The 114,309-nt window shown below is 74.1% G+C and carries 99 protein-coding genes; 39 read left to right on the top strand and 60 right to left on the bottom strand.

All coding sequences use genetic code 11. The features are described 5' to 3' along the window. Positions 1-444: 444 nt before the first annotated feature. Positions 445-1,161 (top strand): polysaccharide deacetylase family protein, encoded by a 717-nt coding sequence (locus VFG42_RS01320; protein WP_324904423.1) that lies wholly within the window; start codon positions 445-447, stop codon positions 1,159-1,161. After that, the gene (locus VFG42_RS01315) at positions 1,158-1,589 is read left to right on the top strand and encodes a response regulator (RefSeq protein WP_324904421.1); all 432 of its coding nucleotides are present in this window, start codon (positions 1,158-1,160) and stop codon (positions 1,587-1,589) included. The genes VFG42_RS01320 and VFG42_RS01315 overlap by 4 nt, the downstream gene beginning before the upstream one ends. On the opposite strand, the gene VFG42_RS01310 is transcribed toward VFG42_RS01315, so the two are convergent. The 6 genes from VFG42_RS01310 to VFG42_RS01285 all read right to left on the bottom strand — a co-directional run bounded on the left by VFG42_RS01310 (position 1,510) and on the right by VFG42_RS01285 (position 5,689). Continuing rightward, the gene (locus VFG42_RS01310) at positions 1,510-1,716 is read right to left on the bottom strand and encodes a hypothetical protein (RefSeq protein ID WP_324904419.1); all 207 of its coding nucleotides are present in this window, start codon (positions 1,714-1,716) and stop codon (positions 1,510-1,512) included. The genes VFG42_RS01315 and VFG42_RS01310 overlap by 80 nt on opposite strands. 44 nt (positions 1,717-1,760) lie before the next feature. Further along, complete coding sequence (locus tag VFG42_RS01305) at positions 1,761-2,312, bottom strand: dihydrofolate reductase family protein (protein ID WP_349260369.1); 552 nt, start codon at positions 2,310-2,312, stop codon at positions 1,761-1,763. A 13-nt stretch (positions 2,313-2,325) separates the two neighbouring features. Then, entirely contained in the window at positions 2,326-3,243 is a 918-nt protein-coding gene (locus VFG42_RS01300; RefSeq protein ID WP_324904415.1) for a hypothetical protein, read from the bottom strand. Between the two features lie 88 nt (positions 3,244-3,331). Continuing rightward, positions 3,332-3,913 carry a helix-turn-helix domain-containing protein gene (locus VFG42_RS01295; protein ID WP_324904413.1) on the bottom strand — a complete coding sequence of 194 codons (582 nt, stop codon included), beginning with the start codon at positions 3,911-3,913 and terminating at the stop codon, positions 3,332-3,334. A gap of 4 nt (positions 3,914-3,917) precedes the next feature. Next, complete coding sequence (locus tag VFG42_RS01290) at positions 3,918-4,598, bottom strand: ABC transporter ATP-binding protein (RefSeq protein WP_324904411.1); 681 nt, start codon at positions 4,596-4,598, stop codon at positions 3,918-3,920. Then, the gene (locus tag VFG42_RS01285; protein ID WP_324904409.1) at positions 4,595-5,689 is read right to left on the bottom strand and encodes an ABC transporter permease; all 1,095 of its coding nucleotides are present in this window, start codon (positions 5,687-5,689) and stop codon (positions 4,595-4,597) included. Before VFG42_RS01285 ends, VFG42_RS01290 begins: the two co-directional genes overlap by 4 nt. A 237-nt stretch (positions 5,690-5,926) precedes the next feature. Between VFG42_RS01285 and VFG42_RS01280 the strand changes: the two genes are divergently transcribed. Then, positions 5,927-6,877, top strand: coding sequence for a sensor histidine kinase (locus VFG42_RS01280; protein WP_324904406.1), 951 nt, complete (start codon positions 5,927-5,929; stop codon positions 6,875-6,877). After that, complete coding sequence (locus VFG42_RS01275; protein ID WP_324904404.1) at positions 6,874-7,527, top strand: response regulator transcription factor; 654 nt, start codon at positions 6,874-6,876, stop codon at positions 7,525-7,527. Before VFG42_RS01280 ends, VFG42_RS01275 begins: the two co-directional genes overlap by 4 nt. 31 nt (positions 7,528-7,558) lie before the next feature. Here the strand turns inward: VFG42_RS01275 and VFG42_RS01270 are convergent, their stop codons facing one another. Continuing rightward, positions 7,559-8,056: a GreA/GreB family elongation factor gene (locus tag VFG42_RS01270; RefSeq protein ID WP_324904402.1), complete on the bottom strand. Its 498-nt coding sequence runs from the start codon at positions 8,054-8,056 to the stop codon at positions 7,559-7,561. A gap of 140 nt (positions 8,057-8,196) precedes the next feature. Between VFG42_RS01270 and VFG42_RS01265 the strand changes: the two genes are divergently transcribed. The 3 genes from VFG42_RS01265 (at position 8,197) to VFG42_RS01255 (ending at position 11,848) form a co-directional block, all read left to right on the top strand. Further along, positions 8,197-9,237, top strand: a complete 1,041-nt coding sequence (locus VFG42_RS01265; RefSeq protein WP_324904400.1) for a hypothetical protein — start codon at positions 8,197-8,199, stop codon at positions 9,235-9,237. 82 nt (positions 9,238-9,319) lie between these two features. After that, entirely contained in the window at positions 9,320-10,588 is a 1,269-nt protein-coding gene (locus VFG42_RS01260) for a magnesium transporter MgtE N-terminal domain-containing protein (RefSeq protein ID WP_324904397.1), read from the top strand. A gap of 12 nt (positions 10,589-10,600) precedes the next feature. Further along, the gene (locus VFG42_RS01255) at positions 10,601-11,848 is read left to right on the top strand and encodes an Nramp family divalent metal transporter (protein ID WP_324904395.1); all 1,248 of its coding nucleotides are present in this window, start codon (positions 10,601-10,603) and stop codon (positions 11,846-11,848) included. 22 nt (positions 11,849-11,870) lie between these two features. Here the strand turns inward: VFG42_RS01255 and VFG42_RS01250 are convergent, their stop codons facing one another. Next, positions 11,871-12,431, bottom strand: a complete 561-nt coding sequence (locus VFG42_RS01250; protein ID WP_324904393.1) for a DUF4396 domain-containing protein — start codon at positions 12,429-12,431, stop codon at positions 11,871-11,873. A 101-nt stretch (positions 12,432-12,532) separates the two neighbouring features. On the opposite strand from VFG42_RS01250, the gene VFG42_RS01245 reads away from it, so the two are divergent. The 3 genes from VFG42_RS01245 to VFG42_RS01235 all read left to right on the top strand — a co-directional run bounded on the left by VFG42_RS01245 (position 12,533) and on the right by VFG42_RS01235 (position 18,085). Continuing rightward, complete coding sequence (locus tag VFG42_RS01245; protein ID WP_324904390.1) at positions 12,533-13,498, top strand: ABC transporter ATP-binding protein; 966 nt, start codon at positions 12,533-12,535, stop codon at positions 13,496-13,498. Then, on the top strand, positions 13,495-14,328 hold the full coding sequence (locus VFG42_RS01240; protein ID WP_324904387.1) for an ABC transporter permease: 834 nt from the start codon (positions 13,495-13,497) through the stop codon (positions 14,326-14,328). The genes VFG42_RS01245 and VFG42_RS01240 overlap by 4 nt, the downstream gene beginning before the upstream one ends. 142 nt (positions 14,329-14,470) lie before the next feature. Continuing rightward, positions 14,471-18,085 carry a leucine-rich repeat domain-containing protein gene (locus VFG42_RS01235; RefSeq protein WP_324904385.1) on the top strand — a complete coding sequence of 1,205 codons (3,615 nt, stop codon included), beginning with the start codon at positions 14,471-14,473 and terminating at the stop codon, positions 18,083-18,085. A 71-nt stretch (positions 18,086-18,156) separates the two neighbouring features. Here the strand turns inward: VFG42_RS01235 and VFG42_RS01230 are convergent, their stop codons facing one another. Both VFG42_RS01230 and VFG42_RS01225 read right to left on the bottom strand, forming a co-directional pair. Next, entirely contained in the window at positions 18,157-20,748 is a 2,592-nt protein-coding gene (locus VFG42_RS01230; protein WP_324904383.1) for a DEAD/DEAH box helicase, read from the bottom strand. A 54-nt stretch (positions 20,749-20,802) separates the two neighbouring features. Further along, a complete protein-coding gene (locus VFG42_RS01225; RefSeq protein ID WP_324904381.1) occupies positions 20,803-22,590 on the bottom strand; it encodes a hypothetical protein in 1,788 nt (595 codons plus the stop codon). A gap of 213 nt (positions 22,591-22,803) precedes the next feature. Between VFG42_RS01225 and VFG42_RS01220 the strand changes: the two genes are divergently transcribed. Further along, entirely contained in the window at positions 22,804-24,933 is a 2,130-nt protein-coding gene (locus tag VFG42_RS01220) for an MMPL family transporter (RefSeq protein WP_324904379.1), read from the top strand. Here the strand turns inward: VFG42_RS01220 and VFG42_RS01215 are convergent. The 4 genes from VFG42_RS01215 to VFG42_RS01200 are packed head-to-tail and all read right to left on the bottom strand — an operon-like array spanning position 24,881 to position 28,414. Beyond that, positions 24,881-25,639 carry an SDR family NAD(P)-dependent oxidoreductase gene (locus VFG42_RS01215; protein WP_324904377.1) on the bottom strand — a complete coding sequence of 253 codons (759 nt, stop codon included), beginning with the start codon at positions 25,637-25,639 and terminating at the stop codon, positions 24,881-24,883. The two genes, VFG42_RS01220 and VFG42_RS01215, sit on opposite strands and share 53 nt — an antisense overlap. Then, positions 25,636-26,352: a CoA-transferase subunit beta gene (locus VFG42_RS01210; RefSeq protein ID WP_324904374.1), complete on the bottom strand. Its 717-nt coding sequence runs from the start codon at positions 26,350-26,352 to the stop codon at positions 25,636-25,638. The genes VFG42_RS01215 and VFG42_RS01210 overlap by 4 nt, the downstream gene beginning before the upstream one ends. Continuing rightward, a complete protein-coding gene (locus VFG42_RS01205) occupies positions 26,349-27,185 on the bottom strand; it encodes a CoA transferase subunit A (RefSeq protein WP_324904501.1) in 837 nt (278 codons plus the stop codon). The genes VFG42_RS01210 and VFG42_RS01205 overlap by 4 nt, the downstream gene beginning before the upstream one ends. Before the next feature lie 5 nt (positions 27,186-27,190). Then, positions 27,191-28,414, bottom strand: coding sequence for a diaminopropionate ammonia-lyase (locus VFG42_RS01200; RefSeq protein WP_324904372.1), 1,224 nt, complete (start codon positions 28,412-28,414; stop codon positions 27,191-27,193). 68 nt (positions 28,415-28,482) lie between these two features. Here VFG42_RS01200 and VFG42_RS01195 point away from each other — a divergent pair, with 68 nt between their 5' ends. Continuing rightward, a complete protein-coding gene (locus VFG42_RS01195) occupies positions 28,483-29,232 on the top strand; it encodes a FadR/GntR family transcriptional regulator (protein ID WP_324904370.1) in 750 nt (249 codons plus the stop codon). A gap of 9 nt (positions 29,233-29,241) precedes the next feature. Here VFG42_RS01195 and VFG42_RS01190 read toward each other — a convergent pair whose 3' ends face one another. From VFG42_RS01190 to VFG42_RS01135, 12 genes are all read right to left on the bottom strand, one after another. After that, positions 29,242-30,054, bottom strand: coding sequence for a 3-hydroxyacyl-CoA dehydrogenase family protein (locus VFG42_RS01190; protein WP_324904368.1), 813 nt, complete (start codon positions 30,052-30,054; stop codon positions 29,242-29,244). 10 nt (positions 30,055-30,064) lie between these two features. Next, positions 30,065-31,270 carry an acetyl-CoA acetyltransferase gene (locus VFG42_RS01185; RefSeq protein ID WP_324904366.1) on the bottom strand — a complete coding sequence of 402 codons (1,206 nt, stop codon included), beginning with the start codon at positions 31,268-31,270 and terminating at the stop codon, positions 30,065-30,067. A gap of 3 nt (positions 31,271-31,273) precedes the next feature. After that, complete coding sequence (locus VFG42_RS01180) at positions 31,274-32,740, bottom strand: 3-oxoacyl-[acyl-carrier-protein] synthase III C-terminal domain-containing protein (RefSeq protein ID WP_324904364.1); 1,467 nt, start codon at positions 32,738-32,740, stop codon at positions 31,274-31,276. After that, positions 32,724-33,875 (bottom strand): ArgE/DapE family deacylase, encoded by a 1,152-nt coding sequence (locus VFG42_RS01175; RefSeq protein WP_324904362.1) that lies wholly within the window; start codon positions 33,873-33,875, stop codon positions 32,724-32,726. Before VFG42_RS01175 ends, VFG42_RS01180 begins: the two co-directional genes overlap by 17 nt. Then, on the bottom strand, positions 33,872-35,380 hold the full coding sequence (locus VFG42_RS01170) for a leucyl aminopeptidase family protein (RefSeq protein ID WP_324904360.1): 1,509 nt from the start codon (positions 35,378-35,380) through the stop codon (positions 33,872-33,874). Before VFG42_RS01170 ends, VFG42_RS01175 begins: the two co-directional genes overlap by 4 nt. A 90-nt stretch (positions 35,381-35,470) precedes the next feature. Then, positions 35,471-36,448 (bottom strand): alpha/beta hydrolase-fold protein, encoded by a 978-nt coding sequence (locus VFG42_RS01165; RefSeq protein ID WP_324904358.1) that lies wholly within the window; start codon positions 36,446-36,448, stop codon positions 35,471-35,473. Next, a complete protein-coding gene (locus VFG42_RS01160) occupies positions 36,448-37,527 on the bottom strand; it encodes a M42 family metallopeptidase (protein WP_324904356.1) in 1,080 nt (359 codons plus the stop codon). Before VFG42_RS01160 ends, VFG42_RS01165 begins: the two co-directional genes overlap by 1 nt. Further along, positions 37,524-38,564: an ABC transporter ATP-binding protein gene (locus VFG42_RS01155; RefSeq protein WP_324904354.1), complete on the bottom strand. Its 1,041-nt coding sequence runs from the start codon at positions 38,562-38,564 to the stop codon at positions 37,524-37,526. Before VFG42_RS01155 ends, VFG42_RS01160 begins: the two co-directional genes overlap by 4 nt. Further along, positions 38,561-39,553 (bottom strand): ABC transporter ATP-binding protein, encoded by a 993-nt coding sequence (locus VFG42_RS01150; protein ID WP_324904352.1) that lies wholly within the window; start codon positions 39,551-39,553, stop codon positions 38,561-38,563. The genes VFG42_RS01155 and VFG42_RS01150 overlap by 4 nt, the downstream gene beginning before the upstream one ends. Beyond that, positions 39,550-40,413, bottom strand: a complete 864-nt coding sequence (locus VFG42_RS01145) for an ABC transporter permease (RefSeq protein ID WP_324904350.1) — start codon at positions 40,411-40,413, stop codon at positions 39,550-39,552. Before VFG42_RS01145 ends, VFG42_RS01150 begins: the two co-directional genes overlap by 4 nt. Beyond that, the gene (locus tag VFG42_RS01140) at positions 40,410-41,381 is read right to left on the bottom strand and encodes an ABC transporter permease (protein ID WP_324904348.1); all 972 of its coding nucleotides are present in this window, start codon (positions 41,379-41,381) and stop codon (positions 40,410-40,412) included. Before VFG42_RS01140 ends, VFG42_RS01145 begins: the two co-directional genes overlap by 4 nt. Further along, positions 41,378-43,048 carry a peptide ABC transporter substrate-binding protein gene (locus VFG42_RS01135; RefSeq protein WP_324904347.1) on the bottom strand — a complete coding sequence of 557 codons (1,671 nt, stop codon included), beginning with the start codon at positions 43,046-43,048 and terminating at the stop codon, positions 41,378-41,380. Before VFG42_RS01135 ends, VFG42_RS01140 begins: the two co-directional genes overlap by 4 nt. A 146-nt stretch (positions 43,049-43,194) precedes the next feature. On the opposite strand from VFG42_RS01135, the gene VFG42_RS01130 reads away from it, so the two are divergent. After that, complete coding sequence (locus VFG42_RS01130; RefSeq protein ID WP_324904345.1) at positions 43,195-44,307, top strand: M20 family metallopeptidase; 1,113 nt, start codon at positions 43,195-43,197, stop codon at positions 44,305-44,307. A 23-nt stretch (positions 44,308-44,330) separates the two neighbouring features. On the opposite strand, the gene VFG42_RS01125 is transcribed toward VFG42_RS01130, so the two are convergent. Continuing rightward, positions 44,331-47,231, bottom strand: coding sequence for a helix-turn-helix transcriptional regulator (locus tag VFG42_RS01125; protein WP_324904343.1), 2,901 nt, complete (start codon positions 47,229-47,231; stop codon positions 44,331-44,333). A gap of 121 nt (positions 47,232-47,352) precedes the next feature. On the opposite strand from VFG42_RS01125, the gene VFG42_RS01120 reads away from it, so the two are divergent. The 5 genes from VFG42_RS01120 to VFG42_RS01100 are packed head-to-tail and all read left to right on the top strand — an operon-like array spanning position 47,353 to position 52,105. After that, on the top strand, positions 47,353-48,258 hold the full coding sequence (locus tag VFG42_RS01120; RefSeq protein WP_324904341.1) for a hypothetical protein: 906 nt from the start codon (positions 47,353-47,355) through the stop codon (positions 48,256-48,258). Between the two features lie 3 nt (positions 48,259-48,261). Further along, positions 48,262-50,496 carry a heavy metal translocating P-type ATPase gene (locus tag VFG42_RS01115; RefSeq protein WP_324904338.1) on the top strand — a complete coding sequence of 745 codons (2,235 nt, stop codon included), beginning with the start codon at positions 48,262-48,264 and terminating at the stop codon, positions 50,494-50,496. 1 nt (position 50,497) lies between these two features. Further along, positions 50,498-50,740, top strand: coding sequence for a hypothetical protein (locus VFG42_RS01110; protein ID WP_324904336.1), 243 nt, complete (start codon positions 50,498-50,500; stop codon positions 50,738-50,740). Between the two features lie 27 nt (positions 50,741-50,767). Next, on the top strand, positions 50,768-51,295 hold the full coding sequence (locus VFG42_RS01105; RefSeq protein WP_324904334.1) for a hypothetical protein: 528 nt from the start codon (positions 50,768-50,770) through the stop codon (positions 51,293-51,295). 3 nt (positions 51,296-51,298) lie between these two features. Then, positions 51,299-52,105: a DJ-1/PfpI family protein gene (locus VFG42_RS01100; protein WP_324904332.1), complete on the top strand. Its 807-nt coding sequence runs from the start codon at positions 51,299-51,301 to the stop codon at positions 52,103-52,105. On the opposite strand, the gene VFG42_RS01095 is transcribed toward VFG42_RS01100, so the two are convergent. Both VFG42_RS01095 and VFG42_RS01090 read right to left on the bottom strand, forming a co-directional pair. Beyond that, the gene (locus VFG42_RS01095; RefSeq protein WP_324904329.1) at positions 52,026-52,502 is read right to left on the bottom strand and encodes a homing endonuclease associated repeat-containing protein; all 477 of its coding nucleotides are present in this window, start codon (positions 52,500-52,502) and stop codon (positions 52,026-52,028) included. The two genes, VFG42_RS01100 and VFG42_RS01095, sit on opposite strands and share 80 nt — an antisense overlap. A 43-nt stretch (positions 52,503-52,545) precedes the next feature. Further along, entirely contained in the window at positions 52,546-53,862 is a 1,317-nt protein-coding gene (locus tag VFG42_RS01090) for an L-serine ammonia-lyase (protein WP_324904327.1), read from the bottom strand. A 68-nt stretch (positions 53,863-53,930) separates the two neighbouring features. Between VFG42_RS01090 and VFG42_RS01085 the strand changes: the two genes are divergently transcribed. Next, on the top strand, positions 53,931-54,644 hold the full coding sequence (locus VFG42_RS01085) for a FadR/GntR family transcriptional regulator (RefSeq protein ID WP_324904326.1): 714 nt from the start codon (positions 53,931-53,933) through the stop codon (positions 54,642-54,644). A gap of 454 nt (positions 54,645-55,098) precedes the next feature. Beyond that, entirely contained in the window at positions 55,099-55,599 is a 501-nt protein-coding gene (locus tag VFG42_RS01080; RefSeq protein ID WP_324904324.1) for a DUF1269 domain-containing protein, read from the top strand. A gap of 24 nt (positions 55,600-55,623) precedes the next feature. On the opposite strand, the gene VFG42_RS01075 is transcribed toward VFG42_RS01080, so the two are convergent. The 3 genes from VFG42_RS01075 to VFG42_RS01065 all read right to left on the bottom strand — a co-directional run bounded on the left by VFG42_RS01075 (position 55,624) and on the right by VFG42_RS01065 (position 58,663). Then, on the bottom strand, positions 55,624-57,264 hold the full coding sequence (locus VFG42_RS01075; protein ID WP_324904322.1) for an AMP-binding protein: 1,641 nt from the start codon (positions 57,262-57,264) through the stop codon (positions 55,624-55,626). Between the two features lie 127 nt (positions 57,265-57,391). Next, the gene (locus VFG42_RS01070) at positions 57,392-57,796 is read right to left on the bottom strand and encodes a PaaI family thioesterase (protein WP_324904320.1); all 405 of its coding nucleotides are present in this window, start codon (positions 57,794-57,796) and stop codon (positions 57,392-57,394) included. Between the two features lie 75 nt (positions 57,797-57,871). Continuing rightward, positions 57,872-58,663: a cyclase family protein gene (locus VFG42_RS01065; RefSeq protein ID WP_324904317.1), complete on the bottom strand. Its 792-nt coding sequence runs from the start codon at positions 58,661-58,663 to the stop codon at positions 57,872-57,874. 190 nt (positions 58,664-58,853) lie between these two features. Between VFG42_RS01065 and VFG42_RS01060 the strand changes: the two genes are divergently transcribed. Both VFG42_RS01060 and VFG42_RS01055 read left to right on the top strand, forming a co-directional pair. Beyond that, entirely contained in the window at positions 58,854-61,019 is a 2,166-nt protein-coding gene (locus VFG42_RS01060) for an indolepyruvate ferredoxin oxidoreductase subunit alpha (protein WP_324904315.1), read from the top strand. Further along, positions 61,019-62,662, top strand: coding sequence for an indolepyruvate oxidoreductase subunit beta family protein (locus VFG42_RS01055; RefSeq protein ID WP_324904313.1), 1,644 nt, complete (start codon positions 61,019-61,021; stop codon positions 62,660-62,662). Before VFG42_RS01060 ends, VFG42_RS01055 begins: the two co-directional genes overlap by 1 nt. Positions 62,663-62,666: 4 nt before the next feature. Here VFG42_RS01055 and VFG42_RS01050 read toward each other — a convergent pair whose 3' ends face one another. Beyond that, entirely contained in the window at positions 62,667-63,524 is an 858-nt protein-coding gene (locus tag VFG42_RS01050) for a PaaX family transcriptional regulator C-terminal domain-containing protein (RefSeq protein ID WP_324904311.1), read from the bottom strand. A gap of 119 nt (positions 63,525-63,643) precedes the next feature. Beyond that, a complete protein-coding gene (locus VFG42_RS01045; RefSeq protein ID WP_324904309.1) occupies positions 63,644-64,795 on the bottom strand; it encodes a 3-hydroxyacyl-CoA dehydrogenase in 1,152 nt (383 codons plus the stop codon). Positions 64,796-64,864: 69 nt separating this feature from the next. Here VFG42_RS01045 and VFG42_RS01040 point away from each other — a divergent pair, with 69 nt between their 5' ends. The 9 genes from VFG42_RS01040 to VFG42_RS01000 all read left to right on the top strand — a co-directional run bounded on the left by VFG42_RS01040 (position 64,865) and on the right by VFG42_RS01000 (position 73,183). Beyond that, complete coding sequence (locus VFG42_RS01040) at positions 64,865-66,076, top strand: acetyl-CoA C-acyltransferase (protein WP_324904307.1); 1,212 nt, start codon at positions 64,865-64,867, stop codon at positions 66,074-66,076. A gap of 56 nt (positions 66,077-66,132) precedes the next feature. After that, a complete protein-coding gene (locus VFG42_RS01035) occupies positions 66,133-66,909 on the top strand; it encodes an SDR family NAD(P)-dependent oxidoreductase (RefSeq protein WP_324904305.1) in 777 nt (258 codons plus the stop codon). Beyond that, entirely contained in the window at positions 66,906-67,733 is an 828-nt protein-coding gene (locus VFG42_RS01030) for an enoyl-CoA hydratase family protein (protein WP_324904303.1), read from the top strand. The genes VFG42_RS01035 and VFG42_RS01030 overlap by 4 nt, the downstream gene beginning before the upstream one ends. 2 nt (positions 67,734-67,735) lie before the next feature. Beyond that, positions 67,736-68,137, top strand: a complete 402-nt coding sequence (locus VFG42_RS01025; protein WP_324904301.1) for a RidA family protein — start codon at positions 67,736-67,738, stop codon at positions 68,135-68,137. Continuing rightward, the gene (locus VFG42_RS01020; protein ID WP_324904299.1) at positions 68,134-69,312 is read left to right on the top strand and encodes an acyl-CoA dehydrogenase family protein; all 1,179 of its coding nucleotides are present in this window, start codon (positions 68,134-68,136) and stop codon (positions 69,310-69,312) included. Before VFG42_RS01025 ends, VFG42_RS01020 begins: the two co-directional genes overlap by 4 nt. Before the next feature lie 3 nt (positions 69,313-69,315). Next, positions 69,316-71,706 carry a bifunctional salicylyl-CoA 5-hydroxylase/oxidoreductase gene (locus tag VFG42_RS01015; RefSeq protein ID WP_324904297.1) on the top strand — a complete coding sequence of 797 codons (2,391 nt, stop codon included), beginning with the start codon at positions 69,316-69,318 and terminating at the stop codon, positions 71,704-71,706. Positions 71,707-71,813: 107 nt separating this feature from the next. Continuing rightward, positions 71,814-72,326 carry a hypothetical protein gene (locus VFG42_RS01010; protein ID WP_324904296.1) on the top strand — a complete coding sequence of 171 codons (513 nt, stop codon included), beginning with the start codon at positions 71,814-71,816 and terminating at the stop codon, positions 72,324-72,326. A gap of 20 nt (positions 72,327-72,346) precedes the next feature. Further along, positions 72,347-72,529, top strand: coding sequence for a twin-arginine translocase TatA/TatE family subunit (locus VFG42_RS01005; RefSeq protein WP_324904294.1), 183 nt, complete (start codon positions 72,347-72,349; stop codon positions 72,527-72,529). Positions 72,530-72,565: 36 nt separating this feature from the next. Continuing rightward, positions 72,566-73,183 (top strand): calcium-binding protein, encoded by a 618-nt coding sequence (locus tag VFG42_RS01000; RefSeq protein WP_324904292.1) that lies wholly within the window; start codon positions 72,566-72,568, stop codon positions 73,181-73,183. A gap of 63 nt (positions 73,184-73,246) precedes the next feature. Here VFG42_RS01000 and VFG42_RS00995 read toward each other — a convergent pair whose 3' ends face one another. After that, on the bottom strand, positions 73,247-74,593 hold the full coding sequence (locus VFG42_RS00995; RefSeq protein WP_324904290.1) for an NAD-dependent epimerase/dehydratase family protein: 1,347 nt from the start codon (positions 74,591-74,593) through the stop codon (positions 73,247-73,249). Between the two features lie 57 nt (positions 74,594-74,650). Between VFG42_RS00995 and VFG42_RS00990 the strand changes: the two genes are divergently transcribed. Beyond that, a complete protein-coding gene (locus VFG42_RS00990) occupies positions 74,651-75,799 on the top strand; it encodes an MGDG synthase family glycosyltransferase (protein WP_324904287.1) in 1,149 nt (382 codons plus the stop codon). A gap of 831 nt (positions 75,800-76,630) precedes the next feature. Further along, entirely contained in the window at positions 76,631-77,644 is a 1,014-nt protein-coding gene (locus tag VFG42_RS00985; protein WP_324904285.1) for a DegT/DnrJ/EryC1/StrS family aminotransferase, read from the top strand. Here the strand turns inward: VFG42_RS00985 and VFG42_RS00980 are convergent. Next, positions 77,623-78,381, bottom strand: coding sequence for a polysaccharide deacetylase family protein (locus VFG42_RS00980; protein ID WP_324904282.1), 759 nt, complete (start codon positions 78,379-78,381; stop codon positions 77,623-77,625). The genes VFG42_RS00985 and VFG42_RS00980 overlap by 22 nt on opposite strands. Positions 78,382-78,642: 261 nt before the next feature. On the opposite strand from VFG42_RS00980, the gene VFG42_RS27365 reads away from it, so the two are divergent. Both VFG42_RS27365 and VFG42_RS00975 read left to right on the top strand, forming a co-directional pair. Then, positions 78,643-78,873 (top strand): helix-turn-helix domain-containing protein, encoded by a 231-nt coding sequence (locus VFG42_RS27365; RefSeq protein WP_349260368.1) that lies wholly within the window; start codon positions 78,643-78,645, stop codon positions 78,871-78,873. Then, the gene (locus tag VFG42_RS00975) at positions 78,866-80,152 is read left to right on the top strand and encodes a type II toxin-antitoxin system HipA family toxin (protein WP_349260367.1); all 1,287 of its coding nucleotides are present in this window, start codon (positions 78,866-78,868) and stop codon (positions 80,150-80,152) included. The genes VFG42_RS27365 and VFG42_RS00975 overlap by 8 nt, the downstream gene beginning before the upstream one ends. 73 nt (positions 80,153-80,225) lie before the next feature. Here VFG42_RS00975 and VFG42_RS00970 read toward each other — a convergent pair whose 3' ends face one another. The 14 genes from VFG42_RS00970 to VFG42_RS00905 all read right to left on the bottom strand — a co-directional run bounded on the left by VFG42_RS00970 (position 80,226) and on the right by VFG42_RS00905 (position 101,397). Then, positions 80,226-81,617, bottom strand: a complete 1,392-nt coding sequence (locus VFG42_RS00970; RefSeq protein WP_349260366.1) for a DUF4041 domain-containing protein — start codon at positions 81,615-81,617, stop codon at positions 80,226-80,228. Then, on the bottom strand, positions 81,614-82,882 hold the full coding sequence (locus VFG42_RS00965; protein WP_324904276.1) for a hypothetical protein: 1,269 nt from the start codon (positions 82,880-82,882) through the stop codon (positions 81,614-81,616). Before VFG42_RS00965 ends, VFG42_RS00970 begins: the two co-directional genes overlap by 4 nt. 786 nt (positions 82,883-83,668) lie before the next feature. Beyond that, the gene (locus VFG42_RS00960; protein ID WP_324904274.1) at positions 83,669-85,222 is read right to left on the bottom strand and encodes a hypothetical protein; all 1,554 of its coding nucleotides are present in this window, start codon (positions 85,220-85,222) and stop codon (positions 83,669-83,671) included. A gap of 153 nt (positions 85,223-85,375) precedes the next feature. Beyond that, positions 85,376-86,290, bottom strand: a complete 915-nt coding sequence (locus VFG42_RS00955) for a tyrosine-type recombinase/integrase (RefSeq protein ID WP_324904272.1) — start codon at positions 86,288-86,290, stop codon at positions 85,376-85,378. A gap of 184 nt (positions 86,291-86,474) precedes the next feature. After that, positions 86,475-89,948 carry an indolepyruvate ferredoxin oxidoreductase family protein gene (locus tag VFG42_RS00950; protein ID WP_324904270.1) on the bottom strand — a complete coding sequence of 1,158 codons (3,474 nt, stop codon included), beginning with the start codon at positions 89,946-89,948 and terminating at the stop codon, positions 86,475-86,477. Continuing rightward, positions 89,945-91,000 (bottom strand): Glu/Leu/Phe/Val dehydrogenase dimerization domain-containing protein, encoded by a 1,056-nt coding sequence (locus tag VFG42_RS00945; protein ID WP_324904268.1) that lies wholly within the window; start codon positions 90,998-91,000, stop codon positions 89,945-89,947. The genes VFG42_RS00950 and VFG42_RS00945 overlap by 4 nt, the downstream gene beginning before the upstream one ends. Positions 91,001-91,096: 96 nt before the next feature. Beyond that, complete coding sequence (locus tag VFG42_RS00940; RefSeq protein WP_324904266.1) at positions 91,097-92,287, bottom strand: helix-turn-helix domain-containing protein; 1,191 nt, start codon at positions 92,285-92,287, stop codon at positions 91,097-91,099. Then, on the bottom strand, positions 92,284-93,387 hold the full coding sequence (locus tag VFG42_RS00935; protein WP_324904265.1) for an FAD-dependent oxidoreductase: 1,104 nt from the start codon (positions 93,385-93,387) through the stop codon (positions 92,284-92,286). Before VFG42_RS00935 ends, VFG42_RS00940 begins: the two co-directional genes overlap by 4 nt. Beyond that, a complete protein-coding gene (locus VFG42_RS00930) occupies positions 93,384-94,742 on the bottom strand; it encodes a serine hydrolase domain-containing protein (RefSeq protein ID WP_324904262.1) in 1,359 nt (452 codons plus the stop codon). The genes VFG42_RS00935 and VFG42_RS00930 overlap by 4 nt, the downstream gene beginning before the upstream one ends. Continuing rightward, complete coding sequence (locus tag VFG42_RS00925; RefSeq protein ID WP_324904260.1) at positions 94,739-95,701, bottom strand: ABC transporter ATP-binding protein; 963 nt, start codon at positions 95,699-95,701, stop codon at positions 94,739-94,741. Before VFG42_RS00925 ends, VFG42_RS00930 begins: the two co-directional genes overlap by 4 nt. After that, positions 95,698-97,587 (bottom strand): dipeptide/oligopeptide/nickel ABC transporter permease/ATP-binding protein, encoded by a 1,890-nt coding sequence (locus VFG42_RS00920; protein ID WP_324904258.1) that lies wholly within the window; start codon positions 97,585-97,587, stop codon positions 95,698-95,700. Before VFG42_RS00920 ends, VFG42_RS00925 begins: the two co-directional genes overlap by 4 nt. Before the next feature lie 4 nt (positions 97,588-97,591). After that, positions 97,592-98,542 carry an ABC transporter permease gene (locus VFG42_RS00915; RefSeq protein WP_324904255.1) on the bottom strand — a complete coding sequence of 317 codons (951 nt, stop codon included), beginning with the start codon at positions 98,540-98,542 and terminating at the stop codon, positions 97,592-97,594. A gap of 2 nt (positions 98,543-98,544) precedes the next feature. Then, positions 98,545-100,155 (bottom strand): ABC transporter substrate-binding protein, encoded by a 1,611-nt coding sequence (locus tag VFG42_RS00910; RefSeq protein WP_324904253.1) that lies wholly within the window; start codon positions 100,153-100,155, stop codon positions 98,545-98,547. A 42-nt stretch (positions 100,156-100,197) separates the two neighbouring features. Then, complete coding sequence (locus VFG42_RS00905; RefSeq protein WP_324904251.1) at positions 100,198-101,397, bottom strand: aminotransferase class V-fold PLP-dependent enzyme; 1,200 nt, start codon at positions 101,395-101,397, stop codon at positions 100,198-100,200. A gap of 67 nt (positions 101,398-101,464) precedes the next feature. On the opposite strand from VFG42_RS00905, the gene VFG42_RS00900 reads away from it, so the two are divergent. After that, a complete protein-coding gene (locus VFG42_RS00900; RefSeq protein WP_324904249.1) occupies positions 101,465-102,463 on the top strand; it encodes a dipeptidase in 999 nt (332 codons plus the stop codon). 30 nt (positions 102,464-102,493) lie between these two features. Here the strand turns inward: VFG42_RS00900 and VFG42_RS00895 are convergent, their stop codons facing one another. From VFG42_RS00895 to VFG42_RS00850, 10 genes are read right to left on the bottom strand one after another with little or no spacing between them, the layout of a single operon-like run. Then, complete coding sequence (locus VFG42_RS00895) at positions 102,494-103,468, bottom strand: threonine/serine dehydratase (RefSeq protein WP_324904247.1); 975 nt, start codon at positions 103,466-103,468, stop codon at positions 102,494-102,496. Then, positions 103,465-103,854 (bottom strand): RidA family protein, encoded by a 390-nt coding sequence (locus tag VFG42_RS00890; protein WP_324904245.1) that lies wholly within the window; start codon positions 103,852-103,854, stop codon positions 103,465-103,467. The genes VFG42_RS00895 and VFG42_RS00890 overlap by 4 nt, the downstream gene beginning before the upstream one ends. Beyond that, entirely contained in the window at positions 103,851-105,221 is a 1,371-nt protein-coding gene (locus VFG42_RS00885; RefSeq protein ID WP_324904243.1) for a serine hydrolase domain-containing protein, read from the bottom strand. The genes VFG42_RS00890 and VFG42_RS00885 overlap by 4 nt, the downstream gene beginning before the upstream one ends. Next, on the bottom strand, positions 105,218-106,273 hold the full coding sequence (locus VFG42_RS00880; RefSeq protein WP_324904241.1) for a dipeptide epimerase: 1,056 nt from the start codon (positions 106,271-106,273) through the stop codon (positions 105,218-105,220). Before VFG42_RS00880 ends, VFG42_RS00885 begins: the two co-directional genes overlap by 4 nt. Beyond that, positions 106,266-107,255: a hypothetical protein gene (locus VFG42_RS00875; protein ID WP_324904239.1), complete on the bottom strand. Its 990-nt coding sequence runs from the start codon at positions 107,253-107,255 to the stop codon at positions 106,266-106,268. The genes VFG42_RS00880 and VFG42_RS00875 overlap by 8 nt, the downstream gene beginning before the upstream one ends. Then, positions 107,252-107,956: a GntR family transcriptional regulator gene (locus tag VFG42_RS00870; protein WP_324904237.1), complete on the bottom strand. Its 705-nt coding sequence runs from the start codon at positions 107,954-107,956 to the stop codon at positions 107,252-107,254. The genes VFG42_RS00875 and VFG42_RS00870 overlap by 4 nt, the downstream gene beginning before the upstream one ends. Positions 107,957-107,992: 36 nt before the next feature. Continuing rightward, positions 107,993-109,117 (bottom strand): alanine racemase, encoded by a 1,125-nt coding sequence (locus VFG42_RS00865; RefSeq protein WP_324904235.1) that lies wholly within the window; start codon positions 109,115-109,117, stop codon positions 107,993-107,995. Continuing rightward, entirely contained in the window at positions 109,114-110,307 is a 1,194-nt protein-coding gene (locus tag VFG42_RS00860) for a glycine C-acetyltransferase (protein ID WP_324904233.1), read from the bottom strand. Before VFG42_RS00860 ends, VFG42_RS00865 begins: the two co-directional genes overlap by 4 nt. After that, positions 110,308-111,339 carry an L-threonine 3-dehydrogenase gene (gene tdh / locus VFG42_RS00855; RefSeq protein WP_324904231.1) on the bottom strand — a complete coding sequence of 344 codons (1,032 nt, stop codon included), beginning with the start codon at positions 111,337-111,339 and terminating at the stop codon, positions 110,308-110,310. Beyond that, on the bottom strand, positions 111,339-112,688 hold the full coding sequence (locus VFG42_RS00850) for a serine hydrolase domain-containing protein (protein WP_324904229.1): 1,350 nt from the start codon (positions 112,686-112,688) through the stop codon (positions 111,339-111,341). The genes tdh and VFG42_RS00850 overlap by 1 nt, the downstream gene beginning before the upstream one ends. Positions 112,689-112,718: 30 nt before the next feature. Here VFG42_RS00850 and VFG42_RS00845 point away from each other — a divergent pair, with 30 nt between their 5' ends. From VFG42_RS00845 to VFG42_RS00835, 3 genes are all read left to right on the top strand, one after another. Further along, the gene (locus VFG42_RS00845; RefSeq protein WP_324904227.1) at positions 112,719-113,582 is read left to right on the top strand and encodes a M55 family metallopeptidase; all 864 of its coding nucleotides are present in this window, start codon (positions 112,719-112,721) and stop codon (positions 113,580-113,582) included. Continuing rightward, entirely contained in the window at positions 113,579-113,878 is a 300-nt protein-coding gene (locus tag VFG42_RS00840) for a hypothetical protein (RefSeq protein WP_324904225.1), read from the top strand. Before VFG42_RS00845 ends, VFG42_RS00840 begins: the two co-directional genes overlap by 4 nt. A gap of 70 nt (positions 113,879-113,948) precedes the next feature. Then, positions 113,949-114,309 (top strand): M20/M25/M40 family metallo-hydrolase (locus VFG42_RS00835; RefSeq protein WP_324904222.1); only part of this gene is annotated, 361 nt, incomplete at its 3' end.

Genomic DNA, 114,309 nt, shown 5'->3' with positions numbered 1-114,309 from the left:
AGCACCGCCACGAGCCCGACGCCGGCCAGGACCGCGGTGAGCGCGACCGGCGCCGCGTGGCGGGTCGAGGGCTCCGGGGCGACGGCCGCCAGCAGCACGACGCCCGCGAGGATCCCGCCGACGGCCAGGACCTCGCGCGCGCCGACGGGCTCGTCCAGCCGCCGCGCGCCGACGACCAGCAGGAGCACGAGGCCGAAGGCCAGCGAGGGCTGGACCACCACCAGCGGGGCCAGCAGCAGCGCGGCCGTCTGCAGCGGCCACCCCAGGACGTTGAGCGCGGTGCCGGCCAGCCACCGGCGCCGGCGCACGAGCGTCAGCAGCAGCGACGCGTGCAGGCCCTCGTCGTGCGGGACCTCGCGCGCGTCGAGCGCCTGGAGCGCCAGGCCCAGGTTGTACAGCGAGGACGCGCCGCAGCCCGCGGCGGCTCCGAGGAGCACCGACGACATGAACGACACGCACCATAGGGCGACGGGCGTCGCGATGGCGGGGTCGCTCGCCCTGGCCGCGCACGCCGGGCCCGCGCTCGGCTCGGTCCTCCCCGCGCTGCGCCCACCGCTGGGCGTCCGCGATCGCTTGGCGGATCGGACCATGGTCGCGCTGACGTTCGACGACGGGCCCGACCCGCGCGGCACGCCCGCGATCCTCGAGGTGCTGCGCGCGCACGCGGTCACCGCGACGTTCTTCGTCTGCGGCGAGCAGGTGCGCGCGGCGCCCGCGCTGGCCGAGGAGATCGTCGCCGCCGGCCACGAGATCGCCGTGCACGGCGACCGCCACCGCAACCTGCTGCGCGTGCCGCCCGCGGCGCTGGCGCGCGACCTGGCCGACGCCGAGGCCGCGATCGTCGCGGCCTGCGCGCGGGCGCCGCGGCTCTACCGGCCCCCGTACGGCGTGCTCAGCGGCGCGGCGCTGGCGATCGCCCGGCGCCGCGGATGGCAGCCGCTGCTGTGGACGCGCTGGGGCCGCGACTGGCGCGGCGCGGCGACCGCGTCCTCGGTCGCCGCGGAGGTCACGCGCGACCTGGTCGGCGGCGAGGTCCTGCTGCTGCACGACGCCGACCGCTACTCGGCGCCCGGGTCGTGGCGCACGACGGCGGCGGCGCTGCCGATCGCGATCGAGCGCGTCCGCGAGCGCGGGCTCGCCTTCGGCGGCGTCGGGCGATGACGCCGACGGTCGGCATCTGCGAGGACGACGAGAGCGTCCGCGAGCTGCTGCGCGGGGCGCTGGAGGCGGCGGGCTACGCGGTGGCGGCGACCGCCCGCGGCGCCGAGGCGGTGACCGCGTTCACGCGGCGCCCGCCCGACATGATCATCTTGGACATCGGCCTGCCCGACGCCGACGGCCGCGACGTCTGCCACGCGCTCCGCGCGCGCGGCGTGGCCTGCCCGGTGCTGTTCGTCTCGGCGCAGGACGACCGCGAGACGCGCCGCGGCGCCCGCGAGGCCGGCGGCGACGACTACCTCGCCAAGCCCTTCGCGCTGGCCGAGCTGCTGCGGCGCGTGCGGCGGCTGGCTAACGGTCCTCCGGCGGCGCCGTCAACACCAGCCGCGTCCCGTAGTACGGCTCGCCCTCGCGGACGAACCAGCCGTTGAGCCGGCGCAGCGTGAACGGCACGCCGCCGACGACCAGCGTGCGGCCGCCGTCGCGCACCTCGTCGACGACCGCCCGCTCGACGACGCCGAGGTGCATCACGGTCACCGGCATCCCCGGATAGGGCAACGGTCGTGAGCTTCCGCCCGGCACAGGGGACGGGGATAGCACGGTCAGCGCCGGCGGTAGCGCTCGAAGATCGCGCCCGTGTCGAACGTCCGGGTCTCGACGAGGTCGAACGCGATCGCCTCGGGGACCGGCGGCAGGTGCCGCGTGCCGCCGCCGACGACGACCGGGAGGCGGAAGACGCGCAGCTCGTCGACGAGGCCGAGGCCGATCGCCGCCGCGGCCAGCTCGGCGCCGCCGATCGAGACGTCCTTGTCGCTCGCGGCGAGCGTCGCGGCGACCTCGTCGGCCAGCGGCCCCGCGGCCAACCGGGCGTTGCCCTCGACGCGCTCGAGCGTGCGGCTGAAGACGACCTTCGGCAGCGCGCGCCAGACGCCGGCGAACGCGACCCCGGCCGCGTCGTCGCGCGGCGGCGGATCGGCGTCCCAGACCGCCATCATCTCGTAGAGCCGGCGCCCGAGCAGGTAGGCGCCGAGGTCGCCCACCTGCTCGAGGTGGAAGGCGAACAGCTCGTCGCTGGGGACGCCGCCCCACGCGATGTCGCCGTCGCGGTCGTTGATGAAGCCGTCCACCGAGACGCTCACGGAGTAGATCAGCACCGGGTCGGTCACCTCAGCGATCCTGGCGGGCGTGCCGGACGGTCCCGACGAGCACGACCGCCCACACCGCGAACGCCACCCAGACCCAGACGCGCGCGAAGTCGGTCACGCCGCCCGCGTGCGCGGCGGCGCCGACGGCGAAGGAGCAGACGGCGTACATCCCCAGCGGGAACACGGTCGACCAGCGGTGCGGGTCGTAGGCGGGCCGCGGCCACCGCGCCTCGGCGACCAGCAGCGCGACGAGCCACAGCATCGCCGTCGCCCACAGGACGAGCGCGACGTCGCGCAGCGGCGCGTGGGCGCCGGGCCAGACGCCGAGCGTCGCGGTGCCCGAGGTCAGCAGCCCGGCGGCGAGCGCCGCGATCGCCACCGCGCCGCCGGCGATCCAGTGGTCGCCCCGGCCGACCGCGAGCTGCCGCGCGTCGAAGCGGGCGATGACGTAGGCGTAGCAGAGCAGCCCGAGCGCGAACGGCGCGAGCGCGACGACCAGCAGCCAGGCCGCGCGCTCGGCCTCGGCGACCGTCGCGGCCAGCACGGCGAGCGCCTCGGGCGCCACCGCGACCAGCAGCTCCACGCCGACCGCCGGGCGCTCCAGCGCGCCGAGCACCGGCTCCAGCAGCGCCGCCCAGAGCAGCGCGGCGATGCACAACGCGGCGATCCCGGCCCACGTCCAGCCGAGCAGCGTCAGGCGGGTCCCGAGCACCGCGGTCGCCGCCGAGCCGGTCAGCGCGGCGGGCGTCCGGGCGTCGCCGAGCAGCCCGGCGCGGTCGCCGACGGCGCGCCCGATCACGGCGGCGGCCAGCAGCAGCCACAGGGCGGCCGCGAGGGCGAGCACGATCCGCGACAGCGCCTCGTGGCCGTCGTGCTCCAGCGCCACCGACACGATGCCGGTGCCCATCACGATCGCTCCGGCCCCGGGCGGGACGGCCACCGGGCCAGGGCGGTGTCGACGCGGGGCGGGCACAGCACCGTCCAGTCTCGGCGCGGGCCGCGCCGCGCGCAAGCTCCCCGCGTCCGGGTCAGCCGGCGCCGGCGAGCAGGCCGTCGATCGCGGCGAACAGCCGCCGGCGCAGCGCGGCGGACGGCTCGACGTCGACGGCGGCGCGGACCAGGCCGAACAGAAGCGTCGTGGTCGCGGCGGCCTCGGCGGCGCCGAGGCCGGTCGCGCGCAGCAGGTCGGCCAGCGGCGCCAGGACGCGGCGGTGGCCGTCGGCCAGCTCCGCGCGCGTGGCGTCGTCGAGCGCGCGCTCGGCCTCGGGCGCGGCGCGGACCAGCGCGTGCTCGGGCCGGCGGGCGTAGGCGACCTGGTGGTCGACCCAGCGCCCGATGCGCTCGGCGACGTCGCCGTCGGCGCCCAGGAGCCGGGCGGAGGTCGCCGCCTCGGCGTCGAGCTCGCGCCGCAGCCAGCGGGCGAGGATGTGCGCCTTGTCGGGGAAGTAGCGGTACAGCGACGTGCGCTTCAGGCCGACGGCGAGCGCGATGTCGCCGAGCCCGACGTCGGCGTAGCCGCGCTCCAGGAACAGGCGGATCGCCGCCGCGAAGACGGCCTCCTCCTGCTGGGCGACGTGCTCGGCGACGGTGTCGGCGCTGATCCGCGGCACGCGGTCATCCTGCCACGAGCGCGCCCTGGGTCAGCCGCAGGTGCCGGTCGGCGTGCGCGAGCGGCGCGTCGTCGTGGGAGACGACGAGGGTGGCGACGCCGTCGTCGCGGGCCGCGCTCGCCAGCAGCCGCGCGATCTCGGCCGAGAGGTCGGGGTCCAGCGCCGCGGTCGGCTCGTCGGCCAGCAGGACCGTCGGGCGCGCCATCAGCGCGCGGGCGACGCCGACGCGCTGGCGCTCGCCGCCCGACAGCCGCGCCGGCAGCGCGTCGGCGCGATGGGCGACGTGCGCCCGGGCGAGCAGCTCGTCGGCGCGGCGGCGGGCCGCCGCGCCGTGCTCGCCCCGCACGTGGGCGACCAGCTCCAGCTGCTCGCGCGCGGTCAGCGACGGCAGCAGGTTCGCCGACTGGTAGACGAGCGCCACGTGCTCGCGCCGCGCCGCGGTGCGCGCCCGCTCGCTCAGGCCCGCCGTCGGAGCGCCCGCGACCAGGACCTCGCCCCGCGCGGGCCGTCGCAGCAGCCCGGCGTAGGTCAACAAGGTGGACTTGCCCGACCCCGACGCGCCGGTGACGACGACCAGCTCGCCCGGCGCGAGCGCCAGGTCGACGCCGTCGAGCAGAACGCGCGTCCGCTCGCCGTCGGGCACCTCGACATGGAGGCCTCGGAGCGCGAGCGCGGCGCCGGTCACGCCTCCACCCCCAGCGCGATCGCCGGCTCGACGCGCGCGATCCGCCGGAACGCCACGAGGCTCCCGGCCAGGCCGGCCGCCACGAGCAGCGCCGCGCTCGCGGCGATCCCGCCCGGCCGCAGCGCGACCGGCACCGGTCCGCCGTCGAGCGCCGCGACGATCGCCGTCCCGGCCGCCGTGCCCGCGACGGTCGCCAGCACGACGATCACGAGCATCTGCGCCACCCCGTCGCGCACCACGTAGGCCGTCGACGCGCCCATCGCCTTCAACAGCCCGATCTGGCGCGTGCGCTGGACGGTCAACACGGTGAAGAACGCCCCGACGACCAGCGCCGAGATCGCCAGCAGGAACGCGCGGATGAGCGTCATCGTCGCGGTCTCCGCCGTGAACCCCGGCGAGCCGTCGTAGGCCTGGGCCTTGGTCTTCAGCTCGGTGCCCGCGCCCGCCGCGGCCGCCGCCGTCCCGGCGTCGCGCGGCAGCCGCAGCGCGATCGCCGAGTAGCGCCCGCGCGCGTCGTTGCCGTAGGCGATCCGCTGCCAGGAGGCCAGCGAGGTGTAGGCGATCGGCACGTGCCCGTAGGACCCGGAGTAGGTGAAGCCGAGCACCGGCAGCACGACGTCGGAGCCCGCGATCCGATAGCGGACGCCGTCGTCGCGCAGCTCGCGCGCGAGGACGAGGCCGTGCAGCTCGCGCGCCCGCCGCGCGTCGCCGGCGGCCAGGAAGTCGGTCGCCCGCACCCCGAAGAGCGCGAGGTCGATCGACGGCTCGCCCCGACGCCCGCCCACCGGCGCGCCGTTGACGAACGACACGCCCAGCGGCGCCGCCTGGACCCCGGGCCGCGCCCGCCAGGCCGCCAGCGCGCGGCCGTCGAGCGTCGAGCGGCTGAACACCGCGTCGCTGTGCGGCGCGAACGCCAGGTGGGTGATCGGCAGCGCGCGCAGGCCCGAGGTCCCGTCGCGCACGAGCCCGTCGGCCAGGCCGCAGAGCACGGTCGACAGCACGGCGACCAGGGCGACGACCGACGCGATCAGCGCGAAGCGCCGCCCGCCGCGGCGCAGGTCGCGCAGCGCGAGGAACATCAGGCTCGCCAACTTGTCGACATCGTGTCGGCATCCTAGCGGCGCCGCGCGGATGGGGACCTTCCCCCATGGACCGCCGCGGGCGCGGGGTCGACACTGGTCCCGTGCACTGGCGGCCACGATCGTCGTTCGAGCGCCAGCCTGGCGGGGTCGGTCGGCCGCGGCCTGTGGCAGCATCGACCGGTGATGGACGGCGGCAACACCGGCTTCCCGATCCCAGGCGTCCGTCGACCTAGGTTCCGCAAGACCTTGGCACGTCGCCTGCTGCTGGCCTACGCCGCCGTCCTCGGGTGCGCCGTCCTCGTCCTGGTCTTCGCGCCGGTGACGATCTCGGTGCCGGTCTCCACCACCGAGCTGATCGGGATCCTGCTCGCCTTCGCGGTGATGCTCGTCGTCACCGACGCGCTGCTGCGCCGCGTGCTCGCGCCGCTGCACCGCCTGACCGAGCTGATGCAGACGATCGACCCGCTGGCCCCCGGCCAGCGCGTGGCGATCTCCGACGACGCCGAGGAGGTCGCCCGGCTCAGCGAGTCCTTCAACATGATGCTCGACCGCCTGGAGCGCGAGCGCCGCGAGAGCGCCCGGCGGGCGCTGCGGGCGCAGGAGGGCGAGCGCCGCCGGGTCGCGCGCGAGCTGCACGACGAGGTCGGCCAGGTCCTGACCGGCATTGTGCTGCGCAGCGAGACGCTGGCGCGGCTGGCGGGCGACAACCTGCGACCGGGGCTGGAGGAGCTGCGCGAGGCCGCGCGCGAAGGGGCCGAGGACGTGCGCCGGATCGCCCAGCGGCTGCGGCCCGAGGCGCTCGACGAGCTGGGGCTGCAGAGCGCGCTGCTCGGGCTCGTCGCCTCGATGTCGGAGAGCTCGGGCCTGGAGGTCGACCGCGACCTCGGGCGCGACCTCGGCCTGGACTCCGAGCAGGAGCTCGTCGTCTACCGCGTCGCGCAGGAGGGCCTCACCAACGTCGTGCGCCACGCGCGGGCGCGCCACGTCTGGCTGCGGCTGGGCGCCTGCGCGGACGGCGTGGAGCTGGTGGTCGGCGACGACGGCGGCGGGCTGCCGCGCCACGCCGACCAGATGGGCAGCGGCATGCGCGGCATGCGCGAGCGCGCCGTGCTGATCGGCGCCCGCTTCGACATCGGCGCGCGTGACGGCGGAGGCACCGAGCTGCGGCTCGTGCTTCCGCGGGAGGAGCTGCGATGAGCGTCCCGCTGACCGCGCGCGTGCTGCTGGCCGACGACCACCCGATCGTCCGCCACGGCCTGCGCGACCTCCTCAACGCCGAGCCGGACTTCCAGGTCGTCGCCGAGGTCTCCGACGGCGCCGAGGCCGTCCGGCGGGCGTCGGAGGAGGACATCGACCTCGCGATCCTCGACGTCTCGATGCCGCGCATGACCGGGCTGCTGGCGGCGCAGCAGCTCAACGCGCGCGGGTCGCGCCCGCGGTTGTTGATGCTGTCGATGCACGAGAACGAGCAGTTCCTGTTCGAGGCGCTGCGCGCCGGCGCCTCCGGCTACGTGCTCAAGACCGCCGCCGACCGCGACCTCGTCCACGCCTGCCGGGCGACCATGCGCGGCGAGACGTTCCTCTACTCCGGCGCCGTCGCCACGCTGGTGCGCGACTACCTCGAGCGCGAGCCCGGCGCCCAGACCGCCGACCTGCTCACGCCGCGGGAGCTGGAGGTGCTCAAGCTCGTGGCCGAGGGGCACACCAGCGACGAGATCGCCGAGCTGCTGGTCATCAGCCGCAAGACCGTCGACCGCCACCGGGCCAACATGCTCGAGAAGCTCGGCATGCGCGACCGGGTCGACCTCACCCGCTACGCGATCCGTCGCGGCCTGATCGTCCCCTAGTGTCGGCGAGCCGGGCCGGCCCGCCCCGGGCTCAGCTGACCGACAGGATCGTCAGCCGCTCGGTGCGGCCGCCGGGCAACGCCGCGCCGACGACCTCGCCGGCGCGGCGTCCCAGCAGCACGGCGCCGATCGGCGACCGTGCCGAGACCGACGTGCCGTCCGACGCGGCGACCGCGCCGACGACCTGGTAGCGCTTGTGGAGGCCGGTGCCCTCGTACCGGACCTCCACCGTCGACCCCAATGCCACCACGCCGGTCCCCGTCTCCCCTTGGACGACGACCGCTTCCGACAGCAGCTGCTCCAGCGCCTCGATGCGCCGGCCGGTCACGGCCTGCTCGCTGCGCAGCTGCGCGATCTCCTCCGCGGCGTCGGCGCTGACGAACGCGCGGGCCTCGCGGCCACGCTCGCGCAGCGTCCGGTCACGCCGGTCCCGCAGGCGCGCCAGCTCGTCCACGGCGGCCGCGTGCTCGGCGGCGGTCATCCGCGGCGAGACGTAGGCGGCGTCGACGACAGGATCGGGAGACGTCATCGATCAAGGATGCGCACGGCGCCCCCGCCCGCCAATGGGTAGGGCTCCCCATCCGCGGGGGCAGTGGGTAGGCCTCCCGCCGCGCATGGGGTCGCCGCCCGATCGTCGCGCGGGCGCCGGGCCAGGACACTGGCCCCACGATGTACCAGCCCATGCACCACGTCGCGGTCACCCCGCGACGCACGCCGGACGACCTGCGCACGGTCGCCGAGCTCGACGACCGCATCGGCGTGCTGTCCGCCTACTTCGCCACCGGGCCCAACTCGCCCGACGCCCGCGCCCTGCGCGACAAGCTGACCGTCCTGTGCGAACGCGCGCGCTCCTGGCGCGCCCGCGACCGCCGCGCGCTCTCGCACGCCGCCGATCGCCTCCTGCAGCGCGTCCGGCAGCCCGCCGCCACGAGCAGCACCGCCGCGTTGGCGGTCTACTGGCGGCTGGACGCCGGCGAGAGCGTGGAGCTCGCGCTGCCCTCCGCCGTCGGCTGCACGGCGACGGTCGCCGCCCACGCCCAGCTCGGCCCGCTGTGCGAGGCGATCCAGGCCGGGCGGCCGGCGGGGGTCCTCCACGTCGACGACGACCTCGGCGCGCTCTACGAGATCGCGGGCGCCGCCCCCGTGCCGCCGCGCCTGCTCGCGCGCTCGGCCATGCGCATGCGCGACGCGGCGCTCGAGCACGGACGGCGCCACGGCTGGGACCTCCTGCTCGTGACCGGCCGCGGGGAGGGCGTGGACCAGATCCTCGGGATCGGCTCCGACGAGCCGCCGACGGTGATCGACGGGCGGCCCACCGTGGCGATGACCTCGCCCGCCTGGCGCGCCACCGCGGCCTGCGCGATCGCCTCCGAGCGACGCCGCCGCGCCTCGCGCGAGCTGGCCGCGCTCCTGGACCAGGCCCACCACGGCGACGGGGCGGCGATCTGCGACCTCGAGTCGGTGCGCGGCGCGATCCCGGGCGGCCGCGTCCGCAAGCTGCTGGTCGCCACGCCCTACCGGCCGCCGGGCCCGGCCGTCGGCGTCGCGCCGTGGCCGCAGGCCACCGAGGCGCTCCTGCACGCGGCCGCGCTCGGCGACGTCGCGGTCAAGGTCGCCCCGGCCGGACCGCGGCCGCTGGACGCCCCGCTGATCGTCGCCCAGCTCGACCGCTTCGACGAGCGCCCCGCGCGGGACCTCCGAGCTTCCTGACCCCGAGCGCGGGGATTTTGGGACTCCGTTGAACCGGCGGACGCCACTGGCGCCGCGGGCCGCGCGGATCTAGCGTGTGGGCGTGGCCTCCGAAGCACCCCCGCTGCTGCACCTGTCGCTGATCGTCGGGTGCGCGCTGGTCGACGACGCCGACGCCCGGCTCGGGAAGGTCGAGGACCTCATCGTCCGGCTGGGCGACGCGGGCTACCCGCCGATCACCGGCTTCCTCGTCTCGGTCGCCAAGCGCCACTCGTTCCTGCCGGCCGAGGCCGTCTCCGACGTCGCCCAGGACCGGGTCGTGCTCGGCCGGCCCCGCCTCGACCTGCGGCCGTTCGAGCGCCGGCCCGAGGAGGTCCTGCTCAAGGAGGACATGTTGGACCGCCAGCTCATCAACCTCGACGGCGCGCGCCTGGTCCGCGCCAACGAGATCGAGCTGGCGCGCGTCGAGGGCTGGTGGCGCGTGGTGGGCGTCGACGTCGGCGCGCGCGGCGCGATGCGCCGCCTGCTGCCGCGCGTCGCCGGGCGCCACGTGGGCACGGGCCAGTTCGTGGACTGGGCGAGCGTCGAGCCGTTCGTCGGGCACGTGCCGTCCGTCCGCCTGCTCATCTCCCACCCCAAGCTCGCGCGGCTGCACCCGGCGCAGATCGCCGACCTCGTCGAGGCCGGGTCCCACGCCGAGGGCGACGAGATCATGCGCGCGGTCCGGGCCGGGGACACCGAGCTGGAGGCCGACGTCTTCGAGGAGCTCGACGACCACCACCAGCTCGAGTTCCTGCGCGAGCGCTCGGACGCGGAGATCGCCGCGGTGCTCGCGCGGATGGCGCCCGACGACGCCGCCGACGTCGTCGCCGAGCTCGACGACGCGCGCCGGGACGCGATCCTCGCGCTCCTGCCGCCCAACGCCCGCCGCAAGGTGCGGATGCTGTTCGGCTTCGACCCCGCCGAGGCGGGCGGCCTGATGAGCACCGAGTTCGTCTGCGTCTACCAGCACGCCACCGTCCAGGAGGCGCGCGACCGGATCCAGCGGGGCGACGTCGCCGACGAGCTGCTGACCAACGTGTTCGTGATGGACACCCACCGCCGGCTGGAGGGCTCGGTGCCGGTCGCGGCGCTGCTCCGCGCCGAGGAGGACACGCCGGTCGCGGAGCTCCTGACCAGCGCCGCGCCGTCGCTGGTGCCGGACGCCCCCCTCGAGGAGGTCGCCCGGCTCATGGCCGACTTCAACCTCACGGCGGTCGCGGTCGTCGACGACGAGCAGCGGATGATCGGCGTGATCACCGTCGACGACGTGCTGGAGACCATGCTGCCCAAGGGTTGGCGGCGGCGGTTCGGCCTGCTGGGTGACGGTTGAGATGGTTGACACGTGGCCGCCCGCGTCCCGGACAGCCTGCGACGTGTCCTGGCGCTGTTCGCGCTGCTCGGCCCCGGGCTGATCGCCGCCAACGCCGGCAACGACGCCGGCGGCATCGCGACCTACAGCCAGGTCGGCGCCAAGTACGGCTACGGGCTGCTGTGGATGATGGTGCTCATCACGTTGTCCTTGGCCATCATCCAGGCGATGGCCGCGCGGATGGGCGCGGTGACCGGCAAGGGGCTGGCCGAGCTGATCCGCGAGAACTACGGCATCCGCTGGTCGGCGTTCTCGACGGTCGCCGTCCTGATCGCCAACCTCGGGGTCTGCATCTCGGAGTTCGTCGGCATCGGCGCCGCGCTCCAGCTGGCGGGCCTGCCCGCGCAGGTCACCGTGCCGATCGCCGCCGTCGGGATCTGGTTCATCATCGTGCGCGGCTCCTACCGGTCGGCGGAGAAGGTCTTCATCGGGCTGACGCTCCCGTTCTTCGCCTACCCCATCGCCGCGATCCTCGCCCATCCCGACTGGGGCGACGTCGGCCGGGCGATCGTCGAGCCGCGGATCCATCGCGACAGCGCCTACCTCCTGCTGTTCGTCGCGACCGCCGGCACGACGATCACCCCCTACATGCAGCTCTACCTGCAGTCGGCGGTCGTCGAGCGCGGCGTGCGCGTCGAGGGCATCAAGAAGGAGACGCGCGAGGCGGCCTGGGGCGCGGTCTTCGCCGACCTCATCGCCGCGTTCATCATCATCGCGACCGGCGCGACGCTGTTCACCCACGGCATCCACGACGTCACCTCGGCCTCCGACGCGGCCAAGGCGCTGGAGCCGTTCGCCGGCCGCTACGCCGAGGCGCTGTTCGGGATCGGCCTGCTCGGCGCGAGCCTGCTGGCCGCGGCGATCCTGCCGATCGCCACCAGCTACGTCGTCAGCGAGTCGCTGGGCCTGGAGAAGGGCATCGGCCGCCTGCCGCGCGAGGCCCCGGTCTTCGTCGCGATCATCACCGCGATGATCGTCGTCGCGACGCTCGTCGCGATCGTCCCGGGCATCCCGGTGATCTCGCTGCTGATCGGCGTGCAGGTCGTCAACGGCGTCCTGCTGCCGATCAACCTGTGGTTCATCTGGCGGCTGTCGCGCAGCGTGGCGCTCATGGGCGAGCACCGCAACCACGGCGTCATCGACGTGCTGACCGCTGCCACCGTGCTGTTCAGCGGGTCGCTCTCGCTGATCCTCGTCGTGGTCACGCTGCTCGGGCTGTGAGCGGACGGGAGCGGCGGGCGGGTCAGGTCGCGATCAGGACCGCGAGCCCGAAGACGAAGCCCGCGGCGGCCAGGGCGCCGACGAGCGGGATCGGCGGCCCGCCGTGGATGCCGGTCTCGTGGATCACCGCGTGGCCCTTGCCGCGGGCGATCAGCGCGCGGTTGACCGGGACGGTCGCGGCGCCGGCGACGGCCAGCGAGAACGTCAGGCTGCCCCAGAACAGCAGGTCGCCCAGGCCGGCGTCCATCGCGTCGGGGACCACGGCGACGATCGTGTTGTCGATGACCTCCATCGTGGCGATCGACAGCGTGTCGGAGGCCAGCGCGATCGGCACCACCGCGGCCATCGCCATCCCGGCGCGCAGCAGCGGCAGGCTCGTCAGCCCGTAGCCGAAGACGAACGCCAGCACGACCGAGAGCAGGATGCTGACCGCGTTGGAGGCTCCGATCGCGGTCGCGATCACCATGCCGAGGATCTCGCCGATCGCGCAGCCCGCGAGGCAGTGCAGCGTGGCGTTGACGGCCGTCCGCGTCAGCGCGCGGCCCGAGGACGGCATCGCGTGGTGCTGGTGCCCGTGGTCCATGAGCCCATCGTAGCGATACCCCTCAGGGGTATCGATCCCAACGGGACGTTCAGGAGGGGTTCAGGTCGACGCACCACCCTGGAGACCGACCACGGAGTCACATGATCGAGGTCGAACACGTCACCAAGCGCTACGGCGAGAAGGTCGCGGTCGACGACCTGAGCTTCGTCGTCCAACCGGGCATCGTCACCGGCTTCCTCGGGCCCAACGGCGCGGGCAAGTCCACCACCATGCGCATGATGCTGGGGCTCGACGCCCCGACCGAGGGGAGCACGCGGGTCAACGGCCATCGGTACCGCGACCTCCCGGCGCCCATGCGGGAGGTCGGCGCGATGCTCGAGGCCCGGGCGGTCCACACCGGCCGCTCGGCCTACCACCACCTGCTGGCGATGGCCCAGACCCACGGCATCGGCCGGGCGCGCGTCGACGAGCTGATCGCGCTCGTCGGCCTCGAGCACGTCGCGCGCAAGCGCGTCGGCGCGTTCTCGATGGGCATGGCCCAGCGGCTCGGGGTCGCGTCCGCGCTGCTCGGCGACCCCGGCATCGTGATCCTCGACGAGCCCTCCAACGGCCTCGACCCCGAGGGCATCCTGTGGATCCGCAACCTGTTGAAGGCCTTGGCCGCCGAGGGCCGCACGGTCTTCCTGTCCTCGCACCTGATGAGCGAGATGGCGCTGACCGCCGAGCACCTCGTCGTCATCGGCAAGGGCCGGCTGATCGCCGACACGAGCGTCGCCGAGATCGTCGCGCAGGCGTCGCACGACGACGTCGTGCGCGTGCGGACCCCGGACGCCGGCACGCTGCGCGACGCGCTGGTCGCCGCGGGCGCGACGGTCTCGGCCGCCGAGCGCGAGGCCCTGGACGTCCGCGGCCTCCCCGCGCCGCGCATCGGCGAGTTGGCCGCCCGGACCCACGTCGTCCTGCACGAGCTCACGCCGCGGACGGCCTCGCTGGAGGAGGCGTTCATGCGCCTGACCGGCGACGCGGTGGAGTACCACGCCGCGGCCGCCGCGGCGGCCTCCGGCGCGATCCTGGGCCCGATGGAGCCCGCGGAGCCCGCGCCATGAGCGCCGCCACGGCCGACACCGCCGCCGCGCCCCGGGAGCGCGGGCGCGGGCGCGTGACCCAGCGCCACGTCATCCGCTCGGAGTGGACCAAGCTCTGGAGCCTGCGCTCGACGCGCTCGTCGCTGCTGTCGGCCGTCATCGCGATGACCGGCCTCGGGATCCTGATCGCGGTCATCCAGATGAACCGCTGGGCGCGCCTGGACCCGCTCGAGCGCGCCCGCTTCGACTCGCGGAACATCGGCGTCGGCGGCTACCACCTCGCGCAGCTGGCGATCGGGGTGCTCGGCGTGCTGATCATCTCCGGCGAGTACTCCACCGGGATGATCCGGTCGAGCTTCATGGCCGTGCCGCATCGGCTGCCGGTCCTCTGGGCCAAGCTCTGCGTGTTCTGCTCGGTGACGTTCGCGACGATGCTCGCGTCGACGTTCGTCTCGTTCTTCGTCACCCAGGTGATCGTCCGTCAACATCACCAACAACATGCGCTGAGCGACCCCCACGCGCTGCGCGTCGTGATCGGCGCCGCGCTCTACCTGACGGTCCTCGGCGCGCTGTGCGTCGGGCTCGGGACGCTCGTGCGCAGCACCGCCGGCGGCATCGCCGCGTTCGTGTTCCTGCTGTTCGTCCTGCCGGGGATCACCGCGATCCTGCCGCACACGACCGCGGACGCGATCGACCCCTACCTGCCGCTGAACGCCGGCACGGCCGTGGCGACGAGCACGTTCGAACCCGGCCCGCACCTCGCGCCCTGGACCGGCTTCGCGCTCTTCTGCGGCTACGCGGTCGCGGCGATCGCCGCCGCGGCGGTCGGGCTCGTGCGCCGCGACGCCTGACGTCGTCGCCGCAACGCGGACATCGGCGTCCCGCTTTCGTCACCGAACGTTGACCCCGGCGCCGGTCGGCGGATCGACGATGCACGTCCCAGGCCGCGCGCCAGGAACGTGCGCACGGCACCATCCGTCGAAGGAGCAGTTGTTGTCCCTGTCGCTCATCGATCGGGGTACGCCACGGACGTGGCGCACGCTGATCGCTCTGCCGCTGGCCGCGCTGGCGCTCGCCGCCGCCGCCCACGCTCCCGCCGCGCACGCGGCCGGAACCGACCCCGTCACCATCCCCGACGCGAGCCTCAAGGCCGCGATCAACAAGACGCTCGGCGCCGGCCGCGCGACCACCCAGGACGTCACCGAGGACGAGGCCGCGACCGTCACGGCCATCGCGAGCACGAGCTTCCCGAGCCCGGTCGCCGACCTCACCGGCGCCCAGGCGCTCACGAACCTCACGTCGCTGGCGCTCCCCTCCCCGGCGGGCGGCCAGCCGACCAACACGTTCACCGACCTGACGCCGCTCAGCGGGCTGACCAAGCTCAGGACGCTCACCTCCGGCTACGGGACGGTGAGCGACCTCGCGCCGCTGTCCGGCCTCACGGGCCTGACGACGCTGACGTTCTCCAGCAACCAGATCAGCGACCTCGCGCCGCTGTCGGGCCTGACGGGCCTGACGTCGCTGGACGTCAACAACAACCAGATCGGCGACGTCGCGCCGCTGTCCGGCCTGACGCACCTGACGACGCTGAACCTCGGCACCAACCAGATCCGCGACATCAGCCGGCTGCCCCAGATGAAGGCGATGGTGACGCTGACGCTGAACCACGACCTGATCCTCGACGTCAGCACGCTGCCCGACAAGCTCGACGCGACCGTCCTGCGCAAGCTGGACCTCGGCTACAACCGGATCTCCGACGCCTCGCCGCTGGCCCCGCTGGGCCTCGACGGCGGCCTGCTGGGCAGCGCCGCGACGCTGGTCACCGGCATCCTGCTGCAGAGCAACCGCATCGCGGACTTCTCCGCGTTCCGCGGCTGGCCCAAGCCGCCGACGTCGACGCGCTCCCAGACCCAGACGGTCTACGCCGGCGAGTACGCCGACGGCGGCGTGCAGGTCGCGCTCAAGCCGGCCGACGGCACCCTGACCCCGGCGGTCTCGCCCTCGACGGCCGGCGCCTACGACGCGGCCACGGGCACCCTCACGCTCACCGACGCGACGCTGCCCAGCGTGACCGTCACCCCGTCGTGGACGGTCCTCTTCAGCGACGCGCCCTACGACCCGCTCGACGACACCGGGCCCCACGTCTCCGGCACCGCGCAGGTCGGCAAGCCCCTGCAGGTCGCCGACCTCGGGACCGCGATCGGCAGCGGCTGCGTCTCCTCCACCGCGCAGTGGCTGCGCGACGGCACGCCGGTGCAGGGCATGCCGCACTTCGCGTCGCTGGACACCGTCGTCAGCGAGGTGTCGGTCATGGGCAGCCCGGGCGACCAGCCCGGCTACATGGTGTCGGCCACCGACCTCGGCCACCGCCTGTCGGTGCGGGTCACCTGCCAGGACAACGGCCAGACGAGCACCTCGACCCCGACGGCGATCGTGACGGCGGCCGCCGACGACCAGCCGGTCATCCAGTCCCTGGACGGCGCCACCGGCTTCGGCGGCGCCAACAACTACGCCAACGCTCCGGCGCAGGTCGGGGTCGTCGGCGACCCCACCAACCCGACGCTGCCGATCTACGTCGCGCAGCTGGACGCCAACAAGAAGCTCGTCGACCCCTCGCGGCTGCAGGTGACCGTCGACTCGGTGAGCTACTACAGCAACGGCCACGACCCGGTCTCGCTCGACGGCGTCAAGGTCACGGGCACCGGCGCGCAGCGCACGGTGTCGGTCACGCCCGATCACGTCACCGACCTCAACGGCGACGCGATCGTCACGCTGGCCGTGACCGGCACCACCGGCCTCGTCAGCAAGATGCAGTTCGTCTACCAGGCCTCGGTGGCGACCACGCCGACGAGCCGGGTGCTGATCGGCTCCAGCGACGCGTCGACGGCGATCGCGGTCGGCGACGGCTACTGGATGGTCGGCGACGACGAGAAGTCGGCGATCAGGTTGTATGACTCGACGAGGTCGGGCCGCGAGGTCGCGCAGTTCCTGCCCGCCGGCGGGATCTCCGGCGAGCGCGACTACGAGGCGGCGGCGCGCAAGGGCGACCGGATCTGGTGGTTCGGGAGCCACGGCAACGACAAGGACGGCAAGCTCCAGACGTCGCGCGACCAGATCTACGAGACGCGGCTGACCGGGACGGGCGCCAACGCCAAGCTGACGTCGGTCGGCGTGGTGTACAAGAACCTGCGCACCGACCTGATCGCCTGGGACCAGGCCAACGACGACCGGTTCGGCTTCGCCGCCGCCCAGACCGGGCTGCCGCAGGCCTTCGCGGGCTTCGACCTCGAGGGCGTCGAGCTCTCGCCCGACGACCGGGAGCTGTACCTCGGCTTCCGAGCCCCGGTCGCGCCGGCCGTGGCCGGGGGCAAGGCGCTGATCGTGCCGGTCACGAACCTCGAGGCCCTGACCGGCGGGACGGCCACCAAGGCGACGTTCGGCGATCCGATCCTGCTCGACCTGCACGGCGAGAGCATCCGCGAGATCCGCAAGAACGCCAACGACGAGTACCTGATCCTCAGCGCCCCGGCCGGCACCTACAAGGCGGCGCCGACGCAGCACCTGTGGGCGTGGAACGGCGAGGCGGCCACGCCGCCCCAGCAGCTCACCACGTCGATCCCGACCGACGTCGAGCCGATGTACAGCGACAACGCCGGCGTCTGGGAGGGCATCGGCGAGGTGCCCGACCACCTCACGCAGGGCGCGCCGGTCCGCCTGATCATGGACCAGGGCTACGACAAGCTCTACGGCGGCTCCACCGAGAACAAGAAGGCCGGCGAGCTGGGCAAGGCCCGCACCGACGTGGTCGAGCTGTCGGGCCCGATGGGCACGGCGGTGACGCTGAGCGACCCGGGTGCCTTCGGCGCCCAGCCGGCGCAGACGATCGGGGCGGCCAAGACGGTGACGTTCTCCAACGTCGGCGCCAACCCGGTGCACGTCGGGCCGCTGTTCACCGAGGACTCCGACGACGCGTCGGCGGAGGACTTCCTGCTCAGCAACGACCGCTGCTCGCGGACGACGCTCCAGCCCGCCGAGTCGTGCACGGTGCGCGTGCGGTTCGCCCCGTCGCGTGCGCGCACGACGTCCACCGCCACGCTCGTGGTCGCCAGCGACGTGGAGGACGGCCGCAGCACGGTCACGCTGACCGGCGCGTCGACCGACCTGCCGCGCGGGGCCGACGGCGCGGATGGCGCGGACGGCGCGGACGGCGCGGCGGGTCCGCGGGGGCCGCAGGGCGACGCGGGCGCCGACGGCGCTCCGGGCGCGACCGGCGCGACCGGCCCGCAGGGCGCCGCCGGCGCCCAGGGTCCGGCGGGCGCCCAGGGCGCGACCGGCGCCCAGGGCCCCAAGGGCGCCACCGGCCCCAAGGGCCCCGCGTCGAAGGTCACCTGCACGGTCAAGCGCGTGGGCAAGGTCGGCAAGACCAGCATCACGTGCAAGACGACCGCCGCCGGCTCGCGCGCCCGCGCGACGCTGACCCGGCTGGGCAAGACCTACGCGTCGGGCACGGTCGGCCGGCTGAAGGCGAGGCGCTCGATCGCGAAGGGGTCCTACCGCCTGCGCGTGACGACGGGCAAGAAGACCACCATCTACCCGATCGACCTGTAGCACTCGCGGCCCCCGGCCGTCGCGTCGCCCTCCGGGGCGGCGCGGCGGCCGTCGCCGTTCTCCCGGCCGCCTCAGGCCGGGAACGCCGCCGACGAGAACGACCGCGTGTGGACCACCGGCTCGCCCGCGGCGTCGGAGGCGTCGAGGTCGACCGTCGCCACGATCGCGAAGTCGTGGTGGCCCTCGGGGTCGTCGACGATCTGGCGGGCGGTCCAGACGCGCCGCCCGTCGTCGGCGCCGCGGCCGCCGTCGCGGTCGATCATCAGCAGCCGCGGCGAGCGGGCGCCCGGGCCCGAGCCCATCGACTCGTGCTCGTCCCAGTAGGCGCCCAGCGCGTCCTCCCAGGCGGCCGCGGTCATCGTGGCGCGCGTGGGCGGGTCGGTCAGCGCGCCCGCCGCGGCGTCCAGCTCGGCCAGCGCGTCGTAGCGGTCGCGCGCGGCCAGCGCGACCTTCTGGAACATCGCGTTGCGGACCATGACCGTGAACGCGCGCTCGTTGGCGGTGATCGGCCGGGGCGGCGGCGGGGCGGGTGGGCCGCCGTCCGCGATCGCCTCCGCCGCCCGGGCGACGGCCTCGGGATCGGTGAGCGCCTCCCACTCGTCCAGCAGGCTCGAGTCGGTCTGGCGCACGGTCTCGCCCAGCCAGTCGATGATCTCGTCCAGCTCCGCGGTCCGGATCGGCTCGGGCACCGTCTGGCGCAGCGCCCGGTAGGCGTTGCTGAGGTAGCGCAGCACGAGGCCCTCGGAGCGCGACAGGCCGTAGTGGGCGATCAGCTCGGTGAACGTCCGCCCCCACTCGTACATGTCGCGCACGACCGACTTCGGCGAGAGGTCGGAGTCGCGGACCCACGGGTGCGTCTCGCGGAACACGTCCAGCGCGGCGCGCAGCGGCTCGTCCAGCGGCTTGGGGTAGGTGACCTCCTCCAGCAGCTCCATCCGCTCGTCGTAGTCGATCCCCTCGGCCTTCATCTCGGCGACCGCCTCGCCGCGGGCCTTGAACGCCTGGGCGGCGAGGACGGGGAACGGGTCGTCGAGGATCGCCTCGACGACCGAGAGGACGTCGAGCGAGAACGTCTCGGCCTCGGGGTCGAGCAGCTCGAACGCGACGAGCGCGAACGACGCCAGCGGCTGGTTGAGCGCGAAGTTCTCCTGCAGGTCGACCGCCAGCCGCAGCGTGCGGCCGTGCTCGTCGGGCTCGGACAGCCACTCGACCACGCCGGCGTCCAGCAGCTCGGTCCCCAGCGCCTGGGCCTGCTCGGAGAGGCGGCGCCGGCCGCGCTCGTCCTCGTGGTTGTCCTCCATCAACGCGCGCATCGTCGCGACCGCGTCGCCCGGCTGGTTGACGACGTTGAGGATCATCGCGTGGTTCACGCGCATCCGCGAGACGAGCGGCTCGGGGACCGCGTCGCGCAGGCGCTCGAACGTCTCCTCGGTCCAGCTCACCTCGCCCTCGGGCGCCTTGCGCGTCTGGACCTTGCGGCGCTTCTTGGGGTCGTCGCCCGCCTTGGCCAGCGCGCGCGTCCGCTCGATCACGTGCTCGGGCGCCTGCACCACGACGTAGCCGGAGGTGTCGAACCCGGCGCGCCCGGCGCGTCCCGCGATCTGGTGGAACTCGCGCGCCTTCAGCAGCCGGTGACGCGCGCCGTCGTACTTGGCCAGGCCGGTGAAGACGACCGTGCGGATCGGGACGTTGATGCCGACGCCGAGCGTGTCGGTCCCGCAGATCACCTTCAACAACCCGGTCTGCGCGAGCTGCTCGACGAGGCGCCGGTAGCGCGGCAGCATCCCGGCGTGGTGGACGCCGATGCCGCCGCGGACGAGCTTCGACAGCGTCTTGCCGAACCCGGCCGTGAAGCGGAACGCGCCGATCGTCGCGGCGATCGCGTCGCGCTCCTCGCGGCTGCACAGCTTGGCCGACAGCAGCGACTGCGCGCGCTCCAGCGCCGAGGCCTGCGTGAAGTGCACCACGTAGATCGGCGCCTGGTCGATCGCGACCAGCTCCTCCAGCTTCTCGTGCAGCGGGTCCAGCGACCACGAGTAGGTCAGCGGCACGGGCCGCCGCGCGTCGTCGACGATCGCGGTCTCGCGGCCGGTGCGCCGCGTCAGGTCGGTGGCGATCTCGCGGACGTCGCCGAGCGTCGCCGACATCAGCAGGAACTGGGCCTGCGGCAGGGACAGCAGCGGCACCTGCCAGGCCCAGCCGCGCTGGCCGTCGGCGTAGAAGTGGAACTCGTCCATCACGACCTGGCCGACGTCCGCGCCCGCCCCCTCGCGCAGCGCGATGTTGGCCAGCACCTCGGCCGTGCAGCAGATGATCGGGGCGTCGGCGTTGACCGACGCGTCCCCCGTGAGCATCCCGACCCGCTCCGCGCCGAAGACCTCGCACAACGCGAAGAACTTCTCCGACACCAGCGCCTTGATCGGCGCCGTGTAGAACGTCCGCCGCCGCTGGGCCAGCGCGGCGAAGTGCGCGGCGATCGCGACCATCGACTTCCCGGAGCCCGTCGGCGTGGCCAGCACGACGTTGTTGTCGCTGAACAGCTCGATCGCCGCCTCCTCCTGGTGCGGGTAGAGGCTCAGGCCCTCCTCGGAGGCCCAGGCGGCGAACGCGTCGTAGAGGCCATCGGGGCTGGGCGGGTCGGGAAGCGCGTCGGCGAGCGTCATCGGTCGCCTTGGACGCTAGCTGCCGCCGCTCGCGCGCGGCCCGCCCGCGCGGCCTCAGCGCCGGCGCTTGGGCGCGCAGGTCCGGTAGACGCGGCGCAGCGTGAGGTCGCGGCCGTCGGCGAACGCGACCGTGACCGCCACGGCGTAGGTGCCCTTGGGCAGGCCGGCCAGGACGATCGGCGCCGTGCCGCGGACCTTGGGGTGCGTGGCCTTGCGGTGGGCGACCTTCACGGTCAGGCGCGCGATCTTCGTGCCGGCCGGCGCGCGCAGGTGCAGCGTGATCCGGCGGCGGCTGACGCAGGTCCGCGCGGACGGCAGGCCGATCACGGCGCTCGCCGCGGGCAGCGCCTTGGCCTTGGGCTTGGGCGCGATGGCGAGTGGCGTGCCGCCCCCGGCCGGCGGCGTCCCACCGCCCGCCGGGGCGTCCCCGCCACCGCCGGCCGGGACGTCCCCGCCGCCGGTCGGCGGCGTCCCACCGCCGCCCTCGGCGTTCTTGATGTCCTGCTCCAGCGCCGCCTGCGTGGCCTCGGCCATCAGCACGTTGGTCAGCTCGGTCGTCCCCGTCGCGGGCACGTGCAGCGCGTAGGTCGCCGTGTACCCGCGCGCGAGGATGAACCGGATCCCGGCCGGCGCGACGCTGGACGTGATCGCGCCGACCCCGGTGCTCGTGTCGCCGTCCGGCGCGCCCTCGGCGTGGAAGCGCGTCGTCCACGGCGCGGTGGCCGGCGGCGCGACCGCGTCGCCCGTGACGTGCGGCGCGTAGCCCGGCTCCCCCGGGAAGCGCCACGTGCGCGCCGGCGACGTCAGCGACGCGCGGTTGGCGAGCACCAGGCTCACCGTGTGCGCCTGGTGGTCGGTCGCGCTGAAGGTCCATCTGCGCGTGACGACATGGCCGCTGGGCGACAGCGACGTCCGCAGGTCCAGCGCGACGCCCGCGTCCTTCAGCGGCGGGCACGTGAAGCCGGCCGGCGAGAAGTAGTTGGGGTCGGCGCCCGTGCACTGGACGATCAGGTCGTGCTCGTCGGTGACCAGCGCGCCGTCCGGCGCCTGCGAGGACGTCGCCGTCACCGTCGGGAACGGCGTCAGGTTGTTGAACACGAACTGCATCGACGGCGTGATCGCCTGCTCCCACGTCGGCCCGAGGTAGGCGTTGGTGGCGTCGACGACGATGCCGGTCGCGGTGCTCGTCGGGTCGGGGCCGGTGGCCGGGTCGGTCCGCGGGATCGCGTCGGCGCCCGCGAAGACGCGTCCGGCCTCCTCCGGCGCGGGCGCCAGCAGGTACATGTCCTCGACGCCGCCGTCGGCCGCCGACGACCAGTCCGCGTCGCCCTCGGCGCCGTTGGCCAGCGCGAAGAAGTCATAGCGCTTGCCTTGGTTGACGCCGCCGTTGGCGTCCTGCAGCCCCGTGCCCTGCAGCAGGGTGTCGAGCACGCGCAGGCGCGGGCCGGCGTAGCCGGCGGGCGTGGTCGGCACCGCCTGCCCGGTGGGCAGCGCGACCAGCAGGCAGTTCTGCTGCTGCGGGGGCAGCGTGACGTTCGTGGCGTGGAAGCCGCCGCCGCTCGCGTCGAGGGCGCCGCCGCCGGCCAGGACGCCGGAGAACGACCAGGTCCCCGCCCGGCGGTCGGCGCAGCGCAGGTCGACCTGGGACGCGCCGGTCGCGGTGCCGTCGACCGCGGCGACCACGCCCGGGTGCGTGTCGTTGTCGTAGACGAAGGTCGCGCCGTCGGCCGGCGCGGTGACGGCCGAGGTGGCGGCGCCGGCGACGCCGGGCAGCGCGAGCGCGGAGGCCGCGGTCAGCGCGGCGGTGGCGGTGGCGGTGGGGAGCGAGAGGGAGATGCGCACCCCGGGACCGTCGCGCGCGGGCGACGATCCCACAGTGTCACCTTGGTCTCGAAGTCGCCTCTTCCTGGTCGATCGGCCGGCCGGGCTCGCCCGGGGGCGCGGCGGCCGCGCGGTCGGGATCAGGGTGCGATGTCAGGGTGCCGGCCCGATGCCGCGCGAGGGCCGCGGGTGGACGCTGCCGCTGTGCCGTTCGCAACCCGACAGGAGTCTCCCGTGCAGCATCCGTCCTCCGGCTTCGCCGCCCGCGCCGGGCGTTGGAGCGCTCGCCACCGCAAGACCGCCATCCTCGGCTGGCTGGCCTTCGTCGTCGCCGCCATCGTCATCGGCGGCGCGGTCGGCCAGAACACGCTGACCAGCAGCCAGGCGGGCGTCGGCGAGTCCGGCCATGCCGCCCGCGCCGCCGCGGCGGCGCTCCCGCAGAGCGCGAAGGAGAACGTGGTCGTCCACAGCTCCCGCCTGACGGCCGACACGCCCGTCTTCGACCGCGTCACCGCCGACGTCGTGCGGCGGCTGCACGCCCTCCCCGGCCTGCGCGACGTCCGTCGCGGGCCGATCTCCCGCGACCGCCACACGACGCTCGTGAGCTTCACGATCCCCGGCGACGAGACGCGGGCCAAGACCCGTGTCGAGGCGCCGCTCGCCGCGGTGGCCGCCGCCGCGAAGGCGCATCCGGGGTTCCGGATCGAGGAGGCCGGCGACGCGAGCCTGCAGCACGGCATCGAGCGGAGCTTCGAGCGGAACCTCGGCAAGGCCGAGACGACGTCGCTGCCGCTGACGCTCGCGATCCTGCTGCTCGCCTTCGGCGCGCTCGTCGCCGCCGGCCTCCCGCTCCTGCTCGCGTTCACCGGCGTCGCCGCGACGCTCGGCCTCGTCGGCCCGCTCAGCCAGGTGCTGCCGGTCGACCAGACGATCGGCAACGTGGTCCTGCTGATCGGCCTCGCGGTCGGCGTCGACTACTCGCTCTTCTACCTCAAGCGGGTGCGCGAGGAGCGCGCCGCGGGACGCTCGAACGCCGCGGCGATCGAGGCGGCGGCGGCGACCTCCGGGCACGCGGTGCTCGTGTCGGGGCTCACGGTGATGATCGCCATGGCCGGCATGTACCTCGCGGGCTCGCCGACGTTCACCTCGCTGGCCACCGGCACCATCCTCGTCGTCGCGGTGTCCGTGCTCGGCTCGCTGTCGGTCCTGCCCGCCACGCTGTCGGCGCTCGGCGACCGGGTCGAGAAGGGCCGCGTCCCGCTCGTCGGGCGCCTCACGCGCGAGCGCGACCTGTGGGCCTCGATCGTCGACGCCGTCCTGCGCCGGCCGGCGCTCTCCGCCACCGCCGCCGTGGCCGTGCTGCTCGCGCTCGCCTTCCCGGCGCTGGGGATGAAGCTCTCGCTGCCGGACAGCGGCTCCCTGTCGCGGTCGATCCCCGCCGTGCGCGCGACCGACCACCTGCGCGCCGCGTTCCCGGCCCAGAACGCGCCGGCCTACGTCGTCCTCCAGGCCCACGACGTCACCGCGCCCGCCGTCACGCGCGCCGAGCGTCGCTTCCAGGCCGCGATCGCCCGCCATCGAGACCTGTTCCCCGGGCCGGTCACGACCGAGGTCAGCGCCGACCGGTCGCTGGCCCGGCTGTCGATCCCCTCCGCGGGCGACGGCGCCGACGCGACGTCCGAGCGCGGGCTCGCGACCCTCCGCCGGACCAGCGCGGCGACGCTCGGGCAGAGCGGGGCGACCGTGCGCGTCGACGGGTTCGCCGCGCGGACCGCGGACTTCAACGCGAGCCTGGAGCACAGCACCCCGATCGTCTTCGCCTTCGTGCTCAGCGCGGCGTTCCTGCTGCTGCTCGTGACGTTCCGCTCGCTGGTGATCCCGATCAAGGCCATCCTGCTGAACCTCCTGAGCGTCGGGGCCGCCTACGGCGTGCTGGTCGCGGTGCTCCAGGATCGCGACGGCTTCGTCGTCGCCTGGCTGCCGCTGTTCCTGTTCGTCGTGCTCTTCGGCCTGTCGATGGACTACCACGTGTTCGTCCTCAGCCGCGTGCGCGAGGCCTACGACCGCGGCATGAGCACGGAGGACGCCGTGGCGCACGGGATCGAGAGCACCGCCGGCGTGATCACCAGCGCCGCGCTGGTCATGGTCGGCGTGTTCGCCCTCTTCGGCACCTTGGACAGCGTGCCGCTCAAGCAGATGGGGGTCGGCCTCGCCGTCGCCGTCGCGCTCGACGCCACGATCGTCCGCGGCGTCCTGCTGCCGGCCTGCATGAAGCTCCTCGGCGACCGGAGCTGGTGGCTGCCCCGTCGCGTCAGCGCGGCGCCATTCGGATGGCGCCGTCCAGCCGGATCGTCTCGCCGTTGAGCATCGGGTTCTCCAGGACGTGCAGCGCGAGCGCGGCGTACTCGGCCGGATCGCCCAGCCGCCGGGGATGGGGCACCGACGCGGCGAGCGAGTCCCGCACCGGGTCGGGCAGGCGAGCGAGCAGCGGCGTGTCGAACGTCCCGGGCGCGATCGTGCAGACGCGGATCTGCCGACCGGCGAGATCGCGCGCCGCGACCAACGTCATGCCCTTGATCCCCGCCTTCGCCGACGCGTAGGGGATCTGACCGATCTGGCCCTCGTAGGCGGCCACGGACGCCGTCAGCACGCAGGCGCCGCGGTCGCCGTCGAGCGGCGCGTTGCCCGCCATCCGCGCCGCGGCCAGGCGCAGCACGTTGAACGTCCCGATCAAGTTGGTGGTGACGATCTCCGTGTAGCGCGCGAGCGAGCCGGGCGTGCCGTCCCGGTCGAGCAGGCGCAGCGGGCCGCCGCGCCCGGCGCAGTGGACGAGCGCGCGCAGCGGCGCGCGCTCGGCGGCGACCGCGACGGCCGCGGCCATCTGCTCCTCGCTCGTGACGTCGGCCGCCACGAAGCGGGCGCCGAGCGCGGCGGCCACCGCTTCGCCCGACGAGCCCGGCAGGTCCACGATGACCACGTCGGCGCCGTGCTCCACGAGCCGTCGCGCGGTCGCCCGTCCGAGGCCCGAGGCGCCGCCGGTGACCAGCGCCGCGGCGCCCTCGACGTTCACCGCTGGGACTCCGCCCGCAGCCGGCGCAGCGTGGCGAGCTCCTCGGCGGTCGGCGGTCGCGTCACGGTGAGGTCGTCGCTGACGACGAGCTCCCAGCCGGTGGCGGCCCGCACGTCCTCGACCGCCACGCCGGGGTGCACCTGGACGAGCTGAAGCTCGCCCTCGACCTTGCGCAGGACGCCCAGGTCCGTGAAGACCGTGCGGACGTGGTCGCCGGGCGTGGTCGTGAAGTCCAGGCGATCGACGAACGACCGGGGCGACTGGCGCAGGATCACGCAGACGTCGCGGACGCCGACCGCGATCTCGGGCGCCCCGCCCGCCCCCGGGAGGCGCACGGCCGGCCGGTCGTAGTCGCCGATGACCGTGCTGTTGAGGTTCCCGTGGCGGTCGATCTGCGCCGCGCCGAGGAAGCCGGTGTCGATCCGGCCGGCCTGCAGCCAGTAGGCGAACATCTCGGGCACGCTGACCAGCGCGTCCGCCGTGGCGGCCAGCTCGCCGTCGGCGATCGACAGGGGCATGCGCGTCGGCTTGGCGCCGATCGGCCCGCTCTCGTAGATCAGCACGCAGCCCGGCGCGTGGGTCTCGCGCGCCAGGTTCGCCGCGAGGCTGGGGAGCCCGATGCCGACGAAGCAGACGTCCTCGTCGCCCAGGAGGCGCGCCGCCTCGACCGCCATCATCTCCTCGGCGGTGACCGCCGCGGCTTCGGCGCTCATGCCGCCACCTCCGCTCGCAGGCTCGCGTGGTACTCCGCGGCGTCGCCGGTCTCGAGCACGTGGCGCTTCATCCACGCGCGGAAGCGCTCGCGATCGCGGCTGATCTCCGCCCAGGCGACGTAGAAGCGGTTGTCGCGCTCGGAGTAGTCCTGGGCGTAGGACGGGTGCGCGCCGCCGGGCACGACCGCCACGGCGTCGACGGTCCAGGCGGGCAGCACGACGGCGTCGCGCCGGTCGTCGAGCTCGTCGACGACCTCCTCGACGGTGACGATCGCGGCCTTCGAGGCCAGCGCCGTCTCCTTCTGCACGCCCGTGATGCCCCACATCTGGACGTTGCCCCGGCGGTCGGCGCGCTGGGCGTGGACGATGCCGACGTCCGGCCGGTGGGCGCGGACCGCGGCCAGCCGCTCGCCGGTGAACGGGCACAGGACGGGCTCCACGCGCGTGCGCGGCGCGAGGTCGTTGTCGTAGCCGCGCAGGACGCCGAACGGGAGGCCGGACGCGCCGGCGACCCACGCGGCGGCCATCCCGGCGTGCGAGTGCTCCTCGATCTCGAGCGGTCCGGGCCACCCGTTCTCGATCGCGTCGCGCAGCCGATGGAGCGAGCCGACGCCGGGGTTGCCGCCCCACGAGAAGACCAGCTTGCGCGCGCAGCCCATGCCGATCAGCTGGTCGTAGACGACGTCGGGGGTCATGCGGATCAGCGTCAGGTCGCCGCGCCCCTGGCGGATGAGCTCGTGGCCGGCCGCGTGGGGGATCAGCTGCGAGAAGCCTTCGAGCGCGATCGTCGCGTCGTCGCGGACGAACGTCGCGATCGCGTCGGACAACGGCATGAACGTCACGACCGCGGCACCTCCCGCAGCGCCTGCTCGTAGGTCACCGGATCGGTCACGCCCTCGGTCAGGATCAGCAGGGCGCGCCGCGCGTCGTCGATCTCGCCTCCGCAGATCGCGGGGAACTCGCGCTTGACCGCCAGCAGCCCGGCCAGGCCCGCCGCCCCGGTCTCGCCCGCCTCGATGCCGTGCCGGCGCAGGAGGCGGACCGCCTCCCGCGCGGCGTCGTCGGAGACGGCGCAGAACGCGTCCATGCCGTCGGCGATCAGCGGCAGGGCGGTCAGGGACGGCAGGCCCGCGTTCAGCCCCGCCATGACCGACGGGTGCGGCCCGGGGACCTCGACGACCTGCCCGGCGGCGACCGTCTCCAGGACGCAGGCGGCGGTGAGCGGCTCGACGCCGACGAGGTGCGGAGCCCGCTCGCTGTGGCGCGTCGACCGGTAGTGCGCGACGACGGCCGAGGCCAGCGCGCCGACGCCGATCTGCACGATGACCAGGTCCGGCCCCGCCTCGCCGCGCCGCTCCAGCTCGGCATCGATCTCGTGGAAGACCGTGGAGTAGCCGTCGGCGACCCAGCGCGGGATGACCTCGTCGGCGGCCGTCGCGGTGTCGGGCAGGACGATCGTGTCGAGGTCGGCCCGCGCCGCCGCGGCCGCGACGGCGTCGTCGTAGCTGCCGTCCCACACCTCGACGGTCGCCCCCTCCCCCGCGATCGCGGCGATCCGCGCCGCGGCCGTTCCGGCCGGCACCAGGATGTGCGCGCGGCAGCCGTAGACCGCCGCGGCGCGCGCGACCGCGCGGCCGTGGTTGCCGTCGGTCGCGGTCACGAACCGGCACGGCGGATGCTCGGCCAGGAGCGCGGTCACGGCCTCTCGCGGGACGGCCTCGTCGCCGTCGGGCAGGCCGAGCCGGCGGCAGAGCGCCCGGTGCACCGCCCAGGAGGCGCCCAGGATCTTGAAGGCCGGCAGGCCGAGGCGCGACGTCTCGTCCTTCATCCACAGCCGCTCGAGCCCCAGCTCCCGGCCGATCTCGTCGAGCTCGATCAACCGCGTCGGGCCGTAGCCGGGGATCGAGCGGTGGAACGCGGAGACGCGCTCATCGACGCGACGGTCCGCGCTCCCGCGCCCGGCTCGCCCCGAGCGCCGCTCGAGCGCGCGGTGTCCGAGCGGGGAAAGCGTGGATACTTCCTGGAACAGGCTCTCACGGGCGAGGCCGTGATCGAGGGTCATAAGATCAATCTAGTTGATCTTTTACCTTTCGTCAAGGTCGAGTACGCTGCGCCCCGACCCCCGCACCCATGACCTCTTCCCACCAGCGCCCCACCGAGCAGGAGACCGTCTTTCGCCCGATAGCGGGGTCTCGCTCAGCGCTCGAGGTCGCCGATCAGATCGTCTACGCGATCGCTTCCGGCGTCTATCCGGAAGGCGAGCGGCTGCCCACCGTCGGGCGGCTCGCGGAGCTCATGGGCGTGAGCAAGCCGACCATCGGCGAGGCCGTCCGGCTCCTGGCCGATGCCAAGGTCGTCGAGCCGCGGCGCGGAGCCACGGGCGGCACCGTCGTCCTGACCTCCGACATCCCGCTGGAGCTGCTCAAGCTCTCGCGGCTGCGTCGCGCGAGCACGCTGTCCGAGCTCTGCGAGGCCCGGCGGCCGGTGGAGATCGCGCTCGCCCGCCTGGCGGCCGAGCACGCGACGGAGTCCGACTTCGAGCAGCTGGAGATGGCCAACAGGATGCTCGTCGCCGCCATGACCCCGCGGGAGTGGACGCGCGCGAACAACCTCTTCCACTACGGGATCGGCTGGGCGTCGCGCAACCAGCACCTGGCGTTCTTCCAGCGCGAGATCCTCGAGGAGCTCGCCATCCTGCTGGACGACTACGACGAGCGCTACGCCGTGCCCGAGCGGACGATCAAGGAGCACCGCGACACGCTCGCCGCCCTGCGCACGGGCGACCCCGACGTCGCCGAGCGCGCGATGGACGAGCACCTGCGCGAGTTCGAGGAGCTGGCTCCGGAGTTCGATCGCCGGCTCGCGTCCCGCCGGCCGTAGCCGAACCATCTAGCCGTAGTCGTAGAAGCCCCGGCCGCTCTTGCGGCCGAGCCGGCCCTCGCCGACCAGCTCCTCGAGGATCGTCGGCGGCCGGAGCTCGGCGCGACCGGTGAGCGCGTGCATGCTGCGCAGGTTGTTCAGGCGCGCGTCGAGGCCGACGAGATCGGCGACCTGGAGCGGGCCCATCGGGTGCCCGAAGCCGAGCCGGGCCGCCTTGTCGACGTCGGCCGGCGTCGCGATGCCCTCCTCGACGATGCGCATGGCCTCGTTGCCGAGCAGGAGGCCGAGGCGGTTGGCGACGAACCCCGGGCTGTCGCGCACGTTGATCGGATCCTTGCCCAGCGCGACCGCGAAGGCGTTCGCGCGCTCGGTCGCCGACGCCCGCGTCCGCTCGCCGCTGATCACCTCGACGACCGCCATTCGGTGGACCGGGTTGAAGAAGTGCAGGCCCACGACGCGCTCCGGCCGCTCGCAGGCCCGCGCGATCTCCGCGATCGGGATCGTGGAGGTGTTGGTGGCCAGCACCGCGTCGGCGGGGGCGCTGCGCTCCAGGTGGGCGAAGATCTCCCGCTTGAGCGCCGGCAGCTCCGGCACCGCCTCCACGACCAGCGAGGCCGTGCCGACCGCCTGCTCGAGCACCGTCGTGGTCGTGAGCGCGCGCGCCGCCTCCGGCGCGTGGCGCTCGACCTGCTCCCGTGCGCGCTCCAGCGCGCGGCGGTCCACGTCCATGAGCACCGTCGAGATGCCGGACGCGACGGCGACCATGGCGATCCCGCGCCCCATCGTGCCCGCCCCGATGACGACCACCTGCCGCTCGGACATCGCTCGCCTCCTACCCGGCCTGGCGGCCGAGGATCGTGATGCTGCAGACGTTCGCGTGGGGCGCGCCGCCCAGGTTGTGGGTGAGCCCGAACCGCGGCTCGCGCGCCATCTGGCGCTCGCCGGCGCGCTCGGTCATCTGCAGGTAGAGCTCGTAGAGCATCCGCAGGCCGGACGCGCCGATCGGATGTCCGAAGCACTTCAGGCCGCCGTCGATCTGGCACGGCACGGTCCCGTCGGCGTCGTAGAAGCCGTCCAGGACGTCCGCGACCGCCCCGCCCTCGGGCGAGATGCCGAGGTCCTCCAGCGTGACGAGCTCGGTGATCGAGAAGCAGTCGTGCACCTCGATCAGGCTGAGCTGCTCGCGCGGGTTCGCGATGCCGGCCTCCGCGTAGGCGCGGCGAGCGGCGTGGCGGGTCGTCATGAAGTAGCTGCCGTCCCAGGACTGGTGCTGGGCCTCCAGGCCGTTGGAGACCGACAGCTGCAGCGCCTTGACCGAGACGAGATCCCGCCGCCCGCGGGCGCGGGCGATCTCGGGCGTCGTGACGATCGCCGCCGCCGCGCCGTCGCTCACGCCGCAGCAGTCGTACAGGCCGAGCGGCTCGGCGACGATCGGCGCCTCCAACACGGCGTCCATCGTGATCCGCCGCCGCAGGTGGGCCTTGGGGTTGAGCGCCCCGTTGTCATGGCTCTTGACCGAGATGTGGGCCATCGCGCGCTTGAGGTCGGCGGCCGGGACGCGGTGCTTGGCCCGGTAGGCGGCGGCGAGCTGGGCGAACAGGCCCGGGGTCGAGACGTTGGCCCAGTAGAGGTCGTTGACGCGCCCGCGCGTGCGCTGCGGCAGCCCGCCGTAGCCCGTGTCCTTCAACTTCTCGCTCCCGAGCGCGAGCGCGATGTCGCAGGCGCCGGACGCGACCGCGTACACGGCGGCGCGGAACGCCTCCGTCCCCGACGCGCACTGGTTCTCGACACGCGAGACGGGGATGTAGCCCAGGCGCAGCGCCGTCGCCATCGGGACCGACGACTTCCCGACGCTGGTCTCCTCCTGGGACGTGGAGAACCAGGCGCCGTCGATCTCGCTCGCGTCGATGCCCGCGTCGGCGCGCGCCTCGCCGAACGCCTCGACCATCAGCCGCTCGGCGTCGGCGTCCCAGCGCTCGCCGAACCGCGAGCAGCCCATGCCGAGGATGACCACCCGATCCCGGATGCCGGTCGCCATGTCCTATGCCTCCTCCGCCGCGACGGGCGCGGCCTTCCAGAAGTAGCGTGCGAACCCGCGCACGGGGTCGCGGTCCTTGATCCGGAACACCATCCGCATCGGCGTGCCGACGTCCACCGCGCCCTCGTCGACGTCGGCGAAGTCCATCAACAACCGTCCGCCCTCGGCGAAGTCGACCGTGCCGTAGTAGGCCGGCGGGTCGGGCGTGAACGTCAGGCGGTCGGCCGACCACGTGGCGACGCGGCCCGCCGACTCGGCGAACGAGTGCGGCGCCAGCGCGCCGACGGCATGGCAGTCCGGGTCGACGCAGATGTCGCCGCGCGGGATCTGGTGCGTGCCGCACGCGTCGCAGCGCCCACCGGTGAGCGAGAGCAGGAAGTCGCGATGGCGATAGGCCGCGGTGAGCGCGCTGCCCTTGTCGGCCTCGGCCCGGATGCCGCGGTCCAGCTTGACCAGCCCGTCGAGCGCGAGATACCGCGGGTACGAGCACGAGGCTCGGCGATCCAGCCAGCGGGTGACGCCGGCGGCGGCGCCGCCGGTGGGCGCGCCGGTCGCCTCCAGCAGGATCGCGTCGCCGCCCTGGCCGAAGCCCACGACGAGGATCTTGTCGCCGGCCCGCGCGGACTCCAGCGCGTGGACGAGCATCAACAGCGGATGCGCGGCGCCGCTGTCGCCGCAGCCGTCGCTCAACGGGTCGGACACGCGCTCGGCCGCGATCCCGATCGCCCGCGCGACCTGCTGGTCGACGCGCCGGATCGGGCTCGGAAGGCAGAAGCGCGCGATGTCCCGCGCCGCCACGCCGGTCTGGGCCAGCAGGTCGCCGACGAGCCGCGGGACGAGCTTCAGGTAGCCCTCGTCGCGGACCCAGCGCTCCTCCCACTGATAGTCGAACTCGCGGTCGGCCGCGCGGAAGTGGTCGACGAAGTCCACCGTGAGGGAGGCGTGGCCGAGCAGCCGGGCGATCCCCGGACCGCGGCCGACGACCAGCGCCGCGGCGGCGTGGCCGATCACCAGCTCCTGCTGGGTGGCGGCGGCCGCGCGGCGTCGGTCGGCGGCGACGCAGAGCACGTCGTCCTCCCGCGCGGCCGCGGCGTCGAACGCGGCCAGCAGCGCGCTCGTGCCCGCCCGCATGGAGCCGCCGACGTCGAAGGCCGCCGCGTCCTCCCGCAGCCCGAGGGCGCCGCTGACGACGCCGCCGTTGAGCCGGTCGGCGTAGGGCGCGGTCGTCGAGCCGAGGTAGGCGCGCCCGATCGTCGCGCGGTCGCGATCGGCGAGGGTGGCGCGCGCGGCCTCCACCGCCATCGTGATCGCGTCCTCGTCCCAGCCGCAGACCGAGCGCTCGGCGCGGGCCAACGGTCGCAGTCCGGGGTTCACCCAGGCCTGCGCCGACGCGACCTCCGCGCGGCTGAGGCGCAGGCGCGGCACGTACGCGCCGCAGGCGGCGATTCCGACGTCAACGGCAGATGGCACGCGCGACCTCGTGGTAGATGTCGGCGCACGCGGCGACGTCGCGGAGGTCGACCCACTCGACCAGGGCGTGCGCGCCGTCTCCTCCGGGCCCGAACACGACCGCCGGCGTGCCGGCGTCGGCCAGCAGGGCGGAGTCCATCCACCCCGCCTTGCCGAACGGCTCCGGCCGCGTCCCGGTCCGGGCCTCGGCCGCCCGCCGCACGGCGGCGACGATCGGCGACTCGGCCGAGCTCTCGAACGGCGTGCGCCACAGGGACGTCTCGACGGTGGCCTCGAAGTCGGGCAGCCGGAGCCGGCAGCGGTCGACGAGCTGCCGCAGCTCGTCCTCCACCCGCGCGCGTGACTCGCCGGGAAGCGTCCGCCGCTCCAGCTCCAGCGTGCAGCCGGCCGGGTAGCTCGACAGCTCCTGCCCGCCCGCGATCAGCGACGCGTGGACGGTCGCCGGCCCGAGCAGCGGGTGGCGGCGATCGGAGAGCCGCTCGCCGAGGTCCCCCAGCTCGGTCAGGACGTGGCCCATGTGCGCGATCGCGTCGACGCCCAGGTCCGCGCGCGAGCCGTGGGCGGCGCGCCCCCGCGTCGTCACCTTCATCCACGCGAAGCCCTTGTGCGCGACGCAGACCTGGCCCAGCCCGGTCTGCTCGGCCACGATCGCGTAGTCGGCGCGCACGTGCTCGAGCACGGTCCGGGTCCCGAGGCTGGCGTACTCCTCGTCGGCGACGGCGGCGACGATCACGTCGCCCCGCAGGTCGTCGGCGCGGCAGCGGGCGGCCGCGAGCATGCAGGCCGCGAGGCTGCCCTTCGGGTCGTAGGCGCCGCGCCCGTACAGGCGGTCGCCGTCGACGACGGGCGTGTGCGGGTCCGTCATGCCGGCGACGCCGACGGTGTCGAGATGGGCGTTGAGCATCAGCGAGCGCCCGCCGCCGCGCCCGCGCGCGATGCCGACGACGCTCGGCCGTCCGGGGACGGGCTCGAGGACCATCACCTCCAGGCCGGCGTCCCGCAGCCGGTCGGAGACGAACGCCGCCATCTCGGACTCGCCCGCGGCGCCCGGGACGAGGTCCGGGTTCACGGAGTCGATCGCGACCATCCGCGAGGTGAGGTCCGCGACCTCCGCGACGTCGGCCGCCCCGGTCATGCCGCCGCCCCCGTCGCCTCCAGCCAGCGGACGAGCGCCCGCGCGGGCGAGCCGGTCGCCCCCGCGGGCCAGGCCGCGTTGGCCGTCAGCCGCGTGCGCGCGACGGTCGCGGCGATGTCGATGTGCGCCCACGGCAGCGACGGCGGGACGAACTCGGCGAGGAACAGCGAGGCGACGATCCCCGCCACCGAGTAGGTCAGCCGCTCGCCGGTGTTCCGCAGGTCGGCCACGGCGGAGTCCAGGTAGGAGCGGTACGGCCGCCAGAGCGGCAGCGCCCACCCGGGCTCGCCCGCCCGGCGCCCCGCCTCGACCAGGTCGCCGGCGAGGTCGTGCGCATCGGAGAAGACGCCCCAGAGGTCGGCGCCGACCGCGGTCGTCCCGGTGAGCGTCGAGACCGCGAGGAGGCTCCGCGGCGCGCGGGTGGTGAGGTAGGAGATGGCGTCGGCGAGGATCAGCCGGCCCTCGGCGTCCGGGCTGACGACCTCGCTGGTCATGCCGTTCCAGTGCTCGATGACGTCGCCCGGGCGCAGCGCCGTCCCGCTCGGCATGTTCTCGACCAGCGGGAGCGCGACGTGGAGGTTGACCGGCAGCGCGAGGCGCCCGGCCGCGTAGACGGCGGCGGCCACCGCCGCGGCGCCGCCCATGTCGTGCTTCATGGTGTACATGGACTCCACGGCCTTGAGGTCCAGGCCGCCGGAGTCGAACGTCACGCCCTTGCCGGCGAGCGCGACGTGGGCGTCGCGGGAGGCGTCGCCGCGCAGCTCGATCTCGACCATCGCGGGGCGCGCCGGGCTCCCGGACGCGACGGCCAGGACCCCGCGAAAGCCGGCGGCCTCCAGCTCGCGCTCGCTCCAGATGCGGACCGACCCGCCGGCCGCGGCCACGACCGCGCGCAGCTCCTCGGCCAGCACCTCCGGCGTCTTGTCCGCCGGCGCGGTCGTCGCGAGGTCGCGCGCCCAGTTGGCGGCGTCGGCCACGATCGCGCCGCGCCGCGCCTCGGCGATCAGCGCGTCCTCCGCGACGTCGGCGGCGACGAGGAGATCCAGCGCGGAGGGCCGGGGCGCGACGCCGGAGCGGTAGCGGTCGAAGCGGTGGCGACCGAGGATCAGCCCTTCGACCAGCGCCTCCGTCGCGCCCGGTCGCCGCGCGGCGAGCGTCGGCAGCGCCACGGCGATCGGGCCGTCGCCCTCGGCGTGGCGACCGGCGATGGTCGCCGCGTCGCGGACGGCCGCGACGGCCCCGGCTTCCGGATCCAGGCCGACGAGCACGACGCGCCGCGGACGGCCGGCGCCCAGCAGCGGGCCGGTCGCGACCTGGTGGACGCGCGCGGGAAGCAGGCCCGACGCCTCGAGCTCGCCCGGCGCGACGCCGAGCCGCTCGAGCATCCGCGCCGAGGCCGGGTCGAGACGATCGCCGGGACACGTGAAGGCGACGACCTGCTCGGCGTCGGCGTCGATCCGCGCCTCCTCGACGTGACGCAGGCGCACGCTCGTCTCGCGGATCATCGAGCGCCTTCCAGTGCTTGAAGTTCAAATATCAAGATGCTTGAACTTTATCGACCATGCCGATCCACGTCAAGCCGATCGGCGGACGGATCAGGCCTCGAGCACGCCCGAGAGCCAGCCGAGCGCGAACGCGATCCGCTCGAACATCCGGCTCGTGTGCGTGCCGTCGTGCTCCTCGACGTCGTGGGCCACCCCGGCACCGGCGAGGCGCCGGCTGAGGACGCGGTGGCCGTAGTGGTGGCCGTGCTCGTCGTTGGCGCCGACGTCGAGCAGGAGGCCGCGCAACCGCCGCAGGGCATCCAGCCGCGACGCCCACGAGACGACCGGGTCCAGCGCCAGCCAGCGCTGCCAGCGCTCCTCGACGACGTCGCCGCTGGGATGGTCGATCGGGAAGCCCGCGTAGAAGGGCGGCGCGGCGAGGTCCGGGCTGTAGGCCTGCGACAGGCCATAGCACATGTAGGAGTCGATGTCGCCGTCGATCGGCCCGCTCGGCGACGCCGGATGCAGTCGGTCGAAGTACCGATAGAAGAACGGCTTCTGGGTGACCTCGAACAGCGCGTCGGCCGACAGGAGCGCCGCCGCCCCGAAGACGTCGGGGTTGCGCGTGCTCAGGTGCCACGCGCCGAAGCCGCCGGACGAGATGCCCATGATCCCGCGGCAGGCCGCCTCGGGGATGGTGCGGTACGTCGCGTCGACGTGCGCGACGACGTCGTGCAGCAGGTGCTGCTCGAAGTGCCCGGTCACCGGCGAGTCGACCCATTGGCCGCAGCCGAACCGGCTCCACCCGTCGGGCATGACGAGGATGACCTCGCGCGCGTGGTGACGCGCGACGGCGTCCGCCACGACGTCGCCGATCGGCGGCTTGAGCGTCCCCGCCGCGAGCATCGGGCCCTGCGTCCACGAGAGCGCGCGGGCGACGTAGCCGTGCAGCAGGTAGACGGTCGGGTAGCGACGGTCCGAGGACTCCGAGTAGCCGTCGGGCAGGTGCACGACGAGCGGGCGCGCGGTCGCGTTGCCGAGCAGGTTGCCGGCCAGCCGCGCGCCCTCGATCGTCTCGACATGAAGCACTACGCCACCCGCGGCGCCGCGCCCGGCGCGCACAGCTCGGCCAGCACCCGCACCGTGGCGCGGATGTCGGCGAGCGCGGCCATCTCGATCGCCGTGTGCGTGTAGCGCGCCGGCGTGCACAGCAGGCCGGTCGGGATGCCCGCGTCGATGAAGGCGATGCCGTCGCTGCCGTAGTTGGGGAACACGCCATGCTGGATCCCCACGCCCGCGCGCCGCGCGGCGTCGCTCAGCTGCCACGCGACGTCGCGCGAGTAGACGACCTGCTGGTCCTTGTGCGCGACGACCGGGCCACGCCCGAGCCCATTGTCGATCTCGTCGGGATCGACGGTGGGGATGTCGCCCGCCAGGCCGACGTCGAGCGCGACCGCCTGGTCGAAGCGCCGCGACGCGACGAGCCCTCGCGCCCCGTGGAAGCCGTTCTCCTCCTGCACCGTGGCGGCGACGTGCAGCTCCACCGCCAGCCGCGCCGGATCGATCGCCTGGAGCAGCAGGTCGATGACCACCAGCATCATCCGGTCGTCGAGCGCCTTGGCCACCACCTTGCTCCCGAGCCGGCTCGTCTCCCCGCGCCAGACGACCGCCGCCCCGACGTGGATGCCCAGCGCCTCGGCCTCCCGGCGGGAGTCCACGCCGAGATCGACGAAGATGTCGTCGACGTACAGGTCGGGAGACTCCAGCTGCCGGCGGGAGATGATGTGCCCGCTGGCCGCGGCGAACACGCCCTCGGCGACGACGCCCTCGCGCCCGAGCACGACCGCGCGCTGGCCGACCGCGAAGCGGCGGGCGATCGAGTCGCGGCGGCGCCCCTCGGCGACGTCGAGCAGCAGGAACCCCGCGTCGGTGATCTTGCGCACGACGAAGCCGATCTCGTCCATGTGGGCGGCGACCAGCGTCCGCGGCCCGCGGCCGCCGACCGCGCCGATCACGTTGCCGAGCCCGTCGACGCCGACGTCGACGCCCAGGCCGACCCACCGCGCGCGGACGTGCTCGGCGACGCGTGCCTCATGGCCGGCGGAGCCGTGCACCGCCGTGTAGGACCGCACCAGCTCGAGGATCCGATCGTCGTCGGGCAGCGTCATCGGGTCATCTCCTCGGCGCGCCGGCACGCGACCGCGCGGGGAGCGCCGGCGTCGTCCGACGCCTCCAGCTCCGGCGTCCACGTCCGGCAGGGTTCCTGGACGAGCGGGCATCGGGCGGCATACGGGCAGCCGTCGGGCTCCTCCCCCGCGACCTGGTCCTCGGTGTCCTCCTCGGGAGCCACCACCGGCGGACCGGATCGCGAGCCGCGCCGCGGCACGGCGGCCACGAGGTCGCGCGTGTACGGGTGCCGCGGAGCGGCGATCACCGACCGGGCGGGTCCCAGCTCGACGATCCGCCCGCGGTACATGACCGCGATGCGGTCGGCGCACGACACGGCCGTCGACAGGTCGTGCGTGATGAACAGGACCCCGAGCCCCAGCTCCGCCTTGAGCGTGACCAGCAGCGACAGGATCCCCGCCCGGACCGAGACGTCGAGCATCGACACCGGCTCGTCGGCGACGAGCAGGCGCGGCTCGAGCATCAGGCTGGAGGCGATCGCCACGCGCTGGCGCTGGCCACCGGACAGCTCGTGCGGGTAGCGGTCCTTGTACTTCTCCGGCGGCGTGAGCCCGACCGAGGCCAGCGCGCGCGTCACCCGCTCGTCGCGGTCGGCCGCCGAGCCGCTCAGACGCCCGTGGATGCGCAGCGGCTCCAGCAGGATCTCCGCGACCCGGTGCCGCGGGTTCAGCGACTCGTAGGGGTCCTGGTAGATCATCTGCATGCGCGTCCGCAGCGGCCGCAGCTGACGGGGCGTGAGCCCCGTGATGTCGCGTCCCTCGAACACCACGCGCCCGCTCGCGGGCGTCATCAGGCGCAGCGCGAGCTGCGCGGTCGTCGTCTTCCCGCTGCCCGACTCGCCGACCAGCGCGACGATCTCGCCCGGACCGACGTCCAGGGAGACGTCGTGCAGGACGCGGCGCTCCTGTGGCTTGCGCCCGAGCACCCCGGCCAGGCCGCGCCGCGCCCCGAAGCCCATGCTCAGGTCTTCCAGCGACAGCACCGGCCCGCCGTCGGAGGTCGTCGCCGCCATCGTCATCGTTCACCTCCGTCGTCGCGCACGACGTGGCAGGCCACGCGATGCTCGGGTCCGACCGGGTCCAGCGCCGGGCGCACGGTCGCGCACTCCGTCAGCGCGCGGTCGCAGCGGTCGACGAACGGGCATCCGGCCGGCAGCTGGTCCAGCCGCGGCGGCGTGCCGGGGATCGTCGCCGGCAGCTCGGCGTCGAGCAGGTCCGGCGTCGAGGCGAGCAGCATCCGCGTGTACGGATGCCACGGCTCCTCGTCCCAGCGCGTCGTCGGGCGGCGCTCGACGACCTCGCCGCCGTACATGACCGCGACCTCGTCGCAGTAGTGGGCGACCAGCGGCAGGTCGTGGGTGACGAGCACGACCGCGATCTCGCGTTCCCGCGCGACCGTCCGGATCAGCTCGAGCACGCGGGCCTGGGCGATGACGTCCAGCGCGGTGGTCGGCTCGTCGAGCAGCAGGACCTTCGGATCGGGCGCGAGCGCCACGGCGATCGACGCCCGCTGGCGCATCCCGCCCGAGAGCTCGTGCGGGAACGCCTCGCCCACGTGCGCGGGCAGGCGCATCAGGGCCAGCAGCTCGCGCGCCCGCTCCCGGGCGGCGGCCGGGCCGAGCAGCCCGTGGTAGACGAGCGGCTCGGTGATCTGCGCGGCGATCTTCCTGACCGGGTTCAGCGTGCTCATCGAGGCCTGGAGGACCAGCGCGATGCCGACGCCGCGGGCCCGTCGCAGCGCCTGCTGGTCGGCCGTGAAGAGCTCCTGGCCCGCGAGCCGCACCGCGCCGGAGATCGTCGCCGCGCCGGACAGCAGGCCGACCATGGCGAGCAAGGTGGTGGACTTGCCGCACCCCGACTCGCCGACGAGCCCGAGCAGCCGGCCGGCGCCCACGTCGAGGCTCACGTCGCGCACCGCGACCAGCGGCCCGGCGTCGCCGCCGTCGAACTCGACCCGCAGGCCTCGGACGTCCAGCGCGGTCGAGCGCTCCGTCTGCACGGCGGTCATCGCGGCACGATCCTCGGTCCGCGGGCCGAGAGGTAGGCGACCCGCAACCGCGGGTTCAGCGCCTCCTCCGACGCCCTCGACAGCAGGCTGCACGCGAGGATGAAGACCGCGATGCACGTGCCCGGGGCGACGATCGTCCACCACGCTCCCGCCGAGACCGCCGTGCGCTGGAACGCCGCCTCGATCATCGTGCCCCAGGAGACCGACCCCGGATCGCCGAGCCCGAGGAACGCGAGCGCCGCCTCCACGAAGATCGCGTGCGCGAGCGTGAGCACCGCGCTGGCCAGGACCAGCGGCGTGACCTGGGGCAGGATGTAGCGCGTCACGATCCGCGCGTCGCTCGCGCCCAGCGACACGGCGCGCCGGACGTAGACCAGCTCGCGCATGCTCTTGACCTGGGCGCGCACCAGGCGCGCGGTCGTCGTCCACAGCAGCAGGCCGATCACGATCGCCAGGTGCGACACGCTCGGCCCCCACGTCGCGATCACGACGATGACCAGCGGGATGCTGGGCAGGACGAGCACGTAGTCGGTGATGCGCATCAGCGCGTGATCGACCAGGCCACGCGAGTACCCGGCCAGCACGCCGACCGTGGTGCCGAGCAGCACGGCGATGGCGGTCGCGGCGAGGCCGATCGACAGCGACGTCCGACCGCCCCACATCACGCGCGTCAGCACGTCGTGGGTGGAGTCGTCGAGCCCGAACGGGTGCGCGAGCGACGGGTGGCCGAAGATCTGGCTGAACGACTGGTCGACGCCGTAGGGCGCGATCACCGGCGCCAGGACCGCGACGGCGGCGAAGGTCGCCACGATCGCGCCACCGAGCAGGCCGCCGCGATGGAGACGCGCGAGGCGGCTCATCCGACCACCCGCCGATCGAGGTGCATCGAGATGACGTCGGCGCAGAAGTTCAGCCCGATCACCGCGACGGAGAGCGTCAGGAACGCCCCCTGCAACATGGGGTAGTCGCGCGCCAGCACCGCTTGGAAGACCGCGTGGCCGATGCCGGGCCAGGAGAACACCGTCTCGATCAGGATCGAGCCGGCGACCATGAACCCGAGCGACAGCGCGACCATGTGGACGATCGGCAGCGCCGCGTTGCGCAGCGCGTGCTCGCGCAACACGTAGGCGTCGCTGAACCCGCGGGCGCGCGCGGCGAGCACGTACTCCTGCCCGAGCGTGTCCAGCACGGCCGCGCGGGTGAGGACCACGTAGTTGCCGAAGATGATCAGCCCGAGCGTCGTGGCCGGCAGGATCATGTGCCGGCCGACGTCGTGGAGGTGGGCGAGCGTCGACTGGCCGGCGGGCGCGAACTCGTCCTGCATGCCCGCGATCGGCAGCACGTTGTGGAACAGGATCATCAGCAGCAGGCCGAGGAACTGCGCCGGCATGGCGTACAACACGAGCCCGCCCGCCGTGGCGCCGCGCTCGAAGCCGGTGCCGCGACGCCAGGCGGCGACCGCCCCGACGGCGACGCCGAGGCCGATGCCGATCAGCGTCCCGGCGAGCACCATCGGCAACGAGTTGCCGATGGCGACCGCCAGGTCGTGCGTCACGGGCTGACGCGAGTAGAACGACGTGCCCAGGTTGCCGTGCAGCAACTGCTTGATGTACGCCACGTACTGCGTCCACAGCGAGCCGTCGAGCCCGAACTGGTCGCGCAGGGCGTCCTGCAACTCGGGCGTCGCGCCGGGCACGCGCGCGAAGTCGTCGGCCGCGTTGCCCGGCAGGAGCCGGAAGATGAGGAAGTTGGCCGTCAGGGCGACGAGGACCGTGCCGAACGACTGCACGGCCCTCGTCGCGACGTACTGGCTTCGGCTGGAGCTCATTCGTCCACTCGTCGGACGTTGAGCAGCGCCTGGCTGGTCAACGAGTTCAGCGTGCCGGCGGGCCCGATCGTGAAGCCCGTCCACCGCTTGCTCCACGCCTCGGCCACGTTGGGCGAGAACAGCCACTGCCACGGCCGGTCGCGGGCCAGGATCTCCTGCATCTTGAAGATGTCGTCCCGGCGCCGGGCGGGATCGACCTCCTCGCTCTGCGCGTCGAAGAGCTCGTCGAACTCCTTGTTGCAGTAGTTGGTCTCGGTGAACGTCTTGATGGCGTCGCACCGGCTGAAGGACATGATGAACTCGGGGTCGACGCCGCTGGTCCAGCAGTCCATGACCGAGTCGAAGCCCTTGCCGTCGTCCTCCTTCAGCGCGGCGGAGAAGCCGACGCCCGTCGCCGGCGCCGGGATCAGCTGGATCCCGAGTCGGCGGACGCTCGTCGCCATCAACTTGACCGCCGCCTGCTGCAGCGGGTTGATCGCGCTGTAGACGATCCGGTAGGACATCGGGTGCCCGTTGGCGGTGCGGATCCCGCCGCCGCCCTTCTTGTAGCCGAGCGCGTCGAGGATGCGGTTGCCCGCCGCCACGTCGAACGGCGTCGCCTGGACCGCCGGGTCGCGCCACTCGGGCGAGGCGGCCGGGACGATCGACGGGGCGGGGATCGCCGCGCCGTTCATGACCACCTTGATCAGGTCCTGCACGTCGATGCCGTTGGCGATCGCCTCGCGCACCCGCGGCTGGCGCAGCTCGGTGTGGGCGGCGTTGCCGTTGAACGACACCACGCACTGGTTGTAGCTGCGGGCCTGGCCGACGGCGAGGCTCTTGTTGGAGCTCAGCGTGGACATGGCCTGCGGCGGCACGCTCTGGATCCAGTCGATCTCGCCGCTGCGCAGCGCGTTCAGCTCGACCTCCGGCGCCGAGAAGATCTGCAGGCCGAAGCCGTCGATCGCGGGCTTGGGGCCGTAGTAGTTGTCGTTGCGCTTCAGGAGCGCGACCTGCGCCTCCTTGAACTCCGTCAGCGTGAACGGCCCGCCGCCGACGGCCATCACCTTGGCCGGCACGGTCTGCAGGGCCTTGCCGTCGTCGCCGGCGTAGGCGCTCCAGATGTGCCGGGGCAGGATCGGGACGCGCGTGAGGCCGCCGAGGACCGTGCTGTCGGGCCGCGGGCGGTCATAGGTGACCACGAGCGTCCGCTCGTCGGTCGCGCGGACCCGCTGGACGTGCGACAGGGAGCCGGCGAGGTTGGCGGCCGCCGTCTTGGCGTACTTCTTGATCAGATCGATCGTCCAGGCCGCGTCGCGCGCGGTCAGGGGCCGGCCGTCGCTCCACCGCGCCTTCGGCGTGGTGCGGAAGGTCCACGTCTTGCCGCCCTGGGACGCCTTCCAAGAGCCGGCGAAGTCCGGCGCGATCTTCTGCTTGAGGTCGTACTGGACCAAGTAGGGGTACATCTGGCGCAACAGCGCCAGGCCGTTGATGGACACCGTGACGAACGGGTTGAGGTTCGGGAGGCCGTTCGTGGTCCCCATGCGCAGCGCGCCCCCGGACCGCCCGTCCGCCGACCGGGCCGGGGCGGCGTTCTGGGAGTCGCTGCCTCCGGACAGGGCGACGACGACCCCGACGCAGACGACGATGAGCAGGGCTCCGGCGAGAGCCGCGCGTTTGACGGTCACTTCTTCTCCTCCTTGTCGACGGCAGCGCGACCACGCTCCGAGCGCGTGGGGCTGCCCTGGCGGCGCGACTCTAGGGAGGCAAAGACAAAAGATCAAGGAGAAAGATGAATGATCTTTTCGGTCGCCGTCCGGCATACTGCGCGCCCATGCCCGGCCCCGCCGTCGATCTCGCCCTGGAGCTCGTCCGCCTCGACACGATCAACCCGCCCGGCCGGGAGGCCGCGGCCGCCGAGCTGCTCGCGCGGCGCCTCGAGCGCGCGGGGCTGGAGGTCGAGCGCCACGAGCACGCGCCGGGACGCACCAGCCTGGTCGCGCGGCTCGCCGGCGACGGCCGACGACCGCCGCTGTGCCTGACCGGCCATCTCGACACGGTGCCCCTGGGCGGGGCGCCGTGGACGGTCCCGCCCTTCGGCGAGCTTCGGGACGGCCGGCTGCACGGTCGCGGCGCCAGCGACATGAAGGGCGGCGTGGCGGCGATCGTGGTCGCGGCCGAGCGCGTCGCGGCCGAGGCGCCCGGCCCGGCCCTGGAGCTGGTCCTCTGCGCCGGCGAGGAGACGGGCTGCGAGGGCGCGCGCCACCTGGTCGCCGCCGGCGCGCTGGGCCGGGCCGGCGCGGTGCTGGTCGCCGAGCCGACGGGCGGCGTTCCCCATCTCGGCCACAAGGGCGTGCTCTGGGTGAACGCGACCGCCGAGGGCGTCGCGGCGCACGGGTCGGCGCCCCACCTCGGGCGCAACGCGATCGTCCCGCTGGCGTCGGCGGTCGCCGCGATCGCCGACGTCGCGCTCGACGCGACCGAGCATCCCCTCCTCGGCGGGCCGACGCTGAGCATCGGCACGATCTCCGGCGGCACCGTCGTCAACGCCGTCCCCGATCGCGCGCGGGCCGGCATCGACGTCCGCACCGTGCCGGGCATGAGCACGGCCGCGGTGCTCGAGGTCCTCGCGGCGGCCGCCGGGCCGGAGATCACGCTGACGCCGTGGGTCGACCTCGCGCCGGTGGTGACCGACGCCGCCGACCCGTTCGCGGCGTTGTGCCGCACCGTCGCCGAGGAGGTCGTCGGCGTCCGCCCCACGCCGCGCGGCCTGTCCTACTTCACCGACGCCGCCGCGCTCACGCCCGCCTACGGCGGGCCGCCGACCGTGATCTGGGGTCCCGGCGAAGCGGCCCAGGCCCACCAGACCGACGAGTGGGCCGACGCCGCGCGGATCGAGGCGGCCGCCGACGCGTTCGCCGCCGTCGCCCGCCGCTGGGGCGCCTGAGCCCGGCGGCGCCCGGCGAACCGCTACGCGGACGAGGCGGCGAGGCGGTCGGCGCGCTCGACGATGCGCGCCACCTCGACCCGCGAGTCGGCCCCGAGCTTGGCGAAGATGTTGCGGATGTGCGTCTCGACCGTCTTCGGGCTGAGGAACAGCTCCTCGGCGATCTGGCGGTTGGTCCGGCGGTCGACGATCAGCCGGGCGATCTCGGCCTCCCGCGCGGTCAGGCCCGCGACCCCGTCCGCCGCCGCGGCCGCCGGCGGCGGACGCCGGCGCACCCGCTGACCCAGCGCGCGCAGCTCCCGCTCGGCGGCGTCGCGGTCGCGCTCGGCGCCGACCTCGGCGAACGTGGCGGCGGCCCGCCGCAGCGCCTCCACGGCGCCGTCGCGGTCCCCGGCCTGGGCGAGAGCGCGGCCGGCCAGCGCGCGGGAGCGCGCGGCCTCCATCCGGCCGCCCGCCGCGTCGGCGACGGCGGCCGACCCGAGCGCGAGCTGGGCGGCGGGCGCGGCCGCGCCCTCCTCGAGGGCCAGGGCGGCGGCGGCGCGATCCGCCCACGACCGCGCCAGCGGCAGCCCGACCGCCGCGGCGCTCTCGTCGGCCAGCTCGACGGCGCGCCGTGCGGCGGCCCGGTCGCCGAGCGCCAGCCGGACGCGGGTGACCAGCTCGAGGTGGTAGGCGCGCCAGCTGTCGGCGATCAGCGGCAGGTCGGGCCCGCCCGCGGCCCGCTCCAGCAGCGGGACGCCGCGCTCGGGCTTGCCGGTCAGCAGGTGCGCCTCGACCAGCGTCAACGCGGCATAGGCGACGTGATGGCTGGGCTTGCCGTCGTCGGCCACGTCGACCGCCTCCTGGGCCGCCGCCAGGCCTCGCTGCACGTCGCCGGCGGCGATCGCGACCTTCCCGAGCCCGTACAGGCTCCAGGAGATGGTCTGGGCGTTGCGCGACAGGCGCGCCGCCTCGACGTTGCCCTCCAGCGGATCCAGCGCCTCGCCGAGCGGGCCGAGGAACAGGCTCGTCATGGCCAGGATCGCGAACGCGACCGGGAACAGCTGATGCTGTCCGGTCTCCCGGCCGATGGCCAGCGCGCGCTCGGCGTGCCGCGACGCGTCGGCGAAGCGGTGGAGGTAGAGCTCCCCGCCGGCCAGGTGGACGATCGCGTCCAGCCGCCGGGCCAGCTCCGTGTCGGAGAGCGCGTCGACGAGCGCGGCGGCACGGTCGCACACGGGGCCGGCCTCGGCGGCGGCGCCCGAGAACGCCAGGCCGCGCGCCGCGGCCGCGGCCCCGGCGGCCTGGAGCAGCGGGTCGCCACGACGGTCGGCGACCGCCATCGCGCGCTCCGACCACCCACGCATCGACTTGTAGTCCATGCGGTTCAGCCCGTCGAGCGCCAGCTCGACCAGCACCGCCAACCCCTCGTCGGAGTCCTCGTCCGGAACGGCGTCCAGCGTCGCGAGCAGCCGCCGCTGCGCCGTCTCGTGGTGGCCGAGGAGGTGCTCGACCCGCGCGCACCAGGTCGACACCTCGACCCACTGGGCGACCTCGTCGCGCGGCAGGAGGTCGAGCGTCTCCAGCAGCGTCGCGTGGCTCAGGTCGAAGCGGCCGGTGGCGGCCTGCGCCTGTGCCATGGGCAGCAGCAGCTGGACACGCTCCGAGGCCGGGGCCGTGGCCGGCAGCAGCCGCAGCGCGGCCGCCAGCCAGCGGGCCGCGGCGTCCGGCGCGCGGTGGCGCGTCTCCTCGCCCGCCTCGCGCAGCACGGCGACCGCGGCGGGATCGCCGTGACGGCCCGCTCGCTCGACGTGGTGGGCGCGCGCCGCCGCCGGCGCGCCGCGGCCGCCGAGCGCGTCCGCGACCCGGGCGTGGGCGCCGATCCGCCAGCCCTCGGGCGTCGCCTCGTAGAGGGCGCGGCGCACGATCGGGTGGCGGAACCGGAAGCGCCGCGGGAGGTCGGTGGCGCGCACGAACTCCAGGCGGGCGAGCTCGTCGAGGGCCTCGAGGACGGCGGGCTCTGGCAGGTCGGCGGCGACCGCGGCGAGGTCGAGCTCGAACGGGTCGCCCGCGACCGCGGCGCCGTTGAGCACGAGCCGGGCCGCGGGGTCGAGCAGCGTCAGCTCGTCGGCCAGGGCCGCGACGACCGCCGCCGGCACCTGCACGCCGCTCAGCCGCAGGTGCTCGCCGTCGGCGACCGCCCCCGGGACGCGCGCCAGCTGCTCGAGGTAGAACGGGTTGCCGCCGCTGTCGGCGTAGATGCGGTCGGCCCGGTCCCCGACCAGCGCGCGCGCCTGGTCGGCGGTGAGCGCGGTCAGCTCCAGGGCCGTCAGCGCGCCGGAGCGCCGGGCGCGATCCAGCGCGCCGGCCAGGCGCGGCGCGAGCTGGCGCGGACGAGCGGCGACGGCGAGCAGCACGCCCGCGGCCGGAGGCCGGTGCAGCAGGGCGACGAGCAGGTCGGTCGACGCCGCGTCGGCCCAGTGGAAGTCGTCGAGGATCAGCACCAGCGGCTTGGTCGCGGCGAGCCGCTCGAGAAGCTCCCGCATCGCCCGGTGGATCCGGTAGCGCTCGTGGATCGCCGCGCCGCCGGCCACCGCGTCGCCGTCCAGGGCCGGCAGCACCTGGGCCAGCTCGGATCGGACACGCGCGTCGAGCCGGTCGAGCTTGCGCGGGTCGAGGCCCTCGACGTAGTCGTCCAGCGCGTCGACGAACACCCAGAACGGCAGGTCCTGCTCCAGCTCGGCGCCCGCGCCGGCGAGCACGACGTGGCCGCGCGCCTCCGCGCGCGCGGCCAGCTCGGCGAGCAGGCGGCTCTTGCCGATCCCGGCGGGCCCGGCGATCTCGACGGCCCGCGGCCGGCGCTCCTCCAGGCCGGCCAGGGCGGCTTCGAGCACGTCGATCTCGACCTCGCGTCCGACGAGGGATGAGGCGGGTGGGGCGGCCACGGGCCGACCGTACGCTAGCCGCGTCGGCATGTCACCTCACTCGGGATCCCGACCGGATCAGGGTGCGATCTCCGGGTGGGATCCTGATGGCGGCGCGGCGGCCGGCGAGGAGGCTGCCCCCATGCTCTCCTCCTCCGTCAGCCGCCTCGCCGCCTTCGCCGCCGGCCTGTGCGCGATCGGTGGCGGCGCCGCCGCCCTCGGCGCCGCCACCTCTCCCCTCCCGCCGTTCCAGGACTGCCTCGCGGTCGCCGCCGACCGCGCCGCCCCGCGGGCCGACGCGATGGCGGGCGACGGCCACGGCGAGACGTCGATGATCCCCGCGATCCCGGGCGCCGACGGCCGCCGCTCCGAGCTGGCGGGCCTGCGGCTGGCGCCCACGTCGAGCCGTCTGGCCACGGGCGCGACGACGACGTGGCGCTTCCGGATCATGGGCTGCGACGGCCGGCCGGTCCGGAAGTTCGACCCCGAGCAGGGCAAGCTCCTGCACCTCATCGTCGTCCGCACGGACCTGACCGGTTACCAGCACCTGCACCCGCGGCTGGGCCCCGACGGGACGTTCGCGATCGACCTCGCGGTCGCGCGCCCCGGCCGCTACCGCGCGATCGCCGACTTCGTCGTCGGCGGGCGCAAGTACGTGCTGGCCACGACGCTCGTCGCGCCCGGCCCGGGCGCCGACCGGCGGCTGCCGCGCGCCGGGCTGCGCGCGAGGGCCGACGGCTACGACGTCGAGCTGCAGCGCCCCGCGGCCCTCGAGGCCGGCGCCGAGGCCCAGCTGACCTTCCGCATCACCCGCGACGGCCGGCCGGTCCGCGACCTGCAGCCCTACCTCGGCGCCTACGGCCACCTCGTCGCGCTCCACGCCCCGGACCTCGCCTACTCGCACGTCCACCCCAACAGCGAGGACCGCCGCGGCGGGCTCATCACCTTCGACGCCGAGCTGCGCGCCCGCGGCCCCTATCGGCTCTTCCTGCAGTTCCGGACCGCCGGCCGCGTGCACACCGCCGCCTTCACCCAGATCGCCGCCTGAGCCATGACCGCCATCGCCTCCACCACGCGCCTCGAGCTGCCGATCGCCGGGATGACCTGCGCGTCGTGCGCCAATCGCGTCGAACGCCGGCTCAACAAGCTCGACGGCGTCACCGCCATGGTCAACTACGCCACCGAGACGGCGGCCGTCGAGTACGACCCGGCGGCCGTGACGCCCGACGCCCTGATCGGCGCGGTCGAGGCGGCCGGCTACCGGGCCACGCTGCCCGCGCGGGACGCCGAGGCCTCCGACGCCGGCGAGCAGGACGACCCGGCGCGCGCGCCGCGGGCCCGCCTCGTCGTCTGCGCGGCGCTCGCGCTGCCGGTGCTCGCGCTGTCGATGATCTCCCCGTTGCAGTTCGACAACTGGCAGTGGCTGTCGCTGACCATGAGCACCCCCGTGGTGCTCTGGGGCGCGTGGCCGTTTCACCGCGCCGCCTGGACCAACCTCCGGCACGCCACCGCCACGATGGACACGCTCGTCAGCCTCGGCACGCTCGCCGCCTGGCTGTGGTCGTTGTACGCCTTGTTCCTCGGCGACGCCGGGATGAGCACCATGCGCATGCGGCTCGACCTGATCCCGTCGTCCGGTGGCGGCGCCGACGAGATCTACCTCGAGACCGCCGCGATCGTCACGACGTTCATCCTCGCCGGCCGTTCCTTCGAGGCGCGGGCCAAGCGCCGCGCCGGCGCCGCGCTCAAGGCCCTGCTCGAGCTCGGCGCCAAGGACGTCGCGATCCTCGACCCCGACGGCGCCGAGCGCCGCGTCTCGATCGACGCGCTGCGGGCCGGCGACCGCTTCGTCGTGCGACCGGGCGAGAAGGTCGCCACCGACGGCACCGTCGAGGAGGGCCGCTCCGCGGTCGACCTGAGCATGCTGACCGGCGAGTCCGTCCCGGTCGAGGTCGGCCCGGGCGATCACGTCGCCGGTGCGACGATCAACGCGGGCGGCCGCCTCGTCGTCCGCGCCACCCGGGTCGGCGGCGACACCGCGCTGGCCCAGATCGCCCGCCTGGTCGCCGAGGCGCAGACCGGGAAGGCGCCGGCCCAGCGGCTGGCCGACCGCATCTCGGGCGTCTTCGTGCCCGTCGTCATCGCGCTGGCGATCGCCACGCTGTGCTTCTGGCTGGGCAGCGGGCAGGCCGCGACGTTCGCGTTCACCAGCGCGGTCGCCGTGCTGATCATCGCCTGCCCGTGCGCGCTCGGCCTGGCGACCCCGACGGCGTTGATGGTCGGCACCGGCCGCGGCGCCCAGCTCGGCCTGCTCATCAAGGGCGCGGAGGCGCTGGAGTCCACCCGCCGGGTCGACACCATCATCTTGGACAAGACCGGCACGGTGACCACCGGCGAGATGAGCCTCGACGAGATCGCGACGGCCGACGGCATCGACGAGGACGAGGCCCTCGCGCTCGCCGGCGCGCTGGAGCACGGCTCCGAGCATCCGATCGCGCGCGCCATCGCCCGAGCGGCCGCCGCCCGCGGCCCGCTCGCCCCGGTCGCCGACTTCGTCAGCCACGACGGCCTCGGCGTCGAGGGCACGGTCTCCGACCGCCACGTGCTCGTCGGACGCCCGTCGCTGCCGGCCGCGGCGGGGATCGCTCTGCCCGCCGCGCTGGACGCGGCGCGCCGGGCCGCGGAGGCGCGCGGCCGCACCGCCGTGCTCCTCGCGGCCGACGGCCGGGCGCTGGCCGTGATCTCGGTGACCGACGCGGTCAAGCCGACGTCGGCCGAGGCGATCGCCCAGCTCCAGGCGCTCGGCCTGCGCACCGTCCTGCTGACCGGCGACAACGCGACGACCGCGCGCGCCGTGGCGGCCGAGGTCGGCATCGACGAGGTCATCGCCGAGGTCCTGCCCGCCGACAAGGCCGCCGTGGTCAAGGGCCTGCAGGACCAAGGCAAGGTGGTGGCCATGGTCGGCGACGGCGTCAACGACGCGCCCGCGCTGGCCCAGGCCGACCTCGGCCTGGCCATCGGCACCGGCACCGACGTCGCGATCGAGGCCTCCGACCTGACGCTCGTCTCCGGTGACCTGCGCGGCGCCGGCCAGGCCATCCGCCTCAGCCGCGCGACGCTGCGCACGATCAAGCAGAACCTCGCCTGGGCGTTCGGCTACAACTTGGCCGCGCTGCCGCTGGCGGCCGCCGGGCTGCTCAACCCGGTCGTCGCCTCGGCCGCGATGGCGTTCTCCAGCGTCAGCGTCGTCGCCAACGCCCTGCGCCTGCGGCGGTTCGAGGCCTGAGATGGCGCGCTTCCTCCTGTACCACCGGCACGCCGCGGACGAGTGCGGCGTCGCCTTCGCGGCCTGGCGAGGCCACGACAGCCCGCTCCGTCACCGAGAGACGCTCGGCACCTGCCGGCTCGGCGGCCACGAGATCTGGTGGCTCGTCGACGCGCCCAGCGCCCAGGACGCGCTCGGGCAGCTGCCCTACTTCGTCGCCCAGCGCACGGCGGCGGCCGAGGTCTCCTCGATCGCCATTCCCTGAGGGCCACCGTTCAGGGTCCTCGGCCCGATGTCCCCGACCAAGACCACGTCCAACACCAAGGCGGTGCTCAACGCCATGACCCCCACCCCGTCCCACCCCACCGGCCACCGCTCGGCCCGGCGCTTCGTCCGGCACTACCTCGAGATGGTCGTCGTCATGTTCGCCGGCATGCTCGTGCTCGGCGTCCCGCTCGAAGGCGTCCTGCGCCTGCTGGGCACCAGCAGCGGCGCGATCGAGGACTCGGCGCCGGCGGCGATGCTGCTGCAGATGGCCATCACCATGACCGTCCCGATGGTCGCCTGGATGCGCCGCCACGGCCACGCCTGGCGTCCCTGCAACGAGATGGCCGCGTCCATGGTCCTCCCCGCGTTGGCGGCGATGGCGCTCATGGGCGCCGGCGCGATCGGCTTCGGGACGGCCATGGTGCTCGAGCACGCCGTCATGCTGCCGGCGATGCTCGTCGCGATGCTCCTGCGGGTCGACGAGTACGCGTGCGACCACGCCCACCACCGTGCCGGACGCGGCGACCGCGTGCCCGCCGGAGCCAAGGCCTAGGCCATGAACGTCGCCTTCGTCATCTACCCGGGCTTCACGGCGCTCGACCTCACGGGGCCCTACGAGGTCATCAGCCGATGGCCCGGGGCCGAGGTGCGCTTCGTCGCCACCACGATGGACCCCGTGCGCTGCGACCGCGGCCTGACCGTCCTCCCGACCGACACCCCGGCCACCATCGGCCGGCCGGAGCTCATCGTGGTGCCGGGCAGCGAGCACCCGCTGCCGGTGCTGGAGGATCGGTGCCTGGTGAGCTGGATCGCCGACGCCGCCCCGGGCTGCCGGTGGACCGCCTCGGTCTGCACGGGCGCGGGCCTCTACGCCGCCGCCGGGCTGCTCGGCGACAAGACCGTCACGACCCACTGGGGGTTCCGCGACCCGCTGCGCGCGATGGGCGTGACGGTCTCGCCCGACCGCGTCGTCTGGGACGGCCGGCACATCAGCGGCGCCGGCGTGTCCGCCGGGATCGACCTGGCGCTGACGCTCACCGAGCGCGTCTTCGGCCGGCCGCTGGCCGAGACGCTGCAGCTCGTCATCGAGTACGACCCGCAGCCGCCGTTCGACGCGGGCGACCCCGAGAAGGTCGACGCCGGCACCCTGCGCATGGCGTTGCGCATCCTGCTCGGCGACCGGCCGCTGCGCGCCGCCGCGCGCATCCAGCGCCACGGCGTCGCCGCACGGCTCGCCCGCGCCCGCGCCGCCGCCGTCGCGGCCGCCCGGCGCGGTCACGCGGCTAGCCGGCCAGCGCCTCGCCGTCGGCCTCCTCCTCGGTCGCCCGCGCCCACGAGAGGGCCGCGGCGGCGAGGTCGATGAGCGCGACCTTCAGGTCGCCGTTGCTGCTCGCCGCGTGCGCTCGGGACACCTCGCGCACCGCGGCCGCCAGGACCATCGGCGTGCACTGGCCTTCGCGCTGCGCCCGCAGGTGCGCGAGGTGCAGCAGCGTGCCCTGGTCGAGCGCGGCCTCCGGCTGCGGGCGATGCTGGCCCTGGCGGCGCGGCACCAGGCCGGCGGCGGCGACGGCCTCCGACATGCGGCCGAAGTGGTTGCGCACCGTGCGCGCGCTCGGCCAGCCGCCCTGGTCATAGCGCGCGACGCGCCAGGCCTGCCCGACCTGGCGCGCGCGATACGGGTCCCAGTCGGCCATCGTCGGCGGCTCGCCGTACAGCTCGTTCCAGCGCCGGATCGCGTCGAGGATCTCGGCGCTGGTCATGGCCGCGGGGCGACGCGGGGTCCGCGGCGCGTCGACCTCGAGCTCAGCAGGCGGGCACGCTGACGGCAAGGCCTCCACGCGACGTCTCCTTGTACTTGTCGTTCATGTCCAGGCCCGTGCGGCGCATCGCCTCGATCGCGCTGTCGAGCGAGACGACGTGGCGGCCGTCGCCGCGCAGCGCGAGCTTGGCGGCGGCGATGGCCTTCCCGGCGCCGATCGCGTTGCGCTCGATGCACGGCACCTGCACGAGGCCCGCGATCGGGTCGCAGGTCATCCCCAGGTGGTGCTCCAGGGCGATCTCCGCGGCGTTGAGCACCTGGGCCGGCGTCCCGCCGAGGGCCTCCGCCAACGCGGCCGCCGCCATCGCGGCCGCGGAGCCGACCTCGCCCTGGCAGCCGACCTCGGCGCCGGAGATCGAGGCCTTGTCCTTGATCAGCGCCCCGACGGCGGACGCGGCCAGGAGCATCCGCGCGGCGTCGTCGTCTCCGGCGCCCTCGAAGGTCTGGGCGTAGCGCAGGACCGCGGGCAGGATCCCGGCCGCGCCGTTGGTCGGGGCGGTGACGATCCGGCCGCCGGCGGCGTTCTCCTCGTTGACCGCCATCGCCCACAGCCCGACCCACTCCAGCGCCTCCAGCGGCCCGTCCTGGCCGGGCGCGGCGAGGTCGGCGAGCAGCCGAGCGGCGCGCCGGCGCACGCCCAGCGGCCCCGGGAGGACGCCCTCCGCGCGCAGCCCGCGCTCGATCGCCTCGTCCATCGCCCGCGCGATCGCGCGCAGCGCCGGCTCCAGCTCCTCCGCCGGGCGGCGGGCCGCCTCGTTGGCGGCGGTCACGGCCGACACCGACCCGAGCGCGTCGGCGCACGCGAGCAGCTCGGCGGCGCTCGCGTAGGCGTGGGGCAGGTCGACCGGCGCGCGCTCGTCGGGGACGCCGTCCTCGGTGACGAAGCCGCCGCCGATCGATCGGAAGGTGCGGTCCGCCAGCACCGCGCCGTCGTCGCCGACGGCGACGAACCGCATGGCGTTGGGATGGCCGACCGGCCCACCGCGGGTCTGGAGGTCCAACCAGTAGGCCACCTCGCGACCGTGCAGCCGCACGGTCGCCGGGACGCGCTCCAGCGCGAGCACGGCCGCGGGGTCGACGGTCTCCGGATCCTCGCCGAGGAGGCCGGCGACGAGGGCGCGGTCGGTGCCGTGACCCCGGCCCGTGAGCGCGAGCGAGCCGTGCAGGACGACCCGCAGCTCCCGGACGGGGGCGTCGCGCAGGGCCTCGGAGACCCGCCGCGCGGCGCGCATCGGCCCCACGGTATGGCTGCTCGAGGGACCGATGCCGACGCGGAAGAGCTCGAAGGTGCTGGCCAACACGCCGGGCAACGTACTGGCTAGACCACTGGACCGCAAGTCCTCGATCCGCGACGCGCGTCCGCGCTAGGTTGTGCCGCATCTCCGACCTGTCCCCCATCCGCCGCGCGCCGCTCTACGAGGAGATCGCCAACCGGCTGCGCGATCTCATCGCCGCGCGGCAGCTCGCCCCCGGCGACCGCCTTCCCAGCGAGCGCGAGCTCGCCAACAGCCTCGGCGTGAGCCGGACGTCGGTCCGCCAGGCGCTCACCACGCTGCGGTCGATCGGCATGATCGACGTGCGCCACGGAGACGGCGCGTTCCTCGTGCACACCGGCGAGGAGGTCGCGACCTCGCTGGCCCTGGCGATGCTGTCGTCGGAGGTCGACCACGCGATGGTCTGGGAGACGCGCGAGGCCATCGAGGTCCACGCGGCGCGCCTGGCGGCGCGGCGCGCGACCGACGCCGACCTCGCGCGGATGCGCGCCGCGCTCGACGCCATGCGGTCGGCGATCGACCACGAGGACGAGGGCGCCCAGGCCGACGCCGCGCTGCACCGCGCGATCGTCGCCGCGGCGCACAACCCGATGCTCGCGCAGCTCTACGAGAGCATCGCCGACGCCGTCGACCGCACCTCCGCCGCGTCGCTCTCGATCCCGGGCCGGCCGCCGGAGTCCCTCCGCGCCCACCGCGCGATCGTCGAGGCGATCGGCGACCGCGACCCCGAGCGCGCCGCCAGCGAGATGACCAGCCACCTCCGCGGCTCCGCCCGCCTCTTCACGACGCCCGAGCGAACGAGCGACTAGGGCCGTGCGCGCGCCGCGGCGCGCCCACATGTCCACCGACACGGCCGGCCGGATGATCAGGCCCTGGACGACCGACTGGTAGATGGCGCCCTCCCCGCCGCGCGGACAGCCACGCACCCACGCCCGAGCCGACGTCTCGTCCGCGCCCGTAGCCCACGCGATGTCGGCGGTCGCGAGCTTGCCGAGCTCCTTCACGAACGCCGCTTCGGTTGCGTGTGCCGTGCTCATGTCACGACCCGCCCGTGGGCATGCTCACCGGCCCGCCGAATCCCGGATGAGGTCCACGCCGGCTGCCCTGCTCACCCCGTGGGGGTGAGGCGCGCTCGCCTGGGGCCACGCGATGCTCCGCCCGTCGTGAGGTCGTGCGGAACCGCGCGCCGCCCCACCACCGAACGCGTACGCCGCGTGTTGGGGCCACGCGCCGCTCCGCCCCAACGAGACGAAAGGACGCCAGATGGCCGACCACCCGATGTTCCTGTACCTCGCCGCCTACGAGACCGAGGCGGACGCGCGCGCCGACTACGACGCCCTGCGCCGGCTGCACGCCGACGGCGTCGTCGGCACCTACGACGCGGCGATCGTGACCAAGGACGCCGACGGCAAGGTCCACGTCCACAAGCACGAGAAGCCGACCCAGCACGGCGCCTGGACCGGCGCGGGCGTCGGCGCGCTGCTCGGCATCCTGTTCCCGCCGTCGCTGATCGGCAGCGCCGTCGTCGGCGCGGCGGCCGGCGGCCTGGTCGGCCACCTCTGGCGCGGGCTGTCGCGCGGCGACCTCAAGGAGCTGGGCGAGGCCCTGGACGCCGGCGAGGCCGGGCTGGTCGTCATCGGGCGCGACGAGCTCACCGAGGCGCTGGACCGCGCGCTGGACCACGCGACCAAGCGCGTCGAGAAGCGGCTCGACGCCGACGCCGAGCAGTTCGAGAAGGACCTCGAACAGGCCCAGAAGGGCTGAGGTCGGAGGCCCGACGCCCCGACGTCAGGTGGACGTCTCGCCGCCCGCGACCGGCGGTTGAAGCTCGCGCAGACGGAACCGCTGCACCTTCCCGGTCTGCGTCTTGGGCAGCTCATCGATGAACGCCACCGCGCGGGGGTACTTGTACGGCGCGATCCGCGCCTTGACGTGGTCCTTCAGCGCGGCCGCCAGCTCCTCCCCCGCGACGTGGCCGGGGGCCACCACCACGTAGGCCTTGACGACGTGGCCGCGCTCCTCGTCCGGCGCGGCGACCACCGCGCACTCGGCGACCGCCTCGTGCTCCAGCAGCGTCGCTTCGACCTCGAGCCCGGAGATGTTGTAGCCCGCCGAGATGATCATGTCGTCGGCGCGCGCCTGGAACCAGAAGTAGCCGTCCTCGTCGACGCGGAACGCGTCGCCGGTGAGGTTCCAGCCGTCCACGACGTAGTCGGCCTGCCGCGCGTCGTCGAGGTAGCGGCAGCCGGTCGGACCGCGCACCGCGAGCCGGCCGACGACGCCGGGACCCAGCTCGCGCATGTCCTCGTCGACGACGATCGCCCGGTAGCCGGGCACCGGGCGCCCCGTCGCCCCCGGGCGGACCTCGCCGGGCGGCGCCGAGATGAAGATGTGCAGCATCTCGGTCGAGCCGATGCCGTCGAGGATGCGGATGCCGGTCCGCTCGAACCACGCGTCCGACGTGGCCACCGGCAGCGGCTCGCCCGCCGCCACGCACGTGCGCAGCGACGTGACCGCGGCGAGGCCCTCATGGCGCAGCATGGCGCGGTACGCGGTCGGCGCGGTGAAGATGGTGGTGATGCCCCGGGTCCGGATCGCGTCCAGCAGCGCGTCGGCGCTCGGCTGCTCGACCGGGACGGTCGAGGCGCCGAAGCGCAGCGGGAAGAGGACGAGCCCGCCGAGCCCGAAGGTGAAGGCGATCGGCGGGGTCCCGGTGAAGACGTCGTCGGGCACCGGGGCCACGATGTGGCGCGCGTAGGTGTCGCACACGGCCAGCACGTCGCGGTGGAAGTGGATGCAGCCCTTGGGCGCGCCGGTCGTCCCCGACGTGAACGCGATCAGCGCGGGGTCGTCGGCCGCCGTCTCCACGGCCGCGAAGTCGGCCGCCTTGCCCGCCGCGCGGCCGTCGAGCTCGCCGCCGGGGCCGAACGTGAGCAGCTCGCGGAGCACCGGCTTCCGGCCCCGCGCCGCGATCAGCTCCCCGGCGATCCGCGCGTCGGTGAGCGCGTGGCTGACCCGCGCGCGCTCGACGAGCTCGGCGAGCTCGCCCTCGCGCAGCAGCGGCATCGTCGTCACGGCCACCCCGCCGGCCTTCAGGACGGCGAACCAGCAGGCGATCAGCTCCGGCGAGTTGGCCCCGCGCAACAGCACGCGGTTGCCGGCGACCAACCCCATGTCCTCGACGAGCACCCGCGCGATCCGGTTCGACCGCGCGGCCAGCTCGGCGTAGGTCCAGACCCCGTCCTCGGTGTGGACGCAGGGACGATCGCCGAAGCGGTCCAGCGCCTCGTCGAGCAGCGCCGCGGCCGCGTTGAGGCGATCGGGGTACCGCAGCCCCGGCAGGTCGAAGAGCAGCTCCGGCGAGGTCTCCGCGGGCGGAAGGCCGTCCCAGGCGAACGTGTCGACATGCGCGGTGTACCGATCGGCCACGCCGTCATGCTACGTAGCACCGTGCTGCCCCGTCAACTGTTCGCGGCGACGACGCGACGGGCTCGGCGCCGTGCGGCCGGCGCGGGCCGCGCGGACCTCCCCCAGACCCGCGAGCGCACCTGATTGCTCACCGAAGTCCCGCGCGCGCCGCCGGGCGGACGGCGAGCGTGACGCGGCTCACCGCGCACAGGGCACCCGCGTCGTCGCGCATGTCGACGTCCCAGACCCAGGTGGAGCGCCCCTGGTGCCGCGGCTCCGCCGTCCCGTGGATCGCCCCGTCGGCGATCGGCCGCATGAAGCTCGTCGCGTTGGTCATCCCGAGCGCGAGCAGCCCGTCCGGCGCCACGTGCCAGTTCGTGCCCAGCGATGCGAGCGCCTCGCCGATGCTGGCGTAGACGCCGCCGTGGACGAGGCCCATCGGCTGGAGGTGGTGCGGCTGGACCACGACCGACCCGGCGACGCCGAGCGCGTCGCAGCGCGTGACCTCCAGACCGTAGAACTCGTCATAGGGCGCGGGCTTCGACACATCCATGAACGCGACTCTACATCGCACCCTGCTGCCGTGTAGACCGTTCCCTCGGCCCGGCCCGGAGAGCGGCGGAGGCCGTCAGGCGACGGCCTCCCGCGGGACGAACGCGAAGACCCGGGACGGGCAGCCCGTGCCGCCGACGAGCTTCAGCGGGGCGACGACGACGATCGCGCCGGTCTCCGGGAGCGCCTCGACGTTGGCCAGCTGCGTCAGGCCGTAGCGCCCGGCGCCGAGCAGGAAGTTGTGCACCGGGAACGGCGGGTCGAAGCCGCCGGCCGCGCCCGCGTCGATCCCGACGGTCTCCACGCCCCACCCGACGACGTTGGGGTGCTCGCCGAGCCACTTCGCCGCCGCGACGTCGGGTCCGGGCGACGCGGGGCCCTCGGGCCCGGCGTTCAGGAACGCCTCCTCGTCGGCCGCCCGCGCGCCCCAGCCGGTGCGGAAGATCAGCCATGTCCCGGGCGCGATCGGCCCGTGGTCGCGCTCGAACGCGTCGAGCTCGTCGACCGTCAGGACGTACCCGGGATCCGCGGCGACCTCGGCCGTGCGGTCGATGACCATGGCCGGCCCGACGAGCCGCCGCGGCGGGATCGCGGAGACGTCCTCGCCCTCGCGCCCGGTGATCCAGTGGATCGGCGCGTCGATGTGCGTGCCGGTGTGCTCGCCCAGCTCCAGGACGTCCCACGCCCACGCGGGCCCGGCGTCGTCGTACCGGCTCAGGGTCCGGCGCGACAGGTGCGGGGTGTTGGCGAACGGCTCGGGCAGCCGGAGCACCGGCGTCCGCTCGCTCAACGGCTGGGTCAGGTCGACGACCTCCACGCTGCCGTCGGCGAGCGCCGCGGCGAAGTCCGTGACACGCGAATGTGACATCAACACCCCTCGGGTTCCGGTAGGACGAACAAGACTGCAGATCACCACGGCGACCTGCCGAATGTCGCGCAGCATACCCGGACACCGCCCACCGCGCCAATCAGTACACACATCACCACGCTCTTGTGTAGAAAGACACTCCGCGGTGTCGTATCGTGGCGCCGAAGTCCAGCTCTCGAGGAGTGAACGCATGGCCGAGCGGTCGTTCGCCAACGAAGTCCAGCAGCTTCGCCATGGTGCCGGCACGACCCTGCACGTCGAAGGCATCCTGGCCGTCACCAAGGCGCTGCTGCAGTCCGGCGTCGCCTACGTCGGCGGCTACCAGGGCGCGCCGATCTCGCACCTGATGGACGTCCTCGGCGACGCGCGCGAGATCCTCGACGAGCTCGGCGTGTACTTCGAGAACTCCGCCTCGGAGGCGACGGCCGCGGCGATGCTGGCGGCGTCGGTCAACTACCCGCTGCGCGGCGCGGTCACGTTCAAGTCGACCGTCGGCCTCAACGTCGCCTCCGACGCGCTGGCGAACCTCGCCAGCGGCGGCGTCAAGGGCGGCGCGCTGATCATCCTCGGCGAGGACTACGGCGAGGGCTCGAGCATCATGCAGGAGCGCTCCCACGCGTTCGCCATGAAGTCGCAGATGTGGCTGCTCGACCCGCGGCCCAACGTCGCGGCGATCGTCGACGCGGTCGAGACCGGCTTCGAGCTGTCGGAGGCGAGCGGCACGCCGGTCATGCTCGACCTGCGCCTGCGCTCCTGCCACCTGCACGGCGGGTTCGTCGCCAAGGACAACCGGCGCCCGCCGGTGACCGTCAAGGACGCGATCGAGAACCCGTCGCGCGACGTGAGCCGCATCGTCCTGCCGCCGGCGAGCTTCCTGCACGAGCAGGAGAAGGTCGCCGAGCGCTGGCCGGCCGCCGTCGCGTTCATCAAGGAGCGCGGCCTCAACGAGGTCATCAACGACGACCTCGCCGACGTCGGGATCATCGCCCAGGGCGGGCTGTACAACACCATGAACCGCGCGATGGAGCTGCTCGGCTGCTCCGACGCCTACGGCAACACCAAGGTGCCGCTCTACGTCATGAACGTCACCTACCCCGTCGTCGACGACGAGCTCGTGGCGTTCTGCGAGGGCAAGCGCGCGGTGCTCCTGCTCGAGGAGGGCCAGCCCGACTACCTCGAGCAGAACATCAACGCGATCCTGCGCCGCAACGGCATCGGCACCGCCCTGCACGGCAAGGACCTGCTGCCGGTCGCCGGCGAGTACACGACCGCCGCGATCACGCGCGGGCTGGAGGCGTTCCTCGGCCGCTACCTGCCGGAGGTCGTCGAGCATCGCCCCGCGCTCCTGCTCGACCGGGACGATCCGGCCAGCCCGTTCGCGCGGCACGTCGACCCCGCCGAGGTCCTGCCCCGCCCGCCCGGGCTGTGCACCGGCTGCCCGGAGCGTCCGATCTTCAGCGGCCTCAAGCTCGCCGAGCGCGAGACCGGCGAGCACCACGTCAGCGCCGACATCGGGTGCCACCTGTTCGCGATCAACGCGCCGTTCGACCTCGGGGCGACGACGATGGGCTACGGCCTGGGCTCCGCGGCGGCCTCGGCGCTCAACAGCAAGGACGCCGACCGCAAGACCGTGGCGATCATGGGCGACGGCGGCTTCTGGCACAACGGCCTCACCAGCGGCGTCGGCAACGCGGTGTTCAACAAGAACGACCAGGTGCTCGTCGTCGTCGACAACGACTACAGCGCGGCCACCGGCGGCCAGGACGTCCTGTCGTCGCATGCCGACACGCCGCTGCGGTCCACCCAGCACCCGATCGAGAAGGCCGTCCGCGGCATCGGCGTCGAGTACGCGCTGACGATCGACCACACCTACGACGTCGGCAGGGTCCGCGACACGTTCGTCGACGCGTTCACCTCCGAGGAGCCGGGGCCGAAGGTGCTCGTCATGCAGAGCGAGTGCCAGCTCAACCGCCAGCGCCGGGTCAAGCCCGAGATGCGCAAGGCGCTGAAGGACGGCAAGCGCGTCGTGCGCGAGCGCTTCGGCGTCGACGCCGAGACGTGCACCGGCGACCACGCGTGCATCCGGATCTCCGGCTGCCCGTCGCTGACGATCGCCTCCAACCCGGACCCGATGCGCACCGACCCGGTCGCGACCGTGCTCGACAGCTGCGTGGGCTGCGGCGTCTGCGGCGCCAACGCGCACGCGGCCGTGCTGTGCCCGTCGTTCTACCGGACCGACGTCATCCACAACCCGACGACGAAGGACAAGGCCTTGGTGAAGGTCCGCCGCTGGTGGATGAGGCGCCTGTCCGCGAGCGCCGAGCGCCGCGCCGCGCGGTTCGAGGTCGCCGCCTGATGTCGAGCTGGTCCGAGGGACAGCGCCCGATCACGCTCGCGATCCTCGCCCTGGGCGGCGAGGGCGGCGGGGTCCTGGCCGACTGGATCGTCGCCGTCGCCGAGCGCGAGGGCTCCTTCGCGCAGAACACCTCGGTCGCCGGCGTCGCCCAGCGCACGGGCGCGACCGTGTACTACGTCGAGATCTTCCCGCCGCGCGCCCGCGACGACGGCGACGGCGCGGCGTCGGTGCGCCGCGAGCCGATCATGAGCATCTTCCCCACGCCGGGCGAGGTCGACGTCGTGATCGCCTCCGAGCTGATGGAGTGCGGCCGCGCGATCCAGCGCGGGTTCGCGACGGCGGACCGCACGACGCTGATCGCGTCGACCAGCCGCGTGTACTCGATCGACGAGAAGATGGCGCTGGGCGACGGCCGCGTCGACGACGCGTCGCTGCTGGCCTCGGCACGCAAGGCCTCCAAGAAGCTCGTCGCCGCCGACTTCGCCGACATGGCCGAGCAGGCCGGCAGCGTCATCAGCGCGTCGCTGTTCGGCGCGGTCGCCGGCTCCGGCGCGCTGCCGTTCACGCGCGAGCAGTTCGAGGCGCCGATCCGCGCGTTCGGCAAGGGCGTCGAGTCGTCGCTGGCGGCGTTCGCCGCCGGGTACGACGCCGCGACCGCCCCGGCCGACGTCCAGGGCGTCGAGCTGCCGCTGACGACCTCGTCCGGCGGAGCGTCCGGAGCGCCCGCCGGCGGCGGGACGTCGAAGGCCGTGGACGGGCGCAAGGCCCACCGCGAGACCCGGCGCAACGAGCAGGCGGCGACCGATCCCGGCGCGCTCGTCGGGCCCGCGCTGCGGCCGCTGGCCGAGCGCGTGCGCGACCTGCCGGCCGCGGCGCGGTCGATGGTGCTCGACGGGCTCGTGCGCACCGCGCTCTACCAGGACGCCGCCTACGCGGAGCGCTACCTCGGCCGCGTCGCGCGGCTCGCGGCGGTCGACCCGGACGCGGACGGCGAGGCGCGCCTGACCAAGGAGGCGGCCCGGCACGTCGCGTTGTGGATGTGCTACCAGGACACGATCCAGGTCGCCGCGCAGAAGACCCGCCGCGCGCGCATGGACCGCATCCGCGACGAGGCCAAGGCCAAGCCGAGCCAGCTCGTCGAGGTGCGGGAGTTCCTGCACCCGCAGATCGACGAGATCACCGACACGATGCCGACGTGGATCGGCCAGGCGATGAAGCGCTCCAAGGCGGTGAACAAGGTCGTGGCCAAGGCCACGCACAAGGGCATGATCTTGAACACCACCTCGGTGGCCGGCTACACGCTGCTGACGATCATGGCCCGCGTCCGGCCGCTGCGCCCGCGCTCGTTCCGCTTCGCGCGCGAGCAGGCGGCGATCGACGAGTGGCTGGGCCAGGCGCTCGCCGCCGCGGCGACCGACCCGGAGCTGGCCCGCGAGATCGTCGAGTGCCAGCGCGTGCTCAAGGGCTACGGCGCGACCTACGAGCACGGCAGCGAGAGCTTCGCCAAGCTCATGGGGGCCGCCGGCCGCCTCGCGGGGACGGCCGACGCGGCGGCGCGGCTGGCCGACCTGCGCGCCGCGGCGCTCGCGGACGAGGGCGGCGCCGCGCTGGACGCGAAGCTGGCCACCGCCGTGGCGGCGTGAGCGCTCAGGCCGCGGGCGCGGCGCGCGAGAACGCCGGCTGGGCGACCTCGTGGAAGTGCGCGTTGGCGGCGTCGGCCAGGCCGGCGTAGACCACGTCGAACAGCGCCACGACGCGCTTGCGCAGCTGCGGCCGGCCGCCGACCGCGGCGGGCAGCTCGGGATCCACGAACGGGAAGCCGCGGAACTGGTGCAGCATCAGCGTCCGCGTGACGAACGCGTCCTTCGGCGACAGCGCGCGCCGCTCGCCGGCGCGCCGCAGGTGGCCGTAGTCGTCGACGAACCTGGTGTAGCGGTCGTCGACGGCCGCGAGGTCCCACGCCTCCCGGACCAGCAGGCCGGGCGGCACCTGGTCCGACATGCGCCCGACGAAGAGCGAGATGTGGTCGATCAGGTTCAGGCTCGTCGCCAGCTCCGTGACCGCCGCCTCGCGGTCGTGGGCCGCGAACCAGGTCGCGTCCTGCACCGACCCGAAGCCGAGGAAGCGCAGGCCGGTGGCGAAGCGCGTGCGCTCGGCGCGACGGCCTTCCGGGATGGCGTGCCAGAGGATCGTCCAGACGTCGCCGGTCGTCTCCGGGCGGCCGAAGCTGAAGATGCGATCGTCGCCGCGCGTGAGCAGCTCGACCGCGTGCTCGGTGAGCGTGTACAGCGCCCGGCGGCCGTCCATCTCCCGCTCCAGCAGGTTGCGCTGCACCAGCCGCGCCAACGCCGCGCGCGACGCCTCGGTGGAGAACCCGAACTCCTTCAACAACTGCACGAAGCCCCCGGACCACACGCGCTCGCCGGGCTCGCGGATGTGCGTTCCCGCGATCGTGAGCGCGAGGTCCTGCGGCTGCAGGGGCGCGCTGCGCTGAACGGCCGGCATCTAGCCCCGAGCGACCGGGTCGTGGGTGGGCGCGGCGAGGGAGACGGGACGAGGCATGTGCGCGGGGCGAACGCTATCGCCTGCGCCGGTCGGCGGAGGCGCGACGCGACGCGGCCCGTCTACGCCGCCCGCGCGCGGCGCAGGCCGGGCGCGACGCGGTAGCGCGGATCGTGCTCGGCGTCCCACAGCGCGTCGAGCACGGCGACGATGCGGCCGGCGCCGTGGAGGGCCTGCCAGGCGAACGGGCCGCGCGGGTGCCGCAGGCCCAGCTCGAGCGCCTGGTCGACGTCGCGCGGCGCGGCGACGCCGTCGGCGACCGCGAAGTGCGCCTCGTTGACCAACTGCGCCACGATCCGGAGCACGATGCCCTCCTGATCGAGCAGCGCCTCACCGCCGCCCGCGGCGTCGCGCCACGTCTCGCCGGGCGGGTAGAAGCCGCCGGCCTCGCTCTTGGCGCCCAGCCGGCCGTCGGCCACCATCCGCACCTGCAGCGGGCTCGGGCGCCAGCGCGGCTCGCCGTGCGCCTGGCGCCACATCGACTCGGTCGCTGCGAGCCCGATGTCGACGCCGACGACGTCCATCAGCTCGAACGGCCCCATCGCGAAGCCGCCGGCCTCGCAGCAGGCGCGGTCGACGGCGGCGGGATCGGCCTGGCCGTCCTCGACGATGCGCAGCGCCTCGAGGTAGAACGGCCGCGCGCAGCGGTTGACGAGGAACCCGGGCCCGTCGGCGACCTCGACGACCGTCTTGCCCAGCGCCTCGGCGAAGCGGCGCGCGCGCTGCGCGGCGACCCGCGTCGTCCGGGCCGTGCTGACCAGCTCCACCAGCGGCATCGCCGCCGGCGGGTTGAAGAAGTGCAGCCCCAGCACGCGCTCGGGGTCCGCGTCGGCCGCGAGCGCCGCGATCGAGATCGACGACGTGTTGGAGGCCACGACGGCCCGTGGCGCCACCGCCGCCAGCTCCGCCAGGATCCGCGCCTTGAGCTCGGCGCGCTCCGGCGCCGCCTCGACGATCAGCGAGCAGTCGGCCAGCGGCTCGGGCTCCACCGTGAGCTCCAGCCGCGCGAGCGCCTGGCGCTCGTCGTCGCCGCTGAGCGTGCCGCGCTCGACCGCTCGCCGCAGCGACGCGGCGTGCCGCTGCCGCGCGCGGCCGAGGGCCGTCTCGTCGGGGTCGCGCAGGACGGTGGTGAACCCGCGCGCGCAGGCCAGCGCGGCGATGCCCGCCCCCATCGTGCCGGCGCCGGCCACGCCGACGCGCTCACCGCGGCTCATGCGCGCCCCCGTTCGACGACCTCATCCATCAAGAGTCTGCATAGTACCCCAGTGCTATGTTCACCGTCAATGACCAGCTCATGGATCGTCGACGCCCTGCGGACGCCGGTCGGACGTCATCGCGGCGCGCTCTCCGGCGTGCGGCCCGACGACCTCGCGGCACAGGTCGTCGCCGCGATCGTCGCGCGCACCGGCGCGGACCCGAGCGCGATCGACGACGTCTACCTCGGCTGCACCAACGGCGTCGGCGAGGACAACCGCAACGTGGCGCGCATGGCCGTCCTCCTGGCCGGGCTCCCCGAGTCGGTCCCCGGCGCCACCGTCAACCGCCTGTGCGGCTCGGGCATGGAGGCCGTCATCGCGGCGTCCCGCGCGATCCGGTCGGGCGAGGGCCGCCTGCTGATCGCCGGCGGCGTCGAGTCGATGAGCCGCGCGCCCTGGGCCCTGCGCAAGCCCGACCAGGCGCTGCCCCGGGGCGACGCCGAGCTCGCCGACACGGCGATCGGCTGGCGGTTCGTCAACCCCCGGATGCCCGCGCGCGCGACCGCGTCGATGGGCGAGACGGCCGAGAACGTCGCCGAGCTGCACGAGGTCTCGCGGGCCGACCAGGACGCGTTCGCCCTGCGGTCCCACCAGCGCGCCCTCGCCGCCCAGCGCGCGGGCCGCCTCGACGACGAGCTGGTGAGCGTCGAGGCTCCGCGGGGCCGGCACGAGACGGCGACCGTCGACGCCGACGAGTCGCCGCGCGCGGACTCCACGCCGGAGTCGCTCGCGCGCCTGCGCCCCGCCTTCCGCGCGGGCGGGACCGTCACCGCGGGCAACTCCTCATCGCTCAACGACGGCGCCGCCGCGCTCCTGCTCGCCGACGACGACGCGGTCGCGGCCCTGGACCGCGCGCCGCTGGCCCGCGTCGTCGCGTCGGCGAGCGCCGGCGTCGCGCCCGAGCTGATGGGCATGGGCCCGGTCCCCGCCTCGCGCCGCGCGCTTCAGCGCGCGGGCCTGACGGTCGCGGACATCGGGCTCGTCGAGCTCAACGAGGCGTTCGCGTCCCAGGCCCTGGCCTGCGCGCGCGAGCTCGGGCTCGACCAGGACCTCGTCAACGTCAACGGCGGGGCGATCGCGATCGGCCACCCGCTCGGGATGTCCGGCGCCCGCATCGTCGGCACGCTGGCCCACGAGATGCGGCGCCGAGCGGTCCGCCACGGCCTGGCCACCATGTGCGTCGGGGTCGGCCAGGGCATCGCGGTCGTGCTCGAGAACCCGGACGCCACGGGCGGCTGAGCGCGTCCCGCAGGAAATACAACAGCACACCCCGCTGAGCTGTAAACTCTTTCCGGATGCCCGGCACGCCCGCCCCTCCCCCGCCCACCGCGCGAGCCGTCCTGCTCACGGGAGCGACGCGCGGCATCGGCCGCCGCCTGGTGCGGCGGTTCACGGAGCGCGGCGACACGGTGGTCGCGGTCGGCCGCGACGAGGCGGCGCTGGCCGAGCTGGCGCGCGACTTCGGGCCCGCGGTCCTCACCCGCCGCTGCGAAGTCACCGACGAGGCGCAGGTCGCCGCGCTGGTCGAAGGCCTCGACCGCGTCGACGTCCTGGTCAACAACGCCGGCGTCTCCGACAGCGCCCCGCTGCATCGCACGACGGTCGCCAGCTGGCACCAGCAGATGGCGGTCAACGCACTCGGCCCGTTCCTGTGCACGCGCGCGGTGATCGCGCCGATGCGCGAGCGCGGCGCGGGCCGGATCGTGACGGTCGCCTCGACGGCGGGCCGGGTCGGTGCCCCCTACACCGCCGCCTACACGGCGTCCAAGCACGCCGCGCTCGGCGTCATGCGGGTCGCCGCCGCGGAGCTCGCCGGCACGGGCGCCACCGCGAACGCCGTGTGCCCGACCTTCGTCGACACCCCGATGACCCAGCGGTCGATCGCGCGGATCGCCGAGCGGACGGGCCGGTCGGCGGCCGAGAGCGAGGCCGCCCTGGGGGCCACGTCCCCGCTCGGCCGGCTGCTCTCCGTCGACGAGGTCGCGGACGCGGTGCTGTGGCTGGCGTCGGACGCGGCGGCGGCGATCAACGGACAAGCTCTTGTACTCGACGGTGGAGGACTTCAGGCATGACGCGGTTTCGAGCCTCGGCGGCGTTCACGGACCGGTGGGACCACTTCGACCTGACGATCGACGACGGCGTGGCGACGATCACGCTCAACCGCCCCGACAAGTTGAACGCCTTGACGTTCGAGGCGTACGCCGACCTGCGCGACCTGTTCGGTGAGCTGCCGCTGCGCGAGGACGTCCGGTCGGTGCTCGTCACCGGCGAGGGCCGCGGGTTCTGCTCGGGCGGCGACGTCGAGGAGATCATCGGCGAGCTGCAGAAGATGGAGGCGGCCGACCTCCTGCGCTTCACGCGCATGACCGGCCTGACGATCAAGGCGATGCGGGACTGCCCGCTGCCGATCGTCGCGGCGATCAACGGCGTGACCGCTGGCGCCGGGACGGTCGTGGCGCTGGCCAGCGACTTCCGCATCGTCGCGCGCTCGGCGTCGTTCGCGTTCCTGTTCTCGCGCGTCGGGCTGTCCGGCGCCGACATGGGCTCGGCCTACCTGCTGCCGCGCATCGTCGGCCTCGGCCACGCGACCAACCTGCTCATGTTGGGCGACAAGATCACCGCCGAGCGCGCCTACGAGATCGGCCTGGCGACCGAGCTGCACGACGACGACGCCCTCCTCGACGCCGGTCGCGCGCTCGCGCGCCGCCTCGCGGACGGCCCCGCGCTCGCCTACGCGACGACCAAGACCCTGCTCAGCCGTGAGTTGGACATGGACTTGAGCAGCGCGATCGAGCTCGAGGCCGCCAACCAGGCGCTGCTGATGCTCAGCCACGACCACGGCGAGTTCTACAAGGCGTGGTCGGAGAAGCGCCCGCCCGCCTGGGAGGGCCGCTGACCATGGCCAACACGATCGTCAACGCGCCCGAGCTGGCGCCCGCCGTCGGGTTCTCCCACGCGGTCGTCAGCGAGCCGGGCGGCCGTGTCGTCCACCTCGGCGGCCAGACCGCGCTCGGGCCCGACAACCGGATCCACGGGGACGACGTCGTTGCGCAGTTCGACGTCGCCGCCGGCAACGTCGTCGCCGCGCTCGCGGCCGCGGGCGGCACGCCCGACGACCTCGTGTCGATGCAGATCTTCGTCACCGACGTCGAGGCCTACAAGAACCGCCTGCGCGACCTCGGCCCGGTCTGGCAGCGCCACTTCGGCCGCCGCTACCCCGCCGCCGGCCTCTTCGGCGTCACGCGGCTGTTCGACGACGAGGCCCTGATCGAGCTGATGGGCGTGGCGGTGATCGCGTGACGAGCACCGCCACCGCGGTCCCGGTGCTCGACGCGCACCTCTCCGACGAGCACCGCGCGCTGCTGGCCGCCACGACCGCGCTGGCGGCCACGACGTTGGCCCCGATCGCGGAGGCCGGCACCCCGGGTCACGTCAACCGCCCGCTGATGGCCGCGCTCGGCGAGCACGGCCTGCTCGGACGGCTGTTCACGCGCCAGGACGGCGCCTGGCGGCCCGACGTCTCCGCCCTGGACCTCTGCCTCATCCGCGAGGGCCTGGCCCGCGCGTCGACCGAGGCCGAGACCGCGTTCGCCGTCCAGGGCCTCGGGAGCTTCCCGATCCTGCAGTCCGGCGGCCGCGACGCGGTCGAGGCCTGGATCCCGCGGATCGCCTCCGGCGAGGCGGTCGCCGCCTTCGCCCTCAGCGAGCCGCAGGCCGGGACCGACGTCGCCGCGCTCGCGCTGAGCGCCGTGCCCGACGGCGACGGGTACGTCCTCAACGGCGAGAAGATCTGGATCTCCAACGCGCCCGACGCCGACGTGTACTCGGTCTTCGCCCGCACCACCGAGGGCGCGGGCGCCCGCGGGCTGACCGCGTTCCTGGTCCCGCGCGACAGCGAGGGGCTGCGCGGCGAGCGCCTGGCCATGGTCTCGCCCCACCCGATCGGCCGCCTGATCTTCGAGGACGTCCGCGTCCCGGCCGAGCACGTGCTGGGCGAGCGCGACCGCGGGATGGCGGTCGCCATGCGCACGCTGGACATGTTCCGCCCCAGCGTCGGCGCGTTCGGCATCGGCATGGCGCGGGCCGCGATCGACGCGACCGTCGCCCACGCCAACGAGCGCCACGCGTTCGGCCGCCCGCTGCGCGACTTCCAGGCCGTGTCGCACCGCATGGCCGACATCGCCACGCGCGTGCAGGCCGCGCGCCTGCTCGTCCACCACGCGGCGTCCGCCTACGACCGTGGCATCCGCCCGACCACGCAGGCCGCCGCGATGGCCAAGTTGATGGCCACGGAGATCGCGCAGGAGGCGGTCGACGCCGCGATCCAGTTCCACGGCGCGCTCGCGCTGCGCGAGGGCCACCTGCTCGAGCACCTGTACCGCGAGGTCCGCGCTCCCCGCATCTACGAGGGCGCGTCCGAGATCCAGCGGGAGATCATCGCCCGCGCGCTGTTCGACGCCAAGAAGGAGGGCTGAACGATGAAGATCGCCATCGCCGGAGGCGGGCCCGGAGGCCTGTACGCCGCGATCCTCTTCCGCCGGCTCGGCCACGACGTCACCGTCTGGGAGCGCAACGCGCCCGACGACACGTTCGGCTTCGGCGTCGTGTTCTCCGACGAGACGCTCGGCGCCTTCGAGTCCGCCGACCCGATCACCTACCGCGAGATCACCGGCAGCTTCGCGCGCTGGGCCGACATCGACATCCACTACCGCGGCCGGCGCATGACCTCGGGCGGCCACGGGTTCTCGGCCCTCAGCCGGCAGCGCCTGCTCGACATCCTGCAACGGCGCGCCGCCGACCTCGGCGCCGACGTGCGCTACCTCACCGAGGCGCCGCCGGCGTCCGAGCTGCGCCGCGACCACGACCTCGTGGTCGCCGCCGACGGGCTCAACAGCGCGCTGCGCGGCGCGGGCGCCGACGCGTTCGGCCCGACCCTGGAGCGCCGCCGGTCCAAGTACATGTGGTTGGGCACCGACCTCGTCTTCGAGGCGTTCACCTTCCACATCGTCGAGACCGAGCACGGGATCTTCCAGATCCACGCCTACCCCTACAGCGACACGATGAGCACGTTCATCGTCGAGACCGACGAGGAGACGTGGCGGCGTGCCGGGCTGGAGGACAGCGCCGGGCTGAAGCTCGCGCCGGGCGAGAACGACGAGGCCGGCATCGACTTCTGCCGCAAGCACTTCGCGGCCGCCCTGGACGGCCACCAGCTGCTCGGCAACAACTCCAAGTGGCTGAACTTCCACACGGTCCGCAACGCGCGCTGGCACGACGGCAACATGGTGCTGCTGGGCGACGCCGCGCACACCGCGCACTTCTCGATCGGCTCGGGCACCAAGCTGGCGATGGAGGACGCGATCGCGCTGGCGTGGACCATCAAGGAGAGCGCCGAGGGCGAGGACGTGGACGCCGTCCTGGGCCGCTACGAGCAGGAGCGCCGCCCGATCGTCACCAGCACGCAGCGCGCGGCGCAGGCCAGCCTGGAGTGGTTCGAGGACATCGCGCGCTACGCGGGCCAGGACCACCACCAGTTCGCCTTCAACCTGCTCACGCGCAGCCGGCGCATCACCTACGACAACCTGCGGCTGCGCGACGAGGGCTTCGTCGCCGACGTCGAGGGCGAGCTGTGCGCCCGCGAGGGCGACCCGCACGGCGGGGTCGCGGCGCCGCCGATGTTCCGGCCGCTGCGGCTCCGCGGGCTGGAGCTGGTCAACCGCGTCGTCGTCTCCCCGATGGACATGTACAGCGCGCGCGACGGCGCGGTCGGCGACTTCCACCTGGTCCACCTCGGCAGCCGCGGGGTCGGCGGCGCCGGCCTGGTGATGACCGAGATGATCTGCGTGTCGGCCGAGGGCCGGATCACCCCGGGCTGCGGCGGCCTGTACCGCGACGACCACGTCGAGGGCTGGCGGCGCATCACCGACTTCATCCACGACAACGGTCGCGCGAAGGTCGGCGCCCAGATCGGCCACAGCGGCCGCAAGGGCGCGACGAAGCTGATGTGGGAGGGCATCGACCGGCCGCTCGACGTCGGCGCCTGGCCGATCGTCTCGGCCTCGCCCCTCCCCTACTTCCCCGACAGCCAGGTCCCGCGCGAGGTCACCCGCGCGGACATGGACGAGATCCGCGACCAGTTCGTCGCGGCCACGCGGCGGGCGCACGCGGCGGGCTTCGACCTGCTCGAGGTCCACATGGCCCACGGGTACCTGCTGTCCTCGTTCCTGTCGCCGCTGACCAACGTGCGCACCGACGCGTACGGCGGCGACCTCGCGGCGCGGGCGCGGTTCCCGCTGGAGGTGCTCGACGCCTGCCGCGCGGCGTGGCCGCAGGACAAGCCGCTGTCGGTGCGCGTCTCGGCGACCGACTGGAAGGCCGGCGGCTTCGACGGCGACGACGCGGTCGCGCTGGCCCGGATGCTGCGCGAGCACGGCGTCGACGTCGTCGACGTGTCCAGCGGCCAGGTCGTCGCCGACCAGAGGCCGGCCTACGGCCGCACGTTCCAGACGCCGTTCGCCGACCGCATCCGGCACGAGGCCGGGATCCCGACGATCGCCGTCGGCGCGATCAGCAGCTACGACGACGTCAACACGATCCTCCTGTCCGGCCGCGCCGACCTGTGCGCGGTCGGCCGCCCCCACCTCTACGACCCCTACTGGACGCTGCACGCCGCCGCCGACCAGGGCGTGACGGTCGAGGACGGCTTCCCGCAGGAGCAGTGGATCGTCCAGTACCGCGGCGGCCGGCGGCGGCCCAACGACGGCCGCGTCGACGTCCGCAAGAGCCCGCCGCGCTCCTTCGACGCGCCGCCCGCTCCCGCGCCCAGCCGCTGGCGTCCGAACGCCGACACGCTCGCCGGCGTCCCGTAGCCATCGCCCGGCCGACGCGCGCGTGGCTCTCATCGACCGCTCATGGGGCATGAGAGCTTGGTGAGAACGGGCCGCCGCGCAGGGCCGGAACGCCCATCGTCCTCGCCATGGTTCTCCGGAGACCGTCGCTGCGCGTCGCCGTCGTCGTGGCGCTCGCGCTCATGCTGAGCATCGGCGCCTACGCGGCGTGGGCGAAGACGATCGGCGGGACGAACGGCCCGGATCGGCTGGTCGGGACCAACGGGCCGGACCGGATCGAGGGCTACGGCGGCGACGACGTCCTGATCGGCCGTGGCGGCGACGACATCCTGATCGGCGACGCCGGCGACGACGTCCTGCGCGGCGGCCCCGGGAACGACACGTTGCTGGGCGGCGCGGGTGACGACCACCTCTACGGCGGTCCCGGCCATGACACGCTCGTCGGCGGCGCGGGCGACGACACGATCGTCGCCGGACCCGGCGGAGACACCATCAGCGGCGGGCCGGGCAACGACACCATCGACGCCGTCAACGGCGCGGTCGACCACATCACGTGCGGCAGCGGCTACGACGTCGTGCGTGCCGATCCGAACGACGTGGTCGCGGCGGACTGCGAGAAGGTGACGCGGGTCCGGCGATAGCGCGCTAGCCTCGGCAGGCCATGTTCGACGGCCTCATGCAGCCCACCCACCTCCTGTTCGTCCTGGTCATCGCGCTGATCGTGCTCGGTCCGAAGCGGCTGCCCGAAGCCGGCCGCGGTCTGGGCGAGGCGATCCGCGGCTTCAAGGAGAGCATCAGCGAGACCGCGGCGTCATCGGACGAACGCCCGCCGGACGCCGAGTAGCTCAACGCCGGCCGCCGTCCTGCCGACCTGGAGGGTGTGCGCCGCCTGATCGCCGTCGTCCTGCCCGTCGCCCTCGCCGCCGTCGCCGTCGCCGCCGCCGCGCCGGCCGTGGCGAACACCAGCCACGCCGGCTGGCCCCGGATCACCGGGGTGTTGTTGATGAACAAAGACGACAGCGGCCGCCCGCTGGATGCCCGCCCCGGGATGGACCCCTTCGGCGGCCAGGACGCCCGCTACTCGTGCGACTCCGTCCACCAGCGCGGCGACTGCCAGCGCGTGTTCGTGGCCTCCGCCGCCGGCCCCGTCATGCCGGCCCGCGCGGTCCACAACGAGCTGCTCGGCGGCCACGGCGGCGACACGATCCACGCCGGCCCCTACGGCGACGTGATCTGGGGCGACTACAAGCCCTCCGGCCAGCCGACCTCCCAGCACGACCGCCTCTACGGCGGCGCGGGCAACGACTTCATCTACGCGTCGCACGGCTACAACCTGATCGACGCCGGCGCGGGCGACGACTGGATCAAGGCCCACTACGGCCACGGCATCATCGACTGCGGCCCCGGCGACGACACGCTGTACGTCAGCCGCCGCGCCCAGCGACACTACGTGATCCGCAACTGCGAGACGGTCTCGCACAAGACGCTCGGCTACTGAGCCGGCTCGGCGGCGCGCCGGCCGCCCGGGTAGGCGGCGTCCCCGCCTCGCCGCCGAGCGGCGTCAGGCGTTGGGGCGGAGGGCGGCCAGGCGTCGCGGCAGGATGCGGAAGGCGCTGGTCAGGCAGGCCGAGAGCGCCACGGCCAGCGCGATGCGCATCGGGTGCACGCCGCCGCCGCCGGAGGCCGAGCTGAGCAGGCCGAGCAGGACGACGCCGAGGACGGCCAGCAGCGTGGTGGTCGCGACCTGGTGGCGGCGGTGCTCGGGCGGCCACGGGACGACGGTCAGGGCCCACAGCGGCACGAGGATCGCCGATCCGAGCGCGGTGAAGTCGGCGGCCTGCGCGTCTTGGCGTGCGCCGAGGATGACCGCGATCGTCGCCGAGGCCACGGCGATGAGCGCGACGATGCCGACCCCCGCCGGGTTGCCGAGGCCGGCGCGCGCGACGCGGGCCAGGCGCCGGTGCTCGGCCGGGGCTGAGGTCGGCGCGGCGACGCTCGTGCCGGGCTGCTCGCGCAGCCAGGCGACGTACGCGGCGATGCCGTCGCGCAGGTGGGTGTGCGCGCGCCAGCCGAGCTCGTCCTCGGCGCGCGTGCTGTCGATGCGCGCGCCGCGCAGATCTCCGGCGCGGCCATCCGTGTGCACGATGTCGACCGCGCCGACGGTGTCGCGCACGATCTCGGCCAGCTCGCGGATGGTCGTGGTCTCGCGCGTCGCCAGGTTGTAGGTCTTGCCGACCGCCTGCGGGGCGAGCGCGCGGACGACGCCGTCGGCGAGGTCCTCGACGTAGACGAAGCTGCGCTCCTGCTCGCCGGTCCCGGCGATCGTCAACGGCTCGCCGCGCAGGGCACGGTCGACGAAGCTCGGGATGACCGCCGCCGGTCGCGCGCGGGGGCCGTAGGGGATGCCGAAGCGCACGACGGTGGTCTTCAACCCGTACAACTCGGCGTAGGAGCGGCAGTACAGCTCCCCGGCGAGCTTGCCGGCGGTGTAGAGGTGCGCCGGCGGCAGCAGCGGCGTGGCCTCGTCGACCTCCTCCGCCGGGACGTCGGAGTAGACCCAGACCGTCGAGGCGTACACCACGCGTTGCACGCCGGCCTCGCGTGCCGCCTCCAGCACGTTGAGCGTCCCGCCGCCGTTGAGCTCGGTGGCCCAGTGCGGGTGGGCGTGCACCTCCCCGACGTCGGCGGCGGCGGCCAGGTGGCAGATCGCGTCGCAGCCGCGCAGCGCGCGCCGGAGGTCCTCCACCCGCCGCAGGTCGCCGATGATCGTCTGGACGTCCTTGGGATCGTGCCAGGGCGAGGGCCGCTGGTCGAAGATCCGCGGCTCGTGGCCGGCGGCGATGAGCCGATCCACGACGTGGGATCCGATGAAGCCGGCACCACCCGTGACCAGCACGACCGATCGCATGGACCAAACCTAGTCGAGTGGCCACCGTCGTGGCGAAGTGACGTAGGCTCGCCGCCCGTGCGCGTCCTGATCTTCAGCGCCGACATCGGCGAGGGCCACGAGCTGCCGGCACGCGCCATCCGCGACGGCCTGCGGGAGCGCGCGCCCGCGGTCGAGGTCGAGGTCGTCGACACGCTGGCGGTCTCCGGACGCACCGTGCGCCTCGCCGTCAGAACCGGCGCCGAGACGATCCTCGGCCGGCTGCGGCGGCTCTTCGACCTCCAGTACGCGCTGGCCGCGCGCTGGGCGCCGACGCGGCGCCTGTCCTCGCGCCTGGCGACGGCGCTGGCCGGTCGCCATCTGCGCCGGCTCGTGGCGGATCGCCGTCCCGACGCGATCGTCAGCACCTACCCGCTGGCCACCGAGGTCCTGGGCACGCTCAGGCTCCGCGGCCGGCTGGACGTGCCGCTGGTCTCGGCGATCACCGATCTGGCGGCGCTGCGCTACTGGGCCCATCCCGGCTGCGATCTGCACCTGACGATCCATCCGGAGTCCGAGGCGGAGATCCGCGCGATCGCCGGCGGCGACACTTCGATCGTGCCGGTGCGCGGCATGACCGCGGCCGCGTTCGACGCGCCGGTCGACCGCCGCTGGGCGCGTGCGTCGCTCGGGCTCGATCCCACGGCGCCGATCGTCGTCGTCTCCGGCGGCGGCTGGGGCGTCGGAGACCTGCGCGGCGCGGCGCTGGCGGCGCTGTCGGCGGGCGCCGACGTCCACGTCGTCGTGCTGTGCGGGCGCAGCGAGCGCGCGGCACGGCGGATGTCCGCCGAGCTCGGCGTGCACCCGCGCGTGACGATCATGGGGTTCACCGACCGCATGGGCGACGTGCTCGCCGCCGGCGACGTGCTCGTGCACTCCACGGCCGGCCTGACCGTGCTCGAAGCGCTGGTGCGCGGCATGCGCGTGATCTCCTACGGCTGGGGCGTCGCGCACATCCGCGTCAACAACGAGGCCTACCGCCGCTTCGGCCTCGCCGACGTCGCGACCGGTCCGTCACAGCTCGTCGGTGCCGTCCGCCGCGCGCTCGCCGCTCCTCGTCACCCCGACGAGGCCTACGGAGCCCGGCCGTCGGCCGCCGCCGTCATCCTCGAGCTGATCGGCAGCGGCGACGACCCGCGAGGCGCCGAGCGCCGCCCCGCCGGCGAGCACGAGCGCCAGCCCCGCTAGCACCAGGACGCCGCCGCCGGGCGTCGATCCCCAGCCCTCGCCGAACAGCACGGGCGCCACCGCGACCGGGATCGCGGTCTCCAGCACGAACATCGGCGGCGACGCCCGCGTGGCCTCGAAGCGCTGCAGCGACGTCATGTCCACCAGGAACCCGGCGCCCGCCGCGATCGCCGTCAGCGCGCCGAACCCCAGGGCGCCGAGCGGGTCCCCGGCGTCCAGCTCGACGGCGACGAGCTTGCCGCCGATCGCCGACAGCGCGAACGCGGCGCCCGCGCCCGCCACCAGCCGCCACAGGCCGGGCGGACGCGCCAAGGGCCAGAACGGCAGCGTCGCCGCGACGGCCAGCGGCGCCGCGCAGAGCGCGAGCCGTCCCGCCGGCGGCACGGCGTCGTCGACGTCGGGCGCGACGGCGGCCAGCACGGCGACGCCGGCGATCACCGCGCCGGCCGCCACCCACTCCCTGCGGCCGACCCGCTCGCCCAGCACCCGCGCGCCCGCGACCAGCAGCAGGATCGTGCCGAGGCCCAGTGCGGGCTGGACGAGCGTCACCGGCGCACGCGAGAACGCCAGCAGCTGCAGCGGCCACCCGAGGATCGCGACCGCCGTTCCCGCCACCCAGCGGCGACGCGCCACCAGCCGTCCCAGCAGCGACAGCCGCAGCCCATGCTCGTCCGGGACGGTCCGCGCCTCGGCCGCCTGCAGGATCACCGCGCCGTCGAAGCACGCCGCGGCGGCCAGCGCCGCCAGGAGGCCGATGATGAGATCGCGCGACACGGTCGCCGCCCAGCTTGACGGCTCCTGCCGCCGCGCGAGCACGTAGCGTCTCGCGGCGTGTCATCGCCCTCCTCCGCCCGCGCAGGCCTCGATCGCTTCGCGATCGGCTTCGACCACCGCGACCGCGCGCGCCTGCACGCCCTCTGGGACGAGGTGATGGACAACGAGCAGTGGGCCGAAGGGCCCATGACGCGGCGCTTCGAGGAGCGCTGGAGCACCGAGCACGACGGCATCGGCACGGTCGCGACCGCCAGCTGGAGCGGCGCCGCGCTGGCCGCCCTGTCCTACGCCGGCGTCGGGCCGGGCGACACCGTCCTGTGCCCCTCCAACACGTTCATGGCCACGCCCCTCGCCGCGCTGCACCTCGGGGCCCAGGTCGCGTTCGTCGACTGCGAGCGCGACGACCTCTGCCTCTCGGCGGCCGACCTCGAGCGCGCGATCGCCGAGCACCGCCCCAAGGCCGCGATCGTCGTGCACATCGGCGGGCATCTGGCGTTCCGCATCGCCGAGATCGCCGAGCTCTGCCGCGCCCACGACGTGTTCCTGCTCGAGGACTGCGCCCACGCCCACGGGGCGTCGTGGCACGGCCGCCGGCCCGGCAGCTGGGGCGACGCGGGCGCCTACTCGTTCTACGCGACCAAGACGATCTCCACCGGCGAGGGCGGGATGCTCGTCTCCGGCGACGACGACCTGCTCGCCTACGCGCGCGCCTACCGCAACTACGGCAAGCCCGACCACCAGGTCGCCGGGATCAACCTCCGCATGAGCGAGTTCACGGCCGCGCTGGGCATCGTGCAGACCGAGCGGCTGTCCGAGATCGTCGCCGGCAAGAACGCCGCGGCGCGAGCCCACCTCGACCCACGCCACCCCGGCCGGCTCGCGCTCCCCGACGGCATGATCTCCGGCCTGTACAAGTACATCGTCTTCGATCCCGTCGAGCGCTCGACCGGCAAGGTCTACGACAACCCCTGCCACCGGATCATGGGCCACGCCGTCGACCTGCCCAACACCGACTGGGTCGCCGACCACCACTGGTGCGTCCCGCTCTACTACCACCCCGACGCCAGCTGAGCCGGGCCCACGGCCCGCGCTCGCAACCCGCGCTCGCCCAGCCGCTCCAGGACCCGCGGCAGCGCCGCGACGGTGGAGCGCCATGACCCCGGATCGCTGTACTCGTCGGCATCGTGCAGCAGCAGCACGTCGCCGGCGCCGACGCGCCGCGTGACCTGCCGCGCGATCCGCGCCGGATCGCGACCGGCGTGCCAGTCACGGCCCCACCGCGACCACAGCAGCGGCCGCCAGCCGCGCGCGCGAACCTCGCCCAGCGCCCGGGAGCTGTAGACGCCGTAGGGCGCGCGATGCAGGCCGTTGACGACCTCGCCGATGGTGGCGTGCGCCCGGTCCAGGTCCTCCGCGACGGTGCGCGCGCCCAGCCGCAGCAGGCAGCGATGACGATCGCCGTGCACGGCGACCTGATGACCGGCCGCGACCATCTCCTCCAACAAGCCCCCCGTCCGCCGCACCTGCTCGCCCACGACGAAGAACGTCGCCGTCGCGCCATGGCCGGCCAGGATCTCCAACACGGCAGGCGTCGCGACGGGGTGCGGACCGTCGTCGAACGTCAGGCCGACCGCGCCGGCCGGCGTCACGCGCCGAGCGATCCCGAGCGCACGGGCCACCAGCGGCAGATGCGGCGCCACAGCAGGCGCCGCCCACGCCGCCGCGCCAGCGCCGACGCCGACGCCGGCGAGCACGCCGGCGAGCACGCCGCGCGACCAGGAGCCGCTGTGGAGGTTTGGCGTTGCCATGCGCCCATCCTTCCCGACGCGGCGGACCGCGCCCAGAGGTGTCCGACAGGGATTGCCGCTTCGAGGCTCCTTCCGCGCGGCTGAAGACCAGGTCGTCGTCCGAGTTGCAGGCGCCGCGCTCTGGTCTGACCCGAGAGGTGCGTCGTCGTTCCCGATCGGGAAAATTGGAGCACGAAATACCGGCCCATGCGGTAAGCTTCCCGATCGGGACATTTGACCTGTCCCAGCGCGCCTTTCGCTTTCGCGATCCCGATCGGGAACATGCCACCTGCTTCCATTCCAGTCTCCGACGCCACCGATCTCGGCGCAGCCATACGCGCCGCCCGCAAAGCACGTGATCTACGCCTCGAGGACGTCGCCCTCGCAGCCGGGGTGGGTCTGCGCTTCCTCAGCGAGCTCGAACGCGGCAAGGCTTCCGTGCGGCTGGAGGAGACGCTCCGCGTCCTCTCCGCGCTCGGCCTGCGGCTCAGCTTGGAAGACCCGCGTGGCTGAGGAGCGGCGAGCACTCTCGGTCTGGTGCTTCGGTCAGCTGGCCGGCGAGCTGACCGACACCGGGCGTGCGCTCGTCTTCCGCTACGACGCGACGTGGCTCGATGGCGGCCTGCCGCCACTGTCGCAATCCCTGCCCCTCGACGGCGCATTCTCGTCCGAGGCGGCGGGCGCGTTCTTCGGCGGGCTCTTGCCTGAGGGCGCGCCGCGAGAGCTTCTCGCACGCCGGCTCGGCGTCAGCTCAGGCAACGACTTCGGGCTGCTGGCCGCCGTCGGCGGCGACACCGCCGGCGCGATCAGCGTGCAACCGCTCGGCCAGCCGCCACCGCACGGCGGCGACGTCGAGTGGCTGGACGACGACGCCCTCATCCAGCTCATCGACGAACTGCCGACCCGTCCGATGCACGCCGACGAGGACGGCGAGTACCGCCTCTCGCTCGCCGGCGCCCAGGACAAGCTCCCCGTGGTCGTCGGAGACGGCGGACGGATCGGCCTGACCAAGGGCCAGACACCGTCGACGCACATCCTCAAGACGCCGATCGAGCGCCTCGACGACACCGTCATCAACGAGGCGTTCTGCCTCACCCTCGCCCACGCCATGGGCATCGACGCCGCGACCGCGACACCCCACCGTGTCGACGAGCGCGACTTCCTGCTCGTGGAGCGGTACGACCGCCGCACCGACGACGACAACAACGTCACGCGCCTCCACCAAGAGGACTTCTGCCAGGCGCTCGGCATCCCAACCCAGCGCAAGTACCAGGCCGAGGGAGGCCCCGCCCTAACCGACTGCTTCGCGCTGCTGCGCACCGCCACCGCCGTTCCTGCCCCCGAGATCATCAAGCTCCTCGACGACATCGCGCTGAACTTCCTCATCGGCAACCACGATGCCCACGGCAAGAACTACTCCTTGCTCTACCTGCCCGAGAACGCCCACGCCGTCCTCGCCCCCGCCTACGACGTCATCAGCACCTTCGCCTATCACCGCAAGCACAACCTGACACGCAAGATGGCGATGTCGATCGGTGGCGAGTACCGCCCCGACTACCTGCAGCCACGCCACCTCGCCCGCACGCTCGCCGAAACCGGGCTCGGCGCCGCCGCCGCCCGACGCCGGCTGCTCGCCCACGCCAACGCCGCACCACGCTTGGCGCGCGACGTCCGCACCGACTTCGCCAACTCGGGCTGGGACGCCCCCGTCCTCGATCGCGTCATCACGCTGGTCGACGCCCGCGCCGCGATGCTCGAAGGGATGGCCGCACCGCCTTCAGCCACGAAGTAGCGAGCGCAGGTCGTCATCGGTGCTCCAGCCTGCTCGCTGATGCCGCTTCCGCCACTGCCCTGCGCACCCGGCCCTAAGAAGCCTCCACCGAAACCGTGCCGTCGTCAGGCGAAGACCAGTACTTCTTGCTCTGCAGGTACTGGGTCGCCTCCGGCTCCTCGGCGAACTCCAGCAGGTTGCCGACCTTCTCCATGAGAACGCTGCGCACTTGCGCCGGCGTCGCGAAGAAGAACTCACGCCGCAGATTCACGTGGTTCACGCGAGACGCGGCGAAGGCGCGATGGAGCTCGGCCTCCACCGTGACGGCGTCGTCGGCGAAGAACAGCGCATGGACGTCGAACGGGAACGGGACGGACGCGTCGCCCAACTCGCGCACACGATCCATCGGCTCCAGACGACGCGTCAACCCGATCTTCACCATCCCGGGCCCAAAGGCTCCAGGGTTGCTGATGACATAGACGTAGCCCGCGCGGATGTTCGCCGCTCGGAAGTCATTGCGCTCGATCGCCGCGCCGATCTCCTCCAGCTTCTCCGAGAGCTCCGCGATGCCGGCCTCGTCGTTGGCGGACTTCAGCGCTTCGAGCGCGTTGAGGTAGTGGCTGCGCTGCTTCTCAAGACGTTCGCGCTCAGCCGCTAGCTCCTGCTCGGCCTTACGCTCCTCGCGCAGGCGCTCACGCTCCTCGCGCGCCGCCTCCTTCTCCGCTTGCACCTTCATCAGGTAGTCGGCGGTCAACTCGAGCTCCCGCAGCCGAAGCTCGTGGTACTCGGGGTTGATGCGCATCTCCATCATCGATCCCAACCGGGCGATGGCGGTCACCGACGCTTCCAAGCGCCGCTTGGCGGTAACGACGTTGCCGGCGCGCAGCGAGCGTACGCAGTTGTCGGCCTCGGCGTTGTAGGCGCGAAGCATGAGCTTGGAGAACTCCAAGGTCATCTTCCGGCCCTTGGCCAACGAATTGTTGTAGGTGAACATGTCCGAGGCCAGAACCGCGTCGCCGGCCTTGGCCATGTCCTTGATCTGGTCGCTGAGGACCTTGAGACGTTCCTTGTACTCCGCCGCGTTCTCCAACGGGTGGTGGTAGCGGTAGATCCCGACCTCCTGGAGCACGCGCTCGTCGTCGAGGTCGATGGCACCCGCCGATGACGCGATCGTCGCTTCGAGCCGTTCGACCTCAGCTTCGAGCTGGACGACCCGGGTCCGCAGGGCTCGGCTCGTCGCGTCGTCAACCTCATCGCGCAGAGGAGGCCGGGCGTCCGCCGCCCGCTCGGTGACCGCCGGTGTGGGCGGACCCATGGGCGGCGGAGGGACGGGCGACGGGGCGGGGGCCTTCCACACCCAGAACACCCAGTCGTCGGGTGCTGGGGGCCAGCCCGGGTCAGGCGTCCATCCCTCCGGCGGCGTCCAATCGCCTTCGGGCACTGACCATCCGGGAGGGGCGTTGAACGCGTAGCCCTCAGGACTCATCGGCCGCGAACGCCATGCGACTCGTCGATCCCGACGAGGTCGTAGGGGCTCTTCGAGACGGACGCGCCGAGGTGCTGGAGGGTGGCCAGCGGCACGACGTTCGACAGATCGAACTCGAGGAACGACGCGCGCTCGGCGGCCACCGCCACCAGCGTCGTCCGCTTCGTCCGGCCCGTCGCGGGATCGTTCGCTTCCGTCGCCACCCTGAGGGCAATGGTGTTGACCTGCGCCGCCCGGTCGGCTTCGAAGATCTCGTGCAGCGTGCGGACGGCGACCTGATACACCGCGGTCGCGTATCGCTCCTTCAGGTCCTTCTTCGCCAAGGCCGTCGCGGTGATCTCGTCCTTCGCTTTGACGTACCTATATGCCTTCTCCGTCGGCAGCCGCTCTGGTCCCGACAGCAGGACCGTGAGGTCAAGCTCCTTGAGCTCGGAGTCGAAGGCGAAGTCGTGCTCGACCTCTAGGACGGCGGGATAGACGGAGTTGCCGAGCACGATCCCGACGTACTCCTGGATCGCCACGTCGGTGCCCGACTGAACGCCACTGATGAGGGTGTCGAGGCGAGCGTTGGCCTCGGCCACCTGATTCTCGCGATCCTCGCACTCGCGGCGATACGTCTCCCGAGCGAGCTCAAGCGCCGCCAGCCGTCGGCGTTCCGCGGCGTCGCGGTCCTGCATCTGCTCCAGCTGCTTCGCCGGGACTTGGGCCGCCTCGGCCTGCCACGCTTCCATCGCGGTGTCGAACTCCGCCTGCGCGGCGGCCATCGCCGCCGCGTGCCTCTTCTTGCCACCGAACACGGCGCTCAGTCCCTTCGGCGCTTCGGGTGCGACGAGCTCCGGCTTCGGCGGCGCTGAGATCGCTGCCGGAGCCGGGGTTGGGACCTCGAGATCGGCGCGCGGAAACGGCGGATGCTCAGCCCTCACGCGCAGCCGTTCGAGGTCGACGTAGTCGTCGACGTCCAGCGTCGCCGCCAGGATCGACGCCAGCTCGTCCGCAGTCTCGGCCAGCCGCGCGTTCAGCGACGCTGTCTCGGCGAGCCGCGCTTCCTCGTGGAGACGCTTGGCCTCCTTCTCCGCCGCCTTCCGCTCGGCGGCGTTCGCGCGAGCCAGCTGAGCGGCCGCCCGCTCCGCCTGACGACGCGCGCGCTCCGCTTCCCGTACAGCCCGCTCGTACTCCCTCACCCGGGCGCGCTCTGCCTGTGCCGCCCGCTTAGCGGCAAGCTGGTTCTGGTACTGGATCTCCGCGAAGAATCCGCGCTTGGCCATACCGATCCCTTCTGGTCCATCGGAAAGCAGTTTGACAGTGCGCCAAGAGTCTCTCTGATTCCTAGAACGATGTGCGCGCCGCCCGCCCGCCAGGCGCGGAAAGACCGCAGCGCTCTCGGGTGCCAGGTCAGACCCTAGGGACCGGATGACCCGCACTCGCCTCCGGATCCGGGGCATACCGGCACTAGCCGGCAGGGCGCGTAGGCGTGGCAGCGACGCGCGATCGTCACTCCAAGGCGAAGCCGAGGCGATGTCCAGCAGGTCCTCGGCCCGCGCGACCTGGATGATCCCGATGTCGTCACAGAATGGGTCCGTGAATCGAGCGCGATCGCGGACAGGGGCGACGCTCACGCCGGTGGGGGCGACCCAAGGCTTCGGAGCCGCCGCATGCACCGACCGGACTCACGCGCACATCGTGACCGATCGACCCCCACCGTCGCGAGCGTGCCAGTGGGCGGCTCTCGCCACTCTCCGCGGCGCACGCACCGACTCGCACGCAACGTCCCGCGCAGAAATTGGACCGCAAGCCTCGCTCCACACCCGCCCCAGCGCACAAAAAAGGGCCTGCATTTGTAGGCCTTTTCCTTCAGTCAGGGAGACAGGATGCGAAGCGCGTGGTTGGTGGGGTTTGCGGGCGGCGTGGGCGGTTTCGTGGGCGGGCCACCGTCAAAAGCCAATCTGGCCGCCCATCTCGCTTTACGCGCGTCTAGCGACCGCGACGCTTCTTACGGCCGCCGCTCTTCCGCCGCTTAGCTACTTCCTTAGGTGCCTCCGACGAGCTCGTCATCACGTCGTGCTTGCCTGCCGAGCAGCGGCAATCGTGTCGAGATACACCGGATGCCGAGGCGCCAGCGGATCGTCCGGCACCGGCACCGGAGGCACCAAGACCGCATTACCAAGCGCCGCGAGGGCTCGATCGAGGTCGTTGGTGGCTAGACCGAGATCGCGGAGAAGGTCCTCTGAAGCGGCCCCACGCGCGGGCCAATTAGGCACCGCCGCAGCCCACGCCTCCGCTGCCCGACGTAGCGCCGCGTTGGCATCATCGACGCAGCGGCAGAAGTCTGGCGCCGTCGTTCCGGTGTCGCGTACGATCGCAATCAGTTGGTCAACATCCAACTCCAGCATTTGCGCAGCGTCGTCAAGCGAGATGCGAAGGCTGTCTTCGGTTTCGCAGGCTAGGCGCGGAACGACGTTCATGTAGTCGTCGCCTACCTTGGTGACGACATAAGCGAGCAGTTGGATCATCGCCCCCTCGGAGCTGTTCCAGTCACGACCGAACGAACGGACGTCCCAACCCTGGGCGAGCGCTCGTTCACAGGCGCGCTCGATAGCCCCTGGAACCGTGTTGGCCGCATGGCTTTTGGTGTTCCCGGTCTTCTGGTAGAAGGCCGCAGCGTCCTTGGCAGCGCGCCAGATGAAGTTATAGACCTGCCCGACCGAGAAGTCGTTTAGCGCTTGCAGCAAGACCTGCCGGAGCCTGTCGCCCACCTTGAGCGGCAGGTGATATTCCTCCAATCTCCGCTCAAGATATTCAAGGCAATCATCAACAGCGAGGGCCAACCAGAGTGGCCGAAGTTCGAGATGCCACGTAACCGGCCACTCCCGCTGGTCCCGAAGAACAGCATCGAGCGCGCGCACGGAAGAAGCGAGGTCATGCTGTTCACCCTCTGTAGCGAGCCGCCAGTGCACGCTCTCATACCAGAAGCGTTCCGGCTGTTCGTCCTCAGACCAGTCGAACGCTGCCGGTGCAGAAGACGGACTCAGCGCGAGCATATAGTTATTGAACAAGTCCTTCAGGACATCCACATCACCCCGTCCGCCGGGGGTCAACGTTGACGTCCAGTCGCGCTGAGGTCGTAGCACCGCGAGTTCCTCGTCCGTCGCGGCGCGAGCAAGCGCGAGCTGACTCAAGGCCGTACGAAGCGGTAGACGTCGGACGTCTACTTCAGCGCATGGCAAGAGCGACTCGTCGAAACGTTCGACAATGATTTGCCGTCGACGAGCTTTCCGCTCGGCGTCAGCGGCCGCGACCTTGCGCGCTTCTTCAGCGCGACAGTCTTCGCAAGTGCCGCCGGTGTATGCCCGGCCGTGCCTGGCAAGGTCGGCGCGACTCCGCACCACCTCACCCCGCCCACAGTGCTGACATGTTGCTTTCGCAAGGCGCGCGGTGCAGTGCTCTCTCACGATCTGCGCGAGCCTGCTGGCCTGTACGCCGTGGCCAGCAGCCAGTGCACTGGCCTTGTGAACGAACTCGTGCTCGTCGTCCTGCTCCCAGTACGCCCTGCACAGGACGACCATCTCGGGATCGGTCGTACGCATCTCCAACTCAAGCTGCGCCATTGCCCGAACGTAGCGCCGCGATCAGCGGACTCCGGATACTCCGCCCGCATCTTGCGTTGATTTTTGTCGAATAGAGCACTCGTAGCTGCGTGCGGCTACGAGCCCGAGACTTTCGTACAACCGCGTGTGACCCAACCGGCTGAGGTGCCGTGTTCAAAGGGCAACGCGGTCGTGGGCCTCTCGGAGACGTTGGCGGCGTCGCATGCGGTCAGGATGCCCATAAAGCTGCTCGACGAGCTTGCCGCCGTCCTTGTGGCCGAACTGCTCAGCGACGACGGCGGACTCGAGGCCGAGGACGTTGAGGGCGCACCAACCGAAGTGGTGGCGCGTAGCCATGTAGAGCGTGGTGTTGCCAAGGCCAGCAGCGGCGCGCACGCGGTTCCAGTGGTGCGTCCGTGACGACGGCGTGTAGTGCGTGCGTCGGATCGTGGTGAACACAAACGGCGAGTCAGCCTGCTCGCGCTTCATGTTCAACAACACCGCTCGGGCGCGCGCGGTCAGCGCCACGGTGTACGGCCCGTACTTGGGGATGTCGAACTCGCGGAGCTTGGCCGACCATTGCACCCGCACGTCGATCTCGTGGTCGTCCCAGCGGATGTTCTCCCACGGCAGCGCGTCGATCTCGCCGGGCCGAAGGCCGGAGACGCATCCGAACTCCAGGTAGGCGGCGAACGACGGCGGCGTCAGCTCACGGGCGTGCCGGAGCAGTGCCTCCATCTGCTCCAGGTTGGGCGGCGACTTGTCCTTGTTGCCCTTCGTCTTGGCGATGCCGAGCCCCGCGAACGGGTTCCGCGACAGGAGACGTCCCGCCTTGGCCGACATGGCGTCGTTGAAGAAGACGCGCAGCGCGCCGACGGTGCCGTTGCGTCGACCGCCGGCCAGCCATTCGGCGACGATCGCGTCGCCACGCTCCGTCGCCATCGCTGCCAACGGGACCTCGGCGTGGCGGGTGACGAAGTCCTTGATCCGCTCGGCGTTGTGGATGTTGGTCGAGCGCTTGGGCCGGGCGCAGCCGCCCGATCTCGAGGCGATGAACGCGGCACGGGCTGGACGATCACCGACGCGCATCGTGGCCTCGCGGCACGGCCCGCACGCGACGAGCGGGCCTCAGTGACGGGCCGAGGCGCGAAGAGGAGGAGGTGCGCCTCGGCCCGCGGAGAGCGATCGGCCGGCGGGCGGCCAGGGATGACCGCCTCGCAGCCGGGCTTCACTGGGTGCTCCGCCCAGGGTCGGCGGAGCAGCCTCTCCATCGTCATCGCACGGACGCGATGGGGAGCTCTGGGCCGGCCGGCGAGGCGGAGGCGCGGGCGACCGCGGCACGCCACCGCTCGACGTTGGCCAACTTGATGTCCTCGTAGCCGCGGATCGCCTCCGCCTGCTCGCTGAGCGCGACGACGGCCGCGTGGGTCTCGTCCGAGAGGCCGGCCAGCGCCTGCTCGAGGACGTCCAGGTACTCGCCTGGGAGCGCGCGCTCGACACGGCGGACCTTCGCGTGGCCGAACGGGTCCAGCGGCGTGCCGCGCAGCCGGCGGAGGCGTCGCAACGCGTGAAATGCCGGGATCGCGACGGTCGAGGGGATCGTCAGTTTGCGGCGCAGGCCGAGGGCTCGCAGCAGCGGCGGGTGCAGATGGAAGCGGTAGGTCGTCCCCGCGCCCAGCTCGCGCTCGCGTCGCGCGCGCTCCTCGGGTAGCAGGTGCAGCCGCGCGACCTCGTACTCGTCCTTGTAGGCCATGAGCCGGTGCAGCTGCCGTGCCGCCGACGCCGTGATCTCCGTCCGCCCCGGCGTGCGCTCCCGCTCCAGCGCCGCGATCGGCGCGAGCGCCGTCAGGTAGCGCTCCATCGCGCGACGGCCGCCGAAGCCCACCAGATCGTCGGCCCGCCGCGCGACCGATGCCATGATCTCGGCGGGCAGGCCCGCGGCGGCGACCCGCTCGACCACCGCGGGCGCGGGCTCGGCGGCGACTGGCTCGGCGCCGCGCAGCAGGTCGGCGACGGCGTCCGGCCGCACGACCGCCGCGCGACCCCAGCCCAGCGCGGCGAGGTTGCTCGCCACCGCGGTGCCGTTGAGCTCGACGGCGCGGGACAGCGCCTCCCAACCGACCGGCAGCAGGCCGAGCTGCCAGGCCGCGCCGAGCAGGATCATGTTGGCCGGAAGGTGGTCGCCGAGCGCCACCTCGGCCAGGCGCTGGGCGTCGAGCACCGCGCCGACCTCCCGGACGTGTCCGCGCAGGCGGTCCAGGAGCGCGTCGCTCCCGGGGTGCTCGACGTCGGTCCGGACGACCATCGCGCCGGTCGGCACGAGCGTGTCGGACGCGACGACGGTCGTGCGATCGCGAGCGGCCGCGGCGAGCGCGCGGGGCTCCGTCGCCGCGAGCAGGTCGAACGCGAGCAGCACGTCGGCGGCGCCGGCGCCCGCGCGCGGTGCCTGCAGGCGCTCGGGGTCCGGCCCGAGGCGCACGTCGGAGACCACCGGTCCCGCCTTCTGGCTCATGCCGGTCTGGTCCAGACCCGAGGCGGCGAGCCCCTGCAGGTGCGCGGCCATCGCCAGGATCTGGGCCACCGTCACCACGCCGGTGCCGCCGATGCCGACCATCCGGACCACGATCTCGCCGGCGTCGCGCGGCGGGGGCTCCGGCAGGCCGGTGGGCGGCGGGACCAGCGCCGGCCGGGCCGGCCGCGACGCGGGGACGACGGTCAGGAACGACGGGCAGTCGCCCTTCAGGCACGAGAGGTCGCTGTTGCAACCGGCCTGGTGGATGCGGGTCTTGCGCCCCAGCTCGGTGGCCACGGGCTCGACGCTCAGGCAGCCGGACGCGTCGCCGCAGTCGCCGCATCCCTCGCAGACGCGCTCGTTGATCCACGGGCGCGCGGTCGCCGCGGGCAGCGTGCCACGGCGGCGCAGGCGCCGACGCTCGGTCGCGCACATCTGGTCGTGGACGAGGACGGTGACGCCGGAGACGGCGGCCAGCGCCCGCTCCACGGCCGCCAGCTCGTCGCGGTCGTGCACGCGCGCGATCGGCGCCAGGTCCACGTCGCGGTACCGCGCGGGGTCGTCGGTCGTGATCGCGATCCGCGCGACGCCCTCGGCGGCCAGCGCACGGGTCAGCTCCGGCACCGGCATGACGCCCTGCACCGACTGGCCGCCGGTCATGGCGACGGCGTCGTTGTAGAGCAGCTTGTAGGTGATGTTCACGCCGGCCGCGACCGCCGCGCGGATGGCCAACGATCCCGAGTGATGGAACGTCCCGTCGCCGAGGTTCTGGACGAAGTGGTCACGCGTCACGAACGGCGCCATGCCGATCCACTGCGCGCCCTCCCCGCCCATCTGCGTGACGCCCACGACGTCGCCATGGCGCTCGGGCTCGTTGACGACCATCACGTGGCAGCCGATGCCGGCGCCGACCAGCACGCCGGGTTCGGCACGGGTGGACCGCGAGTGCGGGCAGCCCGAGCAGAACGCGGGCGTGCGCGCGATCGGCAACGGCGCGATCGCGGGGCGCGGGCCGTCGAGGCGGGCAGCCACGGCCGGACGCGACGTCAGCGCGTCGCCGAGCACGACGGCGAGGGCGCGGCCGATCGCGTCGGCACCGGCCGTCGCCCGGACGGGCAACAGCGGCCGCCCGTCGGCGTCGCGCTTGCCGAGCACGCGCGGCCGCTCGGGGAGGTCGTAGAGCGCGGCCCGGACCTCCGGCTCGACGAACGGCAGCTTGTCCTCGACGACCAGCACGTCGCGCAGGCCGGCGGCGAGCTCGCGCACGCGCTCGCCGTCCAGCGGCCAGAGGAGGTCGAGCTTGAGGATCCGCACGCCGAGCGCCGCGAGATCGTCCGGCCCCAGCCCGAGGTCGTCGAGCGCCCGCCGCACCGCGGCGTACGACGTGCCGCCGGCCACGATGCCGAGCCGGTCGCGCGGGCCCGACGACACGATCGGGTTGAGTCCGGCGGCGCGCGCATAGGCCAGCGCGGCGGGCAGGCGGACCTCGAGCAGGTGCCGCTCGGGCTCGATCGAGGCGGCGCCGAGCAGGTGCGCGGTCGGCCGCCACTCGACGAGGCGCTCGACCGCGACCGGACCCTCGTCGGCCAACGCGGCGGTCGCGGTGGCGTCGGCGACGTCGGCGGCGACCTTGAGCGCCGACCACAGCCCCGCCGAGCGCGAGAGCCGGTAGGCGTGGCGGCCGAGGCGCAGCACGTCCTGCACCGAGGACGGTGCCAGCACCGGGACGAGCAGGCCCGACAGGGTGCGCTCGGCGGCGCTGGGCAAGGTGGAGGACTTGCAGTCGGGGTCGTCGCCGACGACCGCGACCGCCCCGCCGTGGGCGCCGACGCCCGCGATCGTGGCGTGGCGGATCGCGTCCGCCGCGCGGTCCAGGCCGGGGTTCTTGCCGAACCACGTCCCGAGCACGCCGTCGACGGCGGCCGCCTCCAGGGCACTTGCCATCTGCGAGCCCCAGACCGCGGTCGCCGCGAGCTCCTCGTTGAGGCCCGGCGCGAAGCGCACGCCGAGCGCGGTCAGCGCCTCCTCCTGCCGGCCCAGCTCGAGGTCGAGGCCGCCGAGCGGCGAGCCCTGATAGCCGGAGACGAACCCGCCGCCGCGCACGCCCGCCGCGGCGTCGGCGCGGCGCACGTCCATGAGCGCGCGGACGATCGCCTGGACGCCCGACATGTAGGCCATGTCGGCCTGAGGGTCCCAGCGGTCGGCGAGCGACACGTCGCGCAGGGTGCCGGTCACCGGGCCGCCCCCGCTCGCACCGCGTCCAGCCGCGCGGCCGCCATCGCGTGGGCCGCCCCCAGCGGCGTGACGCCGCGCCGCTTCGCGTCGGCCAGCACCGTCCCGACGCGCGCGACCGCGTCGTCGAGCATCGCCTCGGCCTGCTCGGCCGACCAGCCCAGGAACTCGCCGCCCACCTGGATGATGCCGCCGGAGTTGGCGACGAAGTCCGGGACGTAGAGCACGCTCCCGGCGTGCAGGCGCTCGGCCAGGTCGTCGTCGGCGAGCACGTTGTTGGCCGCCCCGCAGACGATGCGGGCGCGCAGGCCGTCGGCGACCGCCGCGGTGATCAGCCCGCCGGTCGCGCACGGGGCGAGCACGTCCAGCTCGGTCGCCAGGATGTCGGCGGTCGGCGTCGCGCGCGCACCGGCGATCACGGCGTCGGCGAGCGCCTGCGGGGCGGCGTCGTCGACGAGGACCTCGGCGCCGCGCTCCAGCAGCGCGGTCACGAGCCGGCCGCCGACGCTGCCCGCGCCGACGATCCCGATCCGACGTCCCGCGAGGTCGGCGCTGCCGTCGAGGTGCGCCAGCGCCTGCTCGATCGCGCCCAGGACGGTCCAGGCCGTCGACCGGGCCGGGTCGCCCGTTCCGCCCTGGCCCGGCGAGCGGCCGGCCACCCACGGCGTGCGCGCGGCGAGCATGTCCATGTCGTCGCTCGTCGTCCCGATGTCCTGCGCGCCGACGTAGCGGCCGCCGAGGCCGTCGACGACCTCGGCGAAGGACTCCAACAACGCCGTGGTCGGCCGCTCCCCGGCGTGCACGATGACGCTCTTGCCGCCGCCGAGCGGCAGCCCGGCGGCGCTGTTCTTGAGGGTCATCGCCTGCGACAGGCGCAGCGCGTCGGCGAGCGCGTCGTCGATCGAGGTGTAGGACATGCGGCGCACGCCGCCCATCGCCGGGCCCAGGGCCGTCGAGTGGACGGCGACCACGCACAACAGGCCGGCGGCCGCGTCGCGGACGACCTGGACGCGCTCGTGGGAGGCCGACGGCGACGGCGCGAGCAGCTCGAGCATGGGTGGGACTATGGAGGAGCGCGCGCGGGTGCGCATCCGACCGGTGTCGGATCTCCCGGGGCGCTCGTCGGACGGCTGTCCGACCGCGCTCACGGCTCAGCGCGCGCCCGGCGCGCGGTCGTCGCCGAGCAAACCGGCGAACCGCGCCGCCTTGAGCCCCATGTGGATCCGCAGCCGCGCGCGGCCGTCGCGAAGGTCGAGCGCCAGCAGCTCCTCCGCGCGGCTCAGGCGGTGGTAGAGGCTGCTGCGGTGCAGCGCCAGCTGCTCGGCCGCCGCGCGCGCGTCGCCGGCGAGGTCGAGGTACCGCTCGACCGTGCGCAGCAGCTCGCGCCCGGCGTCGGTGCCGGCGAGCTCCGCGAGCGCGGGCTCGTGCTCGGCCGGTGTGCCGAATCGACGTTCGTGGTCGGCGAGGTAGCGCAGCGCGCCGAGCTCCTCCCAGCGCGCGACGCGCGAGACGCCGGCGGGGCCGGCGGCGACGGCCGCCGCGTGCTCGGCGCGCGCGAGGAGCACACCGAGCGCCGGCTCGGGCTCGGGCGAGACGACGTCGACGAGGCCGGCGGCGCGAGCCGCCCCGGCGGCCACGGCCGCCTCGACAAGCCGGACGGCCGCCGCGCGGTCGCGGAAGAGGGCCAGCGCCTCGTCGTCGCCGCGGGTCGCGCAGGCGACCTCGCCGGGTCCGGCGCGGCGTCGCAGCTCGGCGGTGACGAGGTCGGCCCCCTCGGCCTCCGCCCGGAGGACCGCGACCGCCTCGACCCCGCCGTCGCGCAGCGTCCGCGCGTCGCGCAGGGCGGTCAGCGCGGCGCGGGACGGTCCAGGCGCCGGACCGAGCGCCTGGAGCACGAGGCGCTCCTCCTCGGCGCGCGTCCGCAGACGGGCACGACGGCCGCGTCGCAGCGCGCCGGCCGCTTCGGCCGCCGCCGCCTCGGCCAGCGCGACCACCGGGCCGTCGAGCGTCCCGTCGTCGACCAGCCAGAGGTAGCCGAGCACACCGTCGCCGATCACCGGCACGCACAGTCGCGCTTCCATGTCGAGGTCGGGACACGCGCCGATCCGCACCGGGGTGCGGGCGTCCGGCAGGCCGAGCCCGCGGAGGTGGCGTATGACCGGCGCCGGCGCGCGCCGGGCGAGGATCGACCGGACCCGCACGGTGTCGACGTGGTCCTCGTGCGAGCTGTGGGCCAACAGCCGGAAGCCGTCGTCGTCGAGGTCGACGGGCCGGCCGAGGGCGTCGGCCAGCCGCGTCACGATCCGCTCCAGCTCGCTCGCCAGGTCCTCCGCCCCGCTCATCCCGCCGGCTCCGGCGGCGGCCCGAACCGCGCCGCGGCCAGCGACGCGTCGATCGCCGCGCCGCCGAGCAGGGCGGTGGCGACCAGCGCCGCGGTCGCGGGCCCGATCGACAGCCCCCAGGGCCCGTGTCCGGTCAACACGTGCAACCCCTCGACACCACTCACCGGTCCGAGGATCGGGCGACCGTCGATCGACATCGGCCGGATGCACGCGCGGGTCTCGACGACCGCGGCGTCCATGACGCCGTGGACGAAGCGCTCGCCGTGGCGGCGCACCGCCTCGGCGACCGGCGGGCCGGGCTCCTCGGCGCCGAAGCTCGACCCGAGCACGGTGGCGCCGTCGCTCGTCACCATCGAGAACGCCAGCGCGTCGCCGCCGCTCGTCCCGGCCGCGACGCCGGCCTCCTCGATCGGCAGACGAGGCGGCGCCGCGAGCGCCAGCTCGACCGTCGCGCCCCAGCGCGCGAGCAACGGAGCCCACCGGCCGGTCGGGTCGACGAGCCGCGCCGACCACGGCCCCGCGGCGACGACGACCGCGCCGGCTGGGCTGACGACCCCGGCCCGGTCGACGACGCCGACCGCCCGTCCTTCGCGTACGACCGGACGCACCTCGCACCCCCGCGCGAGCGACGTGCCGGCCCGCCGGGCCCGTTCGGCGAACGCGCGGGTGGCGGACGCCGGACGCACGGGATGCCCCGTCGCCGCCAGGCACCCGACGAGCCCCGGGGCGAGCGCCGGCTCCAGCTGCCGCAGCGCCGCCTCGTCCAGCGCGGACACCGCGCAGCCGGGCAGCTCCTCGGCGAGCGCTGCCGCCAGGGCCTGCTCGCCGCCGGGCTCGTCGCTGACGAACAGCAGCCCGGTGGGATCGTCGGGCAGCGCCAGCCCGGTCTCGCGATAGAGGTCGAGGCTCGGCGCGTGCAGCGCGGCCAGGTCGGCCGCCAGCGGCTGCTGGAGCAGCCCGGAGTTGCGCCCGGACGCGGCGGCCGCGACGTCGTCGCGCTCGAAGATCGCCACGGCCGCACCGCGCTCCGCCAGCAGCGCGGCGACCGCGCATCCGGCGATCCCGGCGCCCACGACCGCGACGTCCGGCGCGCCGCTCATGCGACCCGCGGCGCGACGCGCCCGCCGTAGCGCAGTGCGGCGACGCGGCCGGCGTCGTCGCGCAGCAGCTCGGCCCGCAGCCCGGTCAACGGCTCGTCGACGGCCTCCATCGCGTCGGCGGACACGAGCCGCATCCGCACCTCCTGCCCCGCGTCGCCGGGCTCCTCGCCGGGCACGTGCACGACCGGCCCGTCGTCGCCGGCGCGCACCGTCAGCCGCCGCTCTCCTCCGATCGCGGGCAGCCGGAACGTCCCGGCCGGGACGGCCGTCGCGGTCGCCGCGCCGGGCGCCGCCGACGGCGCAGCGAGCCCCGCGTACCGCGCGAGCACGTGCTCCCGCACCCGCCGCTGGACCGCCAGCCCGCCGAGCGCGTTGGTGAGGATCACGAGCGCCGTCCCGCGATCGGGCACGAACAGCGACTGCGTCTGGATGCCCCAGAGGCTTCCGCCGTGATGGGCGACGTGCGCATCCCCGCGGCGATCCACCATCCACCCCAGCGCCATCGCCTCGGCCATGCCGCCGGCCGGGACGGCGATCTCCAACGCGCGAGCGCGGGCGTCGGCCGACAGCGGCCCGGGCGCCGTGCCGGCCCACCACCGCGCCCACGCCAGCTGGTCGACGACGGTCGAGATCAACCCGCCGGACGGGTTGGTCGCCCGGTCGCACGCCCAGGGCCAGCGCACCACCGCGAACGTTCCCGCCGCCGCGTCGTGGACGTGCCCGACCGCCAGCGGGTGCGCCACGACCCGCTCGACGAAGAACGACGACTCGGAGAGCCCCAGCGGCTCGAGCACGAGGTCCGCGACCGCCCGTTCGTAGGGCAGCCCGCAGACGGCCTCGATCACCCGGCCGGCGACCATGTACGCCGAGTTCGAGTACGACCACCAAAGGCCGGGCGGGCTCACCTGCTCGGCTCGGTCGAAGCCCGCGACGGCCCGCGCCAGCGCCTCGTCGCCGCGATCGGCGTCGGGGTCCTTCATGCCGGCGCGGTCGCCCGCCCAGCCGGCGGTGTGGGTCAGCAGGTGCCGGATCGTGACCGTGTCGCCGGCGGCCGCGTCGGCCACCCGGAAGCCGGGCAGGTGTGCCCGCACGGGATCGTCGAGCCCGAGCCGCCCCGCCTCGGCCAGCGCGAGGATCGCCGTCGCCGTGTAGGGCTTGGTCATCGACGCCACGGGGATGCGCGTCGCCGGCGTGAACCGCAGCCCCGTCTCGGCGTTCGCGAGCCCGAAGCCCTCGACCTGCGGGCGATCGCCGACGGCCAGCCCCACCGCGCAGCCCGGCGTGCCGGTCTCCCGCAGCGCGGTCTCGATCACCTCGCGCAGCTCGTCGTCGATGCGCTCGCCACGGGCGCTCATCCGCCCGCCACCCCGGGCGCGAAGTGGCAGGCGGCGCGATGGGCGCGCTCCGCCGCGCCCGCGCCCGGATCGGCCTCCAGGCAGATCCGGCGGCCGGCGTCGTGCGCCGGTCCCACCGGGCACGTCAGCCGATAGCGGCAGCCGCTCGGGGGATGGAGCGGATCGGGGGCCTCCCCCACGGGCACCGCGGCCGACGGAGCGGCCGCCGTCGCCGACTCGATCAACGTCCGCGTGTACGGATGGCGCGGCGCGTCCAGCACCTCGGCGATCGTCCCGTGCTCGACCACGCGACCGAGGTGCATCACCGCGACCGAGTCGCTGAGGTAGCGGACGATCGCGAGGTCGTGCGAGATGACCACCAGCGACAGCCCGGTCTCCCTGCGCAGGTCGCGCAGCAGGTTGAGCACCGCGCCCTGGACCGACACGTCCAGCGCCGCGGTCACCTCGTCGGCGACGATGACGTCCGGCCGGACGGCCAACGCCCGCGCCAGCGCGATGCGCTGGCGCTGCCCGCCCGAGAGCCGTGCCGGCCGCGCCGACGCCAACGCCGGGTCGACGGCGACGAGCTCCAGCAGGCGCGCGACCTCGGCGGCCCGCTCCTGGCGCGAGCCGCGCCGGTGCGCGGCGACGGCCTCGCCGATCGCCTCGCCGACGGTCATCCGCGGGTTCAGCGAGGCGCGCGGGTCCTGGAAGACCAGCTGCACGCGGCGGCGGAGATCGGCGAGGCGCCGCCCGCGCGCGCGGGCATGGTCGACCGCGTCGAGCAGGACGCTGCCGCCACGCGGCGGCACCAGGCCGACGATGCCGCGGGCAAGCGTCGACTTGCCCGACCCCGACTCGCCGACCAGGCCGACGACCGACCCGGACGGCACGTCGAGGTCGACGCCGTCGACCGCGTCGAAGGCCCGCGCGCCGACCCCGACGCGCACGCGCAGCCCGCGGATCGTCAGATCGCTCATCGTGCCTCCTGAGACAGCTCGGCCGTCATGGCCTGTGGGTGCCAGCACGCCACCGGCTGGGGTGTACCGCGAGGCACGAGCGCCGGCCGCTCGGCGCGGCAGCGATCGGTCGCGTAGGCGCAGCGCGGCGCGAACGGGCACCCGTCCGGCGCGTCCTCGGCCGCGACCGCGCGACCGGGGATCGTCGCCAGCGGCCGGTCGCGGTCGGTCGCCATGTCCGGCACCGCGGCGAGCAGCGCCCGCGTGTACGGGTGCGCGGCCCGGTCGAGGCGGTCGGCGTCGACCTCCTCGACGACGATGCCGCCGTACATGACCAGCACGCGCTCGCAGAACGACCGGATCACCGACATGTCATGGGAGATCAGCACGATCGCGGTGCCGTGCTCCTCGTTGACCTGGCGCAGCGCCGCGAGCACGTGACGCTGCACGGTGACGTCCAGAGCCGTCGTCGGCTCGTCGGCGATGATCAGGCGCGGCTCGGTCATCAGCCCCATCGCCAGCACCGCTCGCTGGCGCATGCCGCCCGACAGCTCGTGGGGGTACTGGGTCAGACGCCGCTCGGCGGCGGAGATCCCCAGCTCGCGCAGCCGCGCGGCGGCGCCCGCCAGCGCGCGGTCGCGCTCCATCCCCAGATGGGCACGCGCCGCCTCCACGATCTGGCGGCCGTTGCGGCGCACGGGGTTGAGCGCGCCGAGGGGATCCTGGAAGACCATCGCCATCGACGTTCCGAGCAGGCGGTCGCGCTCCGCGCGCGAGAGCGTCCGCAGCTCGGTGCCGTCGATCTCGATCGCCGCGGCCTCGACGGTGCCGTGCTCGACCAGCCCCGCGACCGCCAGCGCGGTCAGGCTCTTGCCCGAGCCGGACTCGCCGACGATGCCCAGCCGCTCGCCGGCGCCGACCGCGAGCGAGACGCCCCGGACCGGTTGCACCGACCCGTGTGCCGACGGGAAGCGCACCGACACGTCGGTGACCCGCAGCACCGCGTCGTCGGCACCGTCGCCCGCCACCGCGTGTGCGGCCTCCGGCACCGGGACCGTCCCGGCGTCACCGGCCGCTCGCCGGCCGTGGGCGGGCCGCTCGCCGGCCAGCGCGACCGCGAGCGCGTTGCCCGCCGCGTTGAGGACCAGGCTCGCGAGGATGATGACCGCCGCGGGCCCGAGCGCCGCGGCCGGCACCACGTAGATGCGGTCCAGGCCGACGTTCAGCAGCGAGCCCCAGTCGTAGTCGGGCTCCTGCACGCCGATGCCCAGGAAGCTGAGCGCCGAGGAGGCCAGCAGCGCCGCGCTCATCGCCTGCGCGAGCTGCAGCGACAGCGGCGACGCGACGTTCGGCAGCACGTGGCGCCGCAGCAGCCGGCCCGGCCGCACCCCCACCAGGCGAGCGGCCGCGACGTAGTCCGAGTCGCCGACCGCGGCGGCCAGCGTCTGAGTCAACCGCGCCGCGGGCGGAGCCGCCGCGATGCCCAGCGCGATGATGGTGCCCTTCACGCCCGGCCCCACGATCGCCACGACGAGCAACACCAACAGGATGCTCGGGAAGGCCACCAACAACCCGATCGTCCCCTCGACCGCCCGCCGGGCGCGCGGGCCGAGCAGCAGCGGGACCATCCCCGCGACCACGCCGATCCCGAAGCCCAGCAGCGTCGTGACGGCGGCGACGACCAGCGACAGCCGCGTGGCCACCATCGTGCGGGCGAAGAGGTCCCGGCCGAGGCCGTCGGTGCCGAACGGGTGTGCCGACGACGCGCCCTGGTCGAGCGCGAGGACGTCGAGCTGCGTGGCCCGGTGACCCCAGACGACCGGCCCGAGGACCGCGAGCAGGACGAACAGCCCCAGCGCGGCGAGCAGCGCGCGCTGGCCGAGCGTGAGCATGCGCAGACGGGACATCGCGTCAGCGCTCTCGCGTCATCACGCGCGGATCGAGCACGCCGAGCGCGACGTCGACCAGCAGGTTCACGACCAGGACGATGCCGCCCAGCAGCAGCACGACTCCCTGGATCAAGGGATAGTCCTTGGTCTGGATCGCCTGCACGAGCGCCGAGCCGAGCCCGGGCCAGGCGAAGACGTTCTCGACCACGACGGTGCCCGCCAGGCAGCCGCCGAGCAGCAGACCCGAGAACGTCAACGTGGCGGTGAGCGCGTTGGGCAGCGCGTGCCGCACGTACAGCTGGGTCAGCGGCAGGCGCTTGCTGCGCGCCACGCGCACGTACTCCTGGTCGAGGACCTTGAGCATCTCGACGCGGGCCACGCGCGCGAGCATCCCGGTCGAGAGCGCGCTGTAGGCGAGCACCGGCAGGATGTAGGACGTGGCGCCGGAGCTGCCGGCGATCGGCAGCCAGCCCAGCCAGACGCCGAAGAGCGCGACCAGCCCGGTCGCGATGAGGTAGTCGGGCACGGAGATCATCACGCCCGTCGTCGACGAGAACGCCGTGTCGAGGGCGCGGCGCGGGCGGCCGCGCGAGGCGACCGCCGTCACCATCCCCCACGGCAGGCCGACCACCATCGTGACCGCGAAGGCCAGCAGCGCCAGTCGCGCCGTGGCCGGGAAGCGATCGCCGATGATGTCGGTGACCTTCTGCCCTGACGCGAACGACTTGCCCAGGTCGCCCTTCACCAGGCCCTGGACGTAGTGGCCGAACTGCGACGGCAGGGGCTCGTCGAGGTGCAGCGCGGCGCGCTGGGCCTCCACCCGGCTCGGGGCCGCGGTGGGCCCCAGGCCGGCGCGGGCCGGATCGCCGGGGACCAGCTGCGTGATCGCGAACGTCGCCACGACCAGCGTCGCCAGCGACGCGACCAGCACGGCAAGCCGGCGCAGGACGAAGAGGCACCAGATGCGCCGCACCGCTACCCCTCGTGCATGCGGATCGTCATCGGGATGACGCCGAGCGGCGACACCTGGAACTCCGCCTTCTTGCTGACGAACCAGGTCGTGTCGAGCGCGACCATCGGCACGACGTCCACGCGCTGCACGAGCGCCCGCTCGGCGTCGTTGAAGACCTGGCAGGTCGCGGCGTCGCCCGTCGTCGTCGCGGCCTTGGCCACGAGCCGGTCGTAGTCGGCGTTCTCGACGTGGCCCCAGTTGGCCCCCTTCGGCGGCGCCTCTCCCGAGACGAACGGGGTGAACTGCGACGGCGCGGTCACGCCGACCTGGTTGATCGGGAAGACGTCCCACGAGCCGTTGTTGAGGGCCTCGATCGACGCGTTCTCCGAGAGCGAGCGGCTCTTGACGTCGACGCCGGCGTCGCGCCAGGTCTCGGCGACGTACTGCGCGGCCGAGACGAGCGCCGGCCCGGCGCTGGCCAGCCCCAGCATCGTCACGGTCAGGCGCTTGCCGCCCTTGGCGCGCACGCCGTCAGAGCCCTTGACCCAGCCGGCGGCGTCCAGCAGCTTGCCGGCCTCCGCGGCGCCACCGGACGCGATCGGCGCACCGCCGCCGGTCGGCGGACACGGGTTCACCGCCGGCGCGAGCAGCGTCGGCGACGCCGTGCCGGCCGCCACCTTGGCGACCGCGGCGCGGTCGAGCGCGGCCGTCAGGGCCTTGCGAACGGCGACATCGGCGGTCGGCCGACCGGCCGCCTCGTTGAAGAACATCTGGGTGATCCCGAGCGTCTTCGACAAGGACGGCACCTGCTGCGCCTTCAGGCGGCTCTTCTCCGACCCGCGGATGACCGCGGCGGTCAGGTCCCCGGCGAGCAGGAGGTTGGCGGTCGTCGTCTCGTTGGGGACCACCTTCAGGACCACCCGCGCGGGCAGCCCGCGCGCGTCGGTCGACGCGCCGTCCGGCCCCCACGTGTAGCCGCGTCGCAACGTCAAGGTGTAGTGGTCGTTGGGGACGGCCTCGCTCATCACGTACGGCCCGGACCCGCTGGTCCCGCGCTGCAGCTTGGACCGGTCGGCCAGGCCCGAGCCGCAGACGATCGGGACGAACTCCAGGTTCTGCAGCAGGAACGTCACCGGCTGCCCGAAGCGGATCGTGACGGTCGAGCCGGCCGTGCTGACCTCGTAGTCGAGCGTCCCGAGCGCCGGGTACTGCACCTTCGGGCTCTTGAGGTAGTTGAGGTTCTTGGCCACGACCCCCGCGGTCACGGGGCTGCCGTCCGCGCAGGTGGCGCCGTCGCGCAGCGTGAACCGCGCGACCTTGGGCGTGATCGACCAGCGCTCGGCCAGGTTCGGGACGATCTTGTTGTCCTGGTCGGCGGCGACGAGCGTGTCATAGGCGAACGGGAACACGCTCGTGGCCGCGGAGCTGAGGTTGGTCGCCGGGTCCAGGCCGCCCGGGTCGGCGCCGATGGCGTACGTGAACGTCGCGCCGCCGACGAGGGCGCCCGCGGGCTTGCCGCCGTCCGTGGCGCCGGTCGCCGCGGCGGGCGCGCCGCCGCCTCCGCCGCAGGCCGCCAGCGCGGTGGCCGCCGCCAGCATCCCAACCGCCGCGGTGCACTTCATTGCTCTGGTCATCGGTCTCTCCTCCGTGTTCAGGTCCGTGGGCCCGTCGTCCGCCTACCGCAGGTCGCCCGCCGGGCGACCGAGGACGGCGTCGAGCTGCTCCAGCGCCCGGTCGACGTCCGCCGGGGTGTTGAAGAGGTGCGTCGCGAAGCGGGTCGCGCCGAAGCGCGGCGACACGATCACGCCGGCGCGGTTGAGCGCCATCGCCACACCCTCGCCATCGCGGCCGGGGAACCGCGCGGCGACGGTGCCGCCACGCGACGCGCGCTCGCGCGGCGTCAGCAGCTCGGCGCCGAGCGCGTCGAGGCCGGCGACGAGGCGGTCGGCGAGCGCGGCGGCGTGCGCGGCGACACGTTCGATGCCGACGTCGAGCAGGTACTCGATCGCCCCGCCGAGCGCCTGGCCCGCGGTATAGGACATGGTCGAGAACTCGACCCGGCGCGCCCCGTCGGCCAGCGGCATCGTCCGCGGATCCAGGTTGTAGGGGTCGGGCGTGCTGCGCCAGCCGACCAGCGACGGCCGAAAGCCGTCGAGCAGCTCGGGGTGCACGTAGAGCAGCGCCGCCCCGAACGGGCCGCCCAGCCACTTGTAGCCGCCCGCGACGAGCGCGTCGACGTGGACGCCGGCGAGGTCGATCGGGACCATGCCCGCCGACTGCGTGGCGTCGATGACGAGCCTGGCGTCGTGGGCCCGCGCGAGCGCCGACAGGCCCGCGAGGTCGAGCACGCAGCCGGTGGCGAACTGCGCGTGGCTGACGCAGATCACCGAGGTGTGCGCGTCGACGCGCTCGGCGACCGCCTCCAGGGACAGCCGCCCGGGGTCGGAGCGCACGTCCACGAGCCGGACCTCGGCGCCGGTCTCCTCGGCGACCCGCATCCACGGGTAGACGACGCTCGGGAACTCGAGGTCGATCGAGACGACGTTGGCGCCCGCGGCGGGACGCAGGTGCCAGGCCAGCTGGCAGAGCGCTTCGGTCGCGCTGGACGGGATGGCGATCAGCTCGGGATCGACGTTGAGGAGACGCGCGGCCGCGCCGCGGGCGCGCTCCAGCACGCCGGTCTCCTGCTCCTCGTCGAACCAGGTGGTGCCGCGCGAGGCGATCTCGCGGTCGAACGCGCTCGCCGACTCCTGCACCGGTCGGGCCACGAGGCCGATCGACGCGGTGTTCAGGTACGTGACGTCCTCCAGGACGGGGAAGTGCTCGCGGGGCACGAGCGCGTCGGAGCGTTGGGTTGTCGAAGTCTCGATCGTCATATCGTTGAACGATCCTATTCTCCTATCCGAGAACATGTCAACGGCATGTTCGCTAGGATCGCCCGCCGTGCCCAGCCCACGCGTCGCCGACGCCCACAGCGACCTGCTGATCGAGGTCGCCTTCGCCGAGGATCGCCTCGCCGAGGCCAACCCCTTGCGCGACCGCTGGCTCGGGTCGCTGGAGCAGGGCGCCGTGGTCCTCCAGACCTGCGCGATCTACGTCGAGCCCGAGCACCTCCGCGACGGGCGCGGGCTGCTCCGCGCGCTGCGCCTCGCCCACGCGTTCCACGCTGGCGTGCGCGCCAACGCCGACCGCGCGTTCGCCGTCACCTCCTTGGCCGACCTCGCTCGTCTCGACGACGGTCGTCGCGGGCTGCTGCTGAGCCTGGAGGGCGCCGACAGCCTCGGGGAGGACCCGTGGCTGATCGACGTCCTCGCCGCCCTCGGGGTCCGCATGGCCTCGCCGACCTGGAACGGCGCCAACGCGTTCGCGGCCGGCTGCGGCGCCGAGGGCGGGCTGACCGCCCGCGGGCGCGAGCTCGTCGACCGCATGGTCGCCAACCACGTCGCCGTCGACCTCGCCCATGCCGCGCCGCGCACGTTCTGGGACGCCCTGGAACGCGTCCCGCCGGGACACGCGCTGGTCAGCCACGCCGCGTGCGGTGCCGTCCTCGACCACCCGCGCAACCTCGGCGACGACCAGCTCCGCGCGTTGGCCGAGCACGGAGGCGTCGTAGGCCTGATGCCCCACCCGCTGGTGGTCGACGAGCAGGCGCCGACGCTGGACCGCTTCGTCGACCACGTCGACCACGCCGTCGCCGTCGCGGGCCCGCGACACGTCGCCCTGGGCGGTGACTTCCTGCGTCAGATCGCTCGCACCATCGGCCTGCCCGACCCCGAGGTCGGTCCCGTCGCCGATGCCGCGATCGAGGGGCTCGACGGCCCCGCGCAGTACCCCGCCCTCGCCGACGCGCTCACGCGGCGCGGCTACGGCGACGACGACGTCGCCGCGCTGTTCGGCGGCAACCTGCTCGCGCTGCTGGCACGCACGCTGCCCGCCGGCTGACCCTCGGCGCCCGTCCTGGCTCATGACGGCTCAGGCGGCGGCCCCGAAGACGCCCGCGACCGTGGCCTCGGAGACGTTCCCGCCCGAGACGACGGCCACGACGCCCTCCCCGTCGCCGATCGGAACGCGCCCGGCGATCAGCGCCGCCACCGCCGCCGCGCCCGCGGGCTCGGCGGCGAGCTTGGCGCGCTGGTAGAGGAAACGCAGCCCGTCGCGCAGCTCGTCCTCGGTCACCGTCACGACGTCGTCGAGCAGCGCCGCGCAGATCTCCAGGCCGAGCGCTCCGACCGTCGGCGCGGTGAGCCCATCGGCCAGCGTCGGCCGTCCCGGGCCGCGGACCGGACGTCCGGCGGCCAGCGACGCCGCCAACGTGGCGGTCGCCTCCGGCTGGACGCCGATGATGCGCGCGCCGGGCCGCGCGTCCTTCAGCACCAGGGCGATGCCCGACACCAAGCCCGCGCCGCCGACGGGTACCACGACGACGTCGGGCGCCGTGGCGTCCTGCACGATCTCGAGGCCGACCGTGCCCTGGCCCGCGATCACCGCGGGGTCGTCGAAGGGGTGCAGCACCAGCCGGCCGGTCTCCCGCGTCACGACCGCCATGCGCTCGAACGCCTCCGTGGCGTCGACCGACTCGAGGTCGACGGTCGCGCCGTAGCCGCGTGCCGCGGCGACCTTGGCGGGGCTCGCGGCGCGCGGCATCAGCACCAGCGCGTCGACGCCCGCCTCGCGACAGGCCAGCGCGACCGACTGCGCGTGGTTGCCGGCCGAGACGGTCACGACGCCGCGGGCGCGCTCCGCCACCGGCAACGCACGCACCCAGTTCAGCGCGCCACGCAACTTGAACGACCCGCTGCGCTGCAGCAGCTCGGCCTTGAGCGCGACCGGCGCGCCGACGCGCTCGCCCAACGTCCGCGACCGCAGCAGCGGCGTGCGATGCACGGCGTCGCCGATGCGCCGGGCCGCGTCGCGCACGTCGGCCGCGGTCGGCGACGCGGTGCTCATGCTCGCGGCACCCGGGCGACGCAGTCGATCTCGACCTTGATGCCCAGCGCCAGCTGCGCGCCGACGGTGGTCCGCGCCGGGAGCGGACGGCCGGCGAACCCGTCGCGGTACGCGGCATCCATGCCGGCGAAGTCGGCGAGGTCGGCGAGGTGGACGCCGCACCGCACGACGTCGCCGAGCCCAGCTCCGACCGTCGCCAGGACGGCTTCGATCCGCGCCAGGCAGCGCGCGGTCTCCTCCTCGATCGGCGCGGGCTCATAGGTGTCGCCGACGATCGGCACCTGGCCGGAGACGAAGGCCAGCGGCCCCTCGGCCTCGACGACGTTGACGTAGGCGGCCAGCGGCTCGGGGACGACGGTCGCGCCGCCGTGCTCGTGATCGGTCATGGGATCCTCCTCAGCGCTCGTGCGCTGTCGTGTAGGTAGCGGGCGCCGCCGACCTCCAGGAAGGCGACCGGCCATCCGGTGCCGCCGTCCTCGGGCTCGGTGGCGAAGACCCCGTCGCTCGCGGTCGGCGCCAGGACGCACACGACCGGCGCCTGCGGCGGCAGGCTGGACAGCAGCGGCTCGATCAGCCGCGTGGTCATCTGGACGCGGCCGTCGGAGCGGCGCTCCACGTCGATCCGCACGCCGTTGCGCTCATAGCGGCCGAGCACGTCGTCGGGCACCGGCGGCGCGCCGGGTGCCGGCTCGGGCAGCGACGGCATGACGATGCCGCACAGCTCGGCGAGCAGACCGTCACGCAGCCGGCGCGCGAGGCCGTCGCCGTCACCGCCGTTGGTGAGCACCGCGATCGCGACCCCGTCCTCCGGCACGGCGACGAGGTACGCGTTCTGGCCAGGGGTGCTCCCGTCGTGGCCGAACACCCTCCGGCCGGCGGGGGCGCTGACGAACCAGCCGAGCCCGCAGTGCTCGCCCGTCGACCACGGCTCGGGCACGCGCACCTGCGGCGTGCGCATCGCCGTCACGGAGGCGGCGTCGAGCACCTGCCGGCCGTCGGCCGCGCGCCCGTCGGCCAGGTGCAGCTGGGCGAAGCGCACGACGTCGGCGGCCGTGGCGCAGACCGCGCCGGCCGGCCCGAGGCAGCGGGGCAGCGACCACGCGCCGACCGGCGTCAGCTCGCCGTCCGCGCCCGCGACGTGCCCCCAGGCCACCCGATGCCGCAGCGCCTCCTCGGGCAGCGTGCACGTGTCGTCCAGACGGGCCGGGTCGAGCAGCTCGCGCCGCAGCACGGCGTCCCACGTCGAGCCGGTCACGTGCTCGATCAGGCGTCCGAGGATGACGTAGCCCGCGTTCGAGTAGGACATGATCACCCCCACCGGCACGTCCTGGCCCAGGTCGGCGCACAGCTCGGCGTATCGGGTCAGCGCGTCGTCACCGCGGCCGGTGTCGGGGAAGAAGTCGCCGCCGATCCCGCTGGTGTGGGTCAGCAGGTGACGCGGGGTCGTGACGGCGGTCGCCTCGGCGTCGGCAACCCGGAACCCGGGCAGCGCTTCGGCCATGGGTCGGTCGAGATCGATCAGCCCGGCCTCGGCCAGGCGCATCGCGACCGTCGCGGTGTACGGCTTGGTGATCGAGCCGATCTGGAACAGCGACGCAGGTGTCGCGCGCACGCGCGTGCGCGCGTGAAGCACGCCTTCGGCCGCCACCGCGATCGATCCGCGCCGGCCGACCGCGACGCTGGCGGCCATCACGTGGTGGCGTGCCATCGCCTCCTCGAGCCGCTCACGGAGGGCCGCGTCGGTCGGCGTCATCCGGGCACCGCTTCGAGCGCCACGCCGAGCCCCGGCCGCGCGGAGGCGGTCTGGACGCCGTCGCGCAACGTCAGGCCGGGCGCCGGGTCGCGCTCCAGCATCAGGTTGGCGTCGAGGTCGACGACGTCGGCCAGGCCGCTCAGCGCCACGGCAGGCGCCAGCCCCAGGCCGGACTCGACCTGGCAGCCGAGCATGACGCCGAGCCCGAGCGCGCGCGCCGTGTGGATCATCCGCAGCGCCTCGCGCGGACCGCCGCACTTCGACATCTTGATGTTGATCCCGTGGACGCGGTCGGCCAGCGCGCCGACGTCGGCGAGGGTGTGGCATGCCTCGTCGGCGTAGACCGGGACCGGCGAGCGCGCCTTCAACGCCGGCGCCTCGGGGCTGTCGCGCGGCAGCGGCTGCTCGACCAGCGCGACGCCGGCGTCGGCCAGCGCGGGCAGCACCGCCAGCGCCTCGGGCAGCGTCCACGCCTCGTTGGCGTCGACGACCAACGCGACGCCGGGCCCGACGGCCGAACGGATCGCGCGGACGCGCGCGACGTCGAGGTCCCGGCCCGCGCCGAGCTTGAGCTTGAGCGCGCGCAGCCCGGCGAACCGCGTCAGCGCCGCCCGCGCGCCGTCGGCCATCGCCTGGGGCTCCGCCAGCGAGATGGTGTACGTGGTGGGTGGCCCGCCGGGCGTGAGCCCCAGCAGCCGCCACATCGGCTGGCCGATGAGCGTGCCCACGAGGTCGTGCAGCGCGGCGTCCAACGCGGCGCGCCCCGCGCGATCGGAGGCCCCGGCGCGCGCCAGGATCGCCTCCAGCGCGAACGGATCGTCGCCCAGCAGCGGAGCGGCCGCGTCCAGATAGCGCGCCACCGACTCGGGCGTCTGGCCGTCCTCGTCCTGCGGCGCCGCCTCGCCACAGCCGACCGCGCCGCCCCAGCGCACCGCCACGTGGACGACGTCGGCGTGCTGCTCGGCGCCTTTGGAGATCACCAGCGGATCGCGCAGCGTCAGCCGCGTCCGCGTGTGCGCGAGCCGGATCGACTCGCGCGCCGGCTCAGGCACGCAGGGTCATGCCGGCTCCGGCCGCCAGCGCACGCTCGACGACCGCGACGGCCAGAGCGGCGTCGAGCGCCCCCACCCCGGTCAGGTCCGCGATCGTCACCTCGTGCGACGCCGCGCGTCCCGTCACCGCGCCCGCGGCGACGTCGCCCAACTCGGCGACCACGTCGCCCTCCGCGATCGCGCCTGCGGCGATGGCCGCGGCGATCTCGCCCTGCGTCCGGCACTGCGCGAGGCGGTCCGCGAAGACCCGGGACCCGGCGAGGAGCGCGGGCTCCAGCTCCACCTTGCCCGGGAGGTCGGAGCCGATCGCGGTCACGTGCGTCCCGGGCTGGATCCACCCCGCGCGGACCAGCGGCTCGCGCGCGGGCGTGGCGGTCACGACCACGTCGGCGTCGTGAACGGCGTCCCGCAGATCGGCGCACGTCGTCGTCTCGACGCCGGTGGCGGCGGCGACGTCCTCGGCGCAGCGCCGTCCCGCCTCGGGATCGCGGGCCCACACGGTGATGTGCCGGAGCTCGCGGACCCGCGCCAGCGCGGCCATCTGATGGCGCGCCTGCCCGCCGGCGCCGACGACGACCGCGCGCTCGCTGTCGGGGCGGGCCAGCAGATCGGCCGCGACGGCGCCCGCGGCGCCCGTGCGCACGTCGGTCAGGTGGCCTCGGTCGAGCAGGATCGCCCGGAGCGCGCCGGTGGCGGCGTCGAAGACCCAGACCGCGCCGCCGGCGACCGGCAGCCCGAGCGCCGGGTTGCCGTAGAAGCCGGACGCGACCTTGATGGTGTAGAACGGCGCGCCGTGGATGAACGCCCCCTTGGCGTGGACCTCGCCGCGCTGCCGACGCAGGTCGAGCGACAGCACGTCGGGCTGCTCGACCGCTCCGCGGGAGAGGGCGACGAACGCCTCGCGCGCGGCACCGAGCGCGTCGACGCCGGACGCGACCTCGCGAACGGTCGCCTCGTCGAGGACGAGGACCTCGTCGCTCATGCGGCGGCGCCGCGGTCGGCCCGATCGCCCTGATCGGCGCTGGCGCGCATCAGGTCGACGAGCAGCGCCTCGGAGCGTTCGAGGTGGGCCTTGATCAGCTTGCGACCGGCCGCGCGCTCGCCCGCGGCGATCAGCGCGACGATCTCGTGATGCTCCTCGCGATCGATCGGCTGCGCCTCGGTCTCCAGCCCGCGGAACATGCCGTAGGCGAGACGCAGCTCGCGAAGGATGGCGACGATCGTGGTGTCCAGCCGCGTGCTGCCGATCGTCTGCACGATCCCGGCGTGCAGCTCGATGTCGTGCTCGAACGCGGCCTGCCAGTCCTGGCGCCCGACGGCGTCCTCGAAGCCGGCGGCCGCCGCCTCCAGCACCGCCACCTGCTCGGGCGTGGCGCGCACGGCGGCGTCGACGCCGGCGAGCTCCAGCGTCAGCCGCGCCCGGAAGATGTCGGCGACATCGGCTTCGGTCAGCTCCGCGACCGTGACGCCCTTGAAGGCGCTGTGGGTGACGAGCCCTTCGCGGGCCAGCAGCCGCATCGCCTCGCGCACGGTGTTGCGCGACGCGCCGACCTCGCCGGCGATGTCCGCCTCGCGCAACGCCGCGCCGGGAGCGAGCTCTCCGCGCAGGATCACGCCCCTGATCGCCTCGGCGATCCGCTCGGGGGTGCTCTTCTGCTGGTCGATCTTCAGGCCGATGTCCATGTCGTTGAGCAATCCTACGTTCGAACGTGGGACCAGTCAACCGCGCTGGGCCCAACCGCGGGCATCGAGCGGAAGCCGGTCCACGACCTCCTCGCCGCGGACGAGCACGTACTCGGAATGGAGGTTGGCGGTGACGCACGCGTGGTTGGGCAGGATCGGCAGCCGGTCGCCGACGGCGATGTGGTCGAGCCGGCCGGCGGACTCGACGATCGCGTGCTCCTCGTACAGGGTGGTGATGGCGCACCCGACACGATCGTCCAGCAGCACGCCGTAGCCCAGCATCCCCGACGTCATCTGCTCTCGGCCGAGCGCCTTGGACCCCGCGTCGAGCACGGCGCGAAACGGCGTGGGCCGGGCGATCACGGTCGCCAGCACCGTCAGCGCGCACTGGCCGACCGAGGCGACGCCGAGCGCGACCTGGGTGGCGTCGTGGAAGACGTAGTTGCCCGGTCGCAGCTCGGTCAGCCCGTCGGCCGCGCGCCGATGCCAGGCGGTCGGCGTCGTCCCACCGCTCAGGACCCGCACGTCGAGTCCCACCTCTCGCGCCGCCGCGGCCGTGGCGTCCAGCGCCCGGGTCTCGTCGGCGACCGCATGATCGAGCCCCGACTCGCCGGTGGCGGCATAGGCGTGCCCCGGGAACGTGAAGAAGCCGGCGACGTCGATGGCGTCGTCGGCGCCCACGAGGTCGCGCACGGCGTCGACCGACGCGGCGCCCGGCTCCGTGCCGGTGCGGTGGGCACCGCTGTCGACCTCCCACAGGCACCGCACGCCGGCACCCGCGGTCCGCGCCGCCCGCGCGACGACCTCCACGGAGGCCGCGGAGTCGACGCCGAAGGCCACGGGACCGGCGGCGATCAGCCGCTCCAGCCGCCCCGCGCGCCACGGCCCGACCTGCGGGTAGGCGACGAAGAGGTCGTCGAGGCCGGCCGCGCGCAGCACCTCGGCCTCGGCGAGCGTGGCGACCGTGAAGCCCGGCGCGCCGGCCTGCTGCTGCATCCGCGCGATCGCGACCGACTTGTGGGTCTTGACGTGGGGACGCAGCGTCACGCCGAGGGACCGAGCGTGGTCGGCCATCCGGCGGACGTTGGCGGAGAGGACGTCGGCGTCGACCAGCAGCGCCGGCGTCGGCAGGTCGTGGACCGTGCGCGGGCCCGTGCTCACGACACCGCCTCGGGCCGACCCGCGCGGGCGAACGCGGCGATCGCCGCGTCGACGTCGGCAACGGAGTGCGCGGCCGACATCTGCGTGCGGATCCGCGCCTGGCCGCGCGGCACGACCGGGAACGAGAAGGGGATCGCGTAGACGCCCTCGTCGAGCAGCCGTTCGGCGACGGCGACGGCGGCGTCCGCCTTGCCGTACATCACGGGCACGATCGGGTGATCGCCGGGCAGCACCTCGAGACCGTGGCCCGCCAATCCCGCCCGGAACCGCTCGGTGTTGGCGGCCAGCTGGGCGCGCGCCGCGTCGCCCTCCTCGACGAGATCGAGCGCCCGCAGCGTGGCGGCGACGATCGGCGGCGCGATCGTGTTGGAGAACAGGTACGGCCGGGATCGCTGGCGCAGCAGCTCCACGATCTCGGCGCGACCGGCCACGTAGCCGCCGCTCGCGCCGCCGAGCGCCTTGCCCAGCGTTCCGGTCAGGATGTCGACACGCTCAGCTACCCCTAGCAACGCCGGGGTGCCGCGCCCGCCCGGGCCCACGAAGCCGACCGCGTGCGAGTCGTCGACCATGACCAGCGCGCCGAACTCGTCGGCCAGGTCGCAGATGCGGTCCAGCCGCGCCACGTACCCGTCCATGGAGAAGACGCCGTCGGTGGCGACCAGCAGCCGGCGAGCGCCCGCCTCGGCGGCCTCGGCCAGCCGGGCGCGCAGCTCGTCCATGTCGCCGTTGGCGTAGCGGAGCCGGCGCGCACGGCTCAGGCGGATGCCGTCGATGATCGACGCGTGGTTGAGGGCGTCCGAGACGATCGCGTCCTCGGGCCCCATCAGCGTGTCGAAGAGACCTCCGTTGGCGTCGAAGCACGAGTTGTAGAGGATGGTGTCCGCCGTGCCCAGGAACGAGCTGATGCGCTCCTCGAGCTCGCGATGGATGACCTGGGTGCCGCAGATGAACCGCACCGACGCCATCCCGAAGCCCCAGCGCTCCAGCGCGTCGCGAGCCGCTTCCAGCACCGCGGGATGGTCGGCCAGGCCGAGGTAGTTGTTGGCGCAGAGGTTGAGCACCTCGTGGCCGTCGCGCAGCGTCACCCGCGCGCCCTGGGCCGAGGCGATGAGGCGCTCGGGCTTGTGCAGCCCCTCCGCGCGCAGCGTCCGCAGCTCGGCGTCGATCTGCTCGAGGGTCTCCGTGGTCATCTAGATCGCCTCCCAGTCGAGCAGCACCTTGCCCGCGTCGCCGCTCGCCGCGACGGCGAAGGCCCGTTCGAACTCCGCGGCCGGGAACCGGTGCGTGATGACGCCGGAGACGTCCAGCCCCGACTGCAGCATCGCCGTCATCGCGTACCAGGTCTCATACATCTCGCGGCCGTAGATCCCCTTGATGGTCAACATGTTGAAGACGACGACGTTCCAGTCGATCGCGATGTCCTCGGTCGGGATCCCCAGCATCGCGACGCGCCCGCCGTGGGCCATGGCCTCGAGCATCCCCCGCAGCGCCGCCGGGTTGCCGGACATCTCCAGCCCGACGTCGAAGCCCTCGCGCATGCCGAGCTCGGCCTGGACGGCGTCGAGCGCCTCGTGCCGGACGTCGACCGTGCGCGTCGCGCCCATGGCGCGCGCCAGCTCCAGGCGCGCGGGGTTGACGTCGGTGGCCACCACGTGGCGCGCGCCCGCGTGGGCCGCGACGGCGCAGGCCATCAAGCCGATCGGGCCCGCACCGGCGACGAGGACGTCCTCGCCGAGGACGGGGAACGAGAGCGCGGTGTGGACGGCGTTGCCGAACGGGTCGAAGATCGCGGCGACGTCCCGGTCGATGCCCTCGGCGTGATGCCAGATGTTGGTCATGGGCAGCGCGAGGTACTCGGCGAAGGCGCCGGGATGGTTGACGCCGACCCCGCGCGTGCGCGCGCACAGGTGCCGCCGACCGGCCATGCAGTTGCGACAACGGCCGCAGACCAGGTGGCCCTCACCGCTGACCAGATCCCCGGCCCGGAAGTCGCTGACGTTGTCCCCCACGGCGACGACCTCGCCCACGAACTCGTGCCCGACGACCAGGTCGAGGGGCACCGTCTTCGACGCCCAGGCATCCCAGTTGTAGATGTGCACGTCGGTGCCGCAGATGCCGGTCCGCTGGATCCGGATCAGCACGTCGTTGATGCCCACCTCGGGCTCGGGCACGTCGCGGAGCCACAGGCCGGGCTCGCCCTTGGCCTTGACCAGCGCCCGCATCAGGCCACCCGCCGCATCGCGCGACCGCCGAAGTGGACGTGCTCGACGCCGTCGTCCTCGAAGCGGACGAGCGGAGCCGGGGCGTGGGCCGTGCCCTCGACCTGGGCCAGCAGCACGTCGTCGCCGGCCTCGGACCGCGACAGCAGCAGCTCGACCGGAGGCTGACCGGGCATCTGCGAGGCCAGCGGCTCGCGCAGGACGATCCGTCCGCGCCCGGCGCCGCTCGCGCCGCCGATCTCCATCCGGACGCCGAAGCGCTCGTAGGTGGCCGCCGGTCCGGGCGGGTCGCCGGGGACCGAGCGCGGCGGCGCCGGCAGCTCGATGGCCGCCAGGTCGCGCAGGAGCGCGGCGACCAGCGCGTGGCCGGGCCGCAGGTCGTCGCCGCCGTTGGTCATCAGCGCGATCGCGACGCCGCGGTCGGGAACGACGCGCAGGAACGCCGCCTGGCCCATGCCGTTGCCGTCGTGTCCGTGCACGCGACGGCCGCCGGCGTCCCGCAGCATCCACGCCAGCCCGCAATGGTCGCCCAGCGACCAGCGGTCGGGGATCGTGACCTGAGGTTCCAGCATCGCGTCGGCGAGCGCTCCCGGAAGGACGCGTCCGGCGAGGTGCGACCGCGCGAAGGCGACGAGGTCGGACGCGGTCGCGCAGATGCCGCCGGCCGGTCCGGCCGCCCGCGGGAAGTCCCACTCGTCGACCAGCGCGGGCCGACCGTCGGCGCCGAGGACATGGCCGAAGGCGGCGCGGTAGGCGAGCGCCTGCTCGGGCAGCGTGACCGTGTCCTCCAGCTCGGCCGGCGCGTAGACGAGCGCGCGCATCGCGGCGTCCCACGGCTCCCCCGTCACGACCTCGACGAGCCGGCCGAGCAGGCAGAAGCCGGTGTTGGAGTAGGACATGACGGACCCGAGGCCCACGTCCTGCCCCAGGTCCGCGGCCTCGGCGACGAACCGCTCCAGCGCGTCGTCGCCCCGACCCGTGTCCGGGAAGAAGTCACCGGCGATGCCGCTCGTGTGGGTCAGCAGGTGGCGCGGCGTGACGGCGGCGGCGACGTCGTCGTCGCCCAGCCGCAGCTCCGGCAGCCACGTCCGGACCGGCCGATCGAGGTCCAGGCGACCCTGGGCGACGAGCGCGAGCACGGCGGTCGCGACGTACACCTTCGTGATCGAGCCGACCTGGAACAGCGCCTCGGGCGTCGCCTCGACCCCGGTCTCCGCGTTCACCACGCCGGCGGCCGCGGCGACCGAGCGCCCGTCGACCGCGACGGCCACCGAGGCGCCGGGAATGCCGGACCGCCGAAGGAGGTCGGTGAGCCGGTCGTCAAGTTCGCTGGAGGTGATGATGCTCGACATTTCGTTCAACGATCCTATGATCCTATGACCATGGTTGTCAATGAATCAGGGACCAAGGCCATCAAGATCCTCGTGTCGGTGGACATCGAGGGCGTCGCCGGCGTGGTCGACTGGGACGACACGCTGCCCGGCGCCCCCGACTACGCGACGGCGCGGCGGCTGATGACGAACGAGGCCAACGCCGCGATTCGCGGTGTGCTGAACCACGCGCCGTCGGCCGAGGTCGTGGTCGCCGACGCCCACGCGCGGCTTCGCAACCTGCTGCCCGACGCGCTCGATCGCCGTGCGCGACTGGTCCGCGGCCTGCCACGTCCCGACCTGATGCTCACCGGGATCGACGACCATGTCGACGCGGTCCTGATGGTGGGCTACCACGGCAAGGCCGGCGCCGAGGGCGCCGTGCTCGCCCACACGCTGAACGGGGCCGTGATCCAGGACGTGCGCTGCGACGGCCGGTCGCTGGGGGAGATCGGGCTGAACGCCGCCTACGCCGCCGTGCACGGCGCGGCGCCGGTGCTGGTCACCGGCGACGACCGAGCCGGCGCCGAGGCGCGCGACGTCGCCCCGGGGATCCACGCCGTGGCGGTCAAGCGCGCGCTCGGCGTCTGGGCGGCGGAGAGCATGCATCCCGATGAGGCCTGCGAGCGCATCGAGGCAGCGGTCCCCGCGGCGCTGGCGGCCGCGTCCGAGGTACGGCCGCCGCGCTTCGAAGGGCCCGTCGACCTCGAGCTCGACCTGGTCCACCCGGCCATGGCCGAGGCGCTGCTGCGCGTGCCGGGCGTCGAGCGCCGCGGCGGCCGCGGCGTCCGCTTCGACGCCCCGGACTTCACGACGGCCTACCGCCTCGTCGAGTTGGTGGCCATGCTCTCCCCCGGCCTGCGCGGCGACCGGTGATCGACGCCCGCCTCGGACCCCAGAGCGCCGCGGCAGAGCCGGATCCGCCGCGCACGCGCCAGAGCATCGACGTGTACGACATCTCGCTCGCCGGCGACGACCCTGCCGCGCTCATCCGCCTCCTCGTCATGCTCCGCCGCCGCCGCTGCGCCGTGCTGGAGATCCAGTTCCAGGCCCGCGACCTCCACCGTCCCGGCCACCTGACGCTCTGCGTGCAACCCTCGATCGGCGCCACGCACACCGTCGCCACGTGGCTGGCGGCTCACGTCGACGTGCTCGACGTGCGCAAGCGCTGAGGCCGCGATGAACCTGCCCATCGCGCCTGCCGGTACGAGTTCCACACCACGGCCGGCGAGAGGGCTGCCGATGTCTGACGCGCTTCGCGACGAGCCGTTCGAGTGGCTGCGCGTCCCCAGCATCTCCACGGGCGGCGGCGATCCCGCCGACCTGGTGCGCGCGGCGGAGTGGGCGGTCGCGAAGATCCGGCGCGCGGGCGGCACCGCCGAGCTGGCGCGGCCCGTGGAAGGCGGCAACCCGCTGGTCGTCGGCGAGCTGCGCGCGTCGTCGCGCGAGGACGCGCCGACCGTCCTGATCTACGGCCACTACGACGTCCAGGGCGCCGAGCCGCTCGACCTCTGGGACACGCCGCCGTTCGAGCCGACCGTCCGCGACGGGCGCATCTACGCGCGCGGCGCCGCCGACGACAAGGGCAACTTCCTGCCGCTGC

It is taken from the genome of Baekduia sp. (assembly GCF_035685985.1).
Taxonomy (GTDB): Bacteria; Actinomycetota; Thermoleophilia; order Solirubrobacterales; family Solirubrobacteraceae; genus Baekduia.
Note: the sequence above shows the minus strand (reverse complement) of the source record. Positions and strands in the feature narration are given on the sequence as shown.

Excerpts from the sequence above, each read along its gene's own strand:
- VFG42_RS01200 (WP_324904372.1), bottom strand. The coding sequence starts at position 28,414 with ATGACCCTCGATCACGGCCTCGCCCGTGAGAGCCTGTTCCAGGAAGTA.
- VFG42_RS00995 (WP_324904290.1), bottom strand. The coding sequence starts at position 74,593 with ATGCGATCGGTCGTGCTGGTCACGGGTGGTGCCGGCTTCATCGGATCC.
- VFG42_RS00920 (WP_324904258.1), bottom strand. The coding sequence starts at position 97,587 with ATGTCCCGTCTGCGCATGCTCACGCTCGGCCAGCGCGCGCTGCTCGCC.
- VFG42_RS01045 (WP_324904309.1), bottom strand. The coding sequence starts at position 64,795 with ATGAGCCGCGGTGAGCGCGTCGGCGTGGCCGGCGCCGGCACGATGGGG.
- VFG42_RS01210 (WP_324904374.1), bottom strand. The coding sequence starts at position 26,352 with ATGAGCGCCGAAGCCGCGGCGGTCACCGCCGAGGAGATGATGGCGGTC.
- VFG42_RS01070 (WP_324904320.1), bottom strand. The coding sequence starts at position 57,796 with ATGGATGTGTCGAAGCCCGCGCCCTATGACGAGTTCTACGGTCTGGAG.
- VFG42_RS01010 (WP_324904296.1), top strand. The coding sequence starts at position 71,814 with ATGGTTCTCCGGAGACCGTCGCTGCGCGTCGCCGTCGTCGTGGCGCTC.
- VFG42_RS01170 (WP_324904360.1), bottom strand. The coding sequence starts at position 35,380 with ATGATCCGCGAGACGAGCGTGCGCCTGCGTCACGTCGAGGAGGCGCGG.
- VFG42_RS00965 (WP_324904276.1), bottom strand. The coding sequence starts at position 82,882 with ATGGCCAAGCGCGGATTCTTCGCGGAGATCCAGTACCAGAACCAGCTT.
- VFG42_RS01095 (WP_324904329.1), bottom strand. The coding sequence starts at position 52,502 with ATGACCAGCGCCGAGATCCTCGACGCGATCCGGCGCTGGAACGAGCTG.
- VFG42_RS00860 (WP_324904233.1), bottom strand. The coding sequence starts at position 110,307 with ATGACCACGGAGACCCTCGAGCAGATCGACGCCGAGCTGCGGACGCTG.
- VFG42_RS27365 (WP_349260368.1), top strand. The coding sequence starts at position 78,643 with ATGCCACCTGCTTCCATTCCAGTCTCCGACGCCACCGATCTCGGCGCA.
- VFG42_RS00875 (WP_324904239.1), bottom strand. The coding sequence starts at position 107,255 with ATGAGCGACGAGGTCCTCGTCCTCGACGAGGCGACCGTTCGCGAGGTC.
- VFG42_RS01040 (WP_324904307.1), top strand. The coding sequence starts at position 64,865 with ATGACCAGCTCATGGATCGTCGACGCCCTGCGGACGCCGGTCGGACGT.
- VFG42_RS01175 (WP_324904362.1), bottom strand. The coding sequence starts at position 33,875 with ATGACCGGGGCGGCCGACGTCGCGGAGGTCGCGGACCTCACCTCGCGG.
- VFG42_RS01145 (WP_324904350.1), bottom strand. The coding sequence starts at position 40,413 with ATGAGCCGCCTCGCGCGTCTCCATCGCGGCGGCCTGCTCGGTGGCGCG.
- VFG42_RS01100 (WP_324904332.1), top strand. The coding sequence starts at position 51,299 with ATGAACGTCGCCTTCGTCATCTACCCGGGCTTCACGGCGCTCGACCTC.
- VFG42_RS01120 (WP_324904341.1), top strand. The coding sequence starts at position 47,353 with ATGCTCTCCTCCTCCGTCAGCCGCCTCGCCGCCTTCGCCGCCGGCCTG.
- VFG42_RS01035 (WP_324904305.1), top strand. The coding sequence starts at position 66,133 with ATGCCCGGCACGCCCGCCCCTCCCCCGCCCACCGCGCGAGCCGTCCTG.
- VFG42_RS01205 (WP_324904501.1), bottom strand. The coding sequence starts at position 27,185 with ATGCCGTTGTCCGACGCGATCGCGACGTTCGTCCGCGACGACGCGACG.
- VFG42_RS00930 (WP_324904262.1), bottom strand. The coding sequence starts at position 94,742 with ATGAGCGCCCGTGGCGAGCGCATCGACGACGAGCTGCGCGAGGTGATC.
- VFG42_RS01115 (WP_324904338.1), top strand. The coding sequence starts at position 48,262 with ATGACCGCCATCGCCTCCACCACGCGCCTCGAGCTGCCGATCGCCGGG.
- VFG42_RS01140 (WP_324904348.1), bottom strand. The coding sequence starts at position 41,381 with ATGAGCTCCAGCCGAAGCCAGTACGTCGCGACGAGGGCCGTGCAGTCG.
- VFG42_RS01230 (WP_324904383.1), bottom strand. The coding sequence starts at position 20,748 with ATGACGCTCGCCGACGCGCTTCCCGACCCGCCCAGCCCCGATGGCCTC.
- VFG42_RS01150 (WP_324904352.1), bottom strand. The coding sequence starts at position 39,553 with ATGACCGCCGTGCAGACGGAGCGCTCGACCGCGCTGGACGTCCGAGGC.
- VFG42_RS01185 (WP_324904366.1), bottom strand. The coding sequence starts at position 31,270 with ATGGCGACCGGCATCCGGGATCGGGTGGTCATCCTCGGCATGGGCTGC.
- VFG42_RS01195 (WP_324904370.1), top strand. The coding sequence starts at position 28,483 with ATGACCTCTTCCCACCAGCGCCCCACCGAGCAGGAGACCGTCTTTCGC.
- VFG42_RS00980 (WP_324904282.1), bottom strand. The coding sequence starts at position 78,381 with ATGGCAACGCCAAACCTCCACAGCGGCTCCTGGTCGCGCGGCGTGCTC.
- VFG42_RS01110 (WP_324904336.1), top strand. The coding sequence starts at position 50,498 with ATGGCGCGCTTCCTCCTGTACCACCGGCACGCCGCGGACGAGTGCGGC.
- VFG42_RS01130 (WP_324904345.1), top strand. The coding sequence starts at position 43,195 with ATGCCCGGCCCCGCCGTCGATCTCGCCCTGGAGCTCGTCCGCCTCGAC.
- VFG42_RS01320 (WP_324904423.1), top strand. The coding sequence starts at position 445 with ATGAACGACACGCACCATAGGGCGACGGGCGTCGCGATGGCGGGGTCG.
- VFG42_RS01025 (WP_324904301.1), top strand. The coding sequence starts at position 67,736 with ATGGCCAACACGATCGTCAACGCGCCCGAGCTGGCGCCCGCCGTCGGG.
- VFG42_RS01190 (WP_324904368.1), bottom strand. The coding sequence starts at position 30,054 with ATGTCCGAGCGGCAGGTGGTCGTCATCGGGGCGGGCACGATGGGGCGC.
- VFG42_RS01015 (WP_324904297.1), top strand. The coding sequence starts at position 69,316 with ATGAAGATCGCCATCGCCGGAGGCGGGCCCGGAGGCCTGTACGCCGCG.
- VFG42_RS00935 (WP_324904265.1), bottom strand. The coding sequence starts at position 93,387 with ATGAGCGGCGCGCCGGACGTCGCGGTCGTGGGCGCCGGGATCGCCGGA.
- VFG42_RS01080 (WP_324904324.1), top strand. The coding sequence starts at position 55,099 with ATGGCCGACCACCCGATGTTCCTGTACCTCGCCGCCTACGAGACCGAG.
- VFG42_RS01240 (WP_324904387.1), top strand. The coding sequence starts at position 13,495 with ATGAGCGCCGCCACGGCCGACACCGCCGCCGCGCCCCGGGAGCGCGGG.
- VFG42_RS00845 (WP_324904227.1), top strand. The coding sequence starts at position 112,719 with ATGGTTGTCAATGAATCAGGGACCAAGGCCATCAAGATCCTCGTGTCG.
- VFG42_RS01265 (WP_324904400.1), top strand. The coding sequence starts at position 8,197 with ATGTACCAGCCCATGCACCACGTCGCGGTCACCCCGCGACGCACGCCG.
- VFG42_RS00850 (WP_324904229.1), bottom strand. The coding sequence starts at position 112,688 with ATGTCGAGCATCATCACCTCCAGCGAACTTGACGACCGGCTCACCGAC.
- VFG42_RS00940 (WP_324904266.1), bottom strand. The coding sequence starts at position 92,287 with ATGAGCGGGGCGGAGGACCTGGCGAGCGAGCTGGAGCGGATCGTGACG.
- VFG42_RS00960 (WP_324904274.1), bottom strand. The coding sequence starts at position 85,222 with ATGGCGCAGCTTGAGTTGGAGATGCGTACGACCGATCCCGAGATGGTC.
- VFG42_RS01275 (WP_324904404.1), top strand. The coding sequence starts at position 6,874 with ATGAGCGTCCCGCTGACCGCGCGCGTGCTGCTGGCCGACGACCACCCG.
- VFG42_RS01105 (WP_324904334.1), top strand. The coding sequence starts at position 50,768 with ATGTCCCCGACCAAGACCACGTCCAACACCAAGGCGGTGCTCAACGCC.
- tdh (WP_324904231.1), bottom strand. The coding sequence starts at position 111,339 with ATGCGGGCGCTGGTCAAGGCCAAGGGCGAGCCCGGCCTGTGGCTCCGC.
- VFG42_RS00925 (WP_324904260.1), bottom strand. The coding sequence starts at position 95,701 with ATGAGCGATCTGACGATCCGCGGGCTGCGCGTGCGCGTCGGGGTCGGC.
- VFG42_RS00945 (WP_324904268.1), bottom strand. The coding sequence starts at position 91,000 with ATGCTCGAGCTGCTCGCGCCGTCGCCGTCGGCCTCCCACGAGCGCGTC.
- VFG42_RS01050 (WP_324904311.1), bottom strand. The coding sequence starts at position 63,524 with ATGCCGGCCGTTCAGCGCAGCGCGCCCCTGCAGCCGCAGGACCTCGCG.
- VFG42_RS00910 (WP_324904253.1), bottom strand. The coding sequence starts at position 100,155 with ATGACCAGAGCAATGAAGTGCACCGCGGCGGTTGGGATGCTGGCGGCG.
- VFG42_RS01245 (WP_324904390.1), top strand. The coding sequence starts at position 12,533 with ATGATCGAGGTCGAACACGTCACCAAGCGCTACGGCGAGAAGGTCGCG.
- VFG42_RS00955 (WP_324904272.1), bottom strand. The coding sequence starts at position 86,290 with ATGCGCGTCGGTGATCGTCCAGCCCGTGCCGCGTTCATCGCCTCGAGA.
- VFG42_RS01005 (WP_324904294.1), top strand. The coding sequence starts at position 72,347 with ATGTTCGACGGCCTCATGCAGCCCACCCACCTCCTGTTCGTCCTGGTC.
- VFG42_RS01250 (WP_324904393.1), bottom strand. The coding sequence starts at position 12,431 with ATGGACCACGGGCACCAGCACCACGCGATGCCGTCCTCGGGCCGCGCG.
- VFG42_RS00895 (WP_324904247.1), bottom strand. The coding sequence starts at position 103,468 with ATGAGCACCGCGTCGCCGACCGCGGCCGACGTGCGCGACGCGGCCCGG.
- VFG42_RS00885 (WP_324904243.1), bottom strand. The coding sequence starts at position 105,221 with ATGACGCCGACCGACGCGGCCCTCCGTGAGCGGCTCGAGGAGGCGATG.
- VFG42_RS01155 (WP_324904354.1), bottom strand. The coding sequence starts at position 38,564 with ATGACGATGGCGGCGACGACCTCCGACGGCGGGCCGGTGCTGTCGCTG.
- VFG42_RS01060 (WP_324904315.1), top strand. The coding sequence starts at position 58,854 with ATGGCCGAGCGGTCGTTCGCCAACGAAGTCCAGCAGCTTCGCCATGGT.
- VFG42_RS01065 (WP_324904317.1), bottom strand. The coding sequence starts at position 58,663 with ATGTCACATTCGCGTGTCACGGACTTCGCCGCGGCGCTCGCCGACGGC.
- VFG42_RS01055 (WP_324904313.1), top strand. The coding sequence starts at position 61,019 with ATGTCGAGCTGGTCCGAGGGACAGCGCCCGATCACGCTCGCGATCCTC.
- VFG42_RS00890 (WP_324904245.1), bottom strand. The coding sequence starts at position 103,854 with ATGACCGATCACGAGCACGGCGGCGCGACCGTCGTCCCCGAGCCGCTG.
- VFG42_RS01315 (WP_324904421.1), top strand. The coding sequence starts at position 1,158 with ATGACGCCGACGGTCGGCATCTGCGAGGACGACGAGAGCGTCCGCGAG.
- VFG42_RS01270 (WP_324904402.1), bottom strand. The coding sequence starts at position 8,056 with ATGACGTCTCCCGATCCTGTCGTCGACGCCGCCTACGTCTCGCCGCGG.
- VFG42_RS00870 (WP_324904237.1), bottom strand. The coding sequence starts at position 107,956 with ATGGACATCGGCCTGAAGATCGACCAGCAGAAGAGCACCCCCGAGCGG.
- VFG42_RS00970 (WP_349260366.1), bottom strand. The coding sequence starts at position 81,617 with ATGAGTCCTGAGGGCTACGCGTTCAACGCCCCTCCCGGATGGTCAGTG.
- VFG42_RS00905 (WP_324904251.1), bottom strand. The coding sequence starts at position 101,397 with ATGACGATCGAGACTTCGACAACCCAACGCTCCGACGCGCTCGTGCCC.
- VFG42_RS01030 (WP_324904303.1), top strand. The coding sequence starts at position 66,906 with ATGACGCGGTTTCGAGCCTCGGCGGCGTTCACGGACCGGTGGGACCAC.
- VFG42_RS01160 (WP_324904356.1), bottom strand. The coding sequence starts at position 37,527 with ATGACGCTGCCCGACGACGATCGGATCCTCGAGCTGGTGCGGTCCTAC.